The organism is Wolbachia endosymbiont of Oedothorax gibbosus (genome assembly GCF_936270435.1).
Classification (GTDB): domain Bacteria; phylum Pseudomonadota; class Alphaproteobacteria; order Rickettsiales; family Anaplasmataceae; genus Wolbachia.
In genome coordinates this window covers 865,072-980,414 of the sequence record NZ_OW370567.1, presented here as the reverse complement: position 1 = coordinate 980,414, position 115,343 = coordinate 865,072, and the positions used below count along the sequence as shown (strand labels likewise).

92 protein-coding genes, 1 tRNA gene and 21 pseudogenes (2 of these 114 only partly in view) are annotated in these 115,343 nt (G+C 35.6%); 65 read left to right on the top strand and 49 right to left on the bottom strand.

Annotated features, from left to right (window positions below; translation table 11 throughout):
• The 9 genes and pseudogenes from NBW39_RS04920 to NBW39_RS04880 form a co-directional block, all read left to right on the top strand.
• A protein-coding gene (locus NBW39_RS04920) for a major capsid protein (RefSeq protein WP_250294706.1) crosses the window boundary here: on the top strand, positions 1-225 show its final stretch. The gene continues 780 nt to the left of window position 1, outside the view; the window shows 225 of its 1,005 coding nt (coding positions 781-1,005); its start codon lies beyond the left edge, outside the window; it ends in the stop codon at positions 223-225.
• Positions 226-328: 103 nt separating this feature from the next.
• Positions 329-634, top strand: a complete 306-nt coding sequence (locus tag NBW39_RS04915) for a head-tail joining protein (protein ID WP_250294705.1) — start codon at positions 329-331, stop codon at positions 632-634.
• Positions 635-1,143: pseudogene (locus tag NBW39_RS04910) on the top strand (phage tail protein).
• The gene (locus tag NBW39_RS04905; protein ID WP_250294704.1) at positions 1,140-1,616 is read left to right on the top strand and encodes a hypothetical protein; all 477 of its coding nucleotides are present in this window, start codon (positions 1,140-1,142) and stop codon (positions 1,614-1,616) included. The pseudogene NBW39_RS04910 and the gene NBW39_RS04905 overlap by 4 nt, the downstream one beginning before the upstream one ends.
• Complete coding sequence (locus NBW39_RS04900) at positions 1,603-2,067, top strand: phage baseplate assembly protein V (protein WP_250294703.1); 465 nt, start codon at positions 1,603-1,605, stop codon at positions 2,065-2,067. The genes NBW39_RS04905 and NBW39_RS04900 overlap by 14 nt, the downstream gene beginning before the upstream one ends.
• Positions 2,068-2,070: 3 nt before the next feature.
• Positions 2,071-2,325, top strand: a complete 255-nt coding sequence (locus NBW39_RS04895) for a PAAR domain-containing protein (protein WP_250294702.1) — start codon at positions 2,071-2,073, stop codon at positions 2,323-2,325.
• Positions 2,322-2,657, top strand: coding sequence for a GPW/gp25 family protein (locus NBW39_RS04890; RefSeq protein ID WP_250294701.1), 336 nt, complete (start codon positions 2,322-2,324; stop codon positions 2,655-2,657). The genes NBW39_RS04895 and NBW39_RS04890 overlap by 4 nt, the downstream gene beginning before the upstream one ends.
• 2 nt (positions 2,658-2,659) lie before the next feature.
• A pseudogene (locus NBW39_RS04885) lies at positions 2,660-3,160 on the top strand (baseplate J/gp47 family protein); the annotation flags it as partial.
• A 152-nt stretch (positions 3,161-3,312) separates the two neighbouring features.
• Entirely contained in the window at positions 3,313-4,551 is a 1,239-nt protein-coding gene (locus tag NBW39_RS04880) for an IS256 family transposase (RefSeq protein ID WP_250295731.1), read from the top strand.
• On the opposite strand, the gene NBW39_RS04875 is transcribed toward NBW39_RS04880, so the two are convergent.
• The gene (locus tag NBW39_RS04875; protein WP_250294700.1) at positions 4,492-5,403 is read right to left on the bottom strand and encodes an IS982 family transposase; all 912 of its coding nucleotides are present in this window, start codon (positions 5,401-5,403) and stop codon (positions 4,492-4,494) included. The two genes, NBW39_RS04880 and NBW39_RS04875, sit on opposite strands and share 60 nt — an antisense overlap.
• Positions 5,404-5,498: 95 nt before the next feature.
• On the opposite strand from NBW39_RS04875, the pseudogene NBW39_RS04870 reads away from it, so the two are divergent.
• From NBW39_RS04870 to NBW39_RS04840, 7 genes and pseudogenes are all read left to right on the top strand, one after another.
• Positions 5,499-5,786: pseudogene (locus NBW39_RS04870) on the top strand (baseplate assembly protein); the annotation flags it as partial.
• Positions 5,786-6,946 (top strand): phage tail protein, encoded by a 1,161-nt coding sequence (locus NBW39_RS04865; RefSeq protein WP_250294699.1) that lies wholly within the window; start codon positions 5,786-5,788, stop codon positions 6,944-6,946. The pseudogene NBW39_RS04870 and the gene NBW39_RS04865, both read left to right, overlap by 1 nt.
• Before the next feature lie 183 nt (positions 6,947-7,129).
• Entirely contained in the window at positions 7,130-7,870 is a 741-nt protein-coding gene (locus NBW39_RS04860; RefSeq protein ID WP_250294698.1) for an ankyrin repeat domain-containing protein, read from the top strand.
• Positions 7,871-7,931: 61 nt separating this feature from the next.
• Positions 7,932-8,504 carry an ankyrin repeat domain-containing protein gene (locus NBW39_RS04855; protein ID WP_250294697.1) on the top strand — a complete coding sequence of 191 codons (573 nt, stop codon included), beginning with the start codon at positions 7,932-7,934 and terminating at the stop codon, positions 8,502-8,504.
• Between the two features lie 185 nt (positions 8,505-8,689).
• Positions 8,690-9,247 carry an ankyrin repeat domain-containing protein gene (locus tag NBW39_RS04850; protein ID WP_250294696.1) on the top strand — a complete coding sequence of 186 codons (558 nt, stop codon included), beginning with the start codon at positions 8,690-8,692 and terminating at the stop codon, positions 9,245-9,247.
• 44 nt (positions 9,248-9,291) lie between these two features.
• Positions 9,292-9,723, top strand: coding sequence for a DUF2924 domain-containing protein (locus NBW39_RS04845; protein ID WP_250294695.1), 432 nt, complete (start codon positions 9,292-9,294; stop codon positions 9,721-9,723).
• Between the two features lie 10 nt (positions 9,724-9,733).
• Positions 9,734-10,324 (top strand): annotated as a pseudogene (locus tag NBW39_RS04840) (recombinase family protein); the annotation flags it as partial.
• Positions 10,325-10,339: 15 nt separating this feature from the next.
• Here NBW39_RS04840 and NBW39_RS04835 read toward each other — a convergent pair.
• Positions 10,340-11,166, bottom strand: a protein-coding gene (locus NBW39_RS04835; RefSeq protein WP_250294694.1) for an IS5 family transposase whose coding sequence is annotated in 2 segments (ribosomal slippage) — positions 10,340-10,779 and positions 10,779-11,166 — 828 coding nt in all. Because the reading frame shifts where the segments join, the coding sequence is not laid out codon by codon here.
• Between the two features lie 49 nt (positions 11,167-11,215).
• Here NBW39_RS04835 and NBW39_RS04830 point away from each other — a divergent pair.
• From NBW39_RS04830 to NBW39_RS04820, 3 genes and pseudogenes are all read left to right on the top strand, one after another.
• Positions 11,216-12,130 (top strand): annotated as a pseudogene (locus NBW39_RS04830) (recombinase family protein); the annotation flags it as partial.
• Positions 12,131-12,168: 38 nt separating this feature from the next.
• On the top strand, positions 12,169-12,498 hold the full coding sequence (locus tag NBW39_RS04825) for a hypothetical protein (protein WP_250294693.1): 330 nt from the start codon (positions 12,169-12,171) through the stop codon (positions 12,496-12,498).
• A gap of 69 nt (positions 12,499-12,567) precedes the next feature.
• On the top strand, positions 12,568-13,440 hold the full coding sequence (locus NBW39_RS04820; protein WP_250294632.1) for an IS982 family transposase: 873 nt from the start codon (positions 12,568-12,570) through the stop codon (positions 13,438-13,440).
• 12 nt (positions 13,441-13,452) lie between these two features.
• Here the strand turns inward: NBW39_RS04820 and NBW39_RS04815 are convergent.
• Positions 13,453-14,520: pseudogene (locus NBW39_RS04815) on the bottom strand (DNA modification methylase); the annotation flags it as partial.
• A 109-nt stretch (positions 14,521-14,629) separates the two neighbouring features.
• Positions 14,630-15,136 carry a crossover junction endodeoxyribonuclease RuvC gene (locus tag NBW39_RS04810; RefSeq protein ID WP_250294691.1) on the bottom strand — a complete coding sequence of 169 codons (507 nt, stop codon included), beginning with the start codon at positions 15,134-15,136 and terminating at the stop codon, positions 14,630-14,632.
• 1,012 nt (positions 15,137-16,148) lie between these two features.
• On the opposite strand from NBW39_RS04810, the gene NBW39_RS04805 reads away from it, so the two are divergent.
• Positions 16,149-16,394, top strand: coding sequence for a hypothetical protein (locus NBW39_RS04805; RefSeq protein ID WP_250294690.1), 246 nt, complete (start codon positions 16,149-16,151; stop codon positions 16,392-16,394).
• An 8-nt stretch (positions 16,395-16,402) separates the two neighbouring features.
• Here NBW39_RS04805 and NBW39_RS04800 read toward each other — a convergent pair.
• The 12 genes and pseudogenes from NBW39_RS04800 to NBW39_RS04745 form a co-directional block, all read right to left on the bottom strand.
• Positions 16,403-16,852, bottom strand: a pseudogene (locus NBW39_RS04800) (IS5 family transposase); the annotation flags it as partial.
• Between the two features lie 12 nt (positions 16,853-16,864).
• Complete coding sequence (locus NBW39_RS04795; protein WP_250294632.1) at positions 16,865-17,737, bottom strand: IS982 family transposase; 873 nt, start codon at positions 17,735-17,737, stop codon at positions 16,865-16,867.
• Between the two features lie 122 nt (positions 17,738-17,859).
• Positions 17,860-18,732 (bottom strand): IS982 family transposase, encoded by an 873-nt coding sequence (locus NBW39_RS04790; protein WP_250294632.1) that lies wholly within the window; start codon positions 18,730-18,732, stop codon positions 17,860-17,862.
• Between the two features lie 89 nt (positions 18,733-18,821).
• Positions 18,822-19,164 (bottom strand): annotated as a pseudogene (locus NBW39_RS04785) (transposase); the annotation flags it as partial.
• 75 nt (positions 19,165-19,239) lie between these two features.
• Positions 19,240-19,528 (bottom strand): annotated as a pseudogene (locus tag NBW39_RS04780) (IS4-like element ISWosp8 family transposase); the annotation flags it as partial.
• Between the two features lie 13 nt (positions 19,529-19,541).
• Complete coding sequence (locus tag NBW39_RS04775) at positions 19,542-20,414, bottom strand: IS982 family transposase (protein ID WP_250294632.1); 873 nt, start codon at positions 20,412-20,414, stop codon at positions 19,542-19,544.
• A 94-nt stretch (positions 20,415-20,508) separates the two neighbouring features.
• A pseudogene (locus tag NBW39_RS04770) lies at positions 20,509-21,440 on the bottom strand (IS4 family transposase); the annotation flags it as partial.
• A 216-nt stretch (positions 21,441-21,656) separates the two neighbouring features.
• Positions 21,657-22,874, bottom strand: a pseudogene (locus tag NBW39_RS04765) (alpha/beta hydrolase family protein); the annotation flags it as partial.
• 16 nt (positions 22,875-22,890) lie between these two features.
• Positions 22,891-23,763, bottom strand: a complete 873-nt coding sequence (locus NBW39_RS04760; protein ID WP_250294632.1) for an IS982 family transposase — start codon at positions 23,761-23,763, stop codon at positions 22,891-22,893.
• Positions 23,764-23,869: 106 nt separating this feature from the next.
• Positions 23,870-24,007: pseudogene (locus NBW39_RS04755) on the bottom strand (alpha/beta hydrolase family protein); the annotation flags it as partial.
• Positions 24,008-24,097: 90 nt separating this feature from the next.
• The gene (locus tag NBW39_RS04750) at positions 24,098-24,688 is read right to left on the bottom strand and encodes a COQ9 family protein (protein WP_250294687.1); all 591 of its coding nucleotides are present in this window, start codon (positions 24,686-24,688) and stop codon (positions 24,098-24,100) included.
• A gap of 7 nt (positions 24,689-24,695) precedes the next feature.
• The gene (locus NBW39_RS04745; protein WP_250294686.1) at positions 24,696-26,225 is read right to left on the bottom strand and encodes a Mur ligase family protein; all 1,530 of its coding nucleotides are present in this window, start codon (positions 26,223-26,225) and stop codon (positions 24,696-24,698) included.
• A 120-nt stretch (positions 26,226-26,345) separates the two neighbouring features.
• On the opposite strand from NBW39_RS04745, the gene NBW39_RS04740 reads away from it, so the two are divergent.
• Genes NBW39_RS04740 through NBW39_RS04730 form a run of 3 tightly spaced genes read left to right on the top strand, consistent with a single transcriptional unit; the run spans position 26,346 to position 28,109 of the window.
• Entirely contained in the window at positions 26,346-26,705 is a 360-nt protein-coding gene (locus tag NBW39_RS04740; protein ID WP_250294685.1) for a ferredoxin family 2Fe-2S iron-sulfur cluster binding protein, read from the top strand.
• A gap of 2 nt (positions 26,706-26,707) precedes the next feature.
• Positions 26,708-27,748, top strand: coding sequence for a hypothetical protein (locus tag NBW39_RS04735; protein ID WP_250294684.1), 1,041 nt, complete (start codon positions 26,708-26,710; stop codon positions 27,746-27,748).
• Positions 27,732-28,109 carry a cytochrome c-type biogenesis protein gene (locus NBW39_RS04730; RefSeq protein ID WP_250294683.1) on the top strand — a complete coding sequence of 126 codons (378 nt, stop codon included), beginning with the start codon at positions 27,732-27,734 and terminating at the stop codon, positions 28,107-28,109. The genes NBW39_RS04735 and NBW39_RS04730 overlap by 17 nt, the downstream gene beginning before the upstream one ends.
• Positions 28,110-28,573: 464 nt before the next feature.
• On the opposite strand, the gene gltX is transcribed toward NBW39_RS04730, so the two are convergent.
• Together gltX and NBW39_RS04720 are read right to left on the bottom strand one after the other, a co-directional pair.
• A complete protein-coding gene (gene gltX, locus NBW39_RS04725; RefSeq protein ID WP_250294682.1) occupies positions 28,574-29,887 on the bottom strand; it encodes a glutamate--tRNA ligase in 1,314 nt (437 codons plus the stop codon).
• Positions 29,888-30,072: 185 nt separating this feature from the next.
• Positions 30,073-30,780, bottom strand: coding sequence for a hypothetical protein (locus tag NBW39_RS04720; protein WP_250294681.1), 708 nt, complete (start codon positions 30,778-30,780; stop codon positions 30,073-30,075).
• A 124-nt stretch (positions 30,781-30,904) separates the two neighbouring features.
• Here NBW39_RS04720 and ligA point away from each other — a divergent pair, with 124 nt between their 5' ends.
• On the top strand, positions 30,905-32,893 hold the full coding sequence (gene ligA, locus NBW39_RS04715; RefSeq protein ID WP_250294680.1) for an NAD-dependent DNA ligase LigA: 1,989 nt from the start codon (positions 30,905-30,907) through the stop codon (positions 32,891-32,893).
• Between the two features lie 107 nt (positions 32,894-33,000).
• Positions 33,001-34,251: a tRNA (N(6)-L-threonylcarbamoyladenosine(37)-C(2))-methylthiotransferase MtaB gene (gene mtaB / locus NBW39_RS04710; protein ID WP_250294679.1), complete on the top strand. Its 1,251-nt coding sequence runs from the start codon at positions 33,001-33,003 to the stop codon at positions 34,249-34,251.
• A gap of 48 nt (positions 34,252-34,299) precedes the next feature.
• On the opposite strand, the gene NBW39_RS04705 is transcribed toward mtaB, so the two are convergent.
• On the bottom strand, positions 34,300-34,923 hold the full coding sequence (locus NBW39_RS04705; protein ID WP_250294678.1) for an RDD family protein: 624 nt from the start codon (positions 34,921-34,923) through the stop codon (positions 34,300-34,302).
• A gap of 24 nt (positions 34,924-34,947) precedes the next feature.
• A tRNA-Leu gene (locus tag NBW39_RS04700) sits at positions 34,948-35,030 on the bottom strand.
• A gap of 107 nt (positions 35,031-35,137) precedes the next feature.
• Between NBW39_RS04700 and NBW39_RS04695 the strand changes: the two genes are divergently transcribed.
• Both NBW39_RS04695 and NBW39_RS04690 read left to right on the top strand, forming a co-directional pair.
• Entirely contained in the window at positions 35,138-36,589 is a 1,452-nt protein-coding gene (locus tag NBW39_RS04695) for a replicative DNA helicase (RefSeq protein ID WP_250294677.1), read from the top strand.
• A 114-nt stretch (positions 36,590-36,703) separates the two neighbouring features.
• The gene (locus tag NBW39_RS04690) at positions 36,704-37,579 is read left to right on the top strand and encodes a hypothetical protein (protein WP_250294676.1); all 876 of its coding nucleotides are present in this window, start codon (positions 36,704-36,706) and stop codon (positions 37,577-37,579) included.
• Here NBW39_RS04690 and NBW39_RS04685 read toward each other — a convergent pair.
• A protein-coding gene (locus NBW39_RS04685) for an IS630 family transposase (RefSeq protein WP_250294609.1) occupies positions 37,542-38,547 on the bottom strand; the annotation gives its coding sequence in 2 pieces (ribosomal slippage) (positions 37,542-38,084 and positions 38,086-38,547; 1,005 coding nt in all). The genes NBW39_RS04690 and NBW39_RS04685 overlap by 38 nt on opposite strands.
• A gap of 69 nt (positions 38,548-38,616) precedes the next feature.
• Between NBW39_RS04685 and NBW39_RS04680 the strand changes: the two genes are divergently transcribed.
• The gene (locus NBW39_RS04680) at positions 38,617-39,375 is read left to right on the top strand and encodes a hypothetical protein (RefSeq protein ID WP_250294675.1); all 759 of its coding nucleotides are present in this window, start codon (positions 38,617-38,619) and stop codon (positions 39,373-39,375) included.
• Here the strand turns inward: NBW39_RS04680 and metG are convergent.
• Both metG and ubiG read right to left on the bottom strand, forming a co-directional pair.
• Positions 39,372-40,997 (bottom strand): methionine--tRNA ligase, encoded by a 1,626-nt coding sequence (gene metG / locus NBW39_RS04675; RefSeq protein WP_250294674.1) that lies wholly within the window; start codon positions 40,995-40,997, stop codon positions 39,372-39,374. The genes NBW39_RS04680 and metG overlap by 4 nt on opposite strands.
• Positions 40,998-41,310: 313 nt before the next feature.
• The gene (gene ubiG / locus NBW39_RS04670; protein ID WP_250294673.1) at positions 41,311-42,480 is read right to left on the bottom strand and encodes a bifunctional 2-polyprenyl-6-hydroxyphenol methylase/3-demethylubiquinol 3-O-methyltransferase UbiG; all 1,170 of its coding nucleotides are present in this window, start codon (positions 42,478-42,480) and stop codon (positions 41,311-41,313) included.
• Positions 42,481-42,624: 144 nt separating this feature from the next.
• Between ubiG and dnaG the strand changes: the two genes are divergently transcribed.
• Positions 42,625-44,364, top strand: coding sequence for a DNA primase (gene dnaG, locus NBW39_RS04665; RefSeq protein ID WP_250294672.1), 1,740 nt, complete (start codon positions 42,625-42,627; stop codon positions 44,362-44,364).
• An 861-nt stretch (positions 44,365-45,225) separates the two neighbouring features.
• Entirely contained in the window at positions 45,226-46,506 is a 1,281-nt protein-coding gene (locus tag NBW39_RS04660) for an ankyrin repeat domain-containing protein (protein ID WP_250294671.1), read from the top strand.
• On the opposite strand, the gene NBW39_RS04655 is transcribed toward NBW39_RS04660, so the two are convergent.
• Positions 46,501-47,293, bottom strand: a protein-coding gene (locus NBW39_RS04655; protein ID WP_250294670.1) for an IS5 family transposase whose coding sequence is annotated in 2 segments (ribosomal slippage) — positions 46,501-47,028 and positions 47,030-47,293 — 792 coding nt in all. Because the reading frame shifts where the segments join, the coding sequence is not laid out codon by codon here. The genes NBW39_RS04660 and NBW39_RS04655 overlap by 6 nt on opposite strands.
• A gap of 50 nt (positions 47,294-47,343) precedes the next feature.
• Here NBW39_RS04655 and NBW39_RS04650 point away from each other — a divergent pair.
• From NBW39_RS04650 to NBW39_RS04595, 14 genes and pseudogenes are all read left to right on the top strand, one after another.
• On the top strand, positions 47,344-47,784 hold the full coding sequence (locus NBW39_RS04650; protein WP_250294669.1) for a hypothetical protein: 441 nt from the start codon (positions 47,344-47,346) through the stop codon (positions 47,782-47,784).
• A 159-nt stretch (positions 47,785-47,943) separates the two neighbouring features.
• Positions 47,944-48,837, top strand: coding sequence for an ankyrin repeat domain-containing protein (locus tag NBW39_RS04645; RefSeq protein ID WP_250294668.1), 894 nt, complete (start codon positions 47,944-47,946; stop codon positions 48,835-48,837).
• 148 nt (positions 48,838-48,985) lie between these two features.
• Positions 48,986-49,297: an ECH_0659 family protein gene (locus tag NBW39_RS04640; protein WP_370273771.1), complete on the top strand. Its 312-nt coding sequence runs from the start codon at positions 48,986-48,988 to the stop codon at positions 49,295-49,297.
• A 130-nt stretch (positions 49,298-49,427) separates the two neighbouring features.
• Entirely contained in the window at positions 49,428-49,976 is a 549-nt protein-coding gene (locus NBW39_RS04635; protein WP_250294666.1) for a head-tail connector protein, read from the top strand.
• A gap of 66 nt (positions 49,977-50,042) precedes the next feature.
• Entirely contained in the window at positions 50,043-50,312 is a 270-nt protein-coding gene (locus NBW39_RS04630; protein ID WP_250294665.1) for a hypothetical protein, read from the top strand.
• Positions 50,275-50,532: a tail completion protein gp17 gene (gp17, locus tag NBW39_RS09245; RefSeq protein ID WP_458695376.1), complete on the top strand. Its 258-nt coding sequence runs from the start codon at positions 50,275-50,277 to the stop codon at positions 50,530-50,532. The genes NBW39_RS04630 and gp17 overlap by 38 nt, the downstream gene beginning before the upstream one ends.
• 100 nt (positions 50,533-50,632) lie before the next feature.
• Positions 50,633-51,492, top strand: a protein-coding gene (locus NBW39_RS04625; protein WP_250294642.1) for an IS630 family transposase whose coding sequence is annotated in 2 segments (ribosomal slippage) — positions 50,633-50,957 and positions 50,957-51,492 — 861 coding nt in all. Because the reading frame shifts where the segments join, the coding sequence is not laid out codon by codon here.
• A gap of 29 nt (positions 51,493-51,521) precedes the next feature.
• Positions 51,522-51,623 (top strand): annotated as a pseudogene (locus NBW39_RS09010) (DUF3168 domain-containing protein); the annotation flags it as partial.
• Complete coding sequence (locus tag NBW39_RS04620) at positions 51,598-51,987, top strand: phage tail tube protein (RefSeq protein WP_250294664.1); 390 nt, start codon at positions 51,598-51,600, stop codon at positions 51,985-51,987. The pseudogene NBW39_RS09010 and the gene NBW39_RS04620, both read left to right, overlap by 26 nt.
• Before the next feature lie 64 nt (positions 51,988-52,051).
• Entirely contained in the window at positions 52,052-52,828 is a 777-nt protein-coding gene (locus NBW39_RS04615; RefSeq protein ID WP_250294663.1) for a hypothetical protein, read from the top strand.
• A gap of 166 nt (positions 52,829-52,994) precedes the next feature.
• The gene (clpB, locus tag NBW39_RS04610; RefSeq protein WP_250294662.1) at positions 52,995-55,556 is read left to right on the top strand and encodes an ATP-dependent chaperone ClpB; all 2,562 of its coding nucleotides are present in this window, start codon (positions 52,995-52,997) and stop codon (positions 55,554-55,556) included.
• A gap of 25 nt (positions 55,557-55,581) precedes the next feature.
• Positions 55,582-60,315, top strand: a complete 4,734-nt coding sequence (locus tag NBW39_RS04605) for an NAD-glutamate dehydrogenase (RefSeq protein ID WP_250294661.1) — start codon at positions 55,582-55,584, stop codon at positions 60,313-60,315.
• 5 nt (positions 60,316-60,320) lie between these two features.
• Positions 60,321-60,617, top strand: coding sequence for a Sec-independent protein translocase subunit TatB (gene tatB / locus NBW39_RS04600; protein ID WP_250294660.1), 297 nt, complete (start codon positions 60,321-60,323; stop codon positions 60,615-60,617).
• Entirely contained in the window at positions 60,589-61,965 is a 1,377-nt protein-coding gene (locus NBW39_RS04595) for a PleD family two-component system response regulator (protein WP_250294659.1), read from the top strand. Before tatB ends, NBW39_RS04595 begins: the two co-directional genes overlap by 29 nt.
• Before the next feature lie 87 nt (positions 61,966-62,052).
• On the opposite strand, the gene NBW39_RS04590 is transcribed toward NBW39_RS04595, so the two are convergent.
• The 3 genes and pseudogenes from NBW39_RS04590 to NBW39_RS04580 all read right to left on the bottom strand — a co-directional run.
• A protein-coding gene (locus NBW39_RS04590) for an IS5 family transposase (protein ID WP_250294658.1) occupies positions 62,053-62,842 on the bottom strand; the annotation gives its coding sequence in 2 pieces (ribosomal slippage) (positions 62,053-62,580 and positions 62,582-62,842; 789 coding nt in all).
• 75 nt (positions 62,843-62,917) lie between these two features.
• A pseudogene (locus NBW39_RS04585) lies at positions 62,918-64,132 on the bottom strand (IS4 family transposase).
• 250 nt (positions 64,133-64,382) lie between these two features.
• A pseudogene (locus tag NBW39_RS04580) lies at positions 64,383-64,648 on the bottom strand (IS66 family transposase); the annotation flags it as partial.
• 52 nt (positions 64,649-64,700) lie between these two features.
• Here NBW39_RS04580 and NBW39_RS04575 point away from each other — a divergent pair.
• A pseudogene (locus NBW39_RS04575) lies at positions 64,701-65,486 on the top strand (IS5 family transposase).
• Between the two features lie 16 nt (positions 65,487-65,502).
• Here NBW39_RS04575 and NBW39_RS04570 read toward each other — a convergent pair.
• Positions 65,503-65,880 (bottom strand): annotated as a pseudogene (locus tag NBW39_RS04570) (DUF6444 domain-containing protein); the annotation flags it as partial.
• Positions 65,881-65,989: 109 nt separating this feature from the next.
• Positions 65,990-67,180, bottom strand: coding sequence for a hypothetical protein (locus NBW39_RS04565; RefSeq protein ID WP_250294657.1), 1,191 nt, complete (start codon positions 67,178-67,180; stop codon positions 65,990-65,992).
• Positions 67,181-67,320: 140 nt separating this feature from the next.
• On the opposite strand from NBW39_RS04565, the gene NBW39_RS04560 reads away from it, so the two are divergent.
• Together NBW39_RS04560 and NBW39_RS04555 are read left to right on the top strand one after the other, a co-directional pair.
• Positions 67,321-68,781, top strand: coding sequence for a TrkH family potassium uptake protein (locus tag NBW39_RS04560; RefSeq protein WP_250294656.1), 1,461 nt, complete (start codon positions 67,321-67,323; stop codon positions 68,779-68,781).
• A 297-nt stretch (positions 68,782-69,078) separates the two neighbouring features.
• Positions 69,079-69,951: an IS982 family transposase gene (locus tag NBW39_RS04555; protein ID WP_250294632.1), complete on the top strand. Its 873-nt coding sequence runs from the start codon at positions 69,079-69,081 to the stop codon at positions 69,949-69,951.
• A gap of 107 nt (positions 69,952-70,058) precedes the next feature.
• On the opposite strand, the gene mgtE is transcribed toward NBW39_RS04555, so the two are convergent.
• Complete coding sequence (mgtE, locus tag NBW39_RS04550; protein ID WP_250294655.1) at positions 70,059-71,429, bottom strand: magnesium transporter; 1,371 nt, start codon at positions 71,427-71,429, stop codon at positions 70,059-70,061.
• Between the two features lie 154 nt (positions 71,430-71,583).
• Between mgtE and prfB the strand changes: the two genes are divergently transcribed.
• Positions 71,584-72,688 (top strand): peptide chain release factor 2 gene (prfB, locus tag NBW39_RS04545; protein WP_250294654.1). Its coding sequence is split into 2 segments (ribosomal slippage): positions 71,584-71,658 and positions 71,660-72,688, totalling 1,104 coding nucleotides; the frame shifts between segments, so codons are not numbered across the junction.
• 64 nt (positions 72,689-72,752) lie between these two features.
• Positions 72,753-74,243, top strand: a complete 1,491-nt coding sequence (locus tag NBW39_RS04540) for an ankyrin repeat domain-containing protein (protein ID WP_250294653.1) — start codon at positions 72,753-72,755, stop codon at positions 74,241-74,243.
• A 23-nt stretch (positions 74,244-74,266) separates the two neighbouring features.
• Here the strand turns inward: NBW39_RS04540 and NBW39_RS04535 are convergent, their stop codons facing one another.
• The 3 genes from NBW39_RS04535 to NBW39_RS04525 all read right to left on the bottom strand — a co-directional run bounded on the left by NBW39_RS04535 (position 74,267) and on the right by NBW39_RS04525 (position 76,155).
• On the bottom strand, positions 74,267-74,611 hold the full coding sequence (locus NBW39_RS04535) for a DMT family transporter (RefSeq protein WP_250294652.1): 345 nt from the start codon (positions 74,609-74,611) through the stop codon (positions 74,267-74,269).
• Between the two features lie 16 nt (positions 74,612-74,627).
• Positions 74,628-74,942 (bottom strand): DMT family transporter, encoded by a 315-nt coding sequence (locus NBW39_RS04530; protein WP_250294651.1) that lies wholly within the window; start codon positions 74,940-74,942, stop codon positions 74,628-74,630.
• 106 nt (positions 74,943-75,048) lie between these two features.
• Positions 75,049-76,155 (bottom strand): D-alanyl-D-alanine carboxypeptidase family protein, encoded by a 1,107-nt coding sequence (locus tag NBW39_RS04525; protein ID WP_250294650.1) that lies wholly within the window; start codon positions 76,153-76,155, stop codon positions 75,049-75,051.
• 698 nt (positions 76,156-76,853) lie between these two features.
• Here NBW39_RS04525 and NBW39_RS09240 point away from each other — a divergent pair.
• Both NBW39_RS09240 and dcd read left to right on the top strand, forming a co-directional pair.
• A pseudogene (locus NBW39_RS09240) lies at positions 76,854-77,735 on the top strand (IS5 family transposase).
• A gap of 274 nt (positions 77,736-78,009) precedes the next feature.
• On the top strand, positions 78,010-78,567 hold the full coding sequence (gene dcd, locus NBW39_RS04510) for a dCTP deaminase (RefSeq protein ID WP_006280485.1): 558 nt from the start codon (positions 78,010-78,012) through the stop codon (positions 78,565-78,567).
• A gap of 4 nt (positions 78,568-78,571) precedes the next feature.
• Here the strand turns inward: dcd and NBW39_RS04505 are convergent, their stop codons facing one another.
• Positions 78,572-79,594, bottom strand: coding sequence for a hypothetical protein (locus NBW39_RS04505; protein ID WP_250294647.1), 1,023 nt, complete (start codon positions 79,592-79,594; stop codon positions 78,572-78,574).
• 575 nt (positions 79,595-80,169) lie between these two features.
• Between NBW39_RS04505 and NBW39_RS04495 the strand changes: the two are divergent.
• The 5 genes and pseudogenes from NBW39_RS04495 to NBW39_RS04475 all read left to right on the top strand — a co-directional run.
• Positions 80,170-82,040 (top strand): annotated as a pseudogene (locus NBW39_RS04495) (baseplate megatron protein TIM-barrel domain-containing protein); the annotation flags it as partial.
• Positions 82,041-82,043: 3 nt separating this feature from the next.
• Complete coding sequence (locus NBW39_RS04490; protein WP_370273770.1) at positions 82,044-83,360, top strand: phage tail protein; 1,317 nt, start codon at positions 82,044-82,046, stop codon at positions 83,358-83,360.
• 49 nt (positions 83,361-83,409) lie between these two features.
• Positions 83,410-84,219, top strand: a complete 810-nt coding sequence (locus NBW39_RS04485; protein ID WP_250294644.1) for a hypothetical protein — start codon at positions 83,410-83,412, stop codon at positions 84,217-84,219.
• A gap of 400 nt (positions 84,220-84,619) precedes the next feature.
• Positions 84,620-85,822 (top strand): multidrug effflux MFS transporter, encoded by a 1,203-nt coding sequence (locus NBW39_RS04480; RefSeq protein ID WP_458695375.1) that lies wholly within the window; start codon positions 84,620-84,622, stop codon positions 85,820-85,822.
• A gap of 71 nt (positions 85,823-85,893) precedes the next feature.
• On the top strand, positions 85,894-87,453 hold the full coding sequence (locus NBW39_RS04475) for an ankyrin repeat domain-containing protein (protein ID WP_250294643.1): 1,560 nt from the start codon (positions 85,894-85,896) through the stop codon (positions 87,451-87,453).
• Positions 87,454-87,517: 64 nt separating this feature from the next.
• Here the strand turns inward: NBW39_RS04475 and NBW39_RS04470 are convergent.
• From NBW39_RS04470 to coxB, 7 genes are all read right to left on the bottom strand, one after another.
• Positions 87,518-88,377, bottom strand: a protein-coding gene (locus tag NBW39_RS04470; RefSeq protein WP_250294642.1) for an IS630 family transposase whose coding sequence is annotated in 2 segments (ribosomal slippage) — positions 87,518-88,053 and positions 88,053-88,377 — 861 coding nt in all. Because the reading frame shifts where the segments join, the coding sequence is not laid out codon by codon here.
• Positions 88,378-89,094: 717 nt separating this feature from the next.
• Positions 89,095-90,891 carry a translation elongation factor 4 gene (lepA, locus tag NBW39_RS04465; RefSeq protein ID WP_250294641.1) on the bottom strand — a complete coding sequence of 599 codons (1,797 nt, stop codon included), beginning with the start codon at positions 90,889-90,891 and terminating at the stop codon, positions 89,095-89,097.
• A 252-nt stretch (positions 90,892-91,143) separates the two neighbouring features.
• The gene (locus tag NBW39_RS04460) at positions 91,144-94,077 is read right to left on the bottom strand and encodes a YhdP family protein (protein WP_250294640.1); all 2,934 of its coding nucleotides are present in this window, start codon (positions 94,075-94,077) and stop codon (positions 91,144-91,146) included.
• Positions 94,070-94,507, bottom strand: coding sequence for a ribonuclease HI (gene rnhA / locus NBW39_RS04455; RefSeq protein ID WP_250294639.1), 438 nt, complete (start codon positions 94,505-94,507; stop codon positions 94,070-94,072). The genes NBW39_RS04460 and rnhA overlap by 8 nt, the downstream gene beginning before the upstream one ends.
• Before the next feature lie 176 nt (positions 94,508-94,683).
• Complete coding sequence (locus NBW39_RS04450; protein WP_250294638.1) at positions 94,684-95,571, bottom strand: heme o synthase; 888 nt, start codon at positions 95,569-95,571, stop codon at positions 94,684-94,686.
• A gap of 1 nt (position 95,572) precedes the next feature.
• Positions 95,573-97,123: a cytochrome c oxidase subunit I gene (gene ctaD / locus NBW39_RS04445; RefSeq protein ID WP_250294637.1), complete on the bottom strand. Its 1,551-nt coding sequence runs from the start codon at positions 97,121-97,123 to the stop codon at positions 95,573-95,575.
• Between the two features lie 15 nt (positions 97,124-97,138).
• Positions 97,139-97,903, bottom strand: coding sequence for a cytochrome c oxidase subunit II (coxB, locus tag NBW39_RS04440; protein WP_182365661.1), 765 nt, complete (start codon positions 97,901-97,903; stop codon positions 97,139-97,141).
• 805 nt (positions 97,904-98,708) lie between these two features.
• Between coxB and gpmI the strand changes: the two genes are divergently transcribed.
• Positions 98,709-100,250 carry a 2,3-bisphosphoglycerate-independent phosphoglycerate mutase gene (gene gpmI / locus NBW39_RS04435; RefSeq protein WP_250294636.1) on the top strand — a complete coding sequence of 514 codons (1,542 nt, stop codon included), beginning with the start codon at positions 98,709-98,711 and terminating at the stop codon, positions 100,248-100,250.
• A 224-nt stretch (positions 100,251-100,474) separates the two neighbouring features.
• Here gpmI and fabD read toward each other — a convergent pair whose 3' ends face one another.
• The gene (gene fabD, locus NBW39_RS04430) at positions 100,475-101,455 is read right to left on the bottom strand and encodes an ACP S-malonyltransferase (RefSeq protein WP_250294635.1); all 981 of its coding nucleotides are present in this window, start codon (positions 101,453-101,455) and stop codon (positions 100,475-100,477) included.
• Positions 101,456-101,583: 128 nt separating this feature from the next.
• Between fabD and rpmE the strand changes: the two genes are divergently transcribed.
• Positions 101,584-101,787 carry a 50S ribosomal protein L31 gene (gene rpmE / locus NBW39_RS04425; protein ID WP_250294634.1) on the top strand — a complete coding sequence of 68 codons (204 nt, stop codon included), beginning with the start codon at positions 101,584-101,586 and terminating at the stop codon, positions 101,785-101,787.
• 38 nt (positions 101,788-101,825) lie between these two features.
• A complete protein-coding gene (locus NBW39_RS04420) occupies positions 101,826-102,611 on the top strand; it encodes an NAD kinase (RefSeq protein WP_250294633.1) in 786 nt (261 codons plus the stop codon).
• 140 nt (positions 102,612-102,751) lie between these two features.
• On the opposite strand, the pseudogene NBW39_RS04415 reads toward NBW39_RS04420, so the two are convergent.
• The 3 genes and pseudogenes from NBW39_RS04415 to NBW39_RS04405 all read right to left on the bottom strand — a co-directional run.
• Positions 102,752-103,270 (bottom strand): annotated as a pseudogene (locus NBW39_RS04415) (IS982 family transposase); the annotation flags it as partial.
• Between the two features lie 15 nt (positions 103,271-103,285).
• Positions 103,286-104,158: an IS982 family transposase gene (locus NBW39_RS04410; protein WP_250294632.1), complete on the bottom strand. Its 873-nt coding sequence runs from the start codon at positions 104,156-104,158 to the stop codon at positions 103,286-103,288.
• A gap of 95 nt (positions 104,159-104,253) precedes the next feature.
• Positions 104,254-104,610, bottom strand: a pseudogene (locus tag NBW39_RS04405) (IS982 family transposase); the annotation flags it as partial.
• A 365-nt stretch (positions 104,611-104,975) separates the two neighbouring features.
• On the opposite strand from NBW39_RS04405, the gene NBW39_RS04400 reads away from it, so the two are divergent.
• The gene (locus tag NBW39_RS04400) at positions 104,976-106,979 is read left to right on the top strand and encodes a hypothetical protein (RefSeq protein WP_250294631.1); all 2,004 of its coding nucleotides are present in this window, start codon (positions 104,976-104,978) and stop codon (positions 106,977-106,979) included.
• Positions 106,980-107,961: 982 nt separating this feature from the next.
• Complete coding sequence (locus NBW39_RS04395; protein WP_250294630.1) at positions 107,962-108,987, top strand: extracellular solute-binding protein; 1,026 nt, start codon at positions 107,962-107,964, stop codon at positions 108,985-108,987.
• Between the two features lie 86 nt (positions 108,988-109,073).
• On the opposite strand, the gene NBW39_RS04390 is transcribed toward NBW39_RS04395, so the two are convergent.
• Positions 109,074-109,694 carry a hypothetical protein gene (locus NBW39_RS04390; RefSeq protein WP_250294629.1) on the bottom strand — a complete coding sequence of 207 codons (621 nt, stop codon included), beginning with the start codon at positions 109,692-109,694 and terminating at the stop codon, positions 109,074-109,076.
• A gap of 167 nt (positions 109,695-109,861) precedes the next feature.
• Here NBW39_RS04390 and NBW39_RS04385 point away from each other — a divergent pair, with 167 nt between their 5' ends.
• Complete coding sequence (locus NBW39_RS04385; protein ID WP_250294628.1) at positions 109,862-110,737, top strand: aspartate carbamoyltransferase catalytic subunit; 876 nt, start codon at positions 109,862-109,864, stop codon at positions 110,735-110,737.
• Between the two features lie 171 nt (positions 110,738-110,908).
• Positions 110,909-111,913: an Mrp/NBP35 family ATP-binding protein gene (locus tag NBW39_RS04380; protein WP_250294627.1), complete on the top strand. Its 1,005-nt coding sequence runs from the start codon at positions 110,909-110,911 to the stop codon at positions 111,911-111,913.
• A gap of 18 nt (positions 111,914-111,931) precedes the next feature.
• Here NBW39_RS04380 and NBW39_RS04375 read toward each other — a convergent pair whose 3' ends face one another.
• Entirely contained in the window at positions 111,932-112,276 is a 345-nt protein-coding gene (locus NBW39_RS04375) for a TrbC/VirB2 family protein (protein WP_250294626.1), read from the bottom strand.
• Between the two features lie 215 nt (positions 112,277-112,491).
• Between NBW39_RS04375 and NBW39_RS04370 the strand changes: the two genes are divergently transcribed.
• Complete coding sequence (locus NBW39_RS04370) at positions 112,492-112,680, top strand: hypothetical protein (protein WP_250294625.1); 189 nt, start codon at positions 112,492-112,494, stop codon at positions 112,678-112,680.
• Here the strand turns inward: NBW39_RS04370 and NBW39_RS04365 are convergent.
• A complete protein-coding gene (locus tag NBW39_RS04365) occupies positions 112,673-112,855 on the bottom strand; it encodes a hypothetical protein (RefSeq protein ID WP_250294624.1) in 183 nt (60 codons plus the stop codon). The two genes, NBW39_RS04370 and NBW39_RS04365, sit on opposite strands and share 8 nt — an antisense overlap.
• 90 nt (positions 112,856-112,945) lie before the next feature.
• On the bottom strand, positions 112,946-114,988 hold the full coding sequence (tkt, locus tag NBW39_RS04360; protein WP_250294623.1) for a transketolase: 2,043 nt from the start codon (positions 114,986-114,988) through the stop codon (positions 112,946-112,948).
• A gap of 105 nt (positions 114,989-115,093) precedes the next feature.
• Here tkt and rpsD point away from each other — a divergent pair, with 105 nt between their 5' ends.
• Positions 115,094-115,343, top strand: the 5' end (the start) of a protein-coding gene (gene rpsD, locus NBW39_RS04355; protein WP_010962555.1) for a 30S ribosomal protein S4. It continues 365 nt past the right edge of the window; 250 of the gene's 615 nt are visible here — the first part of the coding sequence; it begins with the start codon at positions 115,094-115,096; the stop codon falls past the right edge of the window.

Below are 115,343 nucleotides of genomic sequence, written 5' to 3'. Positions count from 1 at the left end.
ATTGAAGGAAATACCGGCCATTGTTTTCCACTTGGTACAGCAAGCACATTTACTACTTACTTTGCGCCAGCAGACTTTAATGAGACGGTGAATACGCTTGGTCAGCCACTCTATGCAAAACAAGAGCCAAGAAGATTTGATAGAGGGACCGATTTACATACGCAGTCAAATCCTCTGCCAATGTGCCATCGCCCAGGAACATTAATCAAAGTCGTTGCAGCATAACAATACTGGTAGAGCAACTACAAAAGTGGCGAGGCATGAGGACTGCTCTACCAATATGCCCCTTCTTAGCGTGCATGTAGAGATTAGTGCATAAAGGTAAAATATGCAAGGAAAAATAGAAAGATTATTTGCAGATTGTTTTGCACATCTTGGGGAGCAAGCGTTGTATGAATCAAAGGATAAGTCATACAAGGTACAGATATTAAAGCAACAGCCGGATAAATTATATGGAATTGGTGAAGGACAATTTGTAGGGGAGATGTTGATTTTGGAGGTGAGTGTCTTTGATGTATTGCAACCAATGGTGGGAGATATCTTTGCTATTGGTAGTCGTAGATATAAAATACACACACCACCACTCAGAGATAACTCTGGAATGATCTGGAAAATTCAAGCATCGGGGGTGTAAATGCGTATCAACGTTGAGGTTAGCGGTAGCATTGAGAAGGTTATGCAAAGTATAGATGCTGAAAGGAAAAAAGTGGAAAAAGCAGCGGTGAGGGCATTAAACAAAACAGCACTATGGTTAAAAGCGCAAGCAGCAAAGGAAATTAGTGAGGAAAAGAAAATAAACTTAAACGTGATAAGAAAGAGATTGAGAATTTTTAAGGCTAAGACAAGTAGGTTAGACGTATTAATGAGAGCAAATTTATATGATATTAGAGCATCGACAATTGGCAAAACACAAGAAGAGGATCGAAAGTAGGAAAGCACCAATTTATAGGAGGATTTGCAGCAGTTATGCCAAAAGGAAATAGCGGTATTTTTAAGCGTGAAGGAAGAACAGCATTGCCAATACAAGAGGTAAAATTAGGACTGGAGCCAGAAGCATCAAAAATAATAAAGGAGCTAGTTAATTATGAAACAGAAGGGATATTTGAGAAATATTTTGAGCGTGATATTACAAGAAATGTATGAATTTTAAAGATTTGCATAATGCAATCTGCACTACGCTGAAGAGAGAAATATCGTCTATACAGACATGTGAAATTTATCCATCGATAAGAAAAGAATTGGTAGCACCAGCGGTGTTTGTGGAACTTAGTGGCTTTGAAAAAGGACATGATCCAGGGACAGAAGAATTAGCGCTGAGGGCAAGATTTGAGGCAAGGATTGTAGTTGATGGAACAGTCGAGGATTCCTCGGTAGTTGTGAGAGAATTAGCAGCAGAAGTAGCAAGAGTAGTAAATAAAAATACTTGGGACGTGAAAAATGTTTCACCAGGAGAATTTATATCAGGAGGAGGAGATGATTTTAGGCCAGAGCTCGATGCATATTTAGTGTGGATGGTTGATTGGAGTCATCAGCTTCATTTAGGTAAATCAGTATGGGAAGAGGGGAAAATTAAACCACATAAAATAGAAGTGGGAGAAATGCATGTTGGAAAATAATTTTGCCATTGCAGAGTTACAGAGAAAAGTAGCGAATATCATTCGTATAGGAGTTGTAAAAGAAGTAGATTATGAAAAAGCAAAAGTAAGAGTGAAAATAGGGGAATTTTTAACAGATTGGTTGCCATGGATAACAAGCAAAGCAGGAAAAGATAGAGATTGGTCTTCGCCAGATATCGATGAACAAGTTGTGGTATTTTCTCCTCTTGGTGAACTATCATTAGGAGTGGTATTAGGAGGAATTTATCAGGAAAGATACCCTGCACCAGAGAATAAAAAAGAAATAAATAGTATAAAAATTCAAGATGGGACAAGATTACTATATGATAAAGAGAAGCATCATTTAGAGATTGAAGTAGTAGATAAAATAACGTTGAAAGTAGGAGAATCAAGCATAGAGATGACAAAAAAAGGAATAAAACTCAAAGCAAAAAGAATAGATTTAAACTAGTATATGGGTAAAGCAATCGTTTGTGTAGGAGATTATTGCAGTGGAATACCGGCACATGTTTGTATGAGTGGAAGTGAAGACGTATTTGTAAATGGTAGATCTGTGTGTCGAAAAGGAGATATCTTAACTCTGGGAGAGAAGCTAATACAAGGTTCAAACAGCGTATTTGTGAATGGTATTGGTGTAGTGAGAACAGGAGACTTGGTATCGTGTGGGTTTAAGGTGATAGGTGTTAGCAAAAATGTATTTGCAGAATGAGAGGCATGAATGCTAAAACAGGAAAAGCGTTAGAAGGAATAGAGCACTTAAAGCAATCTGTCGTAGATATTTTAACTACCCCTATTAATAGCAGAGTAATGAGGAGAGATTATGGGTCAAGATTATTTGAATTGGTGGATAAGCCAATAAATAGAGATTTAACACTTGAGATATATGCAGCAACAGGAGAAGCTTTGGAAAAATGGGAAAAGAGATTTAAGTTAGAAAAAGTAAAAGTTGAAGGAGTAAAAGAAGGAAAAATAACTATTTCACTTGAAGGAGTTTATCTGGCAAACGGGAAAAACATTCATTTTGATGGAATTGTAGTGTAAATATGCAGCAGCCAAATATTATCGAACCACTGAACTTTGAGGAGATCTTTTCCAGAATGAAGGAAGAGTTAGTGTGTAGAGATGAAACCTTTTCAGCGTTAGTAGAATCCGATCCAGCAATAAAGATTCTGGAGGTAGCAGCATGGAGAGAACTTTTGCTTAGAGAAAGAATAAATGAAGCAGTAAAGAGTAACTTACTTAAATTTGCGACAGGAGAAGATCTTGATAATTTGGCTGAGTTTTATGGAGTAGAGAGGCAAAAAGAAGATGATGATGAAAGATTTAGAAAGAAGGTAAAAGCAAAAATAGTAGGCTCAAGCACGTGTGGGAGCAAGGAGTATTATAGGTATCAAGCACTCTCAGCAGATAGTAGAGTAAAGGATGCATTAGTAGAATCACCAGTGGCTGGAAGTGTGCAAATTTCAATCTTATCAACACAAACTGGCATAGTGTCAGAAGAGCTACTAGAAATTGTAAAAAAGCAGGTTACTAGAGATGATATAAACCCCAGTTATGGATTAACCAACGAAGTAAAGCTGAGAAATACAGGGCTTTTTCGATTGCATTGAATAAGAAATGAGGGGAATGTTCAAAAAAGTGTGTCAAACCGAAAAAAAAGTAATAAATTGATATAAAAAAAATGGAGGTTTCACATATGAATCAAAGAATAGCAAATAAAACTACTGGATTGGTAGATTATAAAGAATTAGAAACAAATATCCTGTCGTCTATACGAGAAGGAAGGCCGCTGACGGGAAGGGACGGAGTATTAACACCATTGATAAAAAAGCTGCTGGAGGCAAGTTTGGAAGGTGAAATAGAAAATCACTTGTTGGCTGAAAGCGAAGAAAATAATCGAAGAAATGGGAGAAATGGAAAGACTTTAAGGACAAGTGCCGGTTCATTTGAACTTTTGACGCCAAGGGATAGAGAAGGAAGTTTTGAGCCGCAAATAGTCAAAAAAAGGCAAACAAACTTACATCCAGAGCTTGAAACGAAGATCTTGAGCACATTTGCCAGTGGTATGAGTTATAGAGATATAGCGTCACACGTTGAGGAAATTTATGATCACAAAATATCGGCGGCAGAGATATCAAGTATTACCGACAAATTGCTACCGGTAATCAACGAATGGCGTAGTCGCCCATTGCAGTCTGTGTACCCAATAGTGTTCATGGATGGCATGTTTTTCAAAGTTAAGGAGGACGGGCATTGCGTAAGTAAATGCATGTATAATATATTAGGCGTAGATCAAAATGGCAGAAAAGAGGTACTAGGCTTTTATTTAGCCGAAAGTGAGGGAGCCAACTTCTGGTTAGGGGTATTAAATGACCTAAAAGAGAGAGGAGTAGAGGATATTCTGATTGCCTGCGTCGATGGTCTAAAAAGTTTTCCTGCAGCAATAAATAGTGTGTTTCCTAAAGCAGAAGTACAGCTATGTATAGTGCATCAGATAAGGAATTCATTGAAATATGTATCCAGCAAAGATGTGAAAGTTTTCATGAACGATTTGAAGAAAATATATCGTGCTTCAAGTAAAGAAATCGCTGAGAATTATTTGCTTGAGCTGGAAGAAAAATGGGGTGAAAAATATCCTTTGGTTATAAAATCGTGGCAAAATAATTGGGAAAATTTATCTGGTTATTTTAAGTATTCTGGGCCAGTTAGAAAGCTGATTTATACCACCAATCCTATTGAGGGGTTGCATAGACAGATTAGAAAATTCACTAAAACTAAGGGCTCATTTACTAGTACAAATGCCTTGTACAAACAGGTATATTGTGCTATAAAAAAGGCAGAGCAAAATTGGATTATGGCTATACCTAATTGGGCTTTAACTATATCTCAACTTGATATTTTCTTTCCTGGTAGATTGAAAATTGAGTTGAATTAAAAATGCGGTTTGACACACTTTTTTGAACATTCCCGAAATGAGGGTAGAAAAAATATGTACCAAGAAATTTACTGTGGATCTATGCCGAGTGTGCTCAAGTTCAAATTTGTTTTTTAGGCAGCCAAAAACCGTTTCAACAATCGATCTTTTCCCTAGTAAAATCTTCTCTTTCAGCGAAATCAGTGCATTTTTCATACCTTTTTTCACTTTAGTGACGAGTTTTAGACCTCTATCGAATAGTTTCTCAAAGAGCTCTTTCTTTATATAGCCCTTATCTCCAAACAAAAGTCCAGTTAGTTTTTTGGTTAGAGTTGGTACAGGTTTTCTGTCATCGACGTTACCTCTGGTTAGCGTAACACCTTGAATTTCACCTATTTCATTGATTACTACATGTAATTTAAAACCAAAAAACCAGCCGTAAGTATTCTTTCCTAACTCTGCTAATCCTTTGAAAACCTTATTTCTTGAGATTCTTTTTCGATGGCATACTGCTATTGAAGTAGAATCTATGTAGGAAATCCCGGTCATTTTTGCTTGTTCACAAAACCATTGCAAAAGTAATGCTAAATACCACAAAACTCGCGGCTTTAAGGCAATAAATCTGTGATATGAAGGCAGCTTTGAAAACTCTGATCTATAGAATAACTGAAGATAACAAAGATAAAAAGCCTTGAAGTTTTTACATGGTGATTTATGGTATAATAGGATTATGGTTAGAATTTCTGAGTGCGCTATTTCTGGTACTCTGGTTGGTTTTTTGCCGTTTGATAAGAACCTATTTGCAAAATTATCATCTACCGCACGACAAAAATCCTCGACGCAACAGTACAGTTCTGTAATATCTTTCTTCATGGGTAACCTCTTATTATTACTAAAATACTCGAGTTTACCCTGTTTCCCTCTTCTTAGTTATACTTTTATCTATTTTCTAATCCATAACTGAGGTTATAAGGGTTTTAACCGATACAGTAACAGTAATTGGTTGCAATATTACGGAAATAGATATCCACAGCAAAATTAGCATAAGTTCTATAACATCAGAGGAAGAAATTAAAAAGCAATTTATCGAAAAGTTTGAAGCAAGCAAAAGACTCGGATGGAGTATTACAAGATCATGGATAATAGCGAATTTGTTCGTAGAAGGAGTGGAAAACGTGGAATTAATAGAGCCAAGAGAGGATGTTGTGGTACTGGGGAATGAGTGTGCAAATTTGAGAAATTTAAAGATTGAGTAATGTTACTGCCACCAAATGCAACAAAACAAGAGCAAGCACTGGTTAATGCAATCGATTATAAAGTTGATCCAAGCAAGATAAGAGGATTTAAATTTAGCCTAGGGGAAAAAATATTGCCGTGGTTGGTTGAAGAATACGGGTTAGAAGAAATTCTACGCTGGGCAAAAGACAAAAGAAAAGCCGTAGAGGAAGGAATAAAATTTCAGCGTTTAAGAGGAACACCAGCGTCACTGAAAATAGCATTAAAATGGGCAAATATAGAAGATATTACAATTATTGAAGAGCCACCCGGTAAACACTTTTTTGAGTTGCAGGTAGGGATAAAAGAGGTACCAAATGACTTCTTCGTAGATGCAGTAGTAGAGCTGGCAAAACTATCATTACCTGCAAGATCGAGACTAATGAGAATTTTTAACGATCACTACAATATTAGCAGGTTCATTTTAGATGAAAGCTTTTTTGGCAGTTTGTTATCGGATTATTCAGGGGTAAAAATAGAAAAAGATGGACCAGTGTTATCGTTTGGTCGGAAGAATACATTTGAGCTAAAAATCTTAAATCCAAGTTTTAAGTTTAGTACTTTTCGTGTTCATTATGAGCAGGCATTAAGTAATGATCTGTATAGGCTAGATGTAGCAATACTTGGAGAAACCGAGCCTCACACGAAGAATTATAACGGTATTTATGAAAGAAATCATCAGTGGAATAATTTAAAAACGTTATATCCTCTACCACAGAGCTTATTACCGGCAATTAAGTTTGCGAAAGCGCAAGTTATATTATCGGACAGTTGGAATTTGGGAGAAATAAATGCGTGCTTTCCAGTTAGTAGTGTAGAGGAAAGAGGGAATAAATTTGTATTGGGAAGTAGCAAACTATCTGAACAACTGTGGAATTTAAAATACAAGCCGATTTTAGAAAGGTTTAGCGTTACTCACCATTACAAGGTAGAAGATTTTACCAACCAAAAAGTTATAAGATTTGGTGTGGCAGAACACTATGTTCATTTTGAAAACAATTTAGATTTAAAGCAAAAGGACGCAATACACGAGTTAGAAAGTTACATTTTGGTATTTTACCCAGGCGTACTAACGTGGCACGAACATCGACATTTGAACAGAAGTTGGAAAAATAACCAAGTAATATCTATAATAAGTTAAGTACTTATATTTATATCCTCATATATTATGTTAATAATAGGTTAAAGTGTATGAAATAAAAAGAAAAAGACTTGCTTTTTCATGCCAAAACGCACATAACTTAAATAGTAGCAAGTAAACAAAAAAAATTGATCTTGCACTAAAGAGAGCCAAATTGGCGTATGTTTTTATAGTGAGGTATGTATGAAGTTCAGTGAGGAAAAGAGAGAATCTTTTAGTAAGTTTTTTAAAGAAGTATCAAGTAACGGGTTTAAAAACATTAATAAAAGAAATGAAGAAGGAGAGACGATATTACACCAAGCAGTGGAAATCTCTGATTACAAAACAGTGAGGTTATTAATAAAAAAAGGAGCAGAGGTAAATGCAAGAGATAAAAAGGGTTATACACCACTGCACTGTGCAGTATTTGCGAAAAGCTTAGAAAATGTAAAAGTACTGCTAAGGGAAGGAGCGGAAGTAAATGCTACTCAATATGTTACTGGATGTACGCCACTGCACTCTGCATGCAAAATAGGAGGAGCAGGAATTGAAATAATAAAAGAGCTAGTAAAGGCCGGAGCTGAAGTTAATCAACTGAATAAGTATGGTGCAACACCAATGTATTACATATGGGAAAGTGAAAAGTATCGTCTATGTGATAGCAAAGAGAGTGAAAAGGCGAGGAAATTCTTTGGAAAACAAGGAGGAATAACAAAAAGTAGAGAACTGACGTGCTATGGAATAGAGATGCTAGTGAGAGAAATAGCAGACATGTTGAATAGGAGTTATTTACCGGAGTTAAAAATAATAGAGATAGGAGAAATAAGGAAGAAAGATAAGTCACTAATAAAGAAAGAATGTAAAAATTTAGCAAGCAAAATAATGAGCCAAGTGAACGAAATGATAGATGAGGTGTTGAAGGCAGACTTAAGCAAGATGTGGTGAGAAGGGAGCTCAAAAAAAAGAGTTTGGTTGCGAAAATTTCAAAGGGAAAGTGAGGTATGTTATGTCAAGGAAAGAAGCAAGGAATGTTTTTGATAGGTTATTGAAAGAATTATCAGAAAACAGGTTTCAACAAATAAATGAAAAAGACGCAGCAGGTTGCACAATATTGCACCGAGCAGCACAGGTGTCAGAGCCAGAAGTAATAAAGTTATTAATAGAAAAAGGAGCAGGTACAAACGATAGAAACAATAGAGGCGAGACACCGTTGCACCTAGCAGCGTTTTTAGGAAGAAGAAAAAATGTGAAAGTGCTGATAGAAGGAGGAGCTACAGTAAATGCAAAATCAAACAATAAAGCAGTACCACTACACTTAGCCTGTTTAGCAAGAAGAATAGGAACAATAGAAGAGCTGATAAATGCAGGAGGAGATCTTGATACAGTAGATAAATTTGGATGTAGCCCACTAAACTATGCAAAAATTTACCCGAAAGTGACAAGTTATCTAGAAAAGAAGGGAGTGAATATGAGAGATGTAGAAGTGATGTATGGAGAAGCAAACAAGGCAATAGAGGAGGTAATGGAGAAACGGAACGTAAATGAATTACAACTAGAGGAGGTAGATTTAACAGATTAAGCATATAGATTTATATCTTAATATAATATGTGGAAAAAATGTGTAAATTTAGCAAAAAAAAACTTGCTTTTTATGCCAAAACAGCCCTAAGTGAAAAAGTAGCTAGTAAATAAACAAGATTTGCTAAGCGCTAAAGTGAGCCAAATTGGAGGCACTTTATATTACATTAATAGCTGAGGAACGTCATGGCAAAATTTAGTAAGAAAGAAAGAGAAGAATTTAATAAGTCTTGGAAAGAGGTATTAGATAACTCAATAGAAAATATTAATAAAAAAGACACAAAAGGGAGGACGATGTTGCATTACGCGGTGGGAATGCCAGATCCAAAAAAAGTGAGGTTATTAATCAAAAAAGGAGCGAATGTAAATGTGGCAGATGCGGGACAATATAGACCACTGCACTTAGCAGTCATGGGACAACGTGTAGAAAATACAAAAGAGCTGATAAAGGCAGGAGCCGATGTAAACGCAGTGGAACGAAGTAGCAAATTTGCTGCGTTACACCTTGCCTGCATGGTAAGTGAGATAAAAATAGTAGAAGAACTAGTAAAAGCCGGAGCGAATATAGAGCAAAAGGATAAATTTGGCAAAACAGCAATGTATTATGCAAGAAATAATAAAGAGATAATAGAAGTGTTAGAGAACGTAAAAATGGCAAATAAGCAGAGAGAGTTTATAGAAAGAGTAAGGGAAAGCACGGCAGCAGGTGTAAAAGAAGAGCTTGTGGATGAGAAAGTGCTATAGCGTTTTTAAAAATTCAGAAGTGCTGTGTTTGAAAAGGTGATTATATGGAAAAAAAAGTAGAAAAAGAGGTAAAATGTTTAGAGAAAAAAGCGTTGGAAGAGCTGAGGAAAATATGGAAAAAGGTATTTGAGGAAGAGGCACCTAGACATTCAAAGAAGTATCTGATACCGAGGTTAGCATATAGAATACAGGAGAAAGCGTATGGAGAAATGTCAAGAAAAGGGGCAAAAAGACTAGAATACCTAGCAGATCGACTAGAGAAGGGAAAAAGAATAAGTAGCGATAAACTGCCAGCAGCGGGAACAGAGCTGATATTAGAAAGGGGTGAAGAAACGCATGCAATAATGGTAATGGATACAGGATTGATCTACAGAGAAGAATTTTATACGTCATTATCAGCAGTGGCAGGAAAAATAATGGGAATGAGTTATAACGGGCCTTTGTTGTTTGGCATGCGTGGTAAAAAGGTAAGTTGAGGAGGAAAAAATGCTAAAAGAGGTAAGGTGCGCAATTTATACGAGAAAATCGAATGAAGACGGTCTAGAACAAAAGTTTAATAGCCTTGATGCGCAGCGAGTAGCATGTGAAAAGTATATAAAAAGCAAAGAAGGGTGGGTAGTATTGCCCAAAAGGTACGATGATGGAGGGTTCTCAGGAAAAAACTTAGAAAGACCAGCGATAAAGGAGTTGTTTGAAGATGTAAAGGCGGGAGAAGTAGATTGTGTAGTAGTATATACATTAGACAGGCTATCAAGAGAAACAAAAGACAGCATAGAAGTAACATCATTTTTTAGAAGGCACCGAGTAAATTTTATAGCAGTAACACAAATATTTGATAATAACACACCAATGGGAAAGTTCGTACAAACGGTATTATCAGGAGCAGCGCAACTAGAAAGAGAAATGATCGTAGAAAGAGTAAAAAATAAAATAGCAACATCAAAGGAGCAGGGATTGTGGATGGGTGGAACTTTGCCGCTAGGGTATGATGTAAAAGATAAAGAATTAATAATAAATGAGAAAGAAGCAAAGACGGTGAAACATATATTTGAGAGGTATATGGAGCTGAAGTCAATAGACCTCTTTCAAAATTCACATCATCAACTCTAGATTGTAAATTCCAGCTATCAAATTGAATCTCAATCCAAAACGTTTTCGCCGATTGCGATATTTATCTGCAATAATTTTAAATCTTTTAAGCAAACCGATTACATTCTCAACCACAACTCTTTTGCTTGCAAGCTCTTGATTTTCTTGCTTTTGTTTCTTAGTCAATGGGTGCTTTTTCGTTTTTCTATGTGGCAATTCAACATTTGCGTGAATTTTTTGTAGACCTCTGTAACCGCTATCTGCTAGGACTTTGATACTTGGTAGTATGTGCACTTTTGACTCCTTAAAAAGCCGAAAATCATGTTTCCTACCATTTGAAAAAGACGTGCAAATGATCTTTTTGCTTTCTTTTTCCGAAATAATCTGTGTTTTTATACTGTGCTTTTTCTTTTTTCCTGAATAAAATCTTTTTTGCTTTTTTTGGGTCTTTCCACAGGAGTTTCTGTTGCATCTATCACTAAAACCTCATATTCTATATCACTTTTTAGAACCTCTTTTCGCCCTGGCAATGCAAAATCCGGATGTTTTACCAATGTATTTTCAATCCACTTTATGATTTTATAGGTCGTACTTTCGCTCATACCATAACTTCGACCAATGTGGAAATATGTCCGATATTCACGAAGATATTCCAATGCCATAAGTAGCCTGTCTTCTATACAGAGCTTGCTTTTACGCCCACTTTTTGCTTTTTTCCTTCTATCTTCTTCATCTAAAATTTCTACCATCCTGTTGAAAGTTGCCTTCTTTACTCCTGTCAGACGACGAAACTTCTCTTCATCTAACTCCTTAGTTTCTTCATATCTCATACTTTTAAATGTATGATTTTATACTAATTTTTTGCTCTTTTCCAATTTTGAAAGAAGTCTAATGGCAGAATTGGCAAGGGAGTTAAACAGAGAAGGGTACCGAACGAAATCAGATATCTTTAAAAAGGCAACGGTAAGGAGAATAATAACAAACCCAATATATGTGGGAAAAGTCAGGCATTATGAGAAACAGTATGAGGGAAAGCATGAAGCAATAATAGAAGAAGAAAAATGGCAAAAAGCGCAGGAATTGATAAAGAATCAGCCATATAGAAAAGCAAAATATGAAGAAGCATTGCTAAAGGGAATAATAAAGTGCAAGAGCTGTAATGCAAATATGACGCTGACGTACGCAAAAAAAGAGAATAAGAGATATCGATATTACGTATGCAACAATCATTTAGTTGGAAAAAGCTGTGCGTCAAAGAGTCGGAATATAGTAGCAGGAGAAGTAGAAAAAGAAGTAATGAAGAGAGCAGAGCACCTATACAAAAATTGGCAAGAAAAAGCGGAAGAATGGAAAAATTTAAGTTTTGGAAAACAGAAAGAAGTGGTGAAGAAATTAATAAAGGGAGTATTGGTGAGAGAGGATGGAGTAGAGGTGCATTCTGAATCAGGAGAGATATTTATACCAATGGGGTTAAAAAAGAAAGCAAACAAATGCACAGTAGTAGAACCAGAGGGGAAAACAAATAATGCGCTACTCAAAGCTGTGGTGAGAGCCCATTCCTGGAAACGGCAACTAGAAGAAGGAAAATACGAAAGTGTGAAGGAGCTGAGCGTTAAAATTAATATAGGTACAAGACGCATACAACAAATTTTAAGGTTAAATTACCTAGCTCCAAAGATTAAAGAAGACATAGTAAATGGGAGACAACCGAGTAATTTGCGGTTAGTGGATTTAAGGGAAATATCGATGCTATGGAGTGAGCAAATGGAAAAATTTTACAAATTAGCGTCTTAAATTACACACATTAAATATAACAAATTTTAATAGAGATTATGAAAAAGATAAGGAAAGCTATTGCTAAAAAATTCAAAAATTGGAAAACCACTACTTCCAAAGAAACTGCGACACAAGAGCCAAAAATTTCTAGCAGAGAAGAAGCCAAAAAACCTTTAGAAATAACTATAGGGCAGCAGTCCACTGTTATAAAACTTGCCACAGCTAGAAGTGAAAAAGTGCTTCAAGATACTATCGGTAATATCGAGACACCGGCTGACGCATATGAAAATAGTAATGAAAGTAGTCTTACAGAACATAAACCATGCGAAAACAGTAATGAAAGTAATACAATAGCTATAAAACCTCAGTTATGGATTAGAAAATAGATAAAAGTATAACTAAGAAGAGGGAAACAGGGTAAACTCGAGTATTTTAGTAATAATAAGAGGTTACCCATGAAGAAAGATATTACAGAACTGTACTGTTGCGTCGAGGATTTTTGTCGTGCGGTAGATGATAATTTTGCAAATAGGTTCTTATCAAACGGCAAAAAACCAACCAGAGTACCAGAAATAGCGCACTCAGAAATTCTAACCATAATCCTATTATACCATAAATCACCATGTAAAAACTTCAAGGCTTTTTATCTTTGTTATCTTCAGTTATTCTATAGATCAGAGTTTTCAAAGCTGCCTTCATATCACAGATTTATTGCCTTAAAGCCGCGAGTTTTGTGGTATTTAGCATTACTTTTGCAATGGTTTTGTGAACAAGCAAAAATGACCGGGATTTCCTACATAGATTCTACTTCAATAGCAGTATGCCATCGAAAAAGAATCTCAAGAAATAAGGTTTTCAAAGGATTAGCAGAGTTAGGAAAGAATACTTACGGCTGGTTTTTTGGTTTTAAATTACATGTAGTAATCAATGAAATAGGTGAAATTCAAGGTGTTACGCTAACCAGAGGTAACGTCGATGACAGAAAACCTGTACCAACTCTAACCAAAAAACTAACTGGACTTTTGTTTGGAGATAAGGGCTATATAAAGAAAGAGCTCTTTGAGAAACTATTCGATAGAGGTCTAAAACTCGTCACTAAAGTGAAAAAAGGTATGAAAAATGCACTGATTTCGCTGAAAGAGAAGATTTTACTAGGGAAAAGATCGATTGTTGAAACGGTTTTTGGCTGCCTAAAAAACAAATTTGAACTTGAGCACACTCGGCATAGATCCACAGTAAATTTCTTGGTACATATTTTTTCTACCCTCATTTCTTATTCAATGCAATCGAAAAAGCCCTGTATTTCTCAGCTTTACTTCGTTGGTTAATCCATAACTGGGGTTTCCAGAGCCGCTAAATGGATCAAGTACTGTGTCTCCTGGTCTGCTGCTGTTTACTATTGCTCTTTCCATTAATTCCACTGGTTTCATTGTTGGATGCAGTGAGTTGTATGTTGGCTTATCATAAAACCAGAGATCACTTTGATTACGTCCCCCATGCCACTCACGTTTATTGCCGTTTTTCCAACCGTAGAGTATTGTTTCGTATTGTCTTTGATAATCAGATCTCCCCAGTGTAAAATGATTCTTTGCCCAAATGATGAATGTTGACCAACGACCACCTGCTTCTTCAAATACTTTTTGCAAGGTCGAAAGCTCTGATGATGATGCACAGATGTAAATTGCCCCTTTGGTGTATGCTAAAATATTGGAGCAGATGTCATACAGAAAAAGTTCGTATTTTTCACCTTGATCATCGTTTAATATCTTCTTGTCTTCTCTCTCTTGACTGTCACCATATGCTACGTTATACGGAGGGTCACACACGGTAATATCTGCCATTTTATCGTCTAATACCGCTTTAAATGATTCAACTAGACAACTATCGCCACAGTAGATTCGATGACCGCCTAAAATCCACAGATCCCCTGGTTTCGACACTACTGACTTTTTATCGACCAATTCCACCCCCTCTTTTTCTCCTTTTTCTACTTCTTCTTTTCCATCAATGTTGTCGAGAAAGCGTTGAACTTTTTCTAGCTCAAATCCGGTCATTTTTAGGTCAAACTCCAAATCTTCTAACTCTTGGATTTCTACTTTTAAAAGATCATCATCCCACTTTGCCCAGTTAGCTGATTGATTTGCTAGTAACCGAAAAGCTTTGGTTTGAGCTTCACTTAAGTTATCACTGAGCACCACTGGAATACTCTCCATACCCAGTTTTCTTGCTGCTTTAAGCCTTAAATGACCATCAACCACAGTCCCATCGCTTTTTGCAACTATCGGAATACGAAAACCAAACTCCCGAATTGAAGCACACATCCTGTTTACTACATCGTCATTCTTGCGAGGGTTGCGATCATATTCGACAAGATTTTCAATAGGATAGTAGTGTATTGCTAAGTTCATATTAGTGGAAATTCTTGTTAAAAAGTTAATAATCAAAATACGTCTGACGCTAGAGAGAGCCTGGGGTTTCGCGCCCAAATCCGCCAGCCTGGCCGAAAGGACCCACTTCCTATGTGTTATCTAGCATATTAAAATCTTTACTAAAATTATTAATATAAAACATCAATGCCAAAGCATCCGCTTCATTATCGTCTCGAGGTAAAAAACCTTTGCCCTTTACAGCTTCAATAACTTCACTTTTGCTCGCATTGCCTTTACCCGTGATAAAACGTTTTATGGTCTTGACAGGTACACCTTGATAAGGTATATTCCTTTCCTCGCACCAAGCTGTTAAATGAGCTAGAAAGCCTCCGTAGCAATGTGCAGCGTCTGTTCCTAAATGTCTTCTTACTTCTTCAAAATACACTGCAGTGAACTTATGTTCTAAAGAGTTAAGCCAATTACGGAAACTCAAAAAGCACATGCCACCTCCACTGAAGCGGCTACCATGAAAATTTTTGCTCCCACTTTGAATTACTCCATCTGTAAGAATAGCCCAGCCTGTTTGTTTGCCGAGGTCAAGTGTTAGTAACTGGAAATTTTTATCTAGAGATATGGTGTGAGCAAATACATGCATGTAATATATATACGTAATTTCTCAGGAATTCGTCCAAAAAATGTGAAAAAAAGTTAAAATAATTTTAAGGCAGCTAAGAAATTAAAAAGAGCCTAAAACCAGCTATGTCTTTTACAACAGCATCTTCGCTATTTGAGATCTTTCCATTTTGGAAATAACTGATTATTTGTACCCGTTCAGACAATGGCGTCAACTTAAGGACACATTTTAGACTTCTTTGTTGAAATAAAATAGAAACAAAAGTGCTGTTTATTGCACTTTTTGGATAATTTAATGATAAAAAATTTAGAGAGAAATTTTATACACAATCACTGATATTTTCCCTTAAGTTGACGCCATTACCTGAACGGATACTCGTAATCGAGTTTTAAGCTACCCTACATGAGTAACTTAGGTCTTGGTGGTACAATTGTACCCTGAAGTCGTAGAAAACGCAATTACGGGCTTTTCCTTTGTTCTTTTCTGAAATCTCTTATAGTTTTTTTGCTTAGTAGTTTATTATTATTATTTTCTATTCTTACTATTTTATTATTATTTATATTATATGTATATATAATATTTACATATATTATATAATATATAAGGTTTTCGGAAATTGGAAATCAGCCAGTATAGCGGGTTTCATCCCCTTCCAATTTTCTAAATTTTTAAGAATGGAAACGCAAGATTTTTGCACATAAAGCAAGCAAAAAGCATAGAACTTCAATAACTTAGCTGTGGTATATTTTACGTTTCCAAATTTAGATAATTCGCTGGAAATCATGAAATTTTACAAAACCGGAAATCAAATTTTAGCTAAAGCGTTCCTTGTCTTCTGGAAGTTGCTGTCTTATTTAATTTTAGAGAAGTCTTATTTCATTTATTAATAAAGTTAGAATTGTCTTATTTAGTTTATTAATAAAGTTAGAACTGTCTTATTTAGTTTTTCATAATAGATAAATCTCTCTTATTTAAATTCTGCAGAGTCTTGGGAAGGCAATTAGTAATAAACCTTTAATTATTGGAGGTTTTTATGCAATCAAGGAACTCTTTTTCAGGTATTGATCCTATAATTGTTAAATATATAAAGTATTATGCTAATTGTCTTAATCATGTGGGGTGCTTTATTCATGAAAGTCTTGAAGATATAGAATTGGAACTTTTTTGTGAGGTTTGGCCTGACCTTAATCGATATGACGAAACAAGAAGTAGTTTTAATACTTTTGTTGCCAATTTAACAAAATATCGCGCACGTGACCTCTCAATGGCGTCAACTTAAGAACCTGTTTAAAATCTTCGTAATAAGAGAGAAATGAAGGAGAGAACAACCATCTGTAAGCTAGTGTTGAGTTTCCGCTCGCAATTTTTCCACAAACGCCTACATTTTTCCAACCAAGCAAAAGAACGCTCAACAACCCATCTCTTTGGCAATACAACGAAAGAGTGTAATTCACTTCGCTTTATTACCTCAACAGTTGCACCAATAGTAGCTTTTATTTGAGTTGCAAAATTTTCTCCTGTATAGCCAGCATCAACCAGTATATTTTTAACTTCAGAGAGGTTTTCTTCAGCCTTTTCCACCATTTCCACAGCACTGCTACGATCAGTTACTTCTGCCGTTGTTATATGAATTGCATGTGGCAAGCCTTGCGTATCAACTGCAATATGACGCTTTATGCCTGAAATCTTTTTACCTGCATCATAGCCCTTTTTTTCAGCAGTATCTGTGTTTTTAACCCCAGTTATGGATTAACCAACGAAGTAAAGCTGAGAAATACAGGGCTTTTTCGATTGCATTGAATAAGAAATGAGGGTAGAAAAAATATGTACCAAGAAATTTACTGTGGATCTATGCCGAGTGTGCTCAAGTTCAAATTTGTTTTTTAGGCAGCCAAAAACCGTTTCAACAATCGATCTTTTCCCTAGTAAAATCTTCTCTTTCAGCGAAATCAGTGCATTTTTCATACCTTTTTTCACTTTAGTGACGAGTTTTAGACCTCTATCGAATAGTTTCTCAAAGAGCTCTTTCTTTATATAGCCCTTATCTCCAAACAAAAGTCCAGTTAGTTTTTTGGTTAGAGTTGGTACAGGTTTTCTGTCATCGACGTTACCTCTGGTTAGCGTAACACCTTGAATTTCACCTATTTCATTGATTACTACATGTAATTTAAAACCAAAAAACCAGCCGTAAGTATTCTTTCCTAACTCTGCTAATCCTTTGAAAACCTTATTTCTTGAGATTCTTTTTCGATGGCATACTGCTATTGAAGTAGAATCTATGTAGGAAATCCCGGTCATTTTTGCTTGTTCACAAAACCATTGCAAAAGTAATGCTAAATACCACAAAACTCGCGGCTTTAAGGCAATAAATCTGTGATATGAAGGCAGCTTTGAAAACTCTGATCTATAGAATAACTGAAGATAACAAAGATAAAAAGCCTTGAAGTTTTTACATGGTGATTTATGGTATAATAGGATTATGGTTAGAATTTCTGAGTGCGCTATTTCTGGTACTCTGGTTGGTTTTTTGCCGTTTGATAAGAACCTATTTGCAAAATTATCATCTACCGCACGACAAAAATCCTCGACGCAACAGTACAGTTCTGTAATATCTTTCTTCATGGGTAACCTCTTATTATTACTAAAATACTCGAGTTTACCCTGTTTCCCTCTTCTTAGTTATACTTTTATCTATTTTCTAATCCATAACTGAGGTTTTTAACACTTTGTACCCCAGTTATGGATTAACCAACGAAGTAAAGCTGAGAAATACAGGGCTTTTTCGATTGCATTGAATAAGAAATGAGGGTAGAAAAAATATGTACCAAGAAATTTACTGTGGATCTATGCCGAGTGTGCTCAAGTTCAAATTTGTTTTTTAGGCAGCCAAAAACCGTTTCAACAATCGATCTTTTCCCTAGTAAAATCTTCTCTTTCAGCGAAATCAGTGCATTTTTCATACCTTTTTTCACTTTAGTGACGAGTTTTAGACCTCTATCGAATAGTTTCTCAAAGAGCTCTTTCTTTATATAGCCCTTATCTCCAAACAAAAGTCCAGTTAGTTTTTTGGTTAGAGTTGGTACAGGTTTTCTGTCATCGACGTTACCTCTGGTTAGCGTAACACCTTGAATTTCACCTATTTCATTGATTACTACATGTAATTTAAAACCAAAAAACCAGCCGTAAGTATTCTTTCCTAACTCTGCTAATCCTTTGAAAACCTTATTTCTTGAGATTCTTTTTCGATGGCATACTGCTATTGAAGTAGAATCTATGTAGGAAATCCCGGTCATTTTTGCTTGTTCACAAAACCATTGCAAAAGTAATGCTAAATACCACAAAACTCGCGGCTTTAAGGCAATAAATCTGTGATATGAAGGCAGCTTTGAAAACTCTGATCTATAGAATAACTGAAGATAACAAAGATAAAAAGCCTTGAAGTTTTTACATGGTGATTTATGGTATAATAGGATTATGGTTAGAATTTCTGAGTGCGCTATTTCTGGTACTCTGGTTGGTTTTTTGCCGTTTGATAAGAACCTATTTGCAAAATTATCATCTACCGCACGACAAAAATCCTCGACGCAACAGTACAGTTCTGTAATATCTTTCTTCATGTGTAACCTCTTATTATTACTAAAATACTCGAGTTTACCCTGTTTCCCTCTTCTTAGTTATACTTTTATCTATTTTCTAATCCATAACTGAGGTTTTGTGCATCAATTATACAGAAACTGGTTTTCTCTTTCCGACCATTGCTGATACGAACCTCTCCAACTAATTTTTTTTAAGACTACTTCCAGCAAGCTTGGTTCTGCTCCATTCTTTTTATTCCACATTTGAAAATAGTAATACACGTTCTCCCACCTTGGAAAATCTTTTGGCAGCATTCTCCACTGGCAGGCGCTTTTTAGGATATATAGCACTGCACAAAATACATCATACAAATCAAGTTTCCTTGGTTTTGTTTTCTTTCTGCTACTCTCCAGTATTGGTCTGATTTTTTCAAATTGTTCTTGACTTATATCGCTTGGATAGCTTTTTTGCATAGATATACCTCTTTCTTAACTATGCCTACTTTACCTCATATTTTCGAGATCCTTAACAGGTTCTAAGAGCATACATTAGCAAACTCTCCTAAAGACATGATGGCGTTTGGGCTTATCTACTTTATTGCGGCTATACAATCTTCCCGGTCGGATCTTAACTTTGGCGCGTATACTTAAAAAGGGCTTGAAAATCTTTTGGCGCAACGAGCACTTGATAAAGTTTCTGTCTCATCACACCAAATAAAACTGAAAAATTTAAACGGTACTCGGCAATTTGATCTGGGTTCCAAGGCCCTTGTGCATCACACATATGAAGCGATAATATATTGCACATGACCAAGTTTGCCCAAAATTCTTGTAATAACCCCAGTTATGGATTAACCAACGAAGTAAAGCTGAGAAATACAGGGCTTTTTCGATTGCATTGAATAAGAAATGAGGGTAGAAAAAATATGTACCAAGAAATTTACTGTGGATCTATGCCGAGTGTGCTCAAGTTCAAATTTGTTTTTTAGGCAGCCAAAAACCGTTTCAACAATCGATCTTTTCCCTAGTAAAATCTTCTCTTTCAGCGAAATCAGTGCATTTTTCATACCTTTTTTCACTTTAGTGACGAGTTTTAGACCTCTATCGAATAGTTTCTCAAAGAGCTCTTTCTTTATATAGCCCTTATCTCCAAACAAAAGTCCAGTTAGTTTTTTGGTTAGAGTTGGTACAGGTTTTCTGTCATCGACGTTACCTCTGGTTAGCGTAACACCTTGAATTTCACCTATTTCATTGATTACTACATGTAATTTAAAACCAAAAAACCAGCCGTAAGTATTCTTTCCTAACTCTGCTAATCCTTTGAAAACCTTATTTCTTGAGATTCTTTTTCGATGGCATACTGCTATTGAAGTAGAATCTATGTAGGAAATCCCGGTCATTTTTGCTTGTTCACAAAACCATTGCAAAAGTAATGCTAAATACCACAAAACTCGCGGCTTTAAGGCAATAAATCTGTGATATGAAGGCAGCTTTGAAAACTCTGATCTATAGAATAACTGAAGATAACAAAGATAAAAAGCCTTGAAGTTTTTACATGGTGATTTATGGTATAATAGGATTATGGTTAGAATTTCTGAGTGCGCTATTTCTGGTACTCTGGTTGGTTTTTTGCCGTTTGATAAGAACCTATTTGCAAAATTATCATCTACCGCACGACAAAAATCCTCGACGCAACAGTACAGTTCTGTAATATCTTTCTTCATGGGTAACCTCTTATTATTACTAAAATACTCGAGTTTACCCTGTTTCCCTCTTCTTAGTTATACTTTTATCTATTTTCTAATCCATAACTGAGGTTAATACAGCCTCTAAATTTACCCCAGAAAAATTCTCTAACTCTGCTCCTACTTTGAGTCGTTTGTAGCACTCTTCTATGTGCCACCTTAATACATAAGCTTTACTGATATCTTCCAAAGTAAATTTTTCTCGATCAAAAAGTGAAGTAACTAATACCTCTGTTTCTCCGTTAGCTAATGTCAGCTCTTACTTTCTGTCCTTTCATTTTATTTTTTAGCTTTTCATTTTCTAATATAAAATCAAAATCTGATTCGCCAGATGCAATTCGTTCCCATAGCTTGCTATAATTTCTTTTTTGCAAGCGAAAAATAAAATCTACTTCCAAATCATCATGCTGCTGAATGAATTTTACTGAAGGATAACCACGATCATAGATAAATAATAATTTCTTTTGATTTAATGAACGCATTTGAGTGATAACTTCGGGTAATTGCTCTTCCGCCAACGTTTGTTCCCAAGCCGCAAGGCGAGCACTGCAAATCAGTGAAGTACATAAATCAACAAACAAAGAAACTCTTGCCAATGGTGGCATTGTGCCTGTTGTTCCATTTGGTTTAAAGCGGCCAAACTCGGATACAATTTCCTCAGAGCTGGGTAATCTCATACCAGAACCATCTGCTGCAATAAGTCTATAGCCTCTCCAGCTCAGATTCATCTTGATAGGCTGTTTGGATGCTTAAATTCTTTAAAACCTGTATTTATACCTTGCTTTAGAAAAAGCTTGCTTTGAGGGTACATGTCAATGGCTCCATAAGTTCACATTCTATTCCCAAACTTTTTTTAACTAACTTTAAAATCATAGAAAATACTGTCGTAAAAGGGAGTTTTCTTGTTCGCGTGAAACTGTTCTTTCCAACACAATGGATTCTCTGAAAAGCTTTCGAGTATATTATATTTTTAATTTGTAGAATAAAATTTTTTCCTTTTTGCATGTTTTACCTAAAAAGGACACATTTTAGACTTCTTTGTTGAAATAAAACAGCAACAAAAGTGCTATTTATTGCAGCTTTTGGGTAATTTAATGGTAAAAATTTTAGAGAGAATTTTTATACACTATCACCGATATTTTTCCTTAAGTTGACGCCATTGCCTGAACAGATACGAAAACTTTTCAGAAGATCCATAGGAGGGTTTGCTAATGAAGGCTCTTAAGTTGACGCCATTGGCTGAACGGATACGATGGGTTTCAGTTCTATTTCCGTCAATTTTCCAGAGAAACCACTTTTTCTGTACTTCTCTGGATCAAAATTTTTATTAAATTCAGAGTCTATTAAATATTTATGTGCATCATTAATAAATTGATTTTTTATTTCTTTGTAACTGATGTACTCTGTTGAACTACCCTTATAATAATGAACTAAATGTTCTTCATGATCGATGTGAATATTTTTATTCTTACAAGGCTTAGGACCATGTTTAAGCACTATATTTCTTCTTAGCCTTTTGGTGGATTGATCTTCAAGTTTATTAACAAGTTGTATTTCCTGTGGAATCACAGTATCGCCTTTCCTGCCAGCAATTAAGACAGGGCATTTTGTATTCTCTACAACTTTTTGTGGATTAAAATCTAATCCACAGCGCCCGAACCAACGATTCAAGAGCATTGATGGAAGCCATTTAACTAAACTACGAGGAGAATCTCTGACTGTGTCCTTAAGTGAGCTATAAGAGTTACTATGAATTAATGTTAAATAGATACCTTGCTTTTCAAACCTTTTTAAAACTTCTGCTGCAATTCCTCCTCCAAGAGAGTTAGTATCCAAAATTATATCGTTTGGACGCACACCTTTCACAAGTAACATATTTACCATTGCCATTCCGGCCTGAACTAACTTTTCACCGTTTGTTAGAAATTCATATAGTGCTACAATCTTCCTTTTTTCCAAGAGGAACTCTACAATATCCTCTATATCTTTGTTTTTTTCTAACTCTTGATCACAAGCTTCTGCATCTATTTCCGGATCTTCACCTATGAGTTCTTTTTTGTAACGCTGTATCCACTCAGAGCTGACTTCATTTTCCAAAAAGCTTTTAATTCTGTGTACTACAAATCTCTCCTTAATAAAGTCAAAAAACATCCATAAGCAAAGTACGACAAAACATATGGTAGCCAAAATTGATAGCACTACCGACGTAAAAACTAATCCCGTAAGCACTTTTTTTGGTTTTTGATTTTTATACGCCAAGTATAACGATACAATAGAAGCAGTGGACAATATAGCAAAACATAACCATAGTGATACTATTCTCCTATTGATTTTTTTTTCTTCAGCATTTAATTCTTTTTGAAAGAATTCTGGATTAACAATTCTAGAGAAATAGGGATAGTCAAAATAATGCTTAACTAACTTACTTTCTTGCCCCTTAGACCCCAGTTATGGATTAACCAACGAAGTAAAGCTGAGAAATACAGGGCTTTTTCGATTGCATTGAATAAGAAATGAGGGTAGAAAAAATATGTACCAAGAAATTTACTGTGGATCTATGCCGAGTGTGCTCAAGTTCAAATTTGTTTTTTAGGCAGCCAAAAACCGTTTCAACAATCGATCTTTTCCCTAGTAAAATCTTCTCTTTCAGCGAAATCAGTGCATTTTTCATACCTTTTTTCACTTTAGTGACGAGTTTTAGACCTCTATCGAATAGTTTCTCAAAGAGCTCTTTCTTTATATAGCCCTTATCTCCAAACAAAAGTCCAGTTAGTTTTTTGGTTAGAGTTGGTACAGGTTTTCTGTCATCGACGTTACCTCTGGTTAGCGTAACACCTTGAATTTCACCTATTTCATTGATTACTACATGTAATTTAAAACCAAAAAACCAGCCGTAAGTATTCTTTCCTAACTCTGCTAATCCTTTGAAAACCTTATTTCTTGAGATTCTTTTTCGATGGCATACTGCTATTGAAGTAGAATCTATGTAGGAAATCCCGGTCATTTTTGCTTGTTCACAAAACCATTGCAAAAGTAATGCTAAATACCACAAAACTCGCGGCTTTAAGGCAATAAATCTGTGATATGAAGGCAGCTTTGAAAACTCTGATCTATAGAATAACTGAAGATAACAAAGATAAAAAGCCTTGAAGTTTTTACATGGTGATTTATGGTATAATAGGATTATGGTTAGAATTTCTGAGTGCGCTATTTCTGGTACTCTGGTTGGTTTTTTGCCGTTTGATAAGAACCTATTTGCAAAATTATCATCTACCGCACGACAAAAATCCTCGACGCAACAGTACAGTTCTGTAATATCTTTCTTCATGGGTAACCTCTTATTATTACTAAAATACTCGAGTTTACCCTGTTTCCCTCTTCTTAGTTATACTTTTATCTATTTTCTAATCCATAACTGAGGTCTTAGGTGCATCTTTACTTTCTTGCTTCTCAAGTGCATCTTTACCAAGAGCATTAACCTTAATACACCCAAGTACTCCAAAAAAGTTTATCACGTGTTTTGTATTTTCTTCTGGCTTGATATTACCATTGGTGTAATAAATAACTTTCATTTTATTGTTAATAAATATTAAACTATTTTAACATAAAGATCAAAAAAAAACAAGAGAATATAAATATGAATAACCAGTATGATGAAAAGCTTATAAGAAATTTCCTATGATTCCTTTTAAGCGAGTTTTGAATTTTTGAAATGTCATGACATTGTTGATACGTTTATCAAGAAACGATAAAGTATCCGCAAAATCTTCTGAATAATCATTGATAAAAAAAAGTATCGTACTTAAGTACACTCCAGCTAATATTGCTCTTTTTGTATAGTAGTTAAAATCTGTTGATTGGTCATGAATGCCATACCAAATCGCGCTAATAGTTCTGTATAAAAGTTTACTAGAAAAATATGTATTTTTTGGTGATACAGAGAATAATAAAACATTTTTTAAAAGTTCTCTATAATTCGGTAGCTTAGCGTAGTTTGAAAGGCGTATTTGAATAGCTAACTTTATTCGTTCTCGTACCCTCATAACCTCTAAATTAGAATTTCTTAGTTCAGCCTCCATTGAGCTATTTAAGTTCTCTGCTATATGCTCCAAAGCACTATATATTCCACTTTGGAATTTGCAAAAGCTATTAGCCAGATTAAGGTCTGTGCACACCTTTAATAGGGTTTCATCGCTTATCCCTTCAAATGGAATAACCCTAATTAGCTTATCTATTATTAACTTTTGTTCCACAGTAGCATTATACTAAACAGCATGTGTGATTGTACCTGAGATTTTCAAACATTCTACAAAATGCTTCGCCGCGTTCTTCAAAATTTTTCCATTGATCAAAAGAAGCACACGCGGGAGAAAGTAATATTGTTACTTCTTCTGCGCTATTTAAGGCCTCTTCAAAAGCCAATCTGAACGCATCTTCTAGGTTGCAACATCTAACATAATCTACTTTATTCTCCATAGTGTTTGCAAAGGCTTCGGTTGATTCCCCAATAAGAAAAGCTTTTCTAATCCTTGTGAAATGCTTGCTTAATGATTCTATTCCACCTTTTTTGCTTCTTCCACCAACGATCCAATTTATGTTTTCATAAGATAAGATCGCCTTTTCGCTCGACTTTGCATTAGTTGCTTTGCTATCGTTCACGAAAAACACATTTCTTATTTTGCCAAGCAGTTCATTCCTATGCCTCAGTCCTGAAAAGGACTTGATTCCATTGATAATAGTGTTGCTATCTACTCCAAGTAGCTTACATACGGCATATGCGGCTGCTATGTTCTCTGCGTTGGATATTAGGTTTATTTTCACGTCGCTTACTGATAAGCTATGATTCTCTAGTTTTAACGAGATCTTCTGGATCCCAGTGCTCCTTTTGTCATCCAAGTAGCTGACACTGGGATCCAGATAATTTCGATCTATACCAGTAATCTGTTCACTATAATCAAGCAAATTGTTACCTGCCAATGATATTAGATCTCTTGCACCACCCTCTGTCATCTGAGTAGTTGGCAATGGTTTTTCTTTTCTGGATTCCAGCGTCACGCGCTGGAATGACATCGGGGAATATGTTACTGAGATTGGAATTTTGTTTCCAGTGAATTTGTTGAATATGTCAGCGGTAATCTCATTGTCACATCCTATTACGGCAACCTCACTACCGTTTATCAGTTTTAATTTAGCTGCTATGTAATTCTCCATACTTCCATGCCTATCTATGTGATCTGGTGTAATATTGAGCAGTGCTGAAATGTCCACGTTAATTTCATTCATCAACTCCAATTGAAAAGAGGAGAGTTCGATTACATAAATTTCTGCATCTCTTTCTAGATCCAAAACAGGAATGCCTAAATTTCCACCAATAGCTACTTTTTTCCCTGCAGATTTTAATATGTGTCCTATTAATGATGTAGTGGTTGATTTACCATTTGTTCCTGTGACGCCTATTACCTTCTGGTTTGTAGTTTTAGCTTCAAGAAATAGCTCAATATCTGATTTTATTTTGCAATCAAATCTCCTCGCAAGTTTTACTATCCAATGCGGCTCTGTTGGCACTCCAGGGCTTAAAACCAATGCACTGATCTCATGCCAATTATATTCCTTGGGATGAATAAAATTACATTTTTTATACATCATTTTTGCGTTTGCTATTTGCTCTTCATGATCATCCCATGCATATACTCTTGCACCACTCTTTATCAGAGCGTTAATGACGGATAAACCAGTTTTACCAAGACCAAAAACCGCGACGTTTTGATTTTTATATTTGTTTAGTTGCATTACTTATTCTGAAAAGATGTTATATAAGTTATTAATAGACTTAACCTAAAAAGTTTGCAAATGTTAATTGTTACCTGTAGAATATAGAGAAATTAGTAAGAATTTTAATAGGGAAATAATATGCCATCTGTTACTTTTGTTTTACCTGATGGGAGTAAGAAAAGCTATGAAGCTGCAGAGGGAGAAACTCTGCTTAATTTAGCCCACAGAAGTGATCCAGATCTGCTTGAAGGTGCATGTGAGGGCTCTCTTGCTTGTTCTACATGCCACGTGATTGTTGATCCAGAATTTTATGATGCTGTAGAAACGCATAATCCCATATCTGATGAGGAAAATGATATGTTAGACCTAGCTTTCGGCTTAACAGAAACGTCGAGGCTTGGATGCCAAATAAAAATCACAAAAGATATCGACGGTTTGTGCGTAACCGTGCCAAGAGGTACAAGAAACATATCATTAGATAAACAAGGAAATGATTAGCTATGCGTAAGATTTTTATCTATATTATCATCTCTTTACTTTTGTTTATTCCTGTAGCGTATAGTGGTTTTTGGTATTTTTCTGCATGTAAGGTAAAAAATCTTTTAGCTGAAACAATACTATACATTAACGACGAAAAGTTCGATATTTCACATGATTTTAGTGGATTTCCTTCTAACCTAATTTTTCGTGTGACAAACCCAAAATTTTCCAATGAGCAATTAACTATCTCATCTGATGCTTTATTGATAAAAAACAGATTATTCGATAAATCAGTATATATTTATACACCAAGTAATGAAGTTGATATTGCTGTTCATGGTGATGAGAAAAAGAATATAAAATGCCACACAAACGATAGCAGCCACTTTGTTGTTAGACTAAACGATTTACCATCTTCATTGCGATTCAACAAAAATAGTACCGTGATAGACTATATAGATACACTTCGTTACGAAGATTATGGATTAAAATGTGATGTTTTAGAAAATCAGCAAAGTGTTATAACTGAAGTGAATGATAAAAGCAATTACATTCAATTTCACCTCGATAAAGAACCAAGTGGAAATACTAAACTAGGATTTGATTTTTATACTTATCGGTATAAAAATACTGCAAGTCCTGAAAGTTACCTTAGTATCGACACTAAATTTGATTACGAATTTGTAAACCACATCTCAGCTTCCAGAATTAATTTCAACATAGAGAAATTTTTAATTCAAAGTAATAATTTTTCTCTTGCTGCAGATGGTGGAGTGCGAAATTATAATTTGGTTACGTCTTCATTTAAAGACAAAATCAACGTGGCTATATCAAATTATAAAGAATTAATCTCGTTTATGATTGGTGACTCAAAAACTTCAGATGCGTTTGAAAAATTAATGTCTTCCTTATCAGAAAAAACAACTGATGATGGCATTCAATTTTCAATAAAGTACGATGATGATGTAGGGTCAAGCTTTATTGGAAAGTTATCCACCACTGATTTTATGAACCAGCTCAGTAAAATAACCCAATTAACCAAGGATGAGAGCAGTAGTTAGTTTACTTTTCATATTGATATTCCACTCAGGCGTAAACGCTTTTACTCTGGATAATAAACTCAGAGATAAAAGCATGGAAAAACGAGCAACCAGTTTATTTGAAATAATAAGGTGTCCAATATGTTCTGGCGAATCATTGTCTGAATCTGGATCTCAGATCGCGTATGATATGCGAGAAGCAATTCGTAAAAAAATCAATGATGGATACACAGATGAAGAGATAATCTCAGAGTTAAAAAATTCTTACGGCAATTCAATTATAACTACCCCACCTAGCACTTACATTTTGTGGTTTATTCCACTTACAACTCTGCTTATTGGGTGTTTTTTAATACAAAGATACATCAATACAACCACTTAAACCTTTTATATATAGCTAAAGTAACTTAGATTTACCGACAACCGTCATCCCGCTGCTTGTTAGCGGGATCTATGCTAAGATACTGCGAATGAATCCACGGCTGTACGAACATTGCAATTTGCAGCCCTCTCTCGCTGTTCTAGTGCTTCCTTCTTCTGTCATCCCAGTGCCAAGATCCACAACTGTACGAACATTGTGATTTGAGAACAATCTCTGTCAGGAAGGGTGTCATTCCAGTGCTTGACACTGGAATTCAGCCTTTCCATAATCATCAAAACGTTGTATTTTAACATAAAACAGCTATTTTTATGCTCGCCAACTTAATAAAATTCCTGGATCCCAGTGTCAAGCACTGGAATGACACCATTTGCTGTGCAATTTACCTTCAAAAATGAATGTTCGTACAGCTATGGAATGAATCGCGGTATGACGTAGGGATTGCATTAGCTATAACTCTTTGATTTTCACTTTTCTTTTAACCTTGCAATGATATTTTCTTTGCCGATAAAAATTAATAATTTAGCAAGTTCTGGGCCTGTTTCTGTTCCTGTTAAAGCTAAACGCAACTGCGTAAATAGGTCTTTTGCCTTTATATCCACTGTTTGTCGAATGGCTTTGACCCACTCTGATAATGTGTTTTCATTACAATCACTTTGAGGCAATGCATTGAGCGCGATTTTTATGAGCTCCTTATCAAGAATCACAGGCTCTATATCGGATTTGCATATTTTCCACCACTTGGCCACCTCAGAAAACTTTTCTATATTGTTCCTTATAAAATACCAAAACTCTGAACCAATTTGATTTAAACGTTCTTGTACAATTTCAAATGACATTTGTTGCAGCACTTTGCTATTTAGCTTATACATTTCACTCAAGCTGAATTGTGCAGATGCTGAGCTAAATTTTTTAATATCAAATGAGTTAATTAAAGACTGTATGTCAACATGAGCTTCTATCGGATCAGATGTTCCAAGTTTTGCTAAATAGCTAGTTAGCGCCATTGGTTCAGTCTCATTCTCTCTTATGGACTTGATATCCAGCCCGCCTTTTCGTTTCGATATCTTGCTATCATCAAAATGTAGCAGAGAAAGGTGAGCAAATGTAGGGATTTTCGCTTTTAATGCTTTAATCATTTGGATCTGTACTGCTGTATTAGTTACATGATCTTCCCCGCGTACAACATGGGTTACATTAAAGTCAACGTCATCAATAACAGAAGGTAGCATGTATGTGTAAATTCCATCTTCTCTTTTTACCACAGGGTCGCTTATGCTACTGGTTGCAATATTTATTTCACCTTTAACTTCATCATTCCATTTAACAACTTCATTTCTATCCAACTTAAATCTAAAATGTGGTCTTCGTCCTTCTTGCTCATAACGAATTTTCTCTTGCTCAGTTAGAAGCAATGCACTTCTGTCATAAACAGGAGGAAGTCCTTGTTTTAATTGCAACTTTCGTTTAATGTCTAACTCTTCTCTTGTTTCATAGCATGCATAAATATGCCCTTCTTTTATTAATTGCAAGAACACCTCGTTATAGCGCTCAAAGCGCTCTGATTGCTTAAAACTTGCATCCCAATTGATACCAATCCATTTTAGGTCTTCTATGATATTATTTATATATTTGACATCTGAACGCTGAAGGTCAGTATCATCAAAACGGAGTAAAAATTTTCCATTTTGATTGCGTGTGTACATCCAACAAACCAAGGCAGTTCGTACGTTTCCTACGTGGAGGTAGCCAGTTGGGCTTGGAGCGAATCTTGTTAGCATTTAAACAGCAATATTGTTTACTCTAATTTATTTTAATTTTATATAAATATACTGCTAAAGCAAGTGTTCCTACTCTTCTTTCTTGGCTGATCCATAGTTAGCGTTAAAGAACTACGGCTTATTGGCATAGAAAAGGCTACTCAAGTATACCGAGCAGGAACCTAGTACGAAAACTCCTGTTGTGATTAAAAATACACTAAATCTTGGTTTGCACATGTTTCATTTTCTGCCATAAGAGACAATAATTCTGCGCTCTCATGGAGACTATTTGCACCAACTTCTAAGATATGAGATTTTGCTTCTGTAAGTTCACATTCAATCTTATCTATTTTCCCATTCAAATTTTTATGTGCATCTTTGATTAACTCATTCATTTTATCTTTTAAAAGTGCCCTTGCTTCTTTACTCTGTTCAGTAAGAAGATCATCTATTTTGTTTGTGATTTCAGGCTTTATAAGACTTTCAATTTTTTCTTCACTGTATTTTTTGACTGCTTCTTCTATCTGAGTCTTTATTTCTGGCTTCAGCAGATCTGCAACTTCTGGTCCTACATTTTTTACTGCTTTTTCAGCTGCATCTTTGGCTGCTTTTGTAGCATTTTCGTTAACAGACTTCAATATATTTTTTTCTATTTCCTGAGCTTTTTGGTTAGCTATTTTAATAGCTTTCTCTTCAGCTGAGTTTAGCATTTTTCCTTCAATTTTTTTTACTTCATCTTGAGCTGCTTTTCTAGCTTCTGCTTTTAAGTCGTCACCCATTTCGGCTATTACTTGACTCGCAGCTTCTTTTGCTGTTTTGCTTATACCCAGAATTTTATCAAACATTCCTGCACGATACACTTGAGATCTGAAGTTTGATTCGTCAGCCAAATTTTTGTAATTGTATTTTACCATAATATACTCCTTAATGAAAATAATATCAATATTAGCATAGTTACTTTTTAGAGCAGTAGTATAAATTTATAACGCCTTAAAAAAAAATTCATGACTTGATAACAAAGAGCATTATATTGGTATCATGACTAACTTAGAAAAGATGAGAAAAAAACTACAAGATCAAATTAATTATCATAATGTCTTGTATTATCAAAAAAGTAAGCCAGAGATAAGTGATGCTGAATATGATGAACTGAAGAAAAAGTTAGCTGAAATAGAGCCAGAAATTTATGCAACACAAGATAGTGTTGGTGCTCCACCTGATGAGAGGTTTTCTAAGGTGGAACATCAAGAACCTATGCTTTCCCTTGAGAATGCTTATGATGAACAAGGTGTAGAGAAATTTTTGTCTAAAATAAAGAGGTTTTTAATTGAAGACAAAATAGAGATATTATGTGAGCCAAAAATTGATGGGTTGTCGTTTTCTGCAATTTATGAGGATGGAAGATTTGTTAGAGCTGCAACTCGAGGCGACGGTTTTGTAGGGGAAGATGTCACTCACAATGTTGCAACAATAAAAGGCTTTCCTAAGTTTTTGCAAGGTGTGCAAGGTAGACTAGAAGTAAGAGGTGAAATATACATCAGTAACAGCGACTTTTTAAAGTTAAATGAAAACGATGAATTTGCCAATCCTCGAAATGCAGCTGCTGGTTCTCTAAAGCAATTGGATGCAAACATTACAGCAAGTAGACCACTTAGATATTTTGCTTATTCTTTGATTGGTGGAGCAGAGAAAAGTCAAAGTGAAATACTAAATAAGCTTGAGGTACTTGGTTTTTGCGTAAATGAGCATCAGTCCTTAACAAGTAGTTTGAATGGAATGCTGAAGTTCTATAACGAGATCTATAATTGTCGCTATAACTTGGATTATGATATTGATGGAATAGTCTATAAAGTAAATGATTTGGTACTACAAAATCGTCTAGGGAATACTCACAAAGCACCGCGCTCAGCACTTGCATACAAGTTTTCTGCGGTTTATGCAAAAACAAAGTTAAATAAGATATTTATACAAGTGGGCAGAACAGGGGTTTTAACTCCAGTTGCAGATTTAGTGCCAGTCAATGTTGGTGGGGTGCTAGTTAGTAGAGCAAGTCTGCATAACCAAGATGAGATAAAACGTAAAGACATAAGAGAGGGAGATATTGTAACAATCAAAAGGGCAGGGGATGTAATTCCCCAGATCGTTGAAGTAAGCAGAGATTCTCGTCTTCCAAATACACCTGAATTTGTGTTTCCTGAAGTATGCCCTGAATGTGGTAGTAAAGTACGTCAGGTTGAGGGAGAGGCTGCAGTAAGATGTCCTGAGGAATTTACCTGTAAAGCTCAAATAATAGAAAAACTAAAGCATTTTGTATCGAAAGATGCATTTGACATTGTTGGCCTTGGTGATAAGCAGATAGAGTTTTTTTACGACCTTGGTCTGATAAAACAAATCCATGATATTTTTACTTTAGAAGAAAGATTGGATGAATTTAATCTGGAAGAACAGCCTGGTTGGGGCAAGAAATCAATAGCTCATTTATTAAATGCTATACAAAGCAGAAAGGTAATAACTCTAGATAGGTTTATATTTTCTTTAGGTATTAGATTTATTGGCCAAGTTGCAGCAGAATTGCTTGCAGATTATTATGTTTCTTATGATAATTGGTATAATTCGATGATTGAACTGTCATCAGATAATACTGAGCTAGTAGGTATAGACGGCATAGGAAAAAAAGTAGCTGAATCTTTGGAATCATTTTTTTCTAAGGAACATAACATCAAAATGTTAAATGATCTTACTGCTTGTCTTCAAATTCTTCCTGTGAGCTCCAACTCTAGTAACTCTGTTTTAAATAATAAAATTATAGTGTTTACTGGTAAGCTACTTGCTATGAGTAGAGGAGAGGCAAAAGTAAGAGCCAAAACTCTAGGAGCAAAGGTCAGCTCACATCTTTCTTCTAAAACTGACTACCTAATTGCAGGAGAAAAACCAGGATCCAAATATAAAAAGGCAGTGGAATTAGGTGTAGAAATTTTAGATGAAGACCAGTGGCATAAAGTGATAAGTTTGGGAGTGTTCAAATGAAACTTGGATCTCAGTGTCCGCATAGCACTTACCTACCAAAACAATGGTTATGCAAGAGACTTTACTTGGATGTTTGATATAATAATTAAATTGTAAAGAATACTAGCATGAATGAAGTAATAACATTTGGTTGTCGTCTAAATTTTTACGAGAGTGAGTTAATCAAAGAAGCATTAAAAAAAGCAAAGAGAGAAAATGTTGTTGTGGTGCATAGCTGTGCAGTGACAAACGAAGCAGAACGCCAAGTAAAGCAAAAAATACGTAAGATCTATAAAAATGATCCAAGTAAAGAAATTATCGTAGTTGGCTGTGCTGTTCAGTTGGATCCTGAATCGTATAGTGATATTCCTGGTGTGAGTAAAGTGCTGGGTAATCAAGATAAGCTAAAAGCTGAAAATTACTTACTAAATGACGATAAAATCTTAGTCAGTGATAACCAAGTAGAACCTGTTCTAATTAATGGATTTGAAGATAAATCAAGGGCATTTATTGAAATTCAAAATGGTTGTAATCATAGCTGCACATTTTGCTCAATTACTGAGGCAAGAGGGAATAATCGATCTGTGCCAATAAACAGTATTATAGAGCAAATTAGAATCTTTATAGAAAATGGATATCAAGAAGTAGTGTTTACAGGTGTTGATATTACTGACTTTGGTACAGATTTGTTTGCTAAGCCATCACTTGGTTCAATGATTAGGAGAGTTTTAAAAGATATACCAGAGTTGAAGAGGCTAAGACTTTCCTCTATCGATGTTGCTGAGGTTGATAACGAATTAATGGATTTAATAGCTAATGAGTCAAGACTTATGCCTCATTTACATTTGAGTCTACAATCTGGTAATAATTTAATACTAAAGAGAATGAAGCGTCGTCACAACAGAGAACAAGTGATAGAATTTTGTCGTAAAATGAAGAGCTTGAGGCCTAATATAGTATTTGGTGCTGATATTATTGCTGGATTTCCAACAGAAACTGATGAAATGTTTCAGGATACAGTTGATTTACTGAAAAAAACAAATATAGTTTACCTACATGCTTTTCCATATTCAGAGCGGAAAAATACACCTGCTGCACGAATGCCACAAGTACCAGAGAATGTGCGTAAAGAACGAGTAAAAAATTTAAGAGAAATGAATAGAGAAATGATGAGTAGCTTTTATCAATCTTTGATAGGCACTGAACAAAGTGTTCTGGTTGAGCAAAATAATGTCGGTAGAACAGAAAATTTTGCATTAGTAAAGCTTGAATCAAAAGCTCAAGCCAAGAGTATTGTGAAAGTTAATGTTAAAGGAGTGGAAAATAATTATCTAATTGGAAGTATTGTAAGTAAATATGATACAAATAAAGTAATATAGAAGATCTCGGTTTATCAAGGTTTCTTATTAACAACTGTATTTTTTATATCAATTTATTTTTTCGGTTTGACACACTTCTTTGAACATTTTCGTTAGCTTAAGGCTTTTACTCGTGACAACCACTGTGCCTGCGATCTTGTCGTGCCAAGTTTGACAGCGTTTATCGAAATTTGCCCATAAAAAGCCCAAGAATAATGGTGTAACTGATAACATAAAGGAAAAAAATCTCTTGGTTGCTTGTCTCAAAGTTATCTTTTCAAAAGTTTGTGCATCCACAACTCTAAGCCCAAGTAGTAATTTTCCGGGTGTAGCAGCAAACCTTACCCACATATATGTAACATAGCAAAAGAGCATAATGCATTGGACTATTTGATTTAGGATCCACAGTTTACCAAGTCTACTCTGCATTGTCTTTTCTTCTGCAGACAGTGGCACTTGCGTTTGGTATTTTGCAGCAATTTGACTTAATTCCTCTGAGTTTATAAAGAGCTGATTTAAGGCTTGGCTGCAAAACTGCAAGAACAAAACGATAATAATTAAATCAAGCAATACTGATATATAGCGCCTGAGGCCTGTTACATAACATATTCCATTTTCATCTTTCTTTACCTTTTGAATAACATTTATAGAAGAAAAAATAGAGAATAAACGATCAAAAAATTTATGTAACATATATACACTTTCCAATATTTAACGTGCCCCTGGCCGGACTTGAACCAGCACGCTTTTGCAAGCAGCAGATTTTGAGTCTGCCGTGTCTACCATTCCACCACAGGGGCATTAAGTTTTAATGCTATAGGCAACACGGAATTAGTCAAATTTTATATGTCTTTCAAATAAGGACTAAATATTCTACAATAATCAACAGTTACTCTCAAAACTTAAAATGAATGAATTAGCTAGTCTCTTGGGTTCAAGAAGTGTAGACAAGGAAATATGTAAATTACCGCATAATTTAGAAGCTGAACAGATGCTTATTGGTGCAATGATCCGTGATAATAGAATCTGTGATGCAGTTGAAGACACAATCACAGCAGAAAATTTCTATGATCCATTACATCAAAGTATTTTTACGCAAATATCCAAAACCAGAAAACATGGCATAGTTGCTAATGAACTGAGCCTTAAAATGTTTTTTGAAAACGACCAAGCATTTACCGAATGTGGTGGGGTAGAGTACTTAGCAAAGCTTGCAGCGAAGGCAAGTATTGCACTCGATATCTACGGTTTGACTAGAATAATCCGTGATACTTACTTAAGGAGATGTTTAATTAAGCTCGGGCAAGAAATAGTTGGTGATAGCTACAACTACGACATTGAAAATCCTGCACAGGCGCAAATTGAACAAGCAATGACAAAATTGTTCAATTTGGCAGTAAAAAAACAAGGTGAGAAAACATATATCAAACTTGCAAGTTCAGTTAAAGGCGTGGTTGAGAAAATCAGCATGCTAAAAAACAATCCAGAAGCGCTAGGTATTACAACCGGACTTCAAGATCTAAATCAGCTTCTTGGTGGTTTGCAGAAATCTGACCTATTAATTCTAGCTGCAAGGCCTTCTATGGGTAAAACAGCATTGGCGCTAAACATTGCACTTAATGCTTGTAAGATGTTGCAAAAAAGAGCAGATAAACAACACTATGTAGCGTTCTTTTCACTTGAAATGTCAGCAGAACAATTAACGGCAAGATTGATTACTATAGATTCAGGAATTAGTTATTATAAAGCATTAACTGGGAGAATTAGTGATTTTGAATTGCATGAATTTATCAATACTAGTACAGAGTTATCTGAATTACCTTTCCTAATAGATGATACTCCTGCGCTGTCAATTAGTGCTCTTCGTACTAGAATACGTTTGTTATATCAATTATATAATGTAGAAGTGGTATTTATTGATTATTTGCAGCTAATTAGAGGAACAACAAAAAGGAGTAATGAAAATAGAGTGCAAGAAATCTCGGAAGTGACGCAGGGCTTGAAAGCAATTGCAAAGGAGCTAAATATTCCCATTGTTGCACTATCACAGCTTTCTCGTTCTGTTGAGCAGAGAGACGATAAAAAACCACAACTTTCTGATTTACGCGATTCAGGGAGCATAGAGCAAGACGCAGATATAGTAATGTTTCTCTATAGAGAAGAGTATTATGAACTAAGAAAACAGCCAAGTGAAGGAAGCAATAAACATCGAGAATGGCAAGAGAAAATGGAAAAAATTAGAAACATTGCAGAGCTCGTTATTGCAAAGCAGAGAAATGGGCCAATTGGCAGTGTGAAGCTATATTTTGACTCTAACAGAGGTGCATTCAAAGATTACACGGAAAGGCATAGTTCATAGCTTGGCAGCAATCTTCTTGTTCCCAAGTTCATTGATTATTTTTTTTATGTAAAGATAGCTTGACAATTTCTTAAAAATCCTTTTATAATGGTATTATATTTTATAATACGTGAGATGATGAATAAAAACAATGTACCCTATTATATAGCTGGAACTCTGGCTACTTTCACTTTATTAGCATCTGGAGTGTTTGCTGCAGCTCCTTATATTGGTTTCTTAGCTCCAGTTGCAGCATTAAGTGTTGGCCTACCATTTATTATTGGTGGTGCTGTATTTTCTGCTGTGGCTATTGTACTTTCGTGTAAAGCAATTAGTAAGAACAAAACAATTTCTGAGAAAGTAAAAGAGATAGAAGGTAAAGACAAAACTATTTTTGAGAAAGAAGTTCAGCTTGCTGATGAAAAAAGTAAAGTAGAAGCTAAAGATAAAATAATTTCTGAGAAAGAAGCTACAGTACAGGCTCAAAAGCAAACCATTTCTGAGTTAGAAGCTAAGATACAAACTCAAAAGCAAACCATTTCTGGGCAAAATGACCAACTGACTGAAAAAGATGCTGTAGTACAAACTCAAAAGCAAACCATTTCTGAGCAAAAAACTCAACTAGCTAAAAAAAATAAAAAGATAGAAGAAGACAAATTAAAAGTGGCAATTGCTGATGGCACTGTTCAGCTTGCAAAAGGAACAGTTAATGGTGCTGTTTGGTTTGCAAAAGGAGCAGTTAATGGTGTTTTGTATTCTGGCAAATATGTTAAGCGTGGTTTAGAAGAATTTAAACCATATATAGCATGTAAAGAAGTAGTTACAACTGTAAAAGAAGCGTACAATAGTGGGCGCATTCCTAGTATTATTCAGCGGCGCCGTAGTGATGTTGTGAATGACTTAAAAAATGTCGTAGGTAGTATGAAAAATGCTTGTGGCACATCAATTAATAGTGTTATACCAATTCTCATTATTAGGAGGACAAATAGGAGACATTGCAGAGTTGTTTAATTATGGAGTGGGTAAGAGAGGTAACAAATTTACACAAAGTGCGCTCAAGCAGGGTAATTGTATCGTATATTTTATTGCACAAAATGTTCTGTTTTATATATAACCAAAACCTCTCAACAGGATTGAGCTCAGGTGAGTATGGAGGTAGGTATATAATATCGATATTTTTAGGTACCTTTAAATTTTTTGACCTATGCCAACTAGCACAGTCCATAACGAGAAAAGTCTCTCGTATTCCTAGATATTGCGACATCTGCTCAAGAAATATATTCATGCAATCAGTGTTGACATTTGGTGCAAACAAGCTAGAACTCTCTCCATTTCTAGGATTAACCGCACTATAGAGATAGAAATTTTGCCTACCTAATTTTATTTTAACCTGTGTCCTAATGCCTTTTTTAAACCACCCATGTCCAATTTTTGAATGTGTGCCAAACCGAGACTCATCAAAGAAAAATAGCTCTTTTTCTGGATATTTGCCAATAGTTTCGTTGAGATTTTTTTTTAAACTCCTCTTGTTTGCTTTTATCTTGACCATTATGAACTGGTCTTGGAGTAATATATGAGAATTTCATTCTTTGCATATTACGGTGTACTGTGGACTTACTGATATCCAAACCAAATCTTTCCTGGATTTTTATTCTCATTTCTTTAATGGTGATATTAGGATTGTCTTGTATCCATGCTTCAACTTGTTCACGCTGACTTTGATCCAATCTAGTTTTTCTACGACGTTGAGGTGGAGCAAACAATTTTTCCTCTCTGTTAAATTTTAGGTGCTTTATCCACTCAGTCAGTGCAGTTCTTGAAATGCAACATATCTTTGCTACCGCTGTTATGCTGTGCTTTTTTGCTGCAATTACAGCATTTAGTTTTTTTGTAACGTATGCGTTATTTCTTACTTTCTTCAGCATTGCTTTTGCCGATTCCACTACTTTTTCATCCAATAATTTTGATCTTAATGCCATTTATACCTCGCTATTACACTTAGTTTAGTATGGCTTTTTTTCCATTGTTGTCTATCTGTTTGTTCTGCAGTGAGAATTGGTATTAGAAGCAGCTCGTGCAGTAGACGTGATACTAAGGTTTCTAGTCCGGAAGAGCAGTTTAAGCGTGAATATGGATCTAAACTTAGTATGCAAGAACTCACTCCTTTGGATTATTTAGATCCTGCAGTTCCTTCCAGTGAGCAAAAGCAACGAGCTAATAGTTTGGATTATTTAAATTTGGATTATTTAAATATTGATAACGTTCCTAAGCATTTAAGTATTGATGCTGCTAAAGAGTATTTAATGAGTCTTTCTGAGGATCAGGAGATATTTTATGATGCAGAATCTGGTGATGAAAAAGATACTAAGATTTCTAGCCTGAAAGAGCAGTTGGATGAAAACAGTAAAGCAAAAGTTCCGTCAAGAATTTCTGATTTATGTGAGTCAGTAAAAGGGAAGTTTACCACCTTTTGGAGTGGGGTACAAAGTATTTATAGTAAAAATGTTTGTAATAGTTGTGTACTAGGTACTAATCTGTTGCATGCTCAACATAAAAACACCTTGGCTGATGTACGACAAGAATGGGTTATAAATAAAGAAGCTCAAAAGCCAGAAGAGCAAGCAGACCAAAAGCCAAATCTTCAAGGGGACAACAGCATAAACAATACGGAAGAAGGCGGTAAAAATAAAAGAAGTGGAGCCGCAAGAAGAAAAAGAAAACAAGCACAAGTAGAACAACCTATAGTGTATGCAGTTAGAACAAGTAATAAATATGATTTGTTATCACCTGAATACTTCCTTGGTTAAACATCAACCCTCAAAAAAACCGGCGTAGGTTTAGGCAATGTTATGCCTGAACTTACGCACGCGTCGCACAAAGATTTTAAATCTCGTTGTTCTTTCGGAATTTGCAGTTGATTTAGTATCATCTCTGCTGACTTGGGAACGATTGGCTGCAATAAAATGCCTATTATCCTGATATATTCCAGTAACTTGTAAATTACTAAATTCATGCGCTCTCTGTCAGTTTTGCTCAATGTCCAGGGTGCACTTTTGTCTATATAAGCATTGGCTTCTGAAGAGATGTTGATAATTAGAAGTATAATCTGGTTAAATTCATACTTTGACAGATGGTCCATCACTTGACCTAGTATAGCTTTGCAACCTGGAAGACTTTCTTCACCTTTAAGTAGGCTTTGATCGATTGTTGGTACAATTCCAGAACATTGCTTGTGTAAAAATGAAATTGTTCTTTGTACTAAATTGCCTATGTTGTTTGCCAGTTCTGAATTTATCCGGCTGATCATATTTTTCTTACTAAAGTTGCCATCTTGGCCGAAGCTTGCTTCCCTGAGGAGAAAATAGCGTAGCTGATCAACACCAAACTCTTGAGCGAGGCCAATTGGATCTATGACATTACCAAGGGACTTGGATATTTTCTCTCCCTCGTTCAACCACCAACCATGAACTGCAATTTGTTTTGGCAGTGGCAGGTCTGCTGCAAGGAGAATCGCTGGCCAATATACAGCATGAAAGCGCAATATGTCTTTACCGATTACATGAACGTTGAAAGAGTTGTCAGCTAGGTTTGCAGCGCTTGACACTGGAATCTGCGTTTTCCCTTGGTTTGGTGTCATTCCAGTGCTTGACACTGGAATCTGTGTTTCTGGTTCTGCCCAAAACCTCTTATATTCCTCACCTTCAGTACTAGGGAAACCTATTGATGTAAGATAATTGGTTAATGCATCTATCCAGACATAGATTACGTGTTTGTCATTACCTGGTACTTTTATTCCCCAGTTAAAACTAGTGCGAGAGATTGAGAGGTCAATGAGCCCTGATCTTACAAACGATATCACTTCATTTCTTCTGCTCTCAGGAAAGATAAAACTTGGCTGATTTTTATAGAGTTCCAGTAATTTTTCTTGCCAGTTTGATAAGCGAAAAAAGTAACTCTCTTCTTTTATCCACTGGACCTCAGCACCTGTTGGTGCTTTGCCATCTATCAGCTCTGACTCCTGATAAAATGCTTCATCACGAACTGAATACCAACCCGAATAGGAATCCAAATATATTTGTCCTCTCTCTTCAAGTCTATTCCATAAAGCTACCACTGCTTTTTTGTGACGTTCCTCCGTAGTGCGAATAAAATCGTCATACTCAAAATTCATGAACTCAGCTAATTCTTTAAATGAAACGCTCACTTCATCTGTAAATTCTTTCGGCTGCATTCCCTTTGCTTTAGCTGCTTTTTCGATTTTTTGCCCATGCTCATCTGTACCGGTAGTAAATTTGACATTTTTCCCAGCTAGTTTCATAAATCTAGCTGTAACATCACAGATGAGAGAAGTATATGCATGCCCGATATGCGGCTTGTCATTTACATAATATATTGGCGTGGTGATGTAAAAGTTCTCAGATTTATCCATACTTAAGTACCTAGAGTTCTAATGCTACTTATGTTGGCAAGAGAAATCAATCTTTCTGTACAGACCTGTGTAAAACTCTCTGTAATTCTATAAATCTTACTGTCACCCGAATAGCTAATCCCAGTAGCGTGAGGTTGTCATCCGAGTAGCTGACACTGGGATCCAGCTAAGTTGGTAAGCATAAAAGTAGCCGTTTTATGTTAAAATACTACGTTTTGATGATTATGAAAAAACTGGATTCCAGTGTCAAGCACTGGAATGACACCGTCTTGGATCCAAGTAGTCAAGCTACTCGGATGACATTAGAACCGTCTCAAACTACAATGTTTCCACAAAGTATATAATTAACATCCACGCCTTTAGTTAAATTCCACTCGCGTTTTATTACGTTGTACTCCATGCCAGCCATGTTTTGTAATGTTACATTATTTTCTCTTAAGTGATTTGCAATTTCTGACGGCTTGAGAAATTTATTCCAATTGTGTGTGCCTTTTGGCAGCCAGTTTAATATGTACTCTGCACCAACTATTGCAAGACAGAAGGATTTGATAGTTCTATTTATTGTGGATATAAAGATTAGCCCTTCTGGTTTAAGCAGTTCTACTGCTCTTCTCATAAAGAATTCTAAATTATCTACATGCTCAACTACTTCCATCAACAGAACCACATCGTACTTCTTGTCATTGCTTAGCTCTTCGATGCTGGTGTGCGTGTATTCTATATTAAGCCCTACTTTTTTCGCATGTGATTGTGCCACTTTTATATTTTCCTCACACACATCTATTCCCACAACGTTAATGCCAACACGTGCCATTGACTCTGACAAAATACCACCACCACAACCAACATCAAGCAATGATAATTCCTTTAAATCGCATTTTTTTAACTCTTTTATTTTCTCGATAATGTAAGATACTCTCACAGGATTCATCATGTGCAATGGTCTGAATTTGCCGTTCTCATCCCACCATTGGCCTGCCATTTTAGCGAATTTTGATATTTCATCTTCGTTATAAGTTTTTGTTTTTTTTTTCTTAGAGGTTATATTGCTGAGTTTATCAAGGCGTTTTTTATGTCTGCTTTCTTTTGAAAATTCTGTTTCAAGGAATTGTTTGACTATGTCTTTTGCTAATCCACTCGCAGTAAATCCTGCACCAAGACACAGTACATTTGCGTTGCCATGCTCGCGAGCTAATTTTGCGATCTCAACACTATTGCATAAAGCAGCGTAGATTCCTTCAAAACGATTTGCCACAGTACTCATGCCCAAACCTGTACCACAAATTAATATCCCATAATTTGCTTTTTTGCTTGTTATATCTTCTACAACTTCAGCAGCATAGTCTGGATAATCCACGCACTTTTGCTGAGCAGTGCAGCCTTGATCTACCACTGTGTAACCTAGGGCTTCTAGGTAGGATTTTATTTCTGATTTTAATTCATAACCAGCATGATCTGAGGCAATTGATATTACATCTAACATATAAGAACATTTTATATGGGTTTGAACTTTCTGTCAAGTCATTCAATGCTTCTGACCTTTTGGGAGTTCTAAAGCTTGAAATAAATTTTGAGTCAGATGTGCATAAATTCTATATAATTTTTATCCTACTACTAATTCAATAAGATGGATCACATAGATATTATAAAATCAAAATTATTATTATCTGACATAGTAGGTAAAAAAGTCAGGCTAATAAAAAGAGGAGATAGTTTTGTTGGGCTCTGTCCATTTCATAACGAAAAAACCCCATCTTTTTCGGTGAGCAATACTAAGGGGTTATATTACTGTTTTGGTTGCTTAGCTAGTGGTGATGCATTTGAATTTATTTCACAAACTGAAGGATTAAGCTTTAAAGAAGCATTGGAAAGATTAGCATCGGTTACAGGTGTTGAACTGCCCAAAAGTCTTAGTATTACAAAAGAGGACAATAAACTATTTTTAGCGCTTGATTTAGCTGCAAATTGGTTTGCAGAAAAAAATCAAGGTGTTGTAGATTATTTAAAGCAGCGTAAGATTTCACCTGAAATCATAGATAAATTTAAGATAGGTTATGCACCAAGCTCTGGTTTGAAAGAATATTTGAACTTCTCAGGTATTAAAGACGAGATTTTGATCGATGTTGGTTTAATAAACAAAAATTTTCGTGATTATTTTTATGACCGGCTGATATTTCCTATACAGAGCATTGCAGGGAGAGTTATTGGTTTTGGTGGACGTGCGCTGAGCTTTGAGCAACAGCCAAAATATTTAAACAGCCCAGAGAGTCAGCTCTTCAAGAAGAGAGAGAATTTATACGGATTAAACTTTGCTTTAAGCGAAATACGTAAAAAACAGCACATACTTGTTGTTGAAGGGTATATGGACGTGATAGCGCTACATCAAGCAGGAATTAGTAATGCAGTTGCTCCGCTTGGCACTGCAATTTCTGCAGAACAGATAAAAAATCTATGGAGATTTGCTAAAGAAATCTCCATCTGCATGGATGGCGATAGTGCTGGACGTCATGCTGCTACTCGAGTTGCAGAACTTGCTCTGCCAATATTAGAGCCTGGATACACGTTAAAGTTTGTGACTTTGCCGAGTAATAAAGATCCATACGATATATGTAACGAACTGGAATACAAGAAAGAAGACGTATTGACTGCTCTTGACCATTCAACAAAACTGCATTCTGAATATTTATGGCATCACATAATCGATAGCAATTTGCAAAATTATGAAAAACTTGCTCCGGAAAAATATTCAATTCTTGAGCACAAGTTCATGGAATATGTAAATACTATTAGCAACAGCAGTATTAGAAGGTATTATAGAGATTATTTTTACAATAAGGCTAGTGAACTAAGAAATAGCTTCAAAAAACAGATTTTTAATAGTAAAACTAGAGCAACAAAAGGTGAGTATCTTCACAACAAATCTCCAGAGCTAATTGAGGCAGAGCAAAATCAGGCCATAATTTTGCGTATAGCCGTAGAATTTCCTGAAATCTTGAACCGTCCTATATTTTTTGAGCAATTTTCTCATTTTGAATTTACTAATGAGATGAAAAGACTGCAACAGCGTATAATTGATGCAATAAGTAACAAAAGCGAACTCAATAAAGAGCAAGAATTGAAACAGTGTAACGTTATAAAGTATGTATTTGAAAAAACTAGCATACTAAATAGCCAACTGAACGAGAGAAAATCTGCAGAAATTGTATGGAATAATATAGTGTTACTAAAAGAATTAAATGCATTACGAAAAGAAAGAACCGAAGCGAGGCTGAGCGGTAATCTTGACTTAGAAGAAAGGTTGATAGAACAAATAAAGCAAATAGAAAGTAATATACAAGAAATGCAAATGGAGTTTATTCAAAAATAGGCTGCTATAGTTATATTATACAATTTATTTCAGAAGATATTATACAAAAACTTCCTTGACAAACTCCGCCAGCCTACTTATCATGGTACTGAAGGTATTCAGTTATCTTCATCTGTGCAGATTAAACAGCAAGAAAACAACGTAGTTGGCGTCTTATTTTTAATTTTTTGCACTATGTGCACCTTATGTCTTCACAGTATTGCTAGCTATATAAGCTGAAACGCGCTGTTTAAGACAGTATAGTACGTCAATTTGCAGGATTAGGAAGTGAACACTAATTACCACGGGGTTTCTTTTGCCTTTTTTTCTGCTTAGTAAATTTCTTAAACATTTTAGCTAAGGTGAGTTGCACTTAAAAGCAGCTAAATTGCAGTGTTTAGAATAAAAAACGCCAGTATTTTGAAGTACATATAAATAACTAGTTAACTACGGGGCTTCTTTTGCCTTTTTTTTCATTTGGTAAATTTCTTAAATATTTATAGCTAAACGACAATCGTCATCCCGCTGCTTGTTAGCGGGATCTATGCTAAGGAGATACCGCGGCGGTATGACGGGTTAAGTAGGGTGTCATTCCAGTGCTCCTTTTTTTGTCATCCGAGTAGCTGACACTGGGATCTAGCCTTTATTATTTGGTTGTCTTCTGGATTCCAGTGTCAGCTACTTTCATGACATCATCATAAAGTAAACCAGTGTCACGCACTGGGATGACAGAAGAAGGTGCTGGGATGACAGGGGAGTTGAATGGCAACGAATTGGAAGAAAATGTTTATGACTAATTTTTAGATCAAACATGGAATTTTGACAAACTTAACTTTTTTGTGAGATGGTTCAGCAATAATAAATAAATTGAGAGGAAAGGTTGTGGCAATAAAAAAGGAAAAGTTTTTTGAAATAATACGCAATGTGAGTGAGAGTGAAGGTTTGAATAAGGATAATTTGCTTGAAAGAATAGGAAGTGAGCTAAAAGGTATAAACCCAGGAGCATATAGCACTTATAACAATTTGAAGATAGATAAGCTATTCATGATACAAGATTCAGACAAAACTGTAAATTGTATGTTGTTACATCTTGCTGTGGAATGTAACAGTGTACCAATAGTAAAACTCCTACTAGAAAAGAAAGTAAAAGTTGATGAACAAATATCGGGTGATGTTAATTCTAAATTCACTGCTTTGCACATTGCTGCTTCGCATGGTCATCAAGAGATAGTTCAGCTTTTATTAGATGCTAACGCAAATCCTTCACTAAAAGATAGTCAAGGCCGAACTCCAAGGGATATTGTCGGCGATGTAGAAGGTAAAAAGGCTATAATAAAAATGTTAGAGGAAGGAGAACAACGTTATGCTGAGGCAAGAGCTGCGAGAAGACAAAATAGACAAGGCACTTTACCGCAGCCTAATAATAAAACTACAGGAAATTTAGCTGTGAACGGAAATAACACAACTGCTGCAGTGCAAGCATGGAATGCAAGAGATCAGAAAAAGAACAACGGAACTACACTAAACAGCAGAGAAATCTATGTACAAGATGAGGATGAACAGACTTCTTCAAACTCAATCATTAATGAAAACAATATAAACAAAGTAGATGATACATTAGAAAGAGAACAGGCTATAAGAGAAAGAGATGCTGTGGAGCAAAAGTTGCAAGAGGCAGAACAACGATTTGCCAATAATCGGAAGCGCATAGAACAACCCGGTCATAATCAACATTCGGAACAATACGGTGCTACATATAATGGTGAACAGACCTTTTTAAATAAAAGTAATAGTGACGATAGTGGAATATATTTTGATGCAGATGAATCTGAAGCTTTAGGCCAATCTATATTAGAAGATGGAGAAGACATTGATGCACAGGATGAAAATGGATTGACTTTTTTACATCGTGCTGCTGCAAACAACAATGAAGAATCAGTGAAACTTTTTGTAACACGTGGAGCAAAAGTTGATGTACAGGATAAAGATGAACTGACCCCTTTACATTATGCTGCTGCAAACAACAATGAAGAATCAGTGAAACTTTTTGTAACACGTGGAGCAAAAGTTGATGTACAGGATAAAGATGAACTGACCCCTTTACATTATGCTGCTACATATGGTTATGTAGAGATTGCAGAATATCTAAGAACCTGTTCATAATCTTTTAAGGAGTAAAGAAGTGAAAGCAAGAACGACCATTTGTAAGCTAGTGTTGAGTTTCCGCTCGCAATTTTTCCACAAACGCCTACATTTTTCCAACCAAGCAAAAGAGCGCTCAACAACCCATCTCTTTGGCAGTACAACAAAGGTGTGTAATTCACTTCGCTTTATTACTTCGACCGTCGAACCAATAGTTGCTTTTATTTGTGTTGCAAAATTTTCTCCAGTGTAGCCTGCATCAACAAGTATATTTTTAACTTCAGAGAGTTTTTCTTTAGCATTTTCGACCATTTTCATGGCACTGCTGCGGTCGGTTGCTTCTGCCGTTGTTACATAAATCGCGTGTGGTAAACCTTGTGTATCTACTGCAATATGGCGCTTTATTCCTGAAATTTTTTTACCTGCATCGTAGCCCTTATTTTCAGCAGTATCTGCATTTTTTACGCTCTGAGCATCAATTATACAAAAACTAGTTCTTTCTTTCCGACCATTGCTGATACGTGTCTCTCCAACTAATTTTTTTTAATACACGCTCCAAAGTACTTTCTGTATCTTCGCTTGGTTTTTCACTCCATTTTTTAAAATATTCGTAACAACTTCGCCATTTTGGAAAATCTTTTGGCAGCATTCTCCACTGACAGGCACTTTTTAGGACGTACAGCACTGCACAAAATACATCATACAAATCAAGTTTTCTTGGTTTTGTTTTCTTCCTACTACTCTCCAGAATTGATCTGATTTTTTCAAATTGTTCTCGACTTATGTCACTTGGGTATAAATTTCTCATATATCCTTATTCATATACATCATCTCATAGTTTATCACTTTTTTGAGATTATGAACAGGTTCTTAGAAAAAACGCAAAAGGAACTAGAAGAATCAAAAAGTTGCATAGCTGGACATGAGACTAAGTTGAAAGAATTCAATAAAGAGAATGAATCACTAAAACAAAAAATAAAAAGTCTGGAGAATGAAAACACACCACTTAAGAGTGAACTGGGCAAAACTAAAACAAATGAAGTGTCGCTAGAAAAAGTAGAAAAAAGACAATTTTCCCCAAAAGTTGCCTATGCGAGCCTTGCAGCTATGTTAGCAGTAGGTGCTGCTCTTAGTATTGCTTCCGGATTGTCTGCTCTATTAATAGTTGCAGCTTCTGTAGTATCTGCACTGATAGCCGGTGGCATTACATACGCAATATCAAAACCCATCGCTCCTGACACTGAATTGAAAGAAGTGGATATTCAAGGTTCAGCGCAACATGGTGTTTGTAAAACTTGATTTGTAGCAATTTAGTTTCACCTTTTATTAAAATATTAAGATCTTGTGATCGAGCATAGAGTGACAGAAGCAGGCTTCGTTAGCTGTAGATTAAATGTAGTATATAGACAAATTTAACCTCTTTATGAAACTATGCAGTAGTGAAATCAAAAAAAATTAATGATAATAAAACCGAAAGTACAAGTATGGAATAAAAGTAGCAATAAAGCTACAACAAACAAAGATCAACCTAAATTAACAAATGATATAATTAAACACAAAAATGGACTTACTCCTTTATATATCGCCGTCAAACGTGGTTACGTAAAGGTAGTAAAACGTCCAATAAAAAACAGAGTAAATGTCAAAGTACAAGATAAAGATGCATTTTTCGCTCTTTTACGTGAAACTGCTTCACGTAATATTTTAGGTGTGGTAAAGCGTTTAATAAAAAGCGGAGTAGGCATCGAAATAAAAGATCAAGATGGATTTACTCCTTTGCATATTGTTGCTGCACGTAACAGTGAAAAAGCAATAAAGTATTTATTAGAAAATGGAGCAGAACTTGAAGCACGAGATAAAAATGGATGTACTCCTCTACATTCTGCTATTATGTCTGGTTGTGCCAAAGGAGTGAAGTACCTAGTAGAAAGTGGAGCAAACCTTGAAGCACAAGATAAAGATGGATTAGATTATTTATTTCTTGCTAAGTGCAGTCAGAACGACAAAATAATAAAACTTTTGGAAGAAAAAATTAAGAATAAAAAGGACTTAAGTAAGGGTGAATCAGAAAAAATGAAAAGTCAGCATTCTCAAACAAATGAAGTATCACTAGAAAAAGTAGGAAAAAGACAATTTTCCCCAAAAGTTGTCTATACGAGCCTTGCAGCTATGTTAGTAGTAGGTGCTGCTCTTAGTATTGCTTTCGGATTGTTTGTTCTATTAATAGTTGCAGCTTCTGTGGTATCTGCACTGATAGCAGGTGGCATTACATACACAATATCAAAACCCATCGCTCCTGACACTGAATTGAAAGAAGTGGATATTCAAGGTTCAGCACAACGGTGTTTGTAAAATTTAATTTGTACACTTGCTATAGATTCCAGCGCGTAACGCTGGAATCTAGTAAAAAGTATTTGTAAGTTACACAGTAGTGTGAATTTTTTACTTCGGTAGTTTTTCATTGTCATTATAATCATAATAGTAGTTGAGTTTAATTGATATGAAAACTTTTACGAAAAGCTCTAAGAGTAAGGGAAAAAAGCTAGAGGAGTTTGATAAGGAAATTGAAGATATAACAACTATAGCTCAAGATAAATTTGCACATGAACTTGAAAATATCGCATATGATAGTGTGCAAAAATTTCGCAGTCTGCTTGCTAAAGAGTTAAACTCCGTCTTCAATAATATTCATTCTCAAAATGTCAATCTACTAAAATCCAGCCTAGTTGAATATGCTATAAGTGCAAATTTTATCAATAAAAAAGGAGAAACAGCTTTAATACGTTCTCTTCTCAATATGTTCGTACGGTAAAGCACTCAGAGTTGCTGCTGCAACTTAATATTGAATACAAACTGCATAGCTAAAGTAAGTAAGATTTGCCCCACGCTGTCACGAGGTAAACCTTACTTATTCTAGCTATATACAAAAAAGGAGGGTTATTATGTCAATAAGATCTACTTCACCAAGAATACATGTGCAACGTAAATCTAAGCCTGAATCTTTTCCAGTTACTTTAGAAGAGGTTAAATCTTTTTTACGCATTGAGAACGATCAAGATGATAAGTTGATTTCAGATCTAATTTTTATGGCAACTGATTATGCTGAGTGGCATATGGAAAAGTCACTGGTGAAACAAACATGGCAAGTTTCATATGAAGATTATGTACCTCGTAGGATCTATTTAAGCTATGGCCCTGTGAGTAAGATAGTATTGGCTACTGCAATGATGTCTAAAGGTCAAGAGAAGAGAACACTTAAGTATTATTTTAGTGATGTAGGAAGCTACGTTGAATTTTTCAATTACTTAAATGCAATAAGAGTTGATGTTGTATACGAAGCTGGTTATGACAATGTTCCTGAGCAGATAAAACTCGGTATTATGCGGCATGTTTCTGCTATTTACAAAGATCGTGAATCGGGGGTAAGTAGCCATTTGTCTGAAGTGAAGAAGGTGTATTCTCCATTTCGCGAACTGCGAGTTGTTTTGTAGCTCTTTCTTGTCATCCAAGAACTTATCTGTACGAACATTGCGATTTGGGCCCACCAGAAGGGTGTCATGAAAGTAGCTGACACTGGTTCCTTTATGATGGTGTCATCCCAGTCTGGGATCCAGGTCGCTAACAAGCAAACTAGCATAGAAAATGGTTACAACGTTTTTGATGAGATTGCGGGAAGGCTGGATTCCAGTGTCAAGCACTGGAATGACACCGTCTTGGATGAAAAAGCTGGATTCCAGACTGGAATCTGCCACCTGCAAATTGCAATAGCCGTGTCTGTGAGGGTTAATTATGAAAAAAATTCAAGCTATAAACGAGTTATACAGTAGCATTTATGCAGCACTAAAAGCAAACTCTGATTTAAGGAAATATGTTACTAACATTTATGACTACTTACCTAAACAGGTCACCATTCCTTACCTAAGATTGCGCGTAGTGAATTATAATAACCTGCATATGCTGTCCAATTTTGCTACAAAGGCAAGATTTTCATGCGACATATATACTTATCATATAGTTTGTTTGCCATTACAAAGCATGTTAACTTGATACTTAAGAGCATTAATAATGAGGCTGTTTTAGAGAATATAGTACTTTTCATAATAGTCCAAATAAGGTAAAATAAGGATTTGTAGTAGTGAAGGTAGGTATGCCAGCAGCATATAGTTATGACTTAAGGAAAAAAGCAATGGAAGCTCTAGACGAGGGAGAAAGCAGAGAAACAGTGGCAGCAAGATTTAAAATTGGACGAACTACTTTGTGGGAGTGGCAGCAAAGAAGAAAAGAAACAGGTGACTTTCAATCAAAAAAACTTGGAAATGGAGGTTACAATCACAAAATTACCGACTGGGATGCCTTTGCTAAATTTGCCAGAGAAAACGGAGGAAAGACTCTATTGGAAATGGCTAAACTTTGGAGCAACGTTAGTATCCAAACTATCCACCGAGCCCTGAAAAAAATTGGATTTACACGCAAAAAAAGACCTATGGGTACAAGGAAAGAAGCGAAGAAAAACGTGCTAAATTCTTGAAAATTATAGCAACAAAAGAACCTAAAAACTTAGTGTATATAGATGAGTCTGGCATTGACAACACTGAAGACTACCCCTATGGATATTGTCAGAAGGGACAGCGGTTTTATGCCCTAAAATCTGGGAAGAAAACTCAACGAATCAGTATGATTGCAGCTTTAAGTGAAAGAAAAATAGTTGCTCCATTAACCTTTGAAGGCCACTGTAATATGGATATTTTTAATGGATGGTTTGAGCAATTTTTGATACCGACCTTGGAACCTGGACAAACTGTCATTCTTGACAATGCTACTTTTCATAAGTCTGATAAGATCATTAAGCTTGCTAAAGGGATTGGTGCAGAAATTTTGTATCTGCCACCGTATTCTCCAGATTTTAACAAAATTGAACATCATTGGTTTGCTATAAAAAACAGAGTCAGGAAAAACATTCCTCTATTCAAGTCTTTTCGTCATGCTGTTGATTCTGCCTTTCTATGATCTGTTCGGATTATTATGAGAAGTGCTATAATTGTGCTATGGATCAGCATGATGAAATTTTACATTCAACAATTAATTTTGATATTTTAATAAAAGGAGGTGATAATGAGCAAATTACAGCTAAAGATTAAAGATCATGACAATAATTTTATTGTGTTAAATAATATACGAAACCTAAGGTTTACCTTGCGTAATAACAAAGAAGAGATAAAAGATATTTCCTCTTTCGGCTGGAGAAAAGTATTGGACTCTGCTGGGAGCAGACACATTACGATAAAAATTAATGGAATTTTAGACTCTGTATTAGCTGATGAATTATTACGTAATTCTGCTATGCTAAACTCTAATAGTGATTATGAAATTAGTTTTAATGCTAAGGAAAAGATTAAGCTCAGATGTTCAGTTGAATTGTATGAGAGGTATTATGATCCTACTACTTTTGACAGCTTCACTGTAGTTTTAACTAGTGCTGAAGTTGTAAACGCTTTTCATTAATGTTAATTTAATTTTTTCATATACACTAGTAACTAGTGAAGATTTTAACTGAATTAAAAAAATTATGAACGATGAAGATTTTTTTGAAGAAGACGATGGTAATATTGAAGAAAATAACAATGACAGAAGAGAGAGAAGTTTAGAAAATGAAAATCAGCAAAATCAAGAAGAACAATACAAAGAGGAAGATAAACAATACATAATACAGTATATTCAAGACTATTTAAAAGCTTTTGAGGATATTCTAAATCAGATCGACGAAGGAATTGATAATTCGGATAGTTACGAAAGGACTATGCAAATAAAGCGAAGCATAGACAGGCTCATAGAGACTTTATATAGTCAGGCTGCGTCTGAAGATATTGATGCAGAATTTGAAACCACAAAGCATACTCGCGATAAATCAGAATCTATGAAAAGAGTTAGAGAGAAGAGAAGGAAGCAAGTGATAGAAGAAGTATTAAGTAGCATGTTTGCCCAGCAACAAAAGGAGCTAACGAATGCTAAACACTTAAGTCATGGACATGAAACAGCACATGATGATGAAGCAAAAAAACGAGTGAAGTCTTCAATCAGGGGAGTGTTGTTTTCGGTGATTGCTCATAGGATGGATCCAAGAAGGAGGGCAGGGGAAACTGCTGACGATAACGAAAAGCAGGCCCATATATATGGCAGGGAAGCAGTTGGTGGAGCTTTAGGTGCATTGTTAAAAACGTTTTTAACAGCAGTTACTGCCGTTGTGCGCGAAATTGCTAAGCCGCTTCAGAAACAGGAAACATCTTTTGCAAAACAAGTTGAAGAAAGTAGAAACGCAGATTCACAAAAGGGTCGATCTGTGTAGACTATCCATAAGATGGTCTAATGAAGTAAAGGGTAGGGTACGGTTGCTATGATAGTTTCTTTTTTTAGAAAGTTTTAAATTTCATACCTAACAATAAACAACTTTAGGTTTAAATTTATGAAATCAATTGTTATATACATCAGCAAATACAAGTTTAACTGGTGTTATGGACTTAAATAAATTTACCGAAAAAGCAAAAAGTCTAATTCAAAGTGCTCAGATGAAAGCGTTGGGAGCTGGGCATCAGATTTTTATGCCTGAGCATTTACTAAAAGTGATGCTTGAGGATGAATTAGGTTTAGTTCAGGATTTGATAAACGCTTGTGGTGGAAATGTGCAAAGTATTTCTGATGCTGTGGATAGTGCAATAAAAAAGTTGCCAGTAATTGAAGGTCCAGGAAGTGGGGGCCTTCAACTTTCAAGAAAAGTAGCAAAAGTTTTTGAAGATTCAATTGGTATTGCAAGGAGAAATAAAGATTCATTTGTTGCTGTTGAGCGTTTACTGCAGGGCCTCACTGCACAAAAAGATGATACTGTAGGCAAAATTCTGGCAGAAAGTGGTGTTACACCGCAAAAATTAAATTCAGTTATTACAGATATGAGGAAAGGCAGCAGTGCAGACTCGCCAAATAGTGAGGAAAAATTGAACGCTGCTAAGAGGTATACAAAGGATATTACAGAGCTTGCTATGCAAGGAAAGCTTGATCCTGTAATTGGTCGTGATGAAGAGATTAGAAGAACTATGCAGGTATCACTGAGGCGGACAAAAAATAATCCAGTGCTGATCGGTGAACCTGGTGTTGGAAAAACTGCAATAGTTGAGGGGCTTGCAAATAGAATTGTTGCAAATGACGTGCCACTTGGTTTGCATGATGCAAAGGTCTTAGCCCTCGATCTTGGCGCATTAATTGCTGGAACAAAATTTAGAGGAGAATTTGAAGAAAGGCTAAAAGCGGTAATCAATGAGCTTTCGAGAGCAGAGGGAAAAGTTATCTTGTTTATAGATGAGCTTCATACTTTAGTTGGGGCAGGAGCAACAAGCGGTGCAATGGATGCTTCAAATCTGCTGAAGCCTGCTCTTGCACGTGGAGAAATTCGCTGTATAGGGGCTACAACTTTAGATGAATATCGTGAACATATAGAGAAAGACCCTGCGCTTGCAAGGCGTTTCCAGCCCGTGTTTATTTCTCAACCAACTGAAACTGACACTATTTCAATACTGAGGGGTTTGAAGGAAAGATATGAGGTGCATCATGGTATAAGAATTACAGACGGTGCAATAATTGCTGCTGCAACGTTATCCAATAGATATATAACAGATAGGTTTTTACCTGATAAAGCAATTGATTTGATTGATGAAGCAGCAAGCAGGGTGAGAATTGAAATGGATAGCAAACCTGAGGTTATTGATGAACTTGAGAGAAAGATTATACAGCTAAAAATTGAGTCGGAAGCTCTAAAAAAAGAAAGTGATGAAAATTCTAAACAGCGTTTAAAAAAGATAAATGAGGAGATTGAAAACCTAAACAGTAAATTTGCTGACTTGAACAGCAAATGGCAGATGGAAAAGAATAAAATAGCTAGAATACAAGAAACAGCCGAAAAATTAGATAACGCTAGAAAAGAGTTGGAATTAGTTCAGCGTAGTGGGAATTTGGGAAGGGCAGGAGAACTGATGTATGGTGTGATTCCTCAGTTTGAGAATGAATTAAAAAATCAGGAAAAGGTTACTGATAGCTTCTTAAAGAAAGAAGTGACTGGAGATGATATTGCAAACATTGTTTCAAAGTGGACGGGAATTCCAGTTGATAACATGATGCACAGTGAAAAGGAAAAACTCCTTAACATGGAGAATGAAATAGGAAGAAGAGTAATAGGGCAGAAAGGCGCGATAGAAGCAATAAGTAATGCAGTTAGGCGCTCTCGCTCTGGTGTGCAAGATACTAATCGACCTTTCGGTTCATTTTTATTCTTAGGCCCAACTGGAGTTGGAAAAACAGAACTGGCAAAAGCCCTTGCTGAATTTCTGTTTGACGATCAATCAGCGCTTCTGCGTTTTGATATGTCAGAATATATGGAAAAACATTCTGTTTCAAAGCTAATTGGCGCGCCTCCGGGATATGTTGGCTATGAACAAGGTGGCAGATTAACTGAAGCGGTAAGAAGAAGACCATATCAGGTTATTCTGTTTGATGAAATCGAGAAAGCAAATCCAGATATATTTAATATATTGCTACAGATCTTGGATGAGGGTAGACTCACTGATAGTCATGGTAAATTAATTGATTTTCGCAACACCATACTGATTTTAACTTCTAACCTTGGCGCTGAGATAATGCTTAAAGGGAATGTTGATTCTGTAAGAAATGAAGTGATGCAAATAGTTAAATCAACATTTCGTCCAGAATTTTTAAACAGGCTGGATGAAATTATTATATTTCACAGCTTAACCAGAGATGACATCTATAAAATTATAGATGTTCAATTTTCTTATTTACAAAAAACACTTGCTAAGCGTAAACTGAGTATAAGTTTGTCGCAGGAAGCTAAAGAACTAATAGCACAGACTGGCTATGACCCTGAATATGGAGCAAGGCCCCTAAAAAGGGTTATACAAGAGTGTATTCAAAATAATTTAGCTAAATTAGTTTTATCAGGGGAAGTAGTAGAAAATGATGAGCTAATAGTGTACGCTCTTGATAATGAAATCTTAGTTAAAAAGGTTTAAGTTCACTGTGTATTTTGGTTAAAAAATGTGTATAGATCATAATGTTGACACTGAGTCTTTATTTAAGTTAGCTGATCAAGAAAATCAGCAAGATAAAGAAAAAATTAAAAAATTTATTAAGTATTTTTATAGTTTTGTTTATAAAAGCGACCTAAAAGCCAATGATAAGTTTTTGCTATATATTGTAAACGATGCTTACAATTTTGTTTCTCAAAAAGAGAAAGATGAAAGTAAGTTAGTAGTAAGCAATATAGATGATATACCAGGAGTAGAAGGCGATTTTACCACGATTAAGATAACAAACGATGATATGCCATTTTTGGTTGACTCTGTGATTGCAACTATTAAGTCGCACGATTTAACCATATGCTATTACAGCAACAGCGTAATTAACATTAAAAGAAAAGATGGCCTAATAGACGAGATTTACCCTTTGGAAGAAAGCAATGGAATCAAAGAGTCAGTTATATATGTAATTATCAAAGGTATAAGTGACAGTTTTGTTGATACATTAAAAGAATCTCTACAAAAAACGCTGAAAGCAGTTAATTGCGTTGTGAAAGATTGGCACTTAATGCTCAAGAAACTTGATGAGGCAAGTCTTTCTGTCATCCCAGCTGGGATCCAGGAAAAGGACACGTGGTCACGCACTGGAATGACACCAGACCGAAATCAAGAGCAAAAAGATTTTCTAGTTTGGTTAAAGAATAATAACTTCGTATTTCTAGGTTATCAAGAATATATTGCTGGTAAAGATGAAAAACTCGTCTGTGATAGCAAAAAGGACCTTGGCCTGATGAGAGTAGGTCAAAGTACGTTGATTCCTTCTGCAAACCTTGATTCCCTATACATATTGAGATCAGATCTAATCTCAATAGTTCATCGACGTACATACGTGAATTGTATAGGAGTAAAAGAATTTGATGACCAGGGTAATGTAGTAAAGGAACGGCGTTTTTTCGGGCTATTTACTTCTGTAGCGGAGGTCCAAGATATTCGAACTATTCCAATAATAAGAGATAAAGTTAAAGTTATAGAAAAAAATGCAGGATTTGTAACCGGGGGCCACAATAACAAAGCTTTAATTTCTATTTTACAAGCATTCTCTTGTGATGAATTATTCCAATCAAATGAAGACGAATTATTTAAAATTTGCATTTCGATCATGTCTCTTGCGATTAGACCAAGGGTCAGGTTATTTTTAAGAAGAGTAGGGGATTTTATTAGTTGCATAGTGCTGATACCAATGCGTTATGCTAGCGCTAGGCTAATGTTCAAGATACGTGATATATTGAAGGATGAGATAAGTGCAGAAAGTTCAGATATTTATAATAATCACATTATCAATGAATATGATTTGATGAAATTGCATGTAGTGCTAAAGACCAAAAATGCTAGCGTTTCTGATGATGAAGTTTTGCGTATCGAAAACAAATTAAGAAACATTACAGAAAAGTGGGAAGATCGTTTTATAGACAATTTATATAATACTTTTAGCACTGTTGAGGATATATTCATCCGTTATTGCAAGGCATTTCCAATAAGCTATCAAGAGAGTTTCGAACCTCATGACGCATATTACGATATGAAAAAATTGGAGATAGTGAGGAAGAAAAGAGTTAGCGAGGTCGATTTAAGACTTACTCGTGACAATCTTAATTATCAATTAAAGGTTTACACTTCGAGCAATGGAGGTCTTGAATTATCGAAGATATTAAGAATTACTAAGAATTTGGGAGCGAAGATCCTATCTCATAATGGTTATTACATAAAAATCAACGGTGGAATATGGATACACCATTTTGTGTTGTCAAGAGTCGATGAATTAATAGACAACATTACTCTAAAAGAGCAATTTGAAATAACACTTGCGAAAGTGTTTAGAAAGGAAATTAAAAATGATTATTTTAACAGTTTGGTCATTATTGCTGGGCTGGAGTGGAAAGAAGTGCTTCTGGTTAGAGCGCTCAGTGCTTACCTAAAGCAGACGTCATTTAACTACAACCCAGAATATATCCAAAAAGTGGTCTCAGAATATCCAAAAATAGTAAAGTATTTGATACAACTATTTCATGCAAGATTTGATCCTAACATAGACATTGATAGAGCAGAAACCACGGACATTTTCATAGAAAAAATTGAGGAACTTCTGAAAGAGATCAGCAATGTTTCACATGATTACGTTTTGCGCTCGATATTTAACTTGATAATGGCTATTTTAAGGACCAGTTATTATCAAGATGATAAACCCTACTTATCTACAAAATTTGACTCAAGTAAAATAAATGGTTTACCTGATCCTCGCCCGTATCGTGAATTGTATGTTTATTCAAACATTTTTGAGGGAATACATCTAAGAGGAGGGAAATTAGCCCGTGGTGGCTTAAGGTGGTCGGATAGGACGGAAGATTTTCGCACTGAAGTTTTGGGGCTCATGAAAGCTCAGATGACAAAAAATGCGGTTATTGTACCTGTTGGCGCAAAGGGTGGGTTTGTAATTAAGCAAGTTTATAAAGACAAAGATATTTTAAGAGAGAAAGGTGTTGAATGCTATAAGAGTTTTATCAGAGGAATGCTTGATATCACTGATAACGTGGTTGATGGTAAAATAATTCCACCAGAGAATGTGATTAGGTATGATGAAGATGATCCATACTTAGTAGTTGCAGCAGATAAAGGCACTGCTTCATTTTCTGATTATGCCAACCAGATAGCCTCTGAATACAATTTTTGGCTTGGCGATGCATTTGCATCTGGTGGATCAGCAGGTTATGATCACAAAAAAATTGGTATTACAGCCAGAGGTGCATGGATTGCAGCGCAGAGGCATTTTTGGAAAATGAATAAGGATATTTACCAAGATGTAACTGTTATTGGAATTGGGGATATGGCTGGCGACTTATTTGGAAATGGTATGCTGCTTTCAAAAAATATACATTTAATCGGCGCATTTAACCATATGCATATTTTTGTTGACCCAAACCCTGATACAGAAAAGAGTTTCACAGAGCGTAAACGTCTCTTTGAGTTACCATTTTCAACTTGGATGGATTATAACAAGGATTTGATTTCTAAAGGTGGAGGAGTATTTGAGCGTAGCAGCAAGCAAGTAAACATTTCTCAAGAAATAAAAAAATGCTTTGATATAACAGAAGATATGCTACCTCCAAGTGATTTGATTAGATATCTACTCAAAGCAGAAGTGGACTTCATATGGAATGGAGGAATTGGCACGTTTGTTAAGGCAAAGAGTGAAAATCATAGCATGGTCGGTGACAAAGCAAACGATGAGTTAAGAGTGAATGGTAAGGATATTAGAGCTTCCATGTTTATAGAGGGTGGAAACCTTGGTTGTACACAGCTTGGAAGAATAGAATATGCTGAAAAAGGTGGATATATCAATGCAGATTTTGTTGATAATTCAGCCGGAGTGATATGTTCGGACCTTGAAGTCAACATCAAGATTGCATTTGTTTCAGCTATGAAAGCAGGGGGTATTTCTTTAGAAAAAAGGAATGAAATACTAGCAAGTATGGTGGATGAAGTTGCATCCAAAGTGCTTGAGAACCACAACAAAATTGAAACAAAAGCATTACTTCTTGAGTGTTTGCAAGCTAAAGAGAGATTGGAGCAGCACCACAGGTTACTGCTCAGTTTAGAAAAATCTGGGCTGTTAAACCGAAGCGTAGAATTTCTTCCAGCTGAAGAAGAGATAGCAAGGATGTTAACTGGTGCAGAAGGTTTCAGTTCTCCTCAGCTTTCTATTCTAATGTCTTATGCTAGAACGGCAATAAAAAATGAAATTATACATTCCGATCTGCCTGAAAAAGATCTTATATCTAATGACTACTTGCTAGGTTATTTTCCTAAAAAGATGATAACAAAGTTTAAGGATTTCATATTAAAACACCAACTTCGTAGAGAAATTATCTCTACTTGCATTGCAAATGATGTAGTGAATAGAATGGGCTGTATATTCATCAATAATTTGGCTGAGAACACTGGAATTAAGGTACAAGAAGCGGTTAACATATATATTGTTGTTAACCACCTGTATGATTTAAACAGCCTGTGGCAGAAAATTGATGAATTGGATGGAAAAATTGATGTTAACTCATACTTACAAATAGTGAGAAATGTGCAGAAATTTATTGGCAGAGTATCGTTTTGGTTAGTGAAAAATCTTGGCAAGCTTAGCTTTGTAGAGTTGGATGATGTTACAAAATTTAAAGATGCAATTGAAACTTTAGGCCAGAACTTAACTGATGTTTTAGATGAACACCTATTAAAGGTCTATAGCCATGGATCAACTTCTTTAGTAGAACTTAATATAAATAAAGATCTAGCAAAAAAAGTTGCTGATCTATGCGTTCTTGCTTATGCACTGGACATTATATCTATTGCTGAACAGACGTCTTTGCCCATTCTTGATGCTGGTAAAATATACTTTGAGTTAAAGTCGCTGTTAAGATTCGATCTGATTAGAACAATTGCCATCAAGATGAAAAGCCGCTCTTCTTATTGGGATCGCAGCTTAGTTAATGATTTATTGGACGATTTAAGCAATTACCATCACAAGCTAGCTGTTAAAGTCATAAAAGCTACTGATAACCCCGAAGATAAGGTTCAAACTTGGGCTTGTAATGATAAGGACTACATAGAACGTTATAATAGTTTTTTAGATGAGATGGTTGCTTCTAAACTTGATTTAAGCAAATTAATATTTATAATCAGGAGGATTAAGGTACTTGCTTCATAGGAAAAATGTTCAATATAGGTCTTTCAGAAATTTTGGTCGTTGCTTTAGTGAGCATAATTGTTCTTGATAGAAATAAGGTGCCTGTATTTATTGATCTTATTAGGAATACATATAGGTATCTTATGATTATAAAATCAAAAGCTAGGAGGTTATTGAAAGACGCAGGAATTGAAGACTTATATAAAGAGTGTAATACTGAGAAAGTAAATTACATAGTTGGTAAAAATGGTAAGCTTTATCCTACTTACGATATAGATAATACATCCAAAGATAATGACAGCGAAGATTCTGGTAGTAGATGATGTACTATCTAATGTCAAGCTTTTAGAAGCTCGACTAAAAGCAGAGTACTATACGGTTATCGTAGCCTATGATGGTGAGGAAGCCATGGATTTGGTAGCAAAGCAGCAGCCTGATATTATATTACTTGATATTATGATGCCAAAAATGAATGGCTTTGAAGTTTGTAAGGAGCTAAAGAGTGATCCCTTGACAACCCATATTCCAATAATTATGGTAACTGCGCTGCATGACGCTCATGATAGAGTACAGGGCATTAATGCTGGTGCAGATGATTTTCTGACTAAACCAATAGACGAAACTGCTTTATCTGCAAGGATCAAGTCTCTCACGCGCTTAAAAATGATTATAGATGAATTGCGTTTAAGAGGAGAAACCAACGCTGAGATTGGCGGAGTAGCAGGAAACAGTATTATGGATTATTCTAATCAGATTTTTGATGCTAACATACTTGTTGTAGATGAAGATGTCTTTCAAGCAGAGCAGATATATAATGTACTAAAGCACCGCTTTAGGTCAATTAAAATACTGAGTGATCCAGTGGAGGCATTAAAGGTTGGTATTAAGGATAATTACGACCTGATCATTTCTGATATGCATTTTTCAAAAACTGACGGCTTGCGTTTGTGTTCTGGTTTTCGTAGTAAGGTGGAAACACGTTATACACCAATTCTGATTCTTTCTGAGGATTATGATAAAAACAATTTAGTAAAAGCACTTGATGTAGGTGCTAATGATTATTTAACAGTACCTTTGGATGAGGGTGAGTTAATAGCAAGGGTTAATTCGCAAGTAAAACGCAAAAGATATCAAGATGCCTTGAGAATGAATTTATTTAATAATGCGGAAATGTCTATAAAGGACCCATTAACTAACTGTTATAATAGAAGATATTTTGACGCACACTTAAGAAACATTGTTAAGGACTCTGTGGAAAAGGATAGAAGGTTGTCTCTTATGATACTTGATATAGACTATTTTAAGATGGTGAATGACAGTTTTGGGCATAGTGCTGGAGATGAGCTTTTAAAGCAAATGCAGAGAAGAATTTCTGAAAATATCAGAGTGACGGATTTACTAGCTAGGTTTGGTGGTGAGGAGTTTGTTGTTGTAATGCCAGATACCAATGTATCAGATGCGTATACTATTGCGGAGAGAATACGAAAAATTATTGCTAAAGAACCTTTTATACTTGCGGACAAAAATACAACCCACAATATAACTGTGAGCATTGGAATTGCAGAAATGCAAGGATCTGACCTTAACGATATTAAAAAATTTATAGTACGTGCTGACAAATATTTATATAAAGCAAAAAACAGTGGTAGAAATAGAGTGGTTACTGGCTAGATCTCTGAAATAGGCTTCAGAAGCATATGTTTTGTTGCATTAAAAATACGTATCTGTTCAGGCAATGGCGTCAACTTAAGAACCTGTTTAAAATCTTCGTAATAAGAGAGAAATGAAGGAGAGAACAACCATCTGTAAGCTAGTGTTGAGTTTCCGCTCGCAATTTTTCCACAAACGCCTACATTTTTCCAACCAAGCAAAAGAACGCTCAACAACCCATCTCTTTGGCAATACAACGAAAGAGTGTAATTCACTTCGCTTTATTACCTCAACAGTTGCACCAATAGTAGCTTTTATTTGAGTTGCAAAATTTTCTCCTGTATAGCCAGCATCAACCAGTATATTTTTAACTTCAGAGAGGTTTTCTTCAGCCTTTTCCACCATTTCCACAGCACTGCTACGATCAGTTACTTCTGCCGTTGTTATATGAATTGCATGTGGCAAGCCTTGCGTATCAACTGCAATATGACGCTTTATGCCTGAAATCTTTTTACCTGCATCATAGCCCTTTTTTTCAGCAGTATCTGTGTTTTTAACACTTTGTGCATCAATTATACAGAAACTGGTTTTCTCTTTCCGACCATTGCTGATACGAACCTCTCCAACTAATTTTTTTTAAGACTACTTCCAGCAAGCTTGGTTCTGCTCCATTCTTTTTATTCCACATTTGAAAATAGTAATACACGTTCTCCCACCTTGGAAAATCTTTTGGCAGCATTCTCCACTGGCAGGCGCTTTTTAGGATATATAGCACTGCACAAAATACATCATACAAATCAAGTTTCCTTGGTTTTGTTTTCTTTCTGCTACTCTCCAGTATTGGTCTGATTTTTTCAAATTGTTCTTGACTTATATCGCTTGGATAGCTTTTTTGCATAGATATACCTCTTTCTTAACTATGCCTACTTTACCTCATATTTTCGAGATCCTTAACAGGTTCTAAGAGCATACATTAGCAAACTCTCCTAAAGACATGATGGCGTTTGGGCTTATCTACTTTATTGCGGCTATACAATCTTCCCGGTCGGATCTTAACTTTGGCGCGTATACTTAAAAAGGGCTTGAAAATCTTTTGGCGCAACGAGCACTTGATAAAGTTTCTGTCTCATCACACCAAATAAAACTGAAAAATTTAAACGGTACTCGGCAATTTGATCTGGGTTCCAAGGCCCTTGTGCATCACACATATGAAGCGATAATATATTGCACATGACCAAGTTTGCCCAAAATTCTTGTAATACAGCCTCTAAATTTACCCCAGAAAAATTCTCTAACTCTGCTCCTACTTTGAGTCGTTTGTAGCACTCTTCTATGTGCCACCTTAATACATAAGCTTTACTGATATCTTCCAAAGTAAATTTTTCTCGATCAAAAAGTGAAGTAACTAATACCTCTGTTTCTCCGTTAGCTAATGTCAGCTCTTACTTTCTGTCCTTTCATTTTATTTTTTAGCTTTTCATTTTCTAATATAAAATCAAAATCTGATTCGCCAGATGCAATTCGTTCCCATAGCTTGCTATAATTTCTTTTTTGCAAGCGAAAAATAAAATCTACTTCCAAATCATCATGCTGCTGAATGAATTTTACTGAAGGATAACCACGATCATAGATAAATAATAATTTCTTTTGATTTAATGAACGCATTTGAGTGATAACTTCGGGTAATTGCTCTTCCGCCAACGTTTGTTCCCAAGCCGCAAGGCGAGCACTGCAAATCAGTGAAGTACATAAATCAACAAACAAAGAAACTCTTGCCAATGGTGGCATTGTGCCTGTTGTTCCATTTGGTTTAAAGCGGCCAAACTCGGATACAATTTCCTCAGAGCTGGGTAATCTCATACCAGAACCATCTGCTGCAATAAGTCTATAGCCTCTCCAGCTCAGATTCATCTTGATAGGCTGTTTGGATGCTTAAATTCTTTAAAACCTGTATTTATACCTTGCTTTAGAAAAAGCTTGCTTTGAGGGTACATGTCAATGGCTCCATAAGTTCACATTCTATTCCCAAACTTTTTTTAACTAACTTTAAAATCATAGAAAATACTGTCGTAAAAGGGAGTTTTCTTGTTCGCGTGAAACTGTTCTTTCCAACACAATGGATTCTCTGAAAAGCTTTCGAGTATATTATATTTTTAATTTGTAGAATAAAATTTTTTCCTTTTTGCATGTTTTACCTAAAAAGGACACATTTTAGACTTCTTTGTTGAAATAAAACAGCAACAAAAGTGCTATTTATTGCAGCTTTTGGGTAATTTAATGGTAAAAATTTTAGAGAGAATTTTTATACACTATCACCGATATTTTTCCTTAAGTTGACGCCATTGTCTGTTCAGGGGAGTGGCTAATGTGCAAATATTGAAGCAAAGTGCGTGACACACAGCTGTACGAACATTTGTGTATCCGTTCAGCAGAGTGGTTTAAGAAACAATAGATAGGAGATTTTGGAAAGCCCTTTTGTTTCCATGTTAAGTATAATGAAATTATCCGTTCGAGGAATGTGTTTCCTCGCTGTGATTGTGTAAAATATGAGTTTTTACGGTAAACGACATAGTGTCGTATCTGTTGTTCAGCATGTCAATGGAATGTTTTCTGAATCATTCAAAAAATTTCACATCATTCTTTCAGATTTCAAAATATTTTTTGCAACTCGAGAAGCTCCAATTGCTTCAGGTAAGCGAGATATTAGACTTCTTTCAAAATTGAGAGAAGGAGTGTAAGATCAAGTATTTGGAAGCATGAAATATAAGGAAATAGAAAAGTTAGAAGGAGAAAAATTTCGACGTTTAACAGGTGTAAAAAAAGCAACATTCGAGAGAATGGTAAAAATTCTAGACGAGGAAGAAAAAAAGCTAGAAGTGGGAGAAAAAGTAAACTTTGCATAGAAGACAGGCTACTTATGGCACTGAGAGAATATCGGACATATTTTCATATCGGACAAAGTTATGGCATGAGTGAAAGTAACTGTTTTAAAATAATAAGATGGGTAGAAGGCACATTAATCAGATTTTGCATTACCAGGAAAAAAAGAGCTATTAAATGGTAATGTAGAATATGAAATTTTGGTAATAGATGGACCAGTAGAAAGGCCAAAAAAAAGCAGAAAAGATTTTATTCAGGAAAGAAAAAGAAGCATACGGTAAAGACACAAGTCGTTATAGCAAAAAAAAGCAAAAAAGTTATATGTACTTCCTTTGCTAACGGTAAACAACACGACTTTAGAGTTTTTAAAGAGTCAAAAGTTCGCATGTTATCGACCACTAAAGTTTTAGCAGATGCTGGTTATAGGGGTATGCACAAATTTCATAAAAATGTTCAACTTCCCCATAGAAGATCAAAAAAGTTTCCTTTACCAAAAGACAAAAAATCGGAGAATAGGACTCTTTCTAGCCAAAGGGTGATAGTTGAAAACGTAATTGAAGAGGTTTAAAATCATCTCGGATAGGTATCGAAACAGACGAAAACGTTTTGCTTTAAGATTTAATTTAATTGCTGCTATTCATAACTTTGAGCTCCTTATATGAATTTTGAAAGAAGTCTAATGTAAGGTTTTCCACATATTGCAATCTCTCCTCCGCACTCGCAAGTAGATGACAACTTTACTTTTATCACCTCATCTGCATCCATTTTGGCGCGAAAACTTCCTTCATGCCCAATCTGTGCCCCTATTTTCCTGTCACTTTTTTTCTTTTTCTTCTTTAGCTTGTATAACTCTTTTGAGCTCGGTATCGATGAATTTTGTGAATTCAGACCTAGTCTTTCTTTCAATTCAGCATTTTCAATTCTTAGCGCCTTATTCTCAGATCTAAAATTTTCGTTTTCTATCTCTAACCTCTTTATCTCTGCTTTTAGTTGCTCTATCTCTATTTTAAAGCTTTCACAGAGCTTGAGAAGACTAGCTAGTAGATCAGACCACACATACTACTTGCGATATTATGTTTTTAGCACTCCTTGTCTACTTTTTATTTTACCGCTCCGCTGAACGGATACAGTCAGACCCAGCGCGGCGCGCTGGGATGACAATGGATTACTGATTAGGCAGTTCTGCGTTGTTGCAACACCCAGAAACAACCGGGTCCGAGCTTTTTGTATCTGGGCTTTCTGATTTCTCACAAAACTTAGCAATACCAGCACCCATTAATATAACTGCTGCCAAAACTGTTAAAGCCAGTGCAACTACAGGATATGCCAGCACATAGGCTGCAACAGCACCAGCTACGCATAGTCCAGTAACACCTAGAGCGATCTTCCCTTTGTGTTCACTCCAGAAGGTTGTTTCGTTCTTTTCTGGGATCGTAGTATTTATTGAAGATATGAACGTGTTCTGTCCTTCATTTTGCAATCTCTCTGCATCTTCTCTTGCTTGTTCTTCTATAAGCTTTTTGGACGCATGTTCACTAAGTTTTTCCTCAAGTGCTCGAATCAAATCTTGAAAGCATTGCTCACCTACTCCAGGTATTTCAGCAAAAAGTTTTTGTGCACATGTAAGTTTATCCATTACATAGTTATTTCCATTGAGCTCGAACTCAAGGAGCTGTGGAGAAGCAGCATTAAACATTAATTCAAAGATTTCTTTTATCTTTTCCACATCTTCTTGGTTCAATTCTCTACCATAGTTAACCAGCAGAGGATAAATTAACAAGCAATCAATATTAGTAGAATTATTCCAATATACATTTCGCATCAAAACCCTTTCTACATTTGTACCACAATTCTCTAATGCTGTTTTAACTTGATCAACATCAAGGCTTCTTATTGCATGTCTTAGTGCCATATCAAGATCCATTACCCTCTTGTAATCTTCCACTTCTTTAATCAAGTCTTCAAGCGATTTTCCATCAGCTATATCTTTCTTAACATAAAGTTTTTGTCCCTCTTTAAGAGTAGTTATTATATAGTTATCTCCATATTCTTGAAAACTATCCATTGCACGACAACACACAGAATCACGAGTTGCCTGATCAGCTTCCTCCCAAATTAGTTTAATGATCTCTACGCTTTTTTCAAATTCTCCTTGAGCTTCAAATCTAATAGCAAAATCTAAAATGGCATCTAGGTTAGAATCCACAGTCCCCTTGTGGCTCAAAACTGCTTGTATATCACCATAATCATTATCTTCATCTTCGAATATGTCCTGGACCATTTGAGGGTTGTTATTCCCGATTGCTGTAATTAATGAAGTTTTAATTTGTTGTTGTATACCAGTTAATTCAGTCATGTGTTACCTCTATTTTCTATAATAAGTTTAATTATCACACATATTTACAAGTAAGTCAAGTATATTGTTAATAACTGTTACAACAAAATGCTTGACGTTAGAGTAGCTTTTATGGCTTTGTATAGCGAGGAAGTAACTCTATGAAAAATCATCAACGTTTACAAAATTTGCGTTCAATTGTATTTATTGTGGGAATATTCCTATTGCTGTTTAGCTTAGCAATGCTTATTCCTGCTATTACCAATAAGTATCTCAGCTACGAATGGAAAAATTTTCTCGCTGGATTCATAATTACCTGCACATCTGGCGCAATTTTTATTTTACTCGGTAAATTAAGTAGATTGTATGGCATGCCGGCAATTTTTGCGATTACTAGTTGCACCTGGATTGCCTTGTCTCTGTTTGCAGCTATTCCTTTCTATTTTGATAATCTGAGCTATGTTGATGCATTGTTTGAAACGATATCTGGCATCACAACCACAGGAGCAACTATATTTAATGATATTGAAAAACAATCTCCAGGAATACTGCTATGGAGAGCAATGCTACATGGCATGGGGGGTTTTGGTGTAATAACTATAGGAATTGCAGTTTTTCCTATGTTTAAGGTTCTCAGCCTAAATAATTTACTTTATTCTGAATATTCAGATGCTACCAAAAGGAAGTTGCCGAACACGCGAAGCGTAGTAATTCATGTTACGGCAATATATTATGGCCTAATTTTGTTATGTATATTTTCCTATTATCTAGCTGGTATGCCACTGTTTGATGCAATATGTCACGGAATGTCCGCTGTATCAACTGGTGGATTTGCTAACTATAATGATTCTATAGGGCACTACAATAACCCTATGTTAGAAGCCATAACGATCGTTTTTATGATTTTGGGTTCTCTGCCTTTTCTTAGCTATTTAAAAATCATAAGACGGTTAGACATTTGCCATGATGAACAGGTCTCTTACTTTGTTAAGATAGCTATTGTTTCATCTTTATTTGCTTGTTTTTGGTTGTATCAAAATGTTGATTTAGGAGTGTCATTATCATTTAGATGCAGCACATTTACTATCACTTCCTTGATTACGTCAACTGGTTATGCAATCTGTAATCATATAGATTGGAGTTTCATTTCAGTCTTAGCTTTTTTTCTAACCTTTGTTGGTGGATGTAGTGGTTCTTCAAGTGGTGGCATCAAAATCTTTCGTTTGATCATTTTTCTAAAGTCTATAGAAAATCACTTTCGCCTTTTATTAAACCCAGGCGCAGGCGATAGGGTAAAATTCAATGGAAAAACCCTGGAGAATGATGAAGTTCACTCTGTCTTTATATTTTTTGCAATTTTCATGTTAACGTTTACCATTTCATCAGTAGTGATGTCTTACTTAAGCAATGCAGACTTTATAACTAGCATCAGCTCAGTCTCTGCAACGCTTACAAATTCTGGCCCGGGATTTAGTAATTTAATAGGTCCTTCGGGTAATTATTCCTCTTTCAGTAATGAAGTAAAATTATTTCTATCGTTTTTAATGCTGCTTGGCAGACTTGAAATATTGCCAATCTATTTTTGTATAGGCAATTTATTCTTATTTAATAGAAAGAAATAGGTATCCGTTCAGCAGAGTGGCAGTAAGGTAGACGAGAAAAGACAACTATAGGAACAAATATGCAAGTAGCTGACACTGGCATCCAGTCCTTTCACGCAGTTCCATCAAAAACGTTGTAAAGCGCTTTCGTGTTTACCAACTTAGTGCCCAATCTGGATCCCAGACTGGGATGACATCATAGGGGCACTGGCATGACATCATAGACCTCAGTTATGGATTAGAAAATAGATAAAAGTATAACTAAGAAGAGGGAAACAGGGTAAACTCGAGTATTTTAGTAATAATAAGAGGTTACCCATGAAGAAAGATATTACAGAACTGTACTGTTGCGTCGAGGATTTTTGTCGTGCGGTAGATGATAATTTTGCAAATAGGTTCTTATCAAACGGCAAAAAACCAACCAGAGTACCAGAAATAGCGCACTCAGAAATTCTAACCATAATCCTATTATACCATAAATCACCATGTAAAAACTTCAAGGCTTTTTATCTTTGTTATCTTCAGTTATTCTATAGATCAGAGTTTTCAAAGCTGCCTTCATATCACAGATTTATTGCCTTAAAGCCGCGAGTTTTGTGGTATTTAGCATTACTTTTGCAATGGTTTTGTGAACAAGCAAAAATGACCGGGATTTCCTACATAGATTCTACTTCAATAGCAGTATGCCATCGAAAAAGAATCTCAAGAAATAAGGTTTTCAAAGGATTAGCAGAGTTAGGAAAGAATACTTACGGCTGGTTTTTTGGTTTTAAATTACATGTAGTAATCAATGAAATAGGTGAAATTCAAGGTGTTACGCTAACCAGAGGTAACGTCGATGACAGAAAACCTGTACCAACTCTAACCAAAAAACTAACTGGACTTTTGTTTGGAGATAAGGGCTATATAAAGAAAGAGCTCTTTGAGAAACTATTCGATAGAGGTCTAAAACTCGTCACTAAAGTGAAAAAAGGTATGAAAAATGCACTGATTTCGCTGAAAGAGAAGATTTTACTAGGGAAAAGATCGATTGTTGAAACGGTTTTTGGCTGCCTAAAAAACAAATTTGAACTTGAGCACACTCGGCATAGATCCACAGTAAATTTCTTGGTACATATTTTTTCTACCCTCATTTCTTATTCAATGCAATCGAAAAAGCCCTGTATTTCTCAGCTTTACTTCGTTGGTTAATCCATAACTGGGGTCATAGGGGCTACTCGGATGACACCATCTGCCACGCAAATTGCCTGCAAATTGCAATGTTCGTACAGTTGTGGGCGGTATAGCTATAGATAGTATCAGCTGTTTAATAAAAAGATCGTAGCTAAACCAAGAAATATAAGAGCTGAGAGAATATCAGTTGTTGCCGATGTTAGGATTGAAGAAGAAACGGCAGGGTCAGACTTTAAACGATGAAGCATTATAGGAATGAAAGTTCCGATGAACGTTGCAATAATTGACATCATAATCATGGAGACCACAAAAATCATCTCTACTTTGAAGCTGTGAAACCTTATTGCTAACACTACTAATGAAATAGTAGATAAGATCACTCCGTTTATCAGACCTATTAAAAATTCTTTCATCAGTACTCTTTTTGCATTTTGCTCAGTTAGATATTTTGTTGCGATTGCCCGGATGGTTAGCGTTACTGTTTGGGATCCTGCATTTCCGCTCATTGATGCAATTATCGGCATGATTATTGGCAGTACTATAAAACTTTTTATTACATCATCGAAAAAGCCAACTACTATGGAACACATTGTTGCAGCTAAGAGGTTAAACAGTAACCAAGGTAGCCTTTTAATTATAGTTTTATGTATAGGGGCATTTATATCGGCTTTAGAAGATACACCGCTTATTTTGAGTACATCCTCTTCTGTTTCTTGTTGAACAACTTTTATCACATCTTCAATTAAGATCACACCAATAATTTTACCATTCTTATTTACTACCGGAGCTGATAATATAGAGTAATCTTTAAATATTCTTGCTACTTCCTCTTGGTCTACTCCAGTTTTAATGATTTTTATGTCATGATCCATTATCTCTTTTATTATTGTGTCTCCTGAGTGAGATATTACCTTATTTAAATTAACACTGCCTATAGGCTCTAATTTTGAGTTGATAATGAATATCTGGTGAAATCTTTCTGGTATTTTTTTATAGTTGCACACAAATTCTGTCAGTTGATTTATCGTCCAGTAATATGGAGCTATAACCATATCTTTATGTATTAACCTTCCTGCACTTTCTTCTGGGTATGATAGCAACTCCTCTACTGATTTCTGAGTCTTGCTGGGCAAATAGTAAAGTATGCTTTCTACAGACTTTCTATCCAAATCTTTCACTATGGTTACTATATCTTCTACATCAAGGAGCATTAGTAACTTTGCTGTATTTTCTATTCCCAATGTTTCTATGATCTCTATTTGTAAATCTGGCACTACATGCACTAGGGCATCACTTAACAAATGTTGATCGAGGATATTAACTAATTTCTCTCTGTGATCACTGATTGAAGTAGATAAAAAATAAGCTAACTGAACACTGTCTATCGTTTTTACAATATTACGAACATTTTCTAGCTCCTCGTTATCAAGTGATTCTATTAAGTCATCAATAGCCTTTTTGTCTAAACCATAATGAGAACTTATTTTAATATTCATTACTTTACCTTATTTTTTAATAAATATACACACTTGATTTTGTTAAACATTAAAGTATAATAAGATTATTTCAAATTAACTACTATATGGTTAAATTTCTATTTTGTTTGCTGTTATTGTTAGTAATAGTAAATATATTAAAATCTAAAGTATAATGAAAACTTATTCAGAAATTTTCGAATACTTTCAAGGCTTAAATAAAAGTATTTCTCTTATCAGGAGGTGTCTTTGACATAGAAAAATTAAAGTTGCGTCTTGAAGAGCTGGATTTCCAAGCGTCGAATGATGATCTGTGGCAAGACAATCAAAAGGCACAAGAAATTTTAAAAGAACGTTCTAAAATTAAGTATGACATAGAGTCGTTTTCAAAGCTAGAAAGCGATTACAACGATGCCATCAGCTTAATGAAGTCTGCTATTGATGAGAATGATGAAGAATTTTTCTCTGAAGTTGAAAATGAATTAGCTAAGCTAGAGAAATTAATCAAGTGTAAAGAAACAGAATCCTTATTTACTGGCGAAGCAGATAATAATGACTGCTTTTTAGAAATCCACTCAGGAGCTGGTGGAACCGAGAGCAATGATTGGGCTGAAATGCTGATGCGCATGTATGTAAGGTGGGCAGAAATTTATCACAACTTTAAAGTTGAAGTTGTAGAAAAATTAGAAGGAGAGTCGGTTGGTATAAAGTCTGCAATGATAAAAATCGTTGGAGAAAAAGCTTATGGGTGGGCAAAAAGTGAAAGTGGAATTCACAGGCTGGTTAGAATATCGCCGTTTGATGCAAATGGTAAACGTCATACCAGTTTTGCAAGTGTAGGAGTAACTCCAGTAATAGAAGATTCAATTGATATTGCTGTGGATGAAAAGGATCTAAAGATCGACACCTACCGAGCTTCTGGAGCAGGCGGTCAGCATGTGAACAAGACTGAAAGTGCGGTACGCATTACGCATATTCCAACTGGTGTTGTAGTTCAATGCCAAAATGGTCGTTCTCAACACAGAAATAAGGATGAGGCATTAAAATTACTTAAAGGACGTTTGTACCAAATTGAACTGGAAAAAAAAGAACAAAAGATGGCTGAAGAATATGGTAAAAAATGCGATATAGGCTGGGGCAATCAGATCAGATCGTACGTTATGCATCCATATCAAATGGTGAAGGATTTAAGAACTGGACATGAAGTGGGTAATATAAATTCTGTTTTTGATGGTAATATAGATTGTTTCATAGTTAGTGTGCTTACTAAGCAAAATTAGGTAGGGTTAACTTTCTTGTCATAATATATGATAATTAAAATATTGTTAAAGTAGGAGTAAAGTTATGACAATTGAACACGAGCAGTGGGAAAGAATGCTAAGTGCAATTGATGCTGACAAAAATTTAAGTAAAGATAACGTAATTGGGAAGATAAAAGAGAAATTATCACAATATTCAGATGAATATAAAGAGTGGGAAGGAGCTGGTTTTGGTGTAAACCACTTATTTGCAGTAGAATATGGATTATTGCATTTAGCTATCCACAATAATTTAGAAAATGTGGTGAATGCTCTATTGGGAGTAGAAGGAATCAATGCTAATGCAAAAAATGGATATGGAGACACTCCTTTATGTAAGGCTGCTCGCCGTGGCTGCACTAAAACAATAAGAGCTCTAATAGACAACGGAGCAGATGTTAATGAAAAAGATAATCATGAATGTACTCCTTTGCATTTGGCTTGTGAAAATGGTCAAACAGAAGTAGTAAATCTCCTATTGAAAAGAGAAGATATAGATGTTAATGCAATAAGTAAAGATGGGTATACTCCTTTACATTTGGCTACTGAAAAAGGTTACATAGAGATAGTAAAAACTCTAATAGAAGGAGAAGGAGATGTCAAAGCGGTAGATAAATATAGGAATACTCCTTTACATTTGGCTGCTAAAAAAGGTCGCATAGAGATAGTAAAAACTCTAATAGAAGCAGGAGCAAATGTTGATGCAATAGATAGAGATGGACGCACTTCCTTACATTTGGCTATTCAATATGGTTGTAAAGAAACAGTAAAAACTCTAATAGGAGCAGGAGCAAATGTTAATGCAGCAGATGAAGATAAACGCACTCCCTTGCATATAGCTACTCAATTTTGCCGTAAAGAGATAGTAAAAATTCTAGTAGAAGCAAGAGCAAATGTTAATGCAGCAGATAAATATGGATGTACTCCTTTACATTTTGCTGAAGATGCAGAGACAGTAAAAACTCTAATAGGAGCGGGAGCAAATGTTAACGCATTAGATAAAGATAAACGCACTCCCTTGCATAATGCCAAGAATGAAGAGACAGCAAAAGCTCTAATAGGAGCAGGAGCAAAGGTTAATGCAGTAGATAAAGATAAATGCACTCCCTTACATATGGCTGCTCGACGTGGTTGCAAAGAGGTAATTGAGACTTTAATAGGCAAAAGAGCAGATCTTTTGTCAAAGAATAATGATAATAAAATTCCGAGCGATTTTGACAAAAATCATTATATAGTTCGGCATGTGAATTTTCTTTTATCTGAAGAAAGAATGAAACGACATGACCAACAGGGTAAAATATCTCTTGTTGCTTTCAGTTTAACAATATTGTTTGGTACTGCTATAACGATAACACTTTTTGCAATTGGAACAATTACAGCTGGGCTATATCCTGTAATAGGAGCAGTAGTTACAGTTGTAGCAGCAGCATTAGCGGTAGCTTATACTACAGTTAGAATGTTAGAACCTAGTACTAAAATGGATGAAACGAAAGAAGCGCAAAACGTAAATGGGAATGTGCAGGAAGTATTTCCTTAATATAATTCCAATTGTGGGATCTCTTATTCCATTTTATCAACAGTTTGTTTTGCAGTATCAAACAATTTTAATCCTATAATCCCGAATGTAACTAAAATAAAGCATATTACTTCGAATAAATTAACTGGTTCATTAAATAGGTAAACTCCAAGTATCGAAGCTCCTATAGCGCCCACTCCAGTCCAAATTGCATAGCATACTCCGATAGGTATAGAACGTGTAGCGAGCGAAAGTAAATACGTACTAAGAGCCATGGAGAGTATGCTAATTATTGATGGTACGAGATGAGTAAATCCACAACTATGCTTAAGTGTTATGACCCAGAACACTTCAATTAGTGAAGCTAAGAGTAAATATATCCAATTCATGCATAAATTTTTAGGTTTAAATAGAGAGCTTTAGCCCTATGGTTCCTATTACAATTAAAACGATACATAAAACTTGAGATAAATTAATATTCTCTGTGAAAGCGGTTGCACCAATTATAGTTATTCCAATTGTGCATATTCCAGAGGAAACTGCATAGCATACTCTAATAGGTAGAAAGCATGCTGCAAGAGATAAAAAGTAAATGCTAATGATCATAATTACCAATGTTGCAATAGAAGGCACAACTTTAGTAAAACTGTTACTAAACTTTAACGTTACAGCCCACAGTATCTCTAGGATACTAGACAGCAACAAATATAACCAGCACATTTTCGTAACATTTCAATCTTGTATTGTAACAGAAATTGTTAGCTAAGGCTATACTAAAGTGCAATAGATCTCTCTTTCGAAATTACTTTGAAAGTTAATATCAAACTTAAAATAACATCCTAAAAAACTTTTCTACGAAATTCAATTCCTGCACGTCATTTGCTGCATAAAGTGGTGTAGTTTGTTGTTCAATGCCTGGTATTTCTACAAAAACTTTGCCCACTTCTTGACCTTTTTTAATTGGTGCAGGTATCATATCTTTATATTCAATACGCACCTTAATTTGGTCATGCAATTTGCGGTTGTAAGTTATGGTAACATCGTTTGCAACTGTAATAGGCACTTTTTTATCTTTTCCATAGAGAACATTTACTTCCTCAACTACACTGTCTTTAACAAATATTTTCTTAGTATTAAAATGATTTAAGGAGTATTGTATCAGTCTTTTTGCTTCTTCTATTCGCTCTTTCTCAGTGCTTAAACCATTTACGACAGCAAAAATTCTCCTATCGTTTCGTTTTGCAGATGCTACAATGCCATAACCACCAGCATTTGTATAACCGGTTTTTAAGCCGTCAACCCCAATGTCATGAAAAAGTAGAAGATTTTTATTTTTTTGTACAATTTCGTTATATGTCAGATATTGTTCAGAAAATAAATCGTAATATTCCGGAAAATCAGTGAAAATCCTTTTTGCCAGCATTACCAAGTCTTTTGCGCTCATAAAATGATCTTCGTCTGGCCATCCACTTGAGTTGACAAAATGACTGTCATTCAGGTTCAAATTTTGTGCAACCTCATTCATTTCAGCCACAAAATTCTCTTCTGATCCTGCAATGCCCTCGGCTAGCGTTATGCAGGCATCATTACCTGAGACTATTGTAATTCCTTCAAGCAGTTCTTTTACCGTAACAAACTGACCTTCTTTCAAAAACATAGAAGAGCCTTTTCTTTCCCACGCTTTTCTGCTTACTCGAAATTTATCTTCCATGGTTATTATTCCAGCTTTTAGATAATCGAATGCTACATATAAAGTCATTAGCTTACTCATTGAAGATGGGGCCATTTTTTCATCGGAATTATGGTCAAAAATGAACGAGTCTGAAGCTAAATCTAAGACTACTGCTTGCTTTGCTTTGGTTCTAAACTGGTATGAGTATGAAGAGAAAGGAAGTATAAAAACTAATAGCAAAATTACCAATCTGCTTAACATATCTATAATTTTAAATTTACAGTGCACTAATTAATAGTATAATTTTACAGGGGCATTTCAATAGATCTCTTGCATAAAACTTCCTTGACAAACTCCGCCAGTCCCCTTACTATGGTACTGAAGGTATTCAGTTATCTTCATCTGTGCAGATTAAACAGCAAGAAAACAACGTAGTTGGCGTCTTATTTTTAATTTTTTGCACTATGTGCACCTTATGTCTTCACAGTATTGCTAGCTATATAAGCTGAAACGCGCTGTTTAAGACAGTATAGTACGCCAATTTGCAGGATTAGGAAGTGAACACTAATTACCACGGGGTTTCTTTTGCCTTTTTTTCTGCTTAGTAAATTTCTTAAACATTTTAGCTAAGGTGAGTTGCACTTAAAAGCAGCTAAATTGCAGTGTTTAAGACTTAAAAAACGCCAAATACTGAAAATAGACAATGACCAGGGCTTCTTTTGCCTTTTTTTTATTTGGTAAATTTTTTAATATTTATGACTAAAAGAGCCCAAGAGAGGTCAGCGCGTGACGCTGGAATCCAGTTTTCCATATAATCTCATTGAAAACGTTTTTCTGTGCTAGTTTACAAGCAAACTTTCCTGGATCCCAGTGGGCTTTGTTGCATAGCAACCGAAAAAATCTGGCAGTTACTGACAAAATTCATTATAAAATAGCCATTTAACCTTTGAAGAAAAAATATGCCACAAAAAATGAGAGTCAGTAACCAAAACGAATATAACAAATTTCTCCAGGAAAGAGGAAATATTTTTCGTTACATCGATGAAGCTATCGAAAATTGGTATGAAAATAGTCCAAAAATGCAAGGCGGCAACTATATTTACAGTGATAAAGTCGTAATTTTGGTGCATATAATCGTCAATCTTTTTAGAATTGGTTTAAGACAAACGGTAGGGTTTATAAAAGGATATTTGCAACAAATAGGAAGAAATTTGCAGCTATTCACAAGCATCAAAAGAAACTTGATATTAAGATAAATGATTGCAGAAAATAACATGGAAGATATCGAAATTGCTATAGACAGTACAGATATACAACAACACTCCTGAAGGAAAATAGCAAAGATAGAAAGTATCGCAGCTATAGAAAATTGCATGTAATGTTGAATATATAGCTGTAAAATACAGTAACGGTCTGATCACTATGGAGCTTGTGATTTGCTAAAAGAAGTCGATTTTCAGTATGTCATAAAAGCACTATATGCAGATAGGGCATATGATAGGCACAAGTTTTATAAGTTGTGTAACGAATATGATATAAAGGCAAAAATTCCACCAATAAACAATGCGGCAGAACATCCAGAAATAGATTATATGTCTGACAGAAATGCTGCAATTAGACTAATAAAGTCATATGATTGCATAAAAAAGTGGAAAGAAAAAGTAAATTATGGGAAAAGATCTTATGTAGAAGGTTTTTTCTCGCGACTGAAACAAACATTCGGGTTTAATTTTCGGAACAAATCTGAGATAAATCGAGAAAAAGAACTGCTAATCAAATGCTATTTGCTCAATAAATTCACTGATATTGGTATGCGAAATGGCTACATGAATTTATCGTAAATTACTACCAGTATAAGGTGCGATGCAACAAAGCCCGCTGGAATCCAGTTCTTATTACCTGGTAAGTTTTCTGGATTCCAGACTGGAATGACATCGTTTACCATGTGACGAAGTACAATTTGTTAGTTAATAATCCATTGTCATCCCAGCGCCATGCGCATAACTGTACGAACATTGTGATTTGATACAAGCTACTTGCATGACAAAAGCTACAGTTTACATTTAAATTTTATTTTATATTATTGTAAGTATTACATAACTTCAAGGAACAGTTATGGCAGTTATGCCAGATAAATGGATAAGAGAAAAAGCTGAAAACTTTGGAATGATAGAGCCTTTTGTGAATCACAAAAGCAGTAAGGGGGTCATATCTTTCGGACTATCGTCTTATGGTTACGATGCAAGAGTGGATAATAAATTTAAGATTTTTACTAACGTTAATTCAGCCATCGTGGACCCTAAAAATTTCTCTGAGAATAGTTTTATAGATAAAGAAACAGACGTATGCATAATTCCACCAAATAGCTTTGTGCTTGCAAGCACAGTGGAATATTTTCGTATACCAAGAAATGTACTGGTCATTTGTGTTGGTAAATCAACTTACGCAAGATGTGGAATTATAGTAAACGTTACTCCCTTAGAACCTGGATGGGAAGGTCATGTCACACTCGAATTCTCAAACACCACTCCACTTCCTGCAAAAATTTACGCTAATGAAGGCGCATGCCAATTCGTATTTTTAAGCGGCGAAAGTGAGTGTGAAAAATCATATGATGATATGAAAGGAAAATATATGAATCAGCATGGTATCACTTTGCCGCTGGTGAAATAATCGTTTAGGTAAAGCGCGATATTGTTTTGTTATACTGAAGATTAGCAAAATGTTCTTTTATTAGTTTATCACATTCTTTGTCGCCTAAAACTGCACGTGCATGGTGGTTTTTAAATGGCTCGACATAGTTTAAAAAGAAACCTGTAGAAGGATTACTTAAAGCTTCTGCAACTTCTTTTTTTTCTTTATCATTGGAAAGCTGATTAAATAGTTCTTCTCCCTTTTTTTGCAGCTCATTTTCAAATTCCTGCTTTATAGTATTCTTATCTGCTTTTTGCAAGAAGGAAAACTCTTCAAAATTGTACAAGGAAGAGACAATACTGTTAAATGTGCCAGTAAAACATGCACTTGAACCACGACCATCACGCACTCCGTATTCTGTTTGCGATTCTACTAAATGTTTAACCAGTTGATATTTTCTCTGTGATATGCGGGTGTTAATATCTATATTATTTGCTCTAGTTTGATCGTTGCAAGCCTTCCAAACTAAATTTAAAACTTGCTTTAATGTTAACCCGCTTCCACTATGTGTACCAGGGTTATTTTTTATGCGCTTCAAGCACTCTATAGCGTGGTTTTTCTCATCATTTGTTAGTTGATCTTTATCTGTAGCTTTTTGTGTGCCATTTGCTATGCACTCTAACTGATCAATAAATCCTTCTATTTCCTCTATAAACTTATCATCCACATCAAGCTCACCGTAGTTTTCTTTTAGCTTTTGAACGTTAATATTAATTGCATTATTTACATTAGTATCATGTGTTGTTTGTGGAATACGTGCTGCCTCCATAAATGCTTCAGCTCTTTGCTCTAACCATTCCGGCATTTTGCCTCCTGCAAAAAGATATAGCTTACTCAATACCTTGGCGATTAAGAAAAACACCAGGAGAGAAATAACAAATATTATCAAAAGTACTACAGATAAACCTATGATTAACCACCTTACAGGAGCTAGCAGAATTTCTTTTGCTTTTTTAAATTTTGACGGTCTTTGTGTGTTGTCTGGTGTATTTACTACTGCTGGCATAATTAGTTTAAGTTAATATCAATATTTTTAATATACTATATTTTTTCTTATTTTGTCAACTCAAATTTCTACTTCCGCACTTTTTCATTGTTGCTTACAATAATTATAGCCACACGATTTACTCATGTATTTTTCTTAATTAAAAGCTTCAACTATTCATTGTAAGCTGTTGAATTTCTTATCATAGTATCTGTCATCCAAGTAGCCCCTTTCTTGTCATCCCAGTGCCTTGACTACTTGGATCCAGAAAAAAGGATGGTGTCATGCAAGTAGCTGACACTGGAATCCAGCTTTCTATGTGACCTCATCAAAAATGTTTATTTTTCAGCCATTTTTATACTTATCAACTCAGTGTGCTTGCTTACAATTAAAATTCCTGGATCCCAGTGTCGGAGCACTGGGATGACAAAGGAGGAAGCACTTGGATGACAAGAGAATGAGGTACTAGATTCTAGCGTCACGCGCTACCGCGGACTGTACCGTCTTTGTCATCCTATGGCTTGACCATAGGATCTATTTTAAGAGTAGATCCCAGTGCTCCGACACTGGGATGACACTAACAAAGGAGGATTATCATGTCCACAATAATTTTATCATCAATTTTTGGTCAAATTTTTGGTCCAATTGGCCAGATTATCGGCTCAGAACTCGGTGCTCTTCTTGGTGCGCAGCTTGATGGTGCGATGTTTAGCCTTGATGCTGAGCAGAAAGTAACGCATGGTGCGAGACTAAAAAATCTGCAAGTTCAAACCTCAACCTATGGAAGGACGATACCAATTATCTATGGCACTGCTCGCATTGCAGGGAATATTATTTGGGCGCAGCCAATCAAAGAAGAGGCGATAACCACCAAAAGTAAAATTGGAAGAGGTATGAATGTTGAGTATAATTACTATGCAACGCTTGCAATTGCGATCTGCAAGGGGAAAGTAGAAAAATTAAATAGAATCTGGGCGGATACAACATCACTTAGCTTTGATGAAATAGATTATACTTTTTACCGCGGTACAGAAGATCAAAATCCTGATCCATTCATATCGTCTATTGAAGGAGAAAAAAACGTGCCAGCTTATAGGGGAGTATCTTACATAGTCATCAAAAACTTTCCTTTAGCAGACTATAATAATCGTGTTCCGGTATTTACATTTGAAGTGCAAACTGCATTAAAGCCCGTTGGGTTTTCAATAGCGGAAAATATTCGGAATATCAATATAATACCAGGCTCAGGAGAGTTTGTATATGATACAAAAATACAGAAGAAAATCGCGCAAGAGAAAATAAGCAGCAACCAATATATCCCATATGGGCTGGCACAAAGGGTAAATCATAACAACCACACTAAAAAGAGCGATGCAGTGCTTTCTTTGGATCAATTAAAAGAAGATTTGCCAAATGTTGAGTGGGTATCGGTAGTAGTCAATTGGTTTGTGAATGATCTGAACATTAAAGATTGTAAAATATACCCTGCAGTTGAGTTTCAAGATGATTCCGCAATATTACCTGATGATTGGCAAGTAGGGGGTGTAACCAGAGATAATGCTCAACTAATTTCAAAAGATGCGAGTGGAAACCCAAGATATGGTGGCACAGTTAGTGATGCAGCGCTAATAAGATATATAGAAGAGCTGCATAGCAGAGGTTATAAGGTGATGCTCTATCCAATGCCCTTACTTGATACAAAGAACAAAGAGTGGCGAGGAAGATTGAGTGGGGCTCCTGAAGATATAAGTGATTTTTTTAAGAATCAGTACAACAAATTTATAGAGCATTATGCAAGCATTGCCAAACAAACTAAAGTGGAAGGGTTTATCATCGGTTCTGAACTTGTGCGGCTTACCAAAATTAGAGATGAACAAGGTAATTACCCTGCCGTTATAGAGCTAGTTAAGCTTGCAAAGCGAATAAAACTTCAGCTTGGAAAAGAAGTAACAGTTACCTACGCCGCAGATTGGAGCGAATATCATTCATATGATGGTTGGTATAATATGGATGAACTGTGGTCTTCGGAGTACATCGACGTTGTTGGCATAGATGCTTATTTTCCACTGACTGATGGTCCAGAGCCTCCTTTTGGTTATTCCGCGGAAGATGTAATGGGTGGTTGGAGCAGTGGAGTGGGGTATGATTATTTCTATGATTACTCAAAGAGTGAGCCTGAAAAAGCAAAGTATAACGACAGCAGGTATGCGTGGAAAAACATAGCAAAATGGTGGAGTGAAACTCACATAAACCCCGGTGGTAGTAAAACAAAATGGCAACCAAAAATGAAAAAATATGGTTTACTGAATATGGATTTCCCAGTATGAACGGCTGCACTAATGAGCCAAATGTGTTTGTTGACAAAGGCAGCATAGAGAGCAAATATCCACGATATTCAAACGGAGAGGTGAGCTTTCTTTCACAAAAAATTGCAATTGAAGGAACGCTAAAGAAGTGGCAAAGCTCAGAAATGGTAGAAAAAATGTTTCTCTGGGCATGGGATGCAAGGCCATTTCCTTACTTTCCCAATTTGTGTGATATGTGGACTGACTGCCATAACTGGCAGACAGGCCATTGGATTCAGGGAAAGCTTTCACAGCTTAATATTTCCGATGTTTTATCGGATCTGTTACAAAAAACAGGTTTAAAAAGTGACCAGTTCGATACGAGTGATGTTAAAGGATTATTGTCTGGATATGTGATAAACGACCAGCAACCCGTACGTTCTATTATTAAAATGCTGCAAAGTTGCTATTTTTTTGATGTGGTTGAACAGGGCTCTAAACTGAAATTTGTCCAAAAGAGCAGGGGAGTTACGACTGGAATATCAATTGATGAAATGGTTTTCAGTAACAATTCAAAACTTGTTAATATTAGTCAACTGGATTTAAACAATAAAGTTAACATCGTTTACTTTAACCGCAATTTTGGCTATCCAATTGATGTTAAATATGCTGAGTTGCCAAAGCAAGGCACTGCTATAACAGTTGAAATACCGCTCATTATGGAGGAGGGAGAGGCGCAAAATATAGCTGAGGTTTTACTTTATTCTTCGTGGCAAGAGAGAAATATATACAATTTCAAGCTACCGATAAAATATGCATGGCTTGCGCCAAGTGATGTAATGAAGATTTTAGACGGTGAGAAAAAGCATACGGTGAGAATTATAAAAACGAAATTTGAAAGCATGGCCATTCAAGTAATTGGCATTGGTTATGATCACTCTATATATAAGCTTTCTTTTCCTTCAACAAGGTCACTTATGCTGAAGGAATACCCTCCTTCTCACATCAGCAAAACCATCGTAGAAATGATAGATTTACCGCATGTTAAAGGTAATATCGCAAGCTTTACTTTAATTGGTGAGGAAAGGAATTGGAAGGGAGCAACGCTCTTTATTTCGTACAACGATAAGGATTATAAGCCTATCGCAAGCACAAATAAACAGTCTACTTACGGATATGTAATGGAATCTACCGATGAGGGGCTTGTAATAGTATTACGTTTTGGTAAGCTGTCAACAATTGCAAATTTAGCATTAGTTGGCAAAGAGGTAATAAAGTTCGAAAGTGCAAAGCTTATAGGTAAGAATAAATATCAGCTTAGCAACCTAATCAGAGGACAAGAAGGCACTAAAGAATATGATCATGCCACAGGTGAAAAATTTGTTCTACTTGATGATTCAATAATATCTTTCGAAGTGCAACCAGGGAAAAAATTTTACCTGAAAGCAGTTACTTATGGTGATTCATTGGATAACACGGAAATGAAAGGCCTTGGTAATTAAAGTTTAATACAATATGTATAGGATTGAATTTTAATGGCAAAGGTATGATATGTCAAAGAAAATAGTTGATGCATTGAAAGCTAAAGTGAGGGAGAGTAAATGTAATAATTTAAGATCTACAGAAGAAACGCTCAATAGCGGGTATGAGTTTGTTTATGAATTTGCTCATAATTTTATTATTAATGGAAAGGTAATAGCTAATGACTTCATTAGCAACATATGTTCAAAACATAAAAATCTGATTCAACAAGATAAAAACGGCAAAAAGGATTATCGTCTATTTGCTAAAGCAGTTTTTACAGAAATGTTTGAGTATGCTAGTGCAAAGGTTCCCAATGACTCTGTTATAGAAAAATTGATAACTGATTATAGTACGTTCAACAATAGGAGTACGTATATAACGCTTGTCCTTTCTCATGATCAAGCACTTCATCCGTTTGAATTGCACATAGGTAATATCTACTCTTCCCTCAAACCAAAAAGAATTTGTATGAATTGTGATGATCCCAATTGTCTAAAGTTCAATTTTAGTATGAATGAGAGTGTATATAGTGGCCAAGATTTAATATGCGATCTGCACAATTCGGTAGAGTTTAAGCTGAAATATAAGGATGGAAATGTAACATATGAAGATGGTAAAGTATCTCTTGTTATTCCTAGAGAGTTGAAAGACTACAAAGTAAATGATAAGAATCTGTTTGATATTATTGTTGAATATTTTCAAAAAATTTGTGAAAAATTAGGTTTTAAATTTGAGACTAAAATAGAACATAGCCTTGGTAAACCACTAAAGGTAGTAAGTGAGGCAAATGCATCTTCTATTGAAAACTTAAAGCTTAAAGTGAATAATCCAGGATAAAATATTGAAATTCGCGCTTTTTATGATTTTAGCTTAAGATTCCAGTGTCAAAGCACATAACTGTACGAACATTGTGATTTGAATCCACTAGGAGGGTGTCATCTAAGTAGCTCCTTTCTCGTCATCCAAGTAGCCTCCTTCTCCTGTCATCCCAGTAGCCTCCTTCTCCTGTCATCCCAGTGCCCAGACACTGGGATCCAGAAAATTTAACTTTAAATAAGTGGCTGCATGCATAATAAAGACTAGATCCAAGTAGTCATGGCACTTGGATGACACCCTACTGGATAGAACCTTCACAGGCTTTTTCTCGAATAGCTACTCTTAATTTCAGTAGTTAAATTAATATACTAATGAAAAAAATATATTATAATCAAGTATATTTAATCCAGTAAATCATTAAGTGAAAACAGCTCTTTCGCAAAATATCATCTCTCTTATTATGATATTGTCTGTAGCAATTGTCGATATGGCAACTGACCTATACTCAGTTGCACTACCAAGCATTGCCAATTATTTTAAAGTAGAAGGCAGTGTAGTGCAGCTTACAATTAGCTTGAATCTAGTTGGATTTGCAGTATCTGGATTAATTTATGGGCCATTATCGGACCATTATGGTAGGCGTCCAATGATGCTGATTGGTATGACAATTTTTACTTTGGCAAGTGTCATGTGTTATATAGCCGACAGTATTATGCTCTTGATACTAATTCGCTTCATACAAGGAGCAGGGGCTGGTGTTGCAGGGGTTGTTGGGTATGCAGCAATAAGGGATATGTACTCGGGTAGTGAATACTCGAGAGTAATTTCAAAATTAAATATGGTTGTGGCACTCTCACCTGGAATAGCTCCAGTGGTGGGCAGTTATATAATTTCACATGGTTATCATTGGAAATTTTTGTTTTTTATTATTTCACTCGCAGCAATTGCTATACTTATTTTTATCTACTTTAAGTTACAAGAAACACTCACTGTAAATAAAAATGAAACCAGTATAACTAACATAACTACTAATATCTTCAAGCAATATATATCAATATTTAGAAATTATCGTTTCCTTGGGTTTTCAGCCATTCATGGATTAACTTTCATGTGGCTTTGGGCATACATTGCTAACTACCCGTTCATATTTGAATCGATGGGCATTGAAGTACAGTATTTTGGCTACCTCATATCGATCATAGTCATATTTTACATAATTGGAACTTTAATTAATAGAAGGTATGTACCAAAAGTAGGGGTTAGCAAAATGCTAATAATAGGTTTGGTGTTACCGATAATATCCGATAGTTTATTGGTATATTTTTATTTCGCGGACAAGTTAAATATATTAATTCTTCAAACTGTTTGGATTCCAGCCAATATCGGACTTGCATTAATAATAAGCAATAACGTAACTTCTGCTTTAGAAACGATCAAAGGTATAGGGCTTGGTAGTGCAGTCCTCTCATTCTGCAATATGATGTTTGGGGCTATTGGAATATATATAGTAGGAAAATTTTTTCGCTATGGTATTTTACCAAATTTACTATTAACAATAGCATGCTCTACAATTGCGATTCTTATGTACAGCCTGCTCAAATGTACTGAAAAACACGAAGAATAACCATGTAACCCAGAGCTCATAGATTATTAACGCCTTTATCATAATAATACAGTTTTACAGAGAGGTGTGGGATGAGTGATTCAATAGGTAATAATAGACCTAAAACTGTTGTTAAAGTAAGTGGTGACGAGGACAGAGTACAGAATTATAATAAAGGAAATTCCCTCAATAGTGAACATGATTACTCGGACAATCTAAAGGAAATTAAAATATGGTTTGGTGAGTCCTCACTCATAGTGAACAGAGCTTCATTAGATCAAAATATTCATAGTGTTAGAACAATCTTTTCAGAATGCATCAACGATAATGTCGATAAGATATCAGTCACAGTTTTAGATAAAGATCACTTGAAACAAAATAGAAATGACTTTGAAAATCCGAACAGTATTCATGTGAATTTTGATTCTGGAAATCAAGTATTAGTTTACTCGTGGCCTAATTACCATCAGTTCGATGAAAATAAATGGAATAATTTTTTATTACAGCTGGAAGAGAAACACGATCTAGGATTTATTGGAACTGGTGTGCTCCAATTCAAATACAAAGGTTTTAATTATCGTGTATATCCTCCATTTGTTAGCCTTGATCATGGGAAAGCTTTTGATTACTATAAACCTGAAGTTTTTAGCTTCTCACCAACAGAAATAAGTCAAATTATAGAAGATATCAAAGAATCTCATCAATCAATAGAAAAGAAAATTATTGATCATTACCAATTATTAAAAAAAGATTTTGTTAAAAACGGTGAAGGTTACATACATATAAAGGCTGGTATTGATGAAAACAATGTAAAGAATTTTACTAATGTATTCTACACCAACAGATCTGACGATATTCATAACAACCCAATAGAAGAGGCATTTGTTAAGGAAGAAGAACATTACAAAGCAGGGGGTATGTTACATAACGCTGTTTACATGAACAATGAATCTATTTTAAAAAAGCTCTTAGAAATTCCATCTTATGATGTTAATGCAGTAAACAAAAATGATAGGACTCCTTTACATTTAGCCGCCAAATATGGCAGAGAAGGCATGGTAGAAATGCTATTAAATGAAGAGGCGAAGGTTGATGTAGTAGATAATCGTGGTAGGACTCCTTTACATTTGGCTGCTCAATATAACGAAAAAAAAGAGATAGTAGAAATGCTATTAAATAAAGGAGCAAAGGTTGATATAGCAGATAGCCGCGGCAGGACTCCTTTACATTTGGCTGCTGTAAATGGCCATAAAGATGTGGTAGAAGCTCTATTAAAAGCAAATGGAATCAACGTTAATGCAGTAGATGAAGATGGAAAGACTCCTTTCGATTTGGCCACTGATGACAAAATAAAAACTCTATTGCAACCCACAGAAAAATCTGATCCAGTGGATGAATCATTTAAGGATAGTGAAGGGGTTCAAGAAGAAGATGCAGAACCTGCACAAACAGAAGAACAGCCGAGCTCTTTTTTTGGTAGTTTGTTTAGTATACTTATGAAGCCTTTTTCATTAATTGCATCATTTTTTGGTGGTTTTTTTTCATGGTTGTTTGGGTCTGATGAGCCAACACAATCATCATCTGAATCTGACCCATTAGTTGAATCAGACTCACCGCCTAGTTCATCTGATGATTTATTTCTATTTGAATAGTGCCACGCGCTACCACTTCCGTGAATATTGCTCTTATAGCACTTCTCATAATAATCCGAACAGATCATAGAAAGGCAGAATCAACAGCATGACGAAAAGACTTGAATAGAGGAATGTTTTTCCTGACTCTGTTTTTTATAGCAAACCAATGATGTTCAATTTTGTTAAAATCTGGAGAATACGGTGGCAGATACAAAATTTCTGCACCAATCCCTTTAGCAAGCTTAATGATCTTATCAGACTTATGAAAAGTAGCATTGTCAAGAATGACAGTTTGTCCAGGTTCCAAGGTCGGTATCAAAAATTGCTCAAACCATCCATTAAAAATATCCATATTACAGTGGCCTTCAAAGGTTAATGGAGCAACTATTTTTCTTTCACTTAAAGCTGCAATCATACTGATTCGTTGAGTTTTCTTCCCAGATTTTAGGGCATAAAACCGCTGTCCCTTCTGACAATATCCATAGGGGTAGTCTTCAGTGTTGTCAATGCCAGACTCATCTATATACACTAAGTTTTTAGGTTCTTTTGTTGCTATAATTTTCAAGAATTTAGCACGTTTTTCTTCGCTTCTTTCCTTGTACCCATAGGTCTTTTTTTGCGTGTAAATCCAATTTTTTTCAGGGCTCGGTGGATAGTTTGGATACTAACGTTGCTCCAAAGTTTAGCCATTTCCAATAGAGTCTTTCCTCCGTTTTCTCTGGCAAATTTAGCAAAGGCATCCCAGTCGGTAATTTTGTGATTGTAACCTCCATTTCCAAGTTTTTTTGATTGAAAGTCACCTGTTTCTTTTCTTCTTTGCTGCCACTCCCACAAAGTAGTTCGTCCAATTTTAAATCTTGCTGCCACTGTTTCTCTGCTTTCTCCCTCGTCTAGAGCTTCCATTGCTTTTTTCCTTAAGTCATAACTATATGCTGCTGGCATACCTACCTTCACTACTACAAATCCTTATTTTACCTTATTTGGACTATTATGAAAAGTACTATAATTTGTAACTGTATCTGTTTAGAGGAGTGGCTAATGTGCAAATATTGAAGCAAAGTGCGTGACACACAGCTGTACGAACATTGCAATATGGTACATAGTAAACAATGTCATTCCAGTCTGAAATCCAGCTTTTTCATAATCATCAAAATGTTGTATTTTAACATAAAACGGCTACTTTTATGCTTACCAACTTAATAAAATTCCTGGATCCCAGACTGGGATGACACCATTTGTTGTAAACTCACTTTTACTCTATGGTCTTGCCGCTATCCTGAACGGATACTTGTAACTAACCTAAGCTATAAATATTAAGAAATTTAGTAACCGTTCACGGAGATAAGAGGATTTACAAAGGTAGCAAAAAAGTATCTGTTCAGCAGAGTGGCAAAATAAGGTAGACGAGAAAAGACAACTATAGGAACAAATGGGTGTCATGCAAGTAGCTGACACTGGCATCCAGTTCTTTCGCGCAGTTCCATCAAAAACGTTGTAAAGCGCTTTCGTGTTTACCAACTTAGTGCCCAATCTGGATCCCAGACTGGGATGACAAGAAAGGGAGCACTGGAATTTTTGTTTCAATATTTGTACATGAGCCATGCATCTGAACAGATACGCAAAAAAAATGTAAAGATATAGCAAGAAGTCTTTTTAAGATCAATCACTTATCTTCAAGGCTTGAATGAAAGCATTCTGTGGAATATTTACGTTCCCTATAGAATGTAACCTTTTTTTACCCTTCTTTTGCTTTTCAAGTAGTTTCATTCTTCGTGTCACATCTCCACCATAGAGTTTAGCTGTTACATCTTTTCTGTATGGGTTAATCGTTTCTCTGGCAATAATTTTTCCGCCCACTGCCGCTTGAATCGCGATTTTATATTGCTGACGTGGTATTAGATCCTTCAAGCGTGCGCATATTTCACGCCCCCTTTTTTCTGCTCTGCTTTTGTGAGCGATACAAGCCAGTGCATCTACGGGTTCTCCATTAATTAAAAAGCTTAATTTATCTATTTGACTTTCCCGATAACTAGAGATTTCCCAATCCAAACTTGCATATCCCTTAGAAATTGATTTTAATCGATCATAAAAGTCAAAAACAACTTCAGACAGTGGCAACTTATATTTTAATAATGCTGTTGTTGTGTTGCCAATATATGACAAATCTTCCTGTTCTCCCCTCCTTTCTTCACATAGAGACAGAATATCACCTAAGTATTGATCAGGAACCATTATGGTTGCAGTAATCCATGGCTCTTCCACAATTTCAATTTTCGTTGGATCTGGCATATCACTTGGGTTATGAATATTCAAAACTTCACCACTTCGTGTTGTAACTCTATATATAACACTCGGTGCAGTTGCTGTTAAGTCTAAATCAAATTCTCTCTCGAGCCTTTCTTGAATAACTTCAAGATGCAACATTCCCAAAAAACCACAACGAAATCCATAGCCAAGCGCATTTGACGTTTCAGCCTCGAAGGTAAAACTTGCATCATTTAAATGTAACTTTTCTAGAGCTTCCCTTAGATATTTAAAATCATCCGTTTTATGAGGGAAAATGCTACAAAACACCACAGGATGCACTTCTTTAAATCCAGGAAGTGCCTTACTACAAGGTCTTTTTTCCTCAGTGATAGTGTCTCCTACCTTGCAGTCTGCTACTTCCTTCATTGAAGCAGTTATAAAACCAACTTCACCCGCTGAAAGCTCTCTTGTCATAACTTTTTTAGGGGTGAAAATACCGATATTTTCTATCTGATATGTAGCATTATTAGACATCATAACAATTCTCATGCCTTTTTTTAGCACTCCATTTTTAACTCGCACTAAAATCACTACTCCTAAGTAAGTGTCATACCAACTATCAACTAAAATTGCTTGCAATGGAGCATTTACATCACCTTGAGGAGCTGGAAGTTTTGCTACTATTGCTTCCAGTACATCCTTTATTCCAAGACCAGTCTTGGCTGATATTAAAACTGACTCACTTGCGTCAATACCAATTATTTCCTCAACCTGAAGTTTTACCTTTTCTGGATCTGCAGCAGGAAGATCAACTTTATTGAGCACAACTATTATTTCATGATTGTTATCAATAGCTTTATATACATTTGCAAGGGTCTGCGCTTCAACACCTTGGCTACTATCTACCACTAAAAGCGAACCTTCACATGCAGCTAGGCTTCGACTTACCTCATAAGAAAAGTCAACGTGACCTGGGGTGTCCATGAGATTTAGGCAATATTGATTGCCATCGTTTGCCGTATAATTGAGTTTTACCGTCTGTGCTTTAATTGTAATGCCACGTTCACGCTCTATATCCATTGAATCGAGTATTTGATTGGTCATTTCTCTTGCTTCAAGGCCGTTACATTCCTCTATTAAACGGTCAGCAAGCGTTGACTTACCGTGGTCTATATGCGCTATTATTGCAAAATTTCTTATGTTGTTCATTGATGGCTATTTTATTTAAGTAGAGCCATTTTACACTTTAAGTGTTGTCAGGGCAATTATTTATGTATATAGGAACTTCTTTCTTCTATAAGCATTAGCGTACAACTACTGATGCACCCTGACTAACTAATATGAGAGTTGCTGTCTGAAAGAAGCAAAAATGGTTGCTGAGAGGCGGTGTTTCTCATATTTTCCATAATATCTATTATGTAATTTTCGATACTAACCCTCAACCTTTTAAAAACCTTTTGGTCATACCAAACCAAATTTCTTTTTCACACCACCTTTTAAGCCACCGATGACAGCTTCGTTAGTTTTTGTCATAATGCGATCAAACACTCCCAATAACCTCTTTAATAGGTTTGGAGTTAGCGAAGAGATAAGATCAACAGATACGTTATTGTTTTTGTCATCACCACTTGCTTTATAGTCTATTGAAATGATTCCCCTACTTTTTCCGCCAGTAAGAAGTTTCCCAATTATAGGAATTTTTAACAAAGATTTATTAATTGAATATGCTGGTATTACCTGTCCTTCAACTTGGAATTTATAATTTCTAATGTCGAGCTTACCGCTAGTGCTAATGCCTAATTCCGCCCCTTCAAGCCAAGATTCTTCAATTTCGACAGAGCCATCTTTATATGAGAAAGGTACATTACATTTATAAAAGTATACACCTTCATCCTTTATAGCATTCACAATACCAGGAAGCGAAGACATCGATAATAAAGTAGTGAGTAGTGGAGCATCTTTGATATAGAAATTACTAATAGATAACATGCCATAATGTTCTTCATTTTCTCTCTGAGGAGATAGATAAAGAGAAAGTTTACCATTTTTGACTGATTTACTAATGCCTAAAGAACGCAAAAGCATACCTGAATTATCCGCATATATTTCGAGCCCTACTCCACTATATTCCGCTAGTATGTTGCTGCTATCTTCTAGAAACTGTCCTGTAAATTGACTTCCATTGCAATTACCTTTAGTACAGGTTACATTCAGCTTAGCATTTTTGATAACGATGCCTTCTTTCATAATTACATTGTCAACATTCATACTGACTTCTATGTTACTGCTTGATCCACTACTATTTCTGCTAAGTAAACCTAAAATATCACTCAAATTAATTTTCTCACCATAAATAGTTATGGCATTCTTCTCCTTACCTGATTCAATTTCTATACTAAAATCATTATCAGGCAATTTAAAACTACTAGAATTTAAATATAAATTTCCATTTTTTAATACTCCGCTGAGTTTTATATCTAAATCACTTCCTACAATGTCTAATTTATCTATTAACAATTCATCGGCACCTTTTAACTTTACAGAGAACAAAACTTTATTATGATCTTCAAAGTGATTTTTCCACCCAAAATAACTTGAACGTGATTCAAGCTCCGATAAATCTATATTACCATTAACATGCCCCGTCTTATCTTGATTTATCACCGATTCTATATTTGTATTGACATAGCCACTATCAAAATCAAGTATTTGAGCGGGTAAATCTCCGGTCAAATTCCAGGCAAAACTTTCATTCCTATTGCTACTTTTTAGGTCAAATAATAGCTGTGTGTTATTCACCATACCACTACCATTTAAATCTATAAAGTCACTGCCAAAACTAAGCTTAATGTCATATTTACCAAGACTTGCATTATAGACGGCCAAATTGTCAATTTCAGAATGAAAATTGGCCGAAAAATCTACTTTTTTGTCATCAACGTTTAGATTAAAAATGCGAAAATTAAATACGGATTTTGCCATTCCACTTACTTTATCCCTTTCAACCTTCACCACATCATCCAGCTTAAATCTTATAGGCTCATATAAACCATACGCATCACTTACAGCTTGGCCATTAATGGTTAGAACTGAATTTTCCTTATTGAGAGATTTCATTTCAATATCACCGCCATTAATAGTGAAATTCTGAAACTTAGCACTATTTACAGTAATTTTAAGATCGTTATTCTTGATGATCAAATCACTCTTTAGTTCCTTTACTTGCTCAAAATCTTCATCAAATTTTACGCTACCATTTTCTATATCAGCAACAATTACAATGTCTGACAGATCGTCATCAACCAAATTGTTAATTTTGCCATTGAAACTTACAATGGTATTTAAAACATCCCCATTAATATTATCACAATACCAGCTTTTAAATTTACTATTCACTACACCATCTGGTACATAAGTACATAAATCCTTTGCAGCAAACTTACTAATATTAATTCTAAGCAAAGCATGACTTGTACTAAAGTTCATTTTGCCTATCAAAGAAAGATACATACCATTTAATTTAAAGTGGAAGTTTTTTACACTAATAATTCCATCACTATATGTTAAATTTATATTTACATTAGTTAAGGCCAAATTTTTGTTCAAAGAATTTTCTACATTCAATACGTATATATTTCCATCTACAATTTCGTCCTTTTTATTAATTTTCACTGAGAAGCTTCCTTTGAATCCTATATTTTTGTCCAAATTGTAGCTTTTAACTAATGTAGAAAACTCGCTCAATAGTCCCAATTTTAGATTATAAAATGTCCCGTACACATTTAGCAAATTGTTGCGATTTTTTATCGTAATTGACAAATCATCCAAAAATCCCTTTCCATCTTTTGTATTTACATGAATATCTAAAACATTAAAATCTTCCCCCTTCCCTATATATAATTTATCAATAAAAAATTTATCTTCTGTGCCTTTATTAATAGCGATGTTAGTAAATTCAATTTTTGAACCCGCATTTAAGTCAAAAAAAAATTCCCTTACTGTTTTTACTGAGTTTTGCAGATTAAAATTTACTGCTTTAAAGTCAGCTTCTTTCTGATTGATATATACATGCACATTATCAGCTGAAACCTGAGAGAGATTTGTGCTAGCTTTAAATAAGGAACTTAACTTAAAATGTACAAAAAGCTCAGGAACTTTTATAGTAAAATTGGGGTTTACTATTGCCAAATCTGTAATGACTAAATACGCATCTTTCTGCCAAACAACTGAGGTATTCTCCATATTAACGCTTGAGCCAACAAATATTTTTGATATTTTATGTTTAACATAAAAATTAATATAATTAATATTGATTTCTAAAGGCTTTAAAAAAATAAAGAAGCACAATATGAACAATAAAGCTACGGAAAATAATATAGTAATTTTTTTAAGCATCGATTATTGCTTTTCTTGCTAAACTATCAGCCTCCTCATTATACTTATCGCCACTGTGTGCTTTAACCCACTTCCAATCAATTTCGTGTTGTAAAGCAACGTTGTCTAGCTCTTTCCACAATTCCATATTTTTTACTGATTTTTTATTACTTGTTTTCCAGCCATTCATTTTCCACTTATTTATCCATTCTGTTATGCCATACTTAATATAAAGACTATCCGTATATAAATTAATATTACAAGAAAATTTCAATACTTTCAGCCCATTGATCACCGCTGTTAACTCCATTTTATTGTTTGTGGTATTTTCTTCTCTACCATAAATGTCTTTTCTGTAATCTTGAAATAATATGATAGCTGCCCATCCTCCTGCTCCAGGATTACCAGAACACGCTCCATCCGTGTATATTATCACTTCCTTTTTGCTCATCTTTAACTGTAATGAATTAATAAAGTATATAGTTGCTTTTATGAAAGCACAATTTCTAAAGGTAGTTTAAGCTGCACCTTTAAATTTTATTATAGAAACAAAAAAAAGTGTGACAACGAGCATTACCAAAAGGAAAAGTAAAAAATAGTTTTTGTGCTTCTGCCGTTCTTTCATAATTAAAATAAATCAATAGAACAAAAAATAATACTAGCAAAAAGGAAGAATAGATAAGAAATTGAATAAGAAAACATTTGTTTCTGTGAAGTGTGGTTCTTGAATCTGAGAATTGATATAGCGTACCAAATAAAGATGCAACCTGCAAAAATTGCCATACTTAGGTAAAATAGAGTCTTCTTCAAGAATAGAGCTGGAAGCAAGCTAGTTAGCACCAGCAAAACACTATAAATTAATATATACCTTCTTGTTTTCTTTGGACCATAAACAATATTGAACATTGGAATCGATGCCTTTGCATAGTCTTCAGACTTATTTAAAGATAAGGCCCAAAAGTGTGGTGGAGTCCAGATAAAAATTACTAAAAATAAAATGAAACTTTCCCAACTTACAGAATTAGTCACAGCTGCCCAGCCAATCATTGGAGGGAAAGCACCTGCTGCACCACCGATAACGATATTCTGCGGAGTGCGTCTTTTGAGCCAGATCGTATATACGAAAACGTAAAACAATATGCTGATTGCAAGTAAAACAGCAGAAATATAGTTTACTGCTATTGCCATGATAAATACTGACAATATTCCAAGAGTTATACCAAATTCAAGCGCACTTTCTGCAAGAATTCTGCCTGAGGGTATAGGGCGGTTTTTTGTCCTTTCCATGAGCAGATCTATGTCTCTGTCATACCACATATTTATAGCACCTGCAGATCCTGAGCCAAGAGCAACACATACAAGAGATATTAGTGCTAGAAAAGGGTGCATACCACCTGGTGCAGTAACCATACCAGCAACTGCAGTAAATACCACAAGATACATTATCCTTGGCTTCAGCAAACGCCAAAAATCCAGTATTGTTGATTCAACATTTAGCAAAACACTTGTGTACATTCTATTTTATCACTGGTGGTTTTTCGAAAGTATGAAAAGGCGGTGGTGAAGATACCGTCCATTCCAAGGTGTTACCTTCCCAAGGATTATCTCCAGCTTTCTTGCCCCATTTGAAGAGATGTATAACTATAAACACAAAAAACATAACTGAAATAAAGGACATATATGAGCCAATTGAGGATATATAATTCCAAGGGATAAACGCATCAGGATAATCAGGTATACGCCTTGGCATACCAGCTAATCCTAAGAAATGTTGAGGTAAAAAAGTGATATTGGTGCTAATAAAAGTAAGCCAAAAGTGGATTTGACCTAAGCGCTCATTATATTGTTTACCCGACATTTTACCAATCCAATAATAAAAGCCAGCAAAAGCTCCAAATAATGCAGCAAGTGACATGACATAATGGAAGTGAGCAACAACATAATAGGTGTCGTGCAAGAGCTTATCTATTCCACCATGAGAAAGAATTATTCCCGTTATGCCACCGCCAACAAACATAAAAATAAAACCTAGTGCAAATAGCATAGGGGTCTTAAACTCAATTGCTCCACCCCACATAGTTGCAATCCAGCTAAAGACTTTTACACCAGTTATAACACCGATAAAAATTGTGGTAGTGCTAAAAAATGCAGCAGCGTCAGCACTAAGCCCAACAGTGAACATATGATGAGCCCAAACCATAAAGCCAAATACTGCTATACCTATCATTGCATAAACCATCCCTATGTAACCAAATACAGGTCTGTGAGAAAAAGTTGATACAACCTGACTTATGATGCCAAATGCAGGAAAAATAATTACGTAAACTTCTGGATGACCAAAAAACCAAAATAAATGTTGAAATAACACAGGGTCACCACCACCGGCAGGATCAAAAAAGGAAGTACCAATATTGCGATCAGTAAGAAGCATAGTTATAGCACCGGCAAGCACCGGTAAGGCAACAATCAACATAAATGCTGTTAGCAAGACAGACCAAACAAACAGTGGCATCTTAGTTAATGACATTCCTTTTGCGCGCATGTTAAATATAGTAACTATAAAGTTGATCGCCCCAACAATTGACGACATACCAGCAACGTGGAGTGCAAGTATAGCAAGGTCAACTCCTGCACTTGGATGGGACATTACCTGTGATAAAGGTGGATATAAAGTCCAACCTGTACCTGGACCTTCACCAATAAACACTGAGAGAATGAGCAAAATAAAAGATGACACTAACAACCAAAAACTTAAATTATTCATACGAGGAAATGCCATATCTGGTGCGCCAATCATGAGAGGTACAAACCAGTTACCAAATCCTCCCATGAGGGCTGGCATTATCATGAAAAACACCATTATCAACGCATGCCCTGTAACCATTACGTTATATAATTGATAGTTATTGTTAAGTATATTAATGTGCATTAGCTGAGTGCGAATAATCACCGATAATAATCCACCAATAATTCCAGCTAATATGGAAAAAATAATGTACAGTGTCCCTATGTCTTTATGGTTGGTGGAAAACAACCAACGCTTTATGCCCTTTGGTGCGTCACTCATATCTATACTCCAAATTTAACTCACTAATTTTCTATTTTCAATCCACTTATTAAAATCTTCTTTGCTTACTGCTTCAACAACAATTGGCATAAATCCATGGCCTTGACCACACAATTCGTAGCACTGCCCATAATAAACACCAGGCTTTTTGATATTAAACCACGCCTCATTCAGCCTACCTGGTATCGCATCAATTTTTACACCGAAAGCCGGTACTCCCCAACTGTGTATCACATCTCCTGCTGTAACTTGTAAACGAACGTTAGTATTAACGGGTAAAATGATGTTGTTATCAACAGAGAATAGCTTTAAATCTCCTTCGATAAAGTCTTCTTTTCCCTTAATATAACTATCAAATGACACACCTTGATATTCTGGATATTGGTAGCTCCAATACCATTGATGGCCAATAACTTTTAGTGTTATATCAGCTTTCGGTATTTCTTCCTGTAGCTTCAGTAATTTAGCGTTTTCAAAGGCTAATATTCCAACAATAATCGTTGGTATAACAAACCAAACAATTTCTAAAAGAACATTGTGATTAGTTTGGCTTACATTTGCCACTTTGCTTTTACGAAAGCGAAATACTACATAAGCAAGCAGCGCCCACACAAAGAGCATTATTGCAACCATCACAAGCATCACAAACGAATGTGACCTAACTACAGCCTCCATTACTTCAGTTGCAGGAGCAGGAAATCCAAATTGCCAGGAAGTAGGAGCAGAGGCAACAGATATATTTGAGTAAAATATTATCAATAGTGCAAATAACTTCACCATATCTTTTGTTTGTTTGCTATAAAACTAAATGATATACTGTATAATAGTATATATAAACTTACTATGCAAATAGAGATTAGTGATGGTTAATAATTTTTTAGCATTCAACAAGTATAATAGTACAATACTAATTGAGGAAAAAAGCGTTTACATAAATCTATTGTAATTAAAAATATTATAATATTTTTAATTAAGTATTTACTTTAAGTAAATTCTATAATAAGTTTAATAGTGTCTGTTACTGCTAATAACCCTCTAGCCTCACACCTAAAAGCAGTAACAGACACTATTAAACTTTATGACAAGTTTATAATCTATAAGATCAAAATCTTATAAGTTTCTTTATTTTATTATACATTGCAGTTTGTTAATTAACTTTTAATGCCTATGGTAGCATTTATAGCTTGGACCAAAAGTTTATGCATTATAGAAAATAATTATAAAAAAACACACTATATTTGTATACCATACAAACTTTCTTCATTCTGCATAGCTGAGTTACTAGATTCTGTAAACGAAATCTTTAGAGAAGGGAGAGTAGACCACACTGCCACATTATAAAATCGGGTAAGATTCCTGAATTAAAAGAAATAATGATATGAGTAAAAAAAGAATAATTAAATTTATAAAAGATAAATTGATGAGTTTAAACTTTATTAACGCCCACAAAGCATCTTCAAAAGATTTCTCACGAAAAAGAAAGATGCCTTTCATTGATGTATTTATTCTATCTCCTACTTTAACGCAAAAGTTGTGAGAAGAGTTTTTTTTGGTATCATTAGAGGTTTCCAGTGTCAATTTTTGTATGAATTTTAAATCAGTCGTCTTATGTATACTAGATGGTTGGGGAAATGGAATAGAAAGCAGTAAATACAATGCTATTAGCAATGCAAGTCCACCTTGCTGGCAATATATTAGCTCTAATTATCCAAAATGCAGTTTGTCCGCCTGTGGAACTGATGTTGGCTTACCTGGTGGTCAAATAGGTAATTCAGAAGTTGGCCATATGAATATTGGCAGTGGTAGAGTAGTAATGCAAAGTCTACAGCGCATTAATCAAGAAATTGGAGCAATAGAAAACAATGCAAATCTACAAAGTTTTATTAGTAATCTAAAAAGTAAGAATGGTATATGCCATCTGGTGGGATTAGTGTCAGATGGTGGTGTTCATTCACATCAAAAGCATATTGGAGCTTTAGCAAAAAAAATATCACAGCGTGGAATCAAAGTGGTGATACATGCATTTTTAGACGGCAGAGATACATTGCCAAATTCATGTAAAAAATGTATTCAGGAATTTAAAGAGAGTATAAAGAATAACGATATAAGAATTGCTACTGTTTCTGGGCGTTACTATGCTATGGACCGTGATAACAGGTGGGAGAGAACAATTGAGGCTTATGAGGCTATCGCATTTGCAAAGGCACCTCGTCATGACAATGCAGTATCGTTGATTGATGAAAATTATCAAAATAATATAACTGATGAGTTTATAAAACCTGCAGTAATAGGTGATTATCAAGGTATAAAACCAGAAGATGGAGTGTTACTGGCTAACTTTCGTGCTGATCGAATGATACAATTAGCAAGTATTTTATTAAACCAATCAGCAGCGCGTGACGCTGGAATCTATGGTCAAACTACTCGTACGACAGAAGGTCATAAACGAAAACCATTCTCTTCAATTCTAAGCATGATGCAATACAAAGCGGACTTAAAAATTCCTTGTCTTTTTCCTCCTATATCTTTTGCTAACACTTTAGGACAGGTAATAGCAGACAATAAATTACAACAATTACGCATCGCCGAAACTGAGAAATACGCTCATGTGACTTTCTTTTTCAATTGCGGAAGAGAAGAACCTTTCTTCGGTGAAGAAAGAATACTAATTCCTTCACCAAAAGTTAAAACTTATGATCTGCAACCTGAAATGTCAGCCTTTGAGCTCACAGAAAAGCTTGTAGAAAAAATTCACTCCCAAGAATTCGCACTGATAGTTGTAAATTACGCTAACCCTGATATGGTGGGACATACAGGTAATATAAAAGCAGCCGAGAAAGCTGTGCTAGCTGTAGATGGTTGTCTTGCGAAAGTGCTGAGTGCTGTTAAAAAGTCAAGCAACACCGCATTAATTGTTACTGCAGACCACGGTAATGTGGAATGTATGTTCGATGAAGAAAATAATACACCTCATACAGCACACACTCTAAATAAAGTGCCATTTATTGTGTCTTGCGATAATCTAAAACTAAGAGACGGAAGGTTATCTGATATTGCCCCTACTATTTTACAGCTACTTGGAATTAAAAAACCAAACGAAATGACAGGCAGTTTGTTGATTGTATAATTTTTCGCATTACTCTCTAACTGGATATGCACAGCTGTTGTAGTTTGAGACACCGGAAAGGTGTCATTCCAGTCTGGAATCCAGCTTTTATGTTGTATAGTGCACAATCAATTTTTCTGGATCCCAGTGTCTGGGCACTGGGATGACATCGAAGTTGCATTCTTGTTAGGCCCAAATTGCAATGTTCTTACAATATTACTTGGGTAACACCAAATAGATGTGTTTTAACTTAATCCAACTTTTAAATTTTTCGCTGTTAATACTAATGATTCACTAAAGAAGCTGTCAATATCACCAATACTATCTATATTTTTTGTACTGATAGATTGATCAATTCTTTTGACCAAATTGGATAAAACTTTATTAGGGCCAATTTCAACAAATTTGTTAATGCCACGGCTTGACGTATACAAAACCATTTCTTGCCACCTCACTCTGATTACAACTTGCTTGGCGAGTAAAGTTTTTATAACTTTGGGATCACTCTCCTCTTTAGCTGTAACATTTGATATCAAAGGAACTATAGGACGGGTTATTTTAATACCCTTCAAAAACTCCAAAACTTTTTCATCAGCAGGTTTCATAAGAGATGAATGAAAAGGCCCACTAACCTGTAATTTAATTAATTTCCTCACACTCGAGTTTTTGAATAAATCAGGTAACATCTCAAGGGCTTCTGTAGTACCACTTACCACTACCTGCCCACCGCCATTATCGTTTGCAATTTCACAAATTCCGTCAATTTGAACTGATTTTAATATATCTTCCACTTCATTTATCTCTGCTCCAAGCAATGCGACCATTCCGCCTTTACATTTCAGTGAAGCTTCATGCATTGCTTCGCTGCGAACTTTTAGCAGCTTGATTGCAGACTCAAGTGTTAACGCCCCTGCAGCACACAGCGCTGTATACTCGCCAACTGAATGCCCACAAACATACTTAACGTTGTGATCAGTGAAAAGAGATTTGCCAAACACATGCTCCATAACACGTAGCGTCGCGATTGACACTGCCATTATAGCTGGCTGAGCGTTTTCTGTAATGGTTAATTCTTCAATAGGACCGTTGAAGATTAAATGAGACAGCTTTCTACCCAATATGCTATCTACTTCATCAAATACTTGTCTTGCAACTGAAAATTCACTATATAAGCTCTTTCCCATTCCTACAAACTGAGAGCCCTGACCAGGGAAAGCAAAAATCATGATAACTATTATTTATTCCTTATTAAGGATAACATTTTATTTATTTTTTGTCAATATTTTAGAATAATGATTGACTTAGTGAATTAAGTTCACTAGAATGTTAACTGACTAAAAGTTTATAAGCAACAATGAATTATCATAAAATTATTATAGTTATGACAGACGGTCAAGAGTTTGAAACTCGTTCAACCTATGGAAAGGAAGGAGATAGGGTAAAGCTTGATAGAGATCCTCTCACTCACCCTGCATGGACTGGAAGTTTGACAAGCGGGTCAGCAAGTAAAACTAGCAAATTAGCTAAGTTTAACGATAAATATGGAAGCATTTTCTAATTTTCCTCCTCTTTAAGTTTTAGAGAGTTTACTGAAGCATGCATAAATACAAAAATATAGCCTATGTTGCTTCTCCATCACCAAAGTCCCAGGAAGTATCTAAACTATTAAAGAAACTTAATTTTATCAATATAACAGAAGAAAATAAGTCCGAAATCGATCTATTGATAGTTGTTGGCGGTGATGGCTTTATGCTACGCACCTTGCATAATTACGTTATAGAAAACAAAAACACACACGTATACGGAGTAAATACTGGCAATGTTGGGTTTTTGATGAATAAATGCTTTAAAGATTTAATTGATCATATAGAGCATGCAACCTTAGCTCAGTTAACTTTGCTAAAAATGGAAGCCACAGACATAAGTGGCAAGAAATACCACTATATAGCGGTAAACGAAGTATATGTTTTTAGAAAAGCAAACCAAATAGTAGAGATGAATATTACTATTAATGATAAACTAAAAGTAGAAAAATTTAGAGGGGATGGAGTAATATTATCTACTCCCACAGGCAGCACTGCATATAACTTCTCTGCCGGCGGTCCAATTTTGCCACTAAATTCAAACTTACTTGCATTGACCTCCATCAATAGCTATTACCCAAGGCATTGGAATGGAGCGCTAATATCAAACGATACGGTAGTACAAATTGACATTAACGACACAAAAAACCGTCCAGCACTTGTAGTATCAGATTACAAGGAGTTTCATGACATATCACAGATAAAAATACAAAAAGACCATGAGAACACAATCACTTTGCTTTTTGACAAGGATTACCCTCTGAATGAAAGGATCTTTGATAGACAATTTCTATACTAATAATTATCCGGTATCTGTTCAGATGCATGGCTAATGCTGAAACAAAAATTCCAGTGCTCCCTTTCTTGTCATCCCAGTCTGGGATCCAGATTGGGCACTAAGTTGGTAAACACGAAAGCCTTTACAACCCCAGTTATGGATTAACCAACGAAGTAAAGCTGAGAAATACAGGGCTTTTTCGATTGCATTGAATAAGAAATGAGGGTAGAAAAAATATGTACCAAGAAATTTACTGTGGATCTATGCCGAGTGTGCTCAAGTTCAAATTTGTTTTTTAGGCAGCCAAAAACCGTTTCAACAATCGATCTTTTCCCTAGTAAAATCTTCTCTTTCAGCGAAATCAGTGCATTTTTCATACCTTTTTTCACTTTAGTGACGAGTTTTAGACCTCTATCGAATAGTTTCTCAAAGAGCTCTTTCTTTATATAGCCCTTATCTCCAAACAAAAGTCCAGTTAGTTTTTTGGTTAGAGTTGGTACAGGTTTTCTGTCATCGACGTTACCTCTGGTTAGCGTAACACCTTGAATTTCACCTATTTCATTGATTACTACATGTAATTTAAAACCAAAAAACCAGCCGTAAGTATTCTTTCCTAACTCTGCTAATCCTTTGAAAACCTTATTTCTTGAGATTCTTTTTCGATGGCATACTGCTATTGAAACCCCAGTTATGGATTAACCAACGAAGTAAAGCTGAGAAATACAGGGCTTTTTCGATTGCATTGAATAAGAAATGAGGGTAGAAAAAATATGTACCAAGAAATTTACTGTGGATCTATGCCGAGTGTGCTCAAGTTCAAATTTGTTTTTTAGGCAGCCAAAAACCGTTTCAACAATCGATCTTTTCCCTAGTAAAATCTTCTCTTTCAGCGAAATCAGTGCATTTTTCATACCTTTTTTCACTTTAGTGACGAGTTTTAGACCTCTATCGAATAGTTTCTCAAAGAGCTCTTTCTTTATATAGCCCTTATCTCCAAACAAAAGTCCAGTTAGTTTTTTGGTTAGAGTTGGTACAGGTTTTCTGTCATCGACGTTACCTCTGGTTAGCGTAACACCTTGAATTTCACCTATTTCATTGATTACTACATGTAATTTAAAACCAAAAAACCAGCCGTAAGTATTCTTTCCTAACTCTGCTAATCCTTTGAAAACCTTATTTCTTGAGATTCTTTTTCGATGGCATACTGCTATTGAAGTAGAATCTATGTAGGAAATCCCGGTCATTTTTGCTTGTTCACAAAACCATTGCAAAAGTAATGCTAAATACCACAAAACTCGCGGCTTTAAGGCAATAAATCTGTGATATGAAGGCAGCTTTGAAAACTCTGATCTATAGAATAACTGAAGATAACAAAGATAAAAAGCCTTGAAGTTTTTACATGGTGATTTATGGTATAATAGGATTATGGTTAGAATTTCTGAGTGCGCTATTTCTGGTACTCTGGTTGGTTTTTTGCCGTTTGATAAGAACCTATTTGCAAAATTATCATCTACCGCACGACAAAAATCCTCGACGCAACAGTACAGTTCTGTAATATCTTTCTTCATGGGTAACCTCTTATTATTACTAAAATACTCGAGTTTACCCTGTTTCCCTCTTCTTAGTTATACTTTTATCTATTTTCTAATCCATAACTGAGGTTTGAAGTAGAATCTATGTAGGAAATCCCGGTCATTTTTGCTTGTTCACAAAACCATTGCAAAAGTAATGCTAAATACCACAAAACTCGCGGCTTTAAGGCAATAAATCTGTGATATGAAGGCAGCTTTGAAAACTCTGATCTATAGAATAACTGAAGATAACAAAGATAAAAAGCCTTGAAGTTTTTACATGGTGATTTATGGTATAATAGGATTATGGTTAGAATTTCTGAGTGCGCTATTTCTGGTACTCTGGTTGGTTTTTTGCCGTTTGATAAGAACCTATTTGCAAAATTATCATCTACCGCACGACAAAAATCCTCGACGCAACAGTACAGTTCTGTAATATCTTTCTTCATGGGTAACCTCTTATTATTACTAAAATACTCGAGTTTACCCTGTTTCCCTCTTCTTAGTTATACTTTTATCTATTTTCTAATCCATAACTGAGGTTTACAACGTTTTTTGTGTGAAAGGACTGGATCCCAATGTCAGCTACTTTCATGACGTCATCATAAAGTAAAATTAGATCCCAGTGTCACGCACTGGGATGACAGAAGAGGGGCTACTTGCATGACACCCATTTGTTCCTATAGTTGTCTTTTCTCGTCTACCTTATTTTGCCACTCTGCTAAACAGATACATTATCTGTAAATTGGTATTTACTACATCTTAATAACTATAGCGTAATCAAAAGAGCATTGTAATCAATTTTGGAGCAAATATGCCTGGATCAGTAAATGAAAATAACTTCACACCAATTCCAACACCTAGAACAAGTACTCCCAAAAAAAATGGTGAAGAAACAAATCCACCATCACCTGAAGAAGCAGGAAATGCTATCTCAAGTGCTGTGCTGGGTATGGCAGGAAATAATACACTATTAATATTTGACTTTAATCAAACTATTACCAATGGGTTTATGTGCAGATTCTTTGCATCCAATGGATATAGTGATTATAATTCTGGCGAAGAAAATGCAGTAACTAAAGAAAAAATAAAAGAATTTTTACAAAAGGAAGGTTCAGGAATCAAAAATGAAGCAAAGCTAAAGTCTGTATTGCAGTTTGCACTTTCAAGCGTAGTAAAAGTTAATATTGTAACGTCAAGCTATCCCAAAGTAGTAGAGTATGTAGTGAAAAATCATTTAGGTTTAACAGAAGGGGAGACACAAAGTATCAAAGTATTTGAAGGAACAACTAAGCGTCAAGATCTACAAATTGAAGATTCATTAGATTCAGCAGAAGTAGATGAAAAAATGACTAAGTGTCAAGATCCACAAATTGGAAAACATCTATGTGTTTTATCTCTTTTAAAAGCATATAAGAAAGACAAAGGTATGTTACCGCAAAAAGTCATGTTAGTTGATGGTAATCAGCGGGGCATTAATCCTGCTGATGACTTTTATAAAAGCATCAAGGAAGGATTATTAGAAAAAGATATGAAGGGTCTCTTAGAAAATATAGATCAAGAAATAGCAGAAGTTGATATCAGGGAAGAGGAGATAAACAATATTGCATTTAAAGGGGTTAATGTATCTAGTGAGCCAACAATAGGAACAGACGGAGCAGGGGATGATGGTTATTTAGACAAAGTAGGAAAATGGATTAAAGAGCCTATACAGAATCTTGAGAATCCAGTTGATGATGGTCCGGAGAATCATAGTAAAAAAACTTCGAAAGAGAGTTCAGATAGTGGAATAGGTGGTCAAAACTCAGAAGAGAAAGATCCTTCTAAAAAAGTAGGTCTATCCGGCAGTACACCTTTAACTCCTCCACCATCGTATAAAAGCGAAGATGGCTCTGAAAAGTCTTTGAGTGAATTTGATACAAATAGCAATGCAACTTTAGAGAGTAAGAAAGCAAACAGATCCTGGCCAAGAGCAAAATATGCCATGCAGCAGAAGGGTTTTATAATTTTTGGTGCAACTGCTATTATACTCAGCACATCTGCAGCTTTATTATACTTACAAGATAAAGCAAAATTTATTGCGTTCTTTGCAAACAGTCCGCTCTATACCATCGTACCGATTATTGCAGGTGCTTCATTGCTTGCAATTAGTCCAATGTTTCTTGGAATAAAACAGTTTATAAATACCGAAGAATATCAAACTCAAGGAAAAAATGCAGATGAAATTTTAGCTGAAGTGCTGGAATACCAGCCAAAGGACAAAGCGATAAAATCTGTAAGGCTGGAATATAGTAATGGCACTCATTCAAATTTTCTACTTAACGCTTGGGAAGCTAAAAACGACTTCATCAACATTGACGAAAAAGTAGTTAGTAGAACTAATAAAATAGAATCAGTGATTAACAATAGGCCACTATTTACTGCATTACTGACCGGTGTAGTTGCTGCAAATGTAGCACTTCCTTTATTGCTGTATGCGGAAGGTGGTATTAATAATGTACAAAAACTTTACCAGAACCCTTTGACTAACAACATAGGATTATCATTACTTATAGGTTCTGGTATACTTGCATTATCAATTATATGTCTTAGTGTGCATTATTATAGAAAAACAAATTGCACTAATCTTATATATTCTCAGGAAGAGATTGACACTAAAAGTGTTAATGAGAAATTCATTGAGGAAATAAAACGAGAAAGAACAAACGTTCTTGGGGAAAACCACAGTAAAGACGCTAAACGCATCAGCTTAATGCTTGAGCAAGTTGTGGTTCAGTCTCATAATTGTAAGGATGTTGTTTATAGTGTCAGTCAATAAAATGCACAACGTAAAACACAATGCCTTACGCTCTTTCTTCATCATCCCAGCGCGTGACACTTTATAATGATGTCATGAAAGTAGCTGACACTTGGGGTCTATGTTTTTTCTGGTCACACGCTGGAATGACAAAGTGAGCGTGCGTAGGTGTCATCCTAGTACCTATTTCTTTGTCATCCCAGTGCCCAGACATTGGGATCTAGTTTTCTTTACAAATTCACCAAAAGTGTTTCATTCTATAACGCAAAACCCATATTCACAAAACCCAATGCATTACTTGCAGTTTAGATCCCAGTGTCACGCACTGGGATGACATCATCCTTTTTTTTGGAATTCCAGCGTCACGCGCTGGAATGACACCTTACTTAACCGTCATACCGCCGAGGTATCTTAGCATAGATCCCGCTAACAAGCAGCGGGATGACGATTGTCGTTTAGTCATAAATATTTAAAAAATTTACCAAATAAAAAAAAAGGCAAAAGAAACCCCGTGGTTGGCTAATTACTTACATTATACTTTCAAGTATGGCGTTTTTTTATTCTAAACGCTTAATAACCGCGATTTAGCTGCTTTTTAATGCAACTAACCTTTAGTCATAAATGTTTAAGAAATTTACTAAACAGAAAAAAAGGCAAAGAAAACCTAGGGTAACTAGTATTCAAATTCTCCCTTGTTCTATTTGACGTCTTTTGATGTCTTAAACGCTTTATAAGCGCGTTTCGGCTTGTATAGATAGAAACCCAGAAGTTTTATAAAGACATGAGGTGCACACAGTGCAAAAAATTAAGCATGATTTACGCCAAATACAAAGTTCCCTTTGTCGTTTTAATCTGCAGATTGCGAAGATAAATAAATAGCTTCACTTTCATGATAAGGGGGCTGGCAAAGCTTGTCAAGTAAGTTTTTATGACTTATCTAACGAATTTTACACTTGCTAAAGCTACTCCATCTTGGTAACTTTAACTGGAAGAAGTTATTTTTATGAGAAAAGCCTTTATATTCACATCCTTAATAGCGGTTGTATTAATAGTTATTACTTATTTATACAGAAACGACGGAACTAATGACTCACAAGTAGTAAATGTTTATTCATCGCGCAAAGAAGAATTAGTACGTACTTTATTTGATGAATTCACGAAAAATACGGACATTAAAGTACGTTATATCGTTGATGATTATTCTCAGCTACTTTCACGTATGGAAAACGGTGGTGAAGCCGACTTATTTTTAACTGCAGACGCAGTGAACCTAATTTTAGCAAAAAAAAGGGGGCTTTTGTCTCAAGTGGATTCAGAGGTTTTAAAAAGTGTTATACCTGCAAAATTTAGAGATAGTGAAGATTATTGGTTTGGTCTCACAAAAAGAACTAGGATATTGGTTTACAATAAAGAGTCAGTAGACCCTAAGGACTTAAGTACTTATGAAGATTTAGCAAATGAAAAATGGAAAGGAAAAATATTAGTGCGTTCTTCCACAAGTCCATATAACCGATCGTTGATTGCTTTTATGATTGCAAATAATGGTTTTGAAAAGACGAAAGAATGGGTAAGCGGAATTGTGGGCAATATGGCAAGAAAACCAAGTGGTGGTGACACTGATCAAATTTATGCCGTAGCAGCTGGTGAGGGAGATGTTGCAATAGTAAATAGTTATTACTTTGCAAGAATTCTTTCATCAGAAAATAAAAAGAATGTTGTAGACAAGCTAGGGGCTTTTTTTCCTGATCATGAAGGTAATGGTGTAATGGTAAACATCAGTGGTGCAGCAGTAACAAAAAACGCAAAAAACAGGGAAAATGCTATAGTCTTATTGGAATTTTTAGTAAGCAAGCAGGCTCAAGAGTTATATGCTAAGAAAAACCAAGAATATCCTATTGTTGAAGGCGTTGAAACTTCCGGTATACTAAAATCTTGGGGAAATTATCCACAGAGCGATTTACCTCTAAGTGAACTTGAGAAGCATCTTCTTGAGGCTGTTATGATAGCGGATGAGTGTAAGTGGAAGTAATCCCCAGTGCCACCAAACACTGGAATGAAAGATTTATGCTAACTTTTTACAGCATTTTGCCCTTGACTCGCTGAATCTTTTCTGTTTTACACAAGTTTTGCAGTTTGTTCACCAACAATTAGTTTTGAGCTGCTTGGAGAAGAATTTCTTTTTTCTGCTTTAGTTGTACTATTAACTTCAGGAGAATAGACAGGATTATCAAATTCATGTGTTGGCCCGTCTTTTTTTTCCTCAACTCCTTTCTCAGAGCCTCTCACCTTATCTACTACTGATTTTCCTGCATCTAGTGTTTTATCTTTTGCCCAACTTAGTGCATCATAACCTGCATCTAACACCTTTTCTGTTCCTTGAATAAGCTTACCATTTGACACAGCGTCAACAGCTACAATACCTCCAGCAATTGCAGCACCAATTGGTCCACCAAACAAAAAGCCAATTGCAATAGCACAAACTCTAAACAAGAATTTCTTTAAACGACCTGGTTTTGCACTCTCTTTTTTACTTTCCTCATTATCAGATTTGGAAGCGGGATTTTCAGCTTTACTGTTTTGTCTATAATTACCATATGCTAAAGCTCCAACAGCTGTACCAACAATGGGACCAGCAACTGGAATAGCAAAAGCAGCAGCTGTTAGCGCTATTCTCCACGGTACGTAATCTAGTATTTTGCTCCCCAAGCTAGTTTTCTCATCTTTTTTTGCAACCATTTTCAACCTCACTTACTATTAATATACTAACCATAATAAAAGCAGAGTACTAATTATCAGTTAATACCAGTTTTTATTTTATGCAGTAGGTTGCAAATAGGTTCGTTGAAAAAAGGTAATAAGAAAGTAGAATAGGGTGGACAACAATTGCATGTTAAAAGGAAATTATGAATAACAGAAGGAATTTGTTAAACATCTCAGACCTCACAGTCGATGATGTAGAAAATATAACTAGGTTGGCTCTGAAAAATGAAGCTGCAAATAGTCATATCTTGGAAAACAAGACAGTAATAAATTTATTCTTTGAAGATTCAACACGTACGCTTGCGTCTTTTGAAATAGCAGCAAAAAGCCTTGGTGCAAATGTTGTAACTTTGCCAATAAGATCTTCTTCTATCAACAAGGGAGAAGATCTAAAAGACATGATCAAAACATTAAATGCAATGAATCCTGACTATATGATAATCAGGCATAAAAGTAGTGGTATCATTAATACACTAGTAAAGCATGTTAACTGCTCGCTGATCAACGCAGGCGATGGAAGCAGCGAACACCCAACTCAAGCTCTTGCAGACTATCTTGTAATCATTAATCATAAAAAGCAAATAAAGGACCTTAAAGTTGTAATATGTGGGGATATCTTGCACAGTAGAGTTGCAAGATCAAATATAAGATTGCTGAAAATGTTTGGAGCAAAAATATGCTTGGTCGCACCACCAACTTTGATTTGTAAGCATTTTCCTGAAGTAGATTCAGTCCATTATTCATTAATTGAAGGTATAAAGGATGCTGACGTAATTATGCTTTTGAGGCTACAGAAAGAGCGCATGAATAATAGTTCTTCAGAGAAAGAATATTTTCATTTGTATGGACTTGATTCACAAAAGCTATCATACGCAAAACCAGATGCGATTGTTATGCACCCAGGGCCAATAAATAGAGGGATTGAGATTAGCAGTGATGTAGCAGATTGTGTTATTTTACAGCAAGTAGAATTCGGATTGGCAATACGTAAGGCAGTGCTGCACTATTATAGATATTAAAAGATGCCAATGCAAAAGAAGGTTTTTTCATGAAATGACAAGGGTTGGCCTTCTCGGGCTGAAATTAATAAGCCTTAATTGCTTATTACTAATTATCTTCTTGAATTCTATATTATTTCGTGTAACATTTCCGCAAGAGTTTGGGCTGGCGCATCAAACAATAGAGGCATAATGATCAACGAAGAAATTGTAAGAAAGAGCTTAAAAAAAGTCATAGAGCAAAAAAGCGGTAAAACTCTTGGAGTAATATCCTCAATCATTATTAAAGGCAGAGACGTTGGTTTTGTGCTTGGAGTTGCCGGCAACACACAAGCAAATGAAGAATTAAGAAGAAATTGTGAACAAACTGTTAAGGCTATACCAGGGGTGGGGAAGGTGACCGTGGTTGCTACTGATCAAAAACAAACTGAGCAACAAAAAGCTAAATTACATATCGAAGGAGTGAAAAATATAATTATTGTGGCCTCTGGTAAGGGAGGCGTAGGTAAATCCACAACTGCGCTAAATCTTGCTCTCTCATTAGCAAAGTTAAAACATAAAGTTGCGCTGGTTGATGCAGATATATATGGTCCTTCAATTCCTAAAATGCTTGGCGCTGAAAAATTAAAGCCAGAAATATATGGTGGAAAAGCAATACCTATAGAAAGGTATGGACTGCATACTATTTCAATTGGCTACTTTATTGATAAAGATCGTGCAGCAATATGGCGCGGACCTATGATCACAAAAGCACTTTATAATCTGCTCATGGGAACAAAATGGTCCGATATAGAGTATTTGATAGTTGACACACCACCTGGAACTGGCGATGTGCATTTAAGTCTTATGGAAAATTTTAACTTAACCGGGGCGATAATAGTTTCAACTCCACAGGAGCTCTCTTTAATCGATGCTCGCAAAATTTATGATATGCTTAAAAAGGTCAGCGTACCGGTTATTGGCATTGTAGAAAATATGAGCTATTTTACTCAAAGCGGCTCAAAAATATACATATTTGGAAAAGACGGCGCAAAAAAAATGTCTGAGGAGCTGGGCATCAAACTCTTAGGCAGAATTCCTCTAGATCCACAAATATGTCATGCTTCGGATTGTGGAAATCCTTTAATGTTAAGTGAAGATTTAGCAAAAATTTATAAAGATATTGCTTTGGAAACAGTAGAACGTTGCATAGTGTAAAATTCTAAAAAACAGGATCTATTTCTTTTTGTCCACTCCACATTGGTCCATCAAGGAAGTATTTCCAGTGCCGCCTATACCACCCATCACTTTTGTCACAATAGTTTTAGCGCCGAAAAATACAGCACAAAATACACCGAGTGCGAAAAGAGCTGGCCATGGCATTCTACCAAATATCGCCATCAAAGCTGCACCTATTATCACTACGGTCATAAGCGGTCCACCTATTCCCCAAACGTATCCAATAATATTACATATTACTTGGGCAGTTGTATCGTCGTTAGCGTCAGCAGCACTCCCAACATGAGAAAAAGAAATAAATAACACTATAAGAAGAATATTAAAAACTTTCCTAGGGTTCATCCGTATACCTTAAATTTAGATATTGTAATTATATCTAAAATAGTATAATTTTTAGTAAAACTAGCATATGGTACAACTTTACAACGATGTCATGAAAGTAGCTGACACTGGTTCCTTTACAACGGCAGCGCCCCTATGATGTCATTCCAGTAGCCTCTCTCCCCTGTCATCCCAGTGCGTGACACTGGGATCTCATTTTACTTTATGATGACGTCATGAAAGTAGCTGACACTGATTCCTTTATGATGGTGTCATCCCAGTGTCCAGACACTGGGATCCAGAAAAGTTTGCTTGTAAGCAAGCAAACTAGCACAGAAAGTGGTTACAACATTTTCAATGAAACTGCCAAAAACTGGATTCCAGCGTCACGCGCTGGAATGACATGGTGGTATGTATTCAAGTAGCTGACACTGGTTCCTTTATGACGGCAGTGCCCAGAGGTGTCATCCCAGTGCCCAGACACTGGGATCCAGGAAACTTAATTGCAAGTAATGCATTGGGTTTGGTGAGTATTGGTTTTGCGTTATAGAATGAAGCACTTTTGGTGAATTTGTAAAGAAAACTAGATGCCAGTGTCAAGCACTGGCATGACATCATCTTGGATGGAAATCAACGTCACGCGCTGGAATGACAAAGAAGAGTGGGCTTTCATATGGTTATGCAAGAGGTTTACTGAATGCAACCTAACTTCTCACACACACATTTTACTACGTGATCTGCGCTGATATTAAAATGCTCATAGAGTGTTTTATAAGGTGCTGATTCTCCAAAGCTTTTCATGCCAATAAATATACCGTTTGAACCTATATATTTATGCCAACCCATTTCACTTCCGGCTTCAATTGCAACTTTAATGCTGTCATTATTTAATATCGCCGCTTTATATTCATCACTTTGTTCGTCAAAAAGCCTCCAGCTGGGCATAGAAACAACCCTTGTACCTATACCCTTTTCCTGCAATTTCTCCCTTGCTTCAACTGCAATTTCAACTTCAGATCCGGTAGCAAATATTGTCACTTTTAATTCTTTTGAACATTCACACAAAACATATGCACCAAACTTCGATAGATTGGCAGATTGATCGATATCAAAATAGAATTTGCGCATGTAACTTACGTTTTGCCTTGAGAGCGCAAACAGTGCAGGTGACTCTTTTTTTTCGAGTGCAATGCTAACACACTCCAGAGTTTCAACTGCATCTGCTGGCCTAAAAACATATAGATTTGGTATAGCACGCAAAGAAGCTAAATGCTCTATTGGCTGATGAGTTGGGCCATCTTCCCCCACTCCAATTGAGTCGTGAGTCATTACATAGATAACCTGCTGCTTCATCAGAGCTGAAAGACGTATAGCAGGACGACAGTAGTCGGAAAATACCAAAAAAGTGCCACCATAAGGAAGAATCGCGCCGTGAAGAGCCATACCATTCATACATGCTGCCATAGCGTGCTCTCTCACTCCATAGTGGACATAAGAACCACTATAATTATTACTATCTATTACCTGCATGTGCTCATATTTAGTGCAATTTGACCCGGTAAGATCAGCAGAACCGCCGATTAATTCCGGCATAGACTCAGTTAAAAGTTCCATTACCCTACCAAAAGAAGATCGAGTAGCTTCGTTTGGCATTAGCTCACATATTTGTTTCTTCAGGTCAGCTAAAACACCAGCGATATTATCTGGTAGATGTTTATCTAACCGTCTTTGAAGTTCTACATGATATCCTTTCATCCCAGCATTCTCTTCTGTCATCCCAGTGCTTGACAATGGGATCCATTCTTTTTCTTCTTTCCTGGTCACGCGCTGGAATGACATCGTGTAGTTTTGTTTTGCTCTCTCAACAGTTTTCTTCCAGGCATTTTTCACATCTTCTGGCACATGGAATGGTTCATAATTCCAGTTTAATTTCTCTCTCATCTGTTTGATGTCTTCCTCCGAAAAAGCACCACTGTGAGCAGAGGATGTGCCAGCACGGCTTGAAAATTTTCCGATAATGGTTTTGCAGCAGATTAGTGTAGGTTTATCAGACTTTTGCGCCTGCTCTATTGCAATGGATATGGCATCAAAATCATGGCCATCAATCTTGTCAACATTCCATCCATACGCTAAGAAGCGTTTCTCTACATCATCAGAGCAGGAAAGGCAAGTAGCGCCATCTATAGAGATATCATTATCATCAAAAAGAGCTATGAGCTTATTCAATTTAAGATGCCCAGCAAGTGAAGCTGCTTCATGGCTTATTCCTTCCATAAGACAGCCATCCCCTAGCATCACGTAAGTGTAGTGATTGATTCTGAATTGCTTTTTAAGGATTGATTCAGCAAGTGCCATGCCAACAGCAGCGGCAAACCCCTGACCGAGCGGGCCTGTCGTTGCCTCTACTCCGGAAGTCAAGCCAAACTCTGGATGACCTGGGGTCTTGGATCCCATTTGCCTGAAGTTCTTTAGCTCATCTATGCTAATATAACCTGTCAAATATAATATTGAGTATAGTAACATTGAACCATGACCGTTTGATAAAACGAAGCGGTCTCTATTAAACCATTTGGAATCATCAGGATTATGATTTAGATATTTGGCAAACAAGACAGTTGCAACATCTGCCATGCCAAGTGGCATACCTGGGTGCCCAGAGTTTGCTTTTTGTACTGCATTAATTGATAAAAAACGGATGGCATTTGCCATAGATTCCAAAGGTAGATGATTCATAGAAAAACTTAAAAATAAAGTATAAAAGATTATATCAGCAAAAACAAGTTGACACTGAGTGCTAAAATCCTTAATAATCTAAAGTTAAATCGTGAGAGTTTTTATATGACAACTGTTATCACTAGAAAGTATAGGATTAGCCGTAGACTTGGTGTAAATTTATGGGGTAGAGCTAAAGACCCAGTAAACAAAAGGAAATACCCTCCAGGTCAACATGGTATTCTTGGATTCAAGAAGTTATCCGACTTTGGTAAGCAGTTTGCTGCACATAAAAAATTTAAGTTTTACTATGCGATTTCAAGTAAGCAGCTCAGACGTACATTTTTAGATGCTTATAACAGAAAAGGTTATACGG

Bases quoted from the DNA above. Each gene is read 5' to 3' on its own strand.
- NBW39_RS04915 (WP_250294705.1), top strand. From the start codon at position 329: ATGCAAGGAAAAATAGAAAGATTATTTGCAGATTGTTTTGCACATCTT.
- NBW39_RS04905 (WP_250294704.1), top strand. From the start codon at position 1,140: ATGAATTTTAAAGATTTGCATAATGCAATCTGCACTACGCTGAAGAGA.
- NBW39_RS04900 (WP_250294703.1), top strand. From the start codon at position 1,603: ATGTTGGAAAATAATTTTGCCATTGCAGAGTTACAGAGAAAAGTAGCG.
- NBW39_RS04895 (WP_250294702.1), top strand. From the start codon at position 2,071: ATGGGTAAAGCAATCGTTTGTGTAGGAGATTATTGCAGTGGAATACCG.
- NBW39_RS04890 (WP_250294701.1), top strand. From the start codon at position 2,322: ATGAGAGGCATGAATGCTAAAACAGGAAAAGCGTTAGAAGGAATAGAG.
- NBW39_RS04880 (WP_250295731.1), top strand. From the start codon at position 3,313: ATGAATCAAAGAATAGCAAATAAAACTACTGGATTGGTAGATTATAAA.
- NBW39_RS04875 (WP_250294700.1), bottom strand. From the start codon at position 5,403: ATGAAGAAAGATATTACAGAACTGTACTGTTGCGTCGAGGATTTTTGT.
- NBW39_RS04865 (WP_250294699.1), top strand. From the start codon at position 5,786: ATGTTACTGCCACCAAATGCAACAAAACAAGAGCAAGCACTGGTTAAT.
- NBW39_RS04860 (WP_250294698.1), top strand. From the start codon at position 7,130: ATGAAGTTCAGTGAGGAAAAGAGAGAATCTTTTAGTAAGTTTTTTAAA.
- NBW39_RS04855 (WP_250294697.1), top strand. From the start codon at position 7,932: ATGTCAAGGAAAGAAGCAAGGAATGTTTTTGATAGGTTATTGAAAGAA.
- NBW39_RS04850 (WP_250294696.1), top strand. From the start codon at position 8,690: ATGGCAAAATTTAGTAAGAAAGAAAGAGAAGAATTTAATAAGTCTTGG.
- NBW39_RS04845 (WP_250294695.1), top strand. From the start codon at position 9,292: ATGGAAAAAAAAGTAGAAAAAGAGGTAAAATGTTTAGAGAAAAAAGCG.
- NBW39_RS04825 (WP_250294693.1), top strand. From the start codon at position 12,169: ATGAAAAAGATAAGGAAAGCTATTGCTAAAAAATTCAAAAATTGGAAA.
- NBW39_RS04820 (WP_250294632.1), top strand. From the start codon at position 12,568: ATGAAGAAAGATATTACAGAACTGTACTGTTGCGTCGAGGATTTTTGT.
- NBW39_RS04810 (WP_250294691.1), bottom strand. From the start codon at position 15,136: ATGCATGTATTTGCTCACACCATATCTCTAGATAAAAATTTCCAGTTA.
- NBW39_RS04805 (WP_250294690.1), top strand. From the start codon at position 16,149: ATGCAATCAAGGAACTCTTTTTCAGGTATTGATCCTATAATTGTTAAA.
- NBW39_RS04795 (WP_250294632.1), bottom strand. From the start codon at position 17,737: ATGAAGAAAGATATTACAGAACTGTACTGTTGCGTCGAGGATTTTTGT.
- NBW39_RS04790 (WP_250294632.1), bottom strand. From the start codon at position 18,732: ATGAAGAAAGATATTACAGAACTGTACTGTTGCGTCGAGGATTTTTGT.
- NBW39_RS04775 (WP_250294632.1), bottom strand. From the start codon at position 20,414: ATGAAGAAAGATATTACAGAACTGTACTGTTGCGTCGAGGATTTTTGT.
- NBW39_RS04760 (WP_250294632.1), bottom strand. From the start codon at position 23,763: ATGAAGAAAGATATTACAGAACTGTACTGTTGCGTCGAGGATTTTTGT.
- NBW39_RS04745 (WP_250294686.1), bottom strand. From the start codon at position 26,225: ATGCAACTAAACAAATATAAAAATCAAAACGTCGCGGTTTTTGGTCTT.
- NBW39_RS04740 (WP_250294685.1), top strand. From the start codon at position 26,346: ATGCCATCTGTTACTTTTGTTTTACCTGATGGGAGTAAGAAAAGCTAT.
- NBW39_RS04735 (WP_250294684.1), top strand. From the start codon at position 26,708: ATGCGTAAGATTTTTATCTATATTATCATCTCTTTACTTTTGTTTATT.
- NBW39_RS04730 (WP_250294683.1), top strand. From the start codon at position 27,732: ATGAGAGCAGTAGTTAGTTTACTTTTCATATTGATATTCCACTCAGGC.
- gltX (WP_250294682.1), bottom strand. From the start codon at position 29,887: ATGCTAACAAGATTCGCTCCAAGCCCAACTGGCTACCTCCACGTAGGA.
- NBW39_RS04720 (WP_250294681.1), bottom strand. From the start codon at position 30,780: ATGGTAAAATACAATTACAAAAATTTGGCTGACGAATCAAACTTCAGA.
- ligA (WP_250294680.1), top strand. From the start codon at position 30,905: ATGACTAACTTAGAAAAGATGAGAAAAAAACTACAAGATCAAATTAAT.
- mtaB (WP_250294679.1), top strand. From the start codon at position 33,001: ATGAATGAAGTAATAACATTTGGTTGTCGTCTAAATTTTTACGAGAGT.
- NBW39_RS04705 (WP_250294678.1), bottom strand. From the start codon at position 34,923: ATGTTACATAAATTTTTTGATCGTTTATTCTCTATTTTTTCTTCTATA.
- NBW39_RS04695 (WP_250294677.1), top strand. From the start codon at position 35,138: ATGAATGAATTAGCTAGTCTCTTGGGTTCAAGAAGTGTAGACAAGGAA.
- NBW39_RS04690 (WP_250294676.1), top strand. From the start codon at position 36,704: ATGATGAATAAAAACAATGTACCCTATTATATAGCTGGAACTCTGGCT.
- metG (WP_250294674.1), bottom strand. From the start codon at position 40,997: ATGGATAAATCTGAGAACTTTTACATCACCACGCCAATATATTATGTA.
- ubiG (WP_250294673.1), bottom strand. From the start codon at position 42,480: ATGTTAGATGTAATATCAATTGCCTCAGATCATGCTGGTTATGAATTA.
- dnaG (WP_250294672.1), top strand. From the start codon at position 42,625: ATGGATCACATAGATATTATAAAATCAAAATTATTATTATCTGACATA.
- NBW39_RS04650 (WP_250294669.1), top strand. From the start codon at position 47,344: ATGAACAGGTTCTTAGAAAAAACGCAAAAGGAACTAGAAGAATCAAAA.
- NBW39_RS04645 (WP_250294668.1), top strand. From the start codon at position 47,944: ATGATAATAAAACCGAAAGTACAAGTATGGAATAAAAGTAGCAATAAA.
- NBW39_RS04640 (WP_370273771.1), top strand. From the start codon at position 48,986: ATGAAAACTTTTACGAAAAGCTCTAAGAGTAAGGGAAAAAAGCTAGAG.
- NBW39_RS04635 (WP_250294666.1), top strand. From the start codon at position 49,428: ATGTCAATAAGATCTACTTCACCAAGAATACATGTGCAACGTAAATCT.
- NBW39_RS04630 (WP_250294665.1), top strand. From the start codon at position 50,043: ATGAAAGTAGCTGACACTGGTTCCTTTATGATGGTGTCATCCCAGTCT.
- gp17 (WP_458695376.1), top strand. From the start codon at position 50,275: ATGAAAAAAATTCAAGCTATAAACGAGTTATACAGTAGCATTTATGCA.
- NBW39_RS04620 (WP_250294664.1), top strand. From the start codon at position 51,598: ATGAGCAAATTACAGCTAAAGATTAAAGATCATGACAATAATTTTATT.
- NBW39_RS04615 (WP_250294663.1), top strand. From the start codon at position 52,052: ATGAACGATGAAGATTTTTTTGAAGAAGACGATGGTAATATTGAAGAA.
- clpB (WP_250294662.1), top strand. From the start codon at position 52,995: ATGGACTTAAATAAATTTACCGAAAAAGCAAAAAGTCTAATTCAAAGT.
- NBW39_RS04605 (WP_250294661.1), top strand. From the start codon at position 55,582: ATGTGTATAGATCATAATGTTGACACTGAGTCTTTATTTAAGTTAGCT.
- tatB (WP_250294660.1), top strand. From the start codon at position 60,321: ATGTTCAATATAGGTCTTTCAGAAATTTTGGTCGTTGCTTTAGTGAGC.
- NBW39_RS04595 (WP_250294659.1), top strand. From the start codon at position 60,589: ATGACAGCGAAGATTCTGGTAGTAGATGATGTACTATCTAATGTCAAG.
- NBW39_RS04565 (WP_250294657.1), bottom strand. From the start codon at position 67,180: ATGACTGAATTAACTGGTATACAACAACAAATTAAAACTTCATTAATT.
- NBW39_RS04560 (WP_250294656.1), top strand. From the start codon at position 67,321: ATGAAAAATCATCAACGTTTACAAAATTTGCGTTCAATTGTATTTATT.
- NBW39_RS04555 (WP_250294632.1), top strand. From the start codon at position 69,079: ATGAAGAAAGATATTACAGAACTGTACTGTTGCGTCGAGGATTTTTGT.
- mgtE (WP_250294655.1), bottom strand. From the start codon at position 71,429: ATGAATATTAAAATAAGTTCTCATTATGGTTTAGACAAAAAGGCTATT.
- NBW39_RS04540 (WP_250294653.1), top strand. From the start codon at position 72,753: ATGACAATTGAACACGAGCAGTGGGAAAGAATGCTAAGTGCAATTGAT.
- NBW39_RS04535 (WP_250294652.1), bottom strand. From the start codon at position 74,611: ATGAATTGGATATATTTACTCTTAGCTTCACTAATTGAAGTGTTCTGG.
- NBW39_RS04530 (WP_250294651.1), bottom strand. From the start codon at position 74,942: ATGTGCTGGTTATATTTGTTGCTGTCTAGTATCCTAGAGATACTGTGG.
- NBW39_RS04525 (WP_250294650.1), bottom strand. From the start codon at position 76,155: ATGTTAAGCAGATTGGTAATTTTGCTATTAGTTTTTATACTTCCTTTC.
- dcd (WP_006280485.1), top strand. From the start codon at position 78,010: ATGGCAGTTATGCCAGATAAATGGATAAGAGAAAAAGCTGAAAACTTT.
- NBW39_RS04505 (WP_250294647.1), bottom strand. From the start codon at position 79,594: ATGCCAGCAGTAGTAAATACACCAGACAACACACAAAGACCGTCAAAA.
- NBW39_RS04490 (WP_370273770.1), top strand. From the start codon at position 82,044: ATGGTAGAAAAAATGTTTCTCTGGGCATGGGATGCAAGGCCATTTCCT.
- NBW39_RS04485 (WP_250294644.1), top strand. From the start codon at position 83,410: ATGTCAAAGAAAATAGTTGATGCATTGAAAGCTAAAGTGAGGGAGAGT.
- NBW39_RS04475 (WP_250294643.1), top strand. From the start codon at position 85,894: ATGAGTGATTCAATAGGTAATAATAGACCTAAAACTGTTGTTAAAGTA.
- lepA (WP_250294641.1), bottom strand. From the start codon at position 90,891: ATGAACAACATAAGAAATTTTGCAATAATAGCGCATATAGACCACGGT.
- NBW39_RS04460 (WP_250294640.1), bottom strand. From the start codon at position 94,077: ATGCTTAAAAAAATTACTATATTATTTTCCGTAGCTTTATTGTTCATA.
- rnhA (WP_250294639.1), bottom strand. From the start codon at position 94,507: ATGAGCAAAAAGGAAGTGATAATATACACGGATGGAGCGTGTTCTGGT.
- NBW39_RS04450 (WP_250294638.1), bottom strand. From the start codon at position 95,571: ATGTACACAAGTGTTTTGCTAAATGTTGAATCAACAATACTGGATTTT.
- ctaD (WP_250294637.1), bottom strand. From the start codon at position 97,123: ATGAGTGACGCACCAAAGGGCATAAAGCGTTGGTTGTTTTCCACCAAC.
- coxB (WP_182365661.1), bottom strand. From the start codon at position 97,903: ATGGTGAAGTTATTTGCACTATTGATAATATTTTACTCAAATATATCT.
- gpmI (WP_250294636.1), top strand. From the start codon at position 98,709: ATGAATTTTAAATCAGTCGTCTTATGTATACTAGATGGTTGGGGAAAT.
- fabD (WP_250294635.1), bottom strand. From the start codon at position 101,455: ATGATTTTTGCTTTCCCTGGTCAGGGCTCTCAGTTTGTAGGAATGGGA.
- rpmE (WP_250294634.1), top strand. From the start codon at position 101,584: ATGAATTATCATAAAATTATTATAGTTATGACAGACGGTCAAGAGTTT.
- NBW39_RS04420 (WP_250294633.1), top strand. From the start codon at position 101,826: ATGCATAAATACAAAAATATAGCCTATGTTGCTTCTCCATCACCAAAG.
- NBW39_RS04410 (WP_250294632.1), bottom strand. From the start codon at position 104,158: ATGAAGAAAGATATTACAGAACTGTACTGTTGCGTCGAGGATTTTTGT.
- NBW39_RS04400 (WP_250294631.1), top strand. From the start codon at position 104,976: ATGCCTGGATCAGTAAATGAAAATAACTTCACACCAATTCCAACACCT.
- NBW39_RS04395 (WP_250294630.1), top strand. From the start codon at position 107,962: ATGAGAAAAGCCTTTATATTCACATCCTTAATAGCGGTTGTATTAATA.
- NBW39_RS04390 (WP_250294629.1), bottom strand. From the start codon at position 109,694: ATGGTTGCAAAAAAAGATGAGAAAACTAGCTTGGGGAGCAAAATACTA.
- NBW39_RS04385 (WP_250294628.1), top strand. From the start codon at position 109,862: ATGAATAACAGAAGGAATTTGTTAAACATCTCAGACCTCACAGTCGAT.
- NBW39_RS04380 (WP_250294627.1), top strand. From the start codon at position 110,909: ATGATCAACGAAGAAATTGTAAGAAAGAGCTTAAAAAAAGTCATAGAG.
- NBW39_RS04375 (WP_250294626.1), bottom strand. From the start codon at position 112,276: ATGAACCCTAGGAAAGTTTTTAATATTCTTCTTATAGTGTTATTTATT.
- NBW39_RS04370 (WP_250294625.1), top strand. From the start codon at position 112,492: ATGAAAGTAGCTGACACTGATTCCTTTATGATGGTGTCATCCCAGTGT.
- tkt (WP_250294623.1), bottom strand. From the start codon at position 114,988: ATGAATCATCTACCTTTGGAATCTATGGCAAATGCCATCCGTTTTTTA.